General features: G+C 63.8%; 107 protein-coding genes and 4 pseudogenes (2 of these 111 running past the window's edge). 72 read left to right on the top strand and 39 right to left on the bottom strand.

What is annotated here, in order from left to right; all coding sequences use genetic code 11:
- Positions 1 to 687: the 5' portion of an IS110 family RNA-guided transposase gene (locus DOL89_RS24340; protein WP_119681944.1), read on the bottom strand. It extends 330 nt beyond the left edge of the window; the window shows 687 of its 1,017 coding nt (coding positions 1-687); it begins with the start codon at positions 685 to 687; its stop codon lies beyond the left edge, outside the window.
- Positions 688 to 1,149: 462 nt separating this feature from the next.
- Between DOL89_RS24340 and DOL89_RS25325 the strand changes: the two genes are divergently transcribed.
- The gene (locus tag DOL89_RS25325; protein ID WP_162937879.1) at positions 1,150 to 1,440 is read left to right on the top strand and encodes an anti-sigma factor family protein; all 291 of its coding nucleotides are present in this window, start codon (positions 1,150 to 1,152) and stop codon (positions 1,438 to 1,440) included.
- A gap of 277 nt (positions 1,441 to 1,717) precedes the next feature.
- The gene (locus tag DOL89_RS25790) at positions 1,718 to 1,828 is read left to right on the top strand and encodes a manganese efflux pump MntP family protein (protein WP_225890103.1); all 111 of its coding nucleotides are present in this window, start codon (positions 1,718 to 1,720) and stop codon (positions 1,826 to 1,828) included.
- A gap of 538 nt (positions 1,829 to 2,366) precedes the next feature.
- Here the strand turns inward: DOL89_RS25790 and DOL89_RS24335 are convergent.
- On the bottom strand, positions 2,367 to 2,894 hold the full coding sequence (locus tag DOL89_RS24335) for an RNA polymerase sigma factor (RefSeq protein WP_119681943.1): 528 nt from the start codon (positions 2,892 to 2,894) through the stop codon (positions 2,367 to 2,369).
- Between the two features lie 1,204 nt (positions 2,895 to 4,098).
- Between DOL89_RS24335 and DOL89_RS25410 the strand changes: the two genes are divergently transcribed.
- Positions 4,099 to 4,323, top strand: a complete 225-nt coding sequence (locus DOL89_RS25410; protein WP_205574750.1) for a hypothetical protein — start codon at positions 4,099 to 4,101, stop codon at positions 4,321 to 4,323.
- Between the two features lie 87 nt (positions 4,324 to 4,410).
- On the opposite strand, the gene cueR is transcribed toward DOL89_RS25410, so the two are convergent.
- The 3 genes from cueR to DOL89_RS24320 form a co-directional block, all read right to left on the bottom strand.
- Positions 4,411 to 4,851, bottom strand: a complete 441-nt coding sequence (cueR, locus tag DOL89_RS24330) for a Cu(I)-responsive transcriptional regulator (RefSeq protein ID WP_119681942.1) — start codon at positions 4,849 to 4,851, stop codon at positions 4,411 to 4,413.
- On the bottom strand, positions 4,848 to 7,304 hold the full coding sequence (locus DOL89_RS24325) for a heavy metal translocating P-type ATPase (RefSeq protein WP_119681941.1): 2,457 nt from the start codon (positions 7,302 to 7,304) through the stop codon (positions 4,848 to 4,850). The genes cueR and DOL89_RS24325 overlap by 4 nt, the downstream gene beginning before the upstream one ends.
- Before the next feature lie 147 nt (positions 7,305 to 7,451).
- Complete coding sequence (locus DOL89_RS24320; protein WP_205574749.1) at positions 7,452 to 7,649, bottom strand: heavy-metal-associated domain-containing protein; 198 nt, start codon at positions 7,647 to 7,649, stop codon at positions 7,452 to 7,454.
- 855 nt (positions 7,650 to 8,504) lie between these two features.
- Between DOL89_RS24320 and DOL89_RS25920 the strand changes: the two genes are divergently transcribed.
- Entirely contained in the window at positions 8,505 to 9,968 is a 1,464-nt protein-coding gene (locus DOL89_RS25920; protein WP_119681939.1) for a calcium-binding protein, read from the top strand.
- Positions 9,969 to 10,739: 771 nt separating this feature from the next.
- Positions 10,740 to 11,585 (top strand): annotated as a pseudogene (locus tag DOL89_RS24310) (IS5 family transposase).
- 52 nt (positions 11,586 to 11,637) lie between these two features.
- On the opposite strand, the gene DOL89_RS24305 reads toward DOL89_RS24310, so the two are convergent.
- From DOL89_RS24305 to DOL89_RS26135, 7 genes are all read right to left on the bottom strand, one after another.
- Positions 11,638 to 12,510: a copper resistance D family protein gene (locus DOL89_RS24305; protein ID WP_225890121.1), complete on the bottom strand. Its 873-nt coding sequence runs from the start codon at positions 12,508 to 12,510 to the stop codon at positions 11,638 to 11,640.
- Between the two features lie 10 nt (positions 12,511 to 12,520).
- Positions 12,521 to 12,892, bottom strand: coding sequence for a copper resistance CopC family protein (locus tag DOL89_RS24300; protein WP_225890102.1), 372 nt, complete (start codon positions 12,890 to 12,892; stop codon positions 12,521 to 12,523).
- Between the two features lie 128 nt (positions 12,893 to 13,020).
- On the bottom strand, positions 13,021 to 13,767 hold the full coding sequence (locus DOL89_RS24295) for a copper resistance protein B (protein WP_225890101.1): 747 nt from the start codon (positions 13,765 to 13,767) through the stop codon (positions 13,021 to 13,023).
- Positions 13,768 to 13,782: 15 nt separating this feature from the next.
- Entirely contained in the window at positions 13,783 to 15,828 is a 2,046-nt protein-coding gene (locus DOL89_RS24290; protein ID WP_119681936.1) for a copper resistance system multicopper oxidase, read from the bottom strand.
- A gap of 11 nt (positions 15,829 to 15,839) precedes the next feature.
- Positions 15,840 to 16,403 (bottom strand): cupredoxin domain-containing protein, encoded by a 564-nt coding sequence (locus DOL89_RS24285; protein ID WP_205574748.1) that lies wholly within the window; start codon positions 16,401 to 16,403, stop codon positions 15,840 to 15,842.
- 92 nt (positions 16,404 to 16,495) lie between these two features.
- Positions 16,496 to 16,915 carry a hypothetical protein gene (locus DOL89_RS24280; RefSeq protein ID WP_119681935.1) on the bottom strand — a complete coding sequence of 140 codons (420 nt, stop codon included), beginning with the start codon at positions 16,913 to 16,915 and terminating at the stop codon, positions 16,496 to 16,498.
- 103 nt (positions 16,916 to 17,018) lie between these two features.
- Positions 17,019 to 17,348, bottom strand: a complete 330-nt coding sequence (locus DOL89_RS26135) for a copper-binding protein (RefSeq protein WP_225890120.1) — start codon at positions 17,346 to 17,348, stop codon at positions 17,019 to 17,021.
- Between DOL89_RS26135 and DOL89_RS25770 the strand changes: the two genes are divergently transcribed.
- Entirely contained in the window at positions 17,235 to 17,693 is a 459-nt protein-coding gene (locus tag DOL89_RS25770; protein ID WP_225890126.1) for a hypothetical protein, read from the top strand. The two genes, DOL89_RS26135 and DOL89_RS25770, sit on opposite strands and share 114 nt — an antisense overlap.
- A 332-nt stretch (positions 17,694 to 18,025) precedes the next feature.
- Here DOL89_RS25770 and DOL89_RS24270 read toward each other — a convergent pair whose 3' ends face one another.
- From DOL89_RS24270 to DOL89_RS25320, 3 genes are read right to left on the bottom strand one after another with little or no spacing between them, the layout of a single operon-like run.
- Positions 18,026 to 18,697 carry a methyltransferase family protein gene (locus tag DOL89_RS24270; protein ID WP_119681933.1) on the bottom strand — a complete coding sequence of 224 codons (672 nt, stop codon included), beginning with the start codon at positions 18,695 to 18,697 and terminating at the stop codon, positions 18,026 to 18,028.
- The gene (locus tag DOL89_RS24265; protein ID WP_119682021.1) at positions 18,694 to 18,936 is read right to left on the bottom strand and encodes a DUF2933 domain-containing protein; all 243 of its coding nucleotides are present in this window, start codon (positions 18,934 to 18,936) and stop codon (positions 18,694 to 18,696) included. Before DOL89_RS24265 ends, DOL89_RS24270 begins: the two co-directional genes overlap by 4 nt.
- A gap of 52 nt (positions 18,937 to 18,988) precedes the next feature.
- Positions 18,989 to 19,462, bottom strand: coding sequence for a hypothetical protein (locus tag DOL89_RS25320; protein WP_162937877.1), 474 nt, complete (start codon positions 19,460 to 19,462; stop codon positions 18,989 to 18,991).
- 624 nt (positions 19,463 to 20,086) lie between these two features.
- Between DOL89_RS25320 and DOL89_RS24255 the strand changes: the two genes are divergently transcribed.
- The 8 genes from DOL89_RS24255 (at position 20,087) to DOL89_RS24220 (ending at position 28,406) form a co-directional block, all read left to right on the top strand.
- Positions 20,087 to 20,695: a c-type cytochrome gene (locus DOL89_RS24255; RefSeq protein WP_119681931.1), complete on the top strand. Its 609-nt coding sequence runs from the start codon at positions 20,087 to 20,089 to the stop codon at positions 20,693 to 20,695.
- Positions 20,696 to 20,712: 17 nt separating this feature from the next.
- Positions 20,713 to 21,168 (top strand): DUF305 domain-containing protein, encoded by a 456-nt coding sequence (locus DOL89_RS24250; RefSeq protein WP_119681930.1) that lies wholly within the window; start codon positions 20,713 to 20,715, stop codon positions 21,166 to 21,168.
- The gene (locus tag DOL89_RS24245; protein WP_119681929.1) at positions 21,168 to 21,746 is read left to right on the top strand and encodes a hypothetical protein; all 579 of its coding nucleotides are present in this window, start codon (positions 21,168 to 21,170) and stop codon (positions 21,744 to 21,746) included. Before DOL89_RS24250 ends, DOL89_RS24245 begins: the two co-directional genes overlap by 1 nt.
- Before the next feature lie 228 nt (positions 21,747 to 21,974).
- Positions 21,975 to 24,359 carry a heavy metal translocating P-type ATPase gene (locus DOL89_RS24240; RefSeq protein ID WP_119681928.1) on the top strand — a complete coding sequence of 795 codons (2,385 nt, stop codon included), beginning with the start codon at positions 21,975 to 21,977 and terminating at the stop codon, positions 24,357 to 24,359.
- A gap of 162 nt (positions 24,360 to 24,521) precedes the next feature.
- Complete coding sequence (locus DOL89_RS24235; RefSeq protein WP_119681927.1) at positions 24,522 to 24,926, top strand: four-helix bundle copper-binding protein; 405 nt, start codon at positions 24,522 to 24,524, stop codon at positions 24,924 to 24,926.
- A gap of 331 nt (positions 24,927 to 25,257) precedes the next feature.
- Entirely contained in the window at positions 25,258 to 26,295 is a 1,038-nt protein-coding gene (locus DOL89_RS24230; protein ID WP_162937876.1) for a two pore domain potassium channel family protein, read from the top strand.
- Positions 26,296 to 26,458: 163 nt separating this feature from the next.
- Positions 26,459 to 27,280, top strand: a complete 822-nt coding sequence (locus DOL89_RS24225) for a formate/nitrite transporter family protein (RefSeq protein ID WP_119681925.1) — start codon at positions 26,459 to 26,461, stop codon at positions 27,278 to 27,280.
- Positions 27,281 to 27,434: 154 nt separating this feature from the next.
- Positions 27,435 to 28,406 (top strand): manganese catalase family protein, encoded by a 972-nt coding sequence (locus tag DOL89_RS24220; protein ID WP_119681924.1) that lies wholly within the window; start codon positions 27,435 to 27,437, stop codon positions 28,404 to 28,406.
- A gap of 110 nt (positions 28,407 to 28,516) precedes the next feature.
- Here the strand turns inward: DOL89_RS24220 and hutH are convergent, their stop codons facing one another.
- The 7 genes from hutH to DOL89_RS24185 form a co-directional block, all read right to left on the bottom strand.
- Complete coding sequence (gene hutH / locus DOL89_RS24215; RefSeq protein ID WP_205574747.1) at positions 28,517 to 30,040, bottom strand: histidine ammonia-lyase; 1,524 nt, start codon at positions 30,038 to 30,040, stop codon at positions 28,517 to 28,519.
- Between the two features lie 15 nt (positions 30,041 to 30,055).
- Positions 30,056 to 31,741 carry a urocanate hydratase gene (gene hutU / locus DOL89_RS24210; protein WP_119681922.1) on the bottom strand — a complete coding sequence of 562 codons (1,686 nt, stop codon included), beginning with the start codon at positions 31,739 to 31,741 and terminating at the stop codon, positions 30,056 to 30,058.
- 41 nt (positions 31,742 to 31,782) lie between these two features.
- Entirely contained in the window at positions 31,783 to 33,153 is a 1,371-nt protein-coding gene (locus DOL89_RS24205; protein WP_119681921.1) for a formimidoylglutamate deiminase, read from the bottom strand.
- 105 nt (positions 33,154 to 33,258) lie between these two features.
- Positions 33,259 to 33,957, bottom strand: a complete 699-nt coding sequence (gene hutC / locus DOL89_RS24200) for a histidine utilization repressor (protein WP_119680808.1) — start codon at positions 33,955 to 33,957, stop codon at positions 33,259 to 33,261.
- Positions 33,958 to 34,093: 136 nt separating this feature from the next.
- Positions 34,094 to 35,935 (bottom strand): NADH:ubiquinone reductase (Na(+)-transporting) subunit F, encoded by a 1,842-nt coding sequence (nqrF, locus tag DOL89_RS24195; RefSeq protein ID WP_119681920.1) that lies wholly within the window; start codon positions 35,933 to 35,935, stop codon positions 34,094 to 34,096.
- 13 nt (positions 35,936 to 35,948) lie between these two features.
- A complete protein-coding gene (locus DOL89_RS24190) occupies positions 35,949 to 36,659 on the bottom strand; it encodes a PepSY domain-containing protein (protein ID WP_119681919.1) in 711 nt (236 codons plus the stop codon).
- A gap of 98 nt (positions 36,660 to 36,757) precedes the next feature.
- On the bottom strand, positions 36,758 to 39,448 hold the full coding sequence (locus tag DOL89_RS24185; protein ID WP_205574746.1) for a TonB-dependent receptor: 2,691 nt from the start codon (positions 39,446 to 39,448) through the stop codon (positions 36,758 to 36,760).
- A 341-nt stretch (positions 39,449 to 39,789) separates the two neighbouring features.
- On the opposite strand from DOL89_RS24185, the gene DOL89_RS24180 reads away from it, so the two are divergent.
- Positions 39,790 to 40,260, top strand: a complete 471-nt coding sequence (locus DOL89_RS24180; RefSeq protein ID WP_119681918.1) for a c-type cytochrome — start codon at positions 39,790 to 39,792, stop codon at positions 40,258 to 40,260.
- Between the two features lie 178 nt (positions 40,261 to 40,438).
- Here the strand turns inward: DOL89_RS24180 and DOL89_RS24175 are convergent, their stop codons facing one another.
- On the bottom strand, positions 40,439 to 41,431 hold the full coding sequence (locus DOL89_RS24175; RefSeq protein ID WP_162937875.1) for a toll/interleukin-1 receptor domain-containing protein: 993 nt from the start codon (positions 41,429 to 41,431) through the stop codon (positions 40,439 to 40,441).
- Between the two features lie 14 nt (positions 41,432 to 41,445).
- Complete coding sequence (locus tag DOL89_RS25315) at positions 41,446 to 41,958, bottom strand: hypothetical protein (RefSeq protein ID WP_162937874.1); 513 nt, start codon at positions 41,956 to 41,958, stop codon at positions 41,446 to 41,448.
- A 609-nt stretch (positions 41,959 to 42,567) separates the two neighbouring features.
- On the opposite strand from DOL89_RS25315, the gene DOL89_RS24170 reads away from it, so the two are divergent.
- From DOL89_RS24170 to DOL89_RS24145, 7 genes are all read left to right on the top strand, one after another.
- The gene (locus DOL89_RS24170) at positions 42,568 to 42,993 is read left to right on the top strand and encodes a hypothetical protein (RefSeq protein WP_162937873.1); all 426 of its coding nucleotides are present in this window, start codon (positions 42,568 to 42,570) and stop codon (positions 42,991 to 42,993) included.
- A gap of 88 nt (positions 42,994 to 43,081) precedes the next feature.
- Positions 43,082 to 44,842 (top strand): efflux RND transporter periplasmic adaptor subunit, encoded by a 1,761-nt coding sequence (locus tag DOL89_RS24165; protein ID WP_162937872.1) that lies wholly within the window; start codon positions 43,082 to 43,084, stop codon positions 44,840 to 44,842.
- Positions 44,839 to 48,021 carry an efflux RND transporter permease subunit gene (locus DOL89_RS24160; protein WP_119681914.1) on the top strand — a complete coding sequence of 1,061 codons (3,183 nt, stop codon included), beginning with the start codon at positions 44,839 to 44,841 and terminating at the stop codon, positions 48,019 to 48,021. Before DOL89_RS24165 ends, DOL89_RS24160 begins: the two co-directional genes overlap by 4 nt.
- Positions 48,022 to 48,032: 11 nt before the next feature.
- Entirely contained in the window at positions 48,033 to 48,398 is a 366-nt protein-coding gene (locus tag DOL89_RS24155; protein WP_119681913.1) for a copper-binding protein, read from the top strand.
- Positions 48,399 to 48,532: 134 nt separating this feature from the next.
- The gene (locus tag DOL89_RS25915; protein ID WP_263973612.1) at positions 48,533 to 48,655 is read left to right on the top strand and encodes a hypothetical protein; all 123 of its coding nucleotides are present in this window, start codon (positions 48,533 to 48,535) and stop codon (positions 48,653 to 48,655) included.
- Between the two features lie 165 nt (positions 48,656 to 48,820).
- Entirely contained in the window at positions 48,821 to 49,534 is a 714-nt protein-coding gene (locus tag DOL89_RS24150; protein ID WP_119681912.1) for an IS6 family transposase, read from the top strand.
- A 23-nt stretch (positions 49,535 to 49,557) separates the two neighbouring features.
- Positions 49,558 to 50,013: a GNAT family N-acetyltransferase gene (locus tag DOL89_RS24145; RefSeq protein ID WP_119681911.1), complete on the top strand. Its 456-nt coding sequence runs from the start codon at positions 49,558 to 49,560 to the stop codon at positions 50,011 to 50,013.
- 408 nt (positions 50,014 to 50,421) lie between these two features.
- Here DOL89_RS24145 and DOL89_RS24140 read toward each other — a convergent pair whose 3' ends face one another.
- The 5 genes from DOL89_RS24140 to DOL89_RS25310 form a co-directional block, all read right to left on the bottom strand.
- Positions 50,422 to 51,132: a Crp/Fnr family transcriptional regulator gene (locus tag DOL89_RS24140; RefSeq protein ID WP_119681910.1), complete on the bottom strand. Its 711-nt coding sequence runs from the start codon at positions 51,130 to 51,132 to the stop codon at positions 50,422 to 50,424.
- Positions 51,133 to 51,282: 150 nt separating this feature from the next.
- Entirely contained in the window at positions 51,283 to 52,017 is a 735-nt protein-coding gene (locus DOL89_RS24135; RefSeq protein WP_119681909.1) for a Crp/Fnr family transcriptional regulator, read from the bottom strand.
- 183 nt (positions 52,018 to 52,200) lie between these two features.
- Positions 52,201 to 53,283, bottom strand: a complete 1,083-nt coding sequence (locus DOL89_RS24130; RefSeq protein WP_119681908.1) for a tyrosine-type recombinase/integrase — start codon at positions 53,281 to 53,283, stop codon at positions 52,201 to 52,203.
- Positions 53,284 to 53,805: 522 nt separating this feature from the next.
- Positions 53,806 to 54,708, bottom strand: coding sequence for an ATP-binding protein (locus DOL89_RS24125; RefSeq protein WP_119681907.1), 903 nt, complete (start codon positions 54,706 to 54,708; stop codon positions 53,806 to 53,808).
- Positions 54,708 to 54,869, bottom strand: coding sequence for a hypothetical protein (locus DOL89_RS25310; RefSeq protein WP_162937871.1), 162 nt, complete (start codon positions 54,867 to 54,869; stop codon positions 54,708 to 54,710). The genes DOL89_RS24125 and DOL89_RS25310 overlap by 1 nt, the downstream gene beginning before the upstream one ends.
- A gap of 130 nt (positions 54,870 to 54,999) precedes the next feature.
- Between DOL89_RS25310 and DOL89_RS24120 the strand changes: the two genes are divergently transcribed.
- Positions 55,000 to 56,178, top strand: a complete 1,179-nt coding sequence (locus DOL89_RS24120; protein ID WP_119681906.1) for a Fic family protein — start codon at positions 55,000 to 55,002, stop codon at positions 56,176 to 56,178.
- A gap of 592 nt (positions 56,179 to 56,770) precedes the next feature.
- On the opposite strand, the gene DOL89_RS25305 is transcribed toward DOL89_RS24120, so the two are convergent.
- Entirely contained in the window at positions 56,771 to 57,163 is a 393-nt protein-coding gene (locus tag DOL89_RS25305) for a hypothetical protein (protein ID WP_162937870.1), read from the bottom strand.
- A 592-nt stretch (positions 57,164 to 57,755) separates the two neighbouring features.
- On the opposite strand from DOL89_RS25305, the gene DOL89_RS24110 reads away from it, so the two are divergent.
- From DOL89_RS24110 to DOL89_RS24095, 4 genes are all read left to right on the top strand, one after another.
- Positions 57,756 to 58,733, top strand: a complete 978-nt coding sequence (locus tag DOL89_RS24110; RefSeq protein WP_225890100.1) for an AAA family ATPase — start codon at positions 57,756 to 57,758, stop codon at positions 58,731 to 58,733.
- Positions 58,733 to 59,608, top strand: coding sequence for a ParB/RepB/Spo0J family partition protein (locus DOL89_RS24105; RefSeq protein WP_119681904.1), 876 nt, complete (start codon positions 58,733 to 58,735; stop codon positions 59,606 to 59,608). Before DOL89_RS24110 ends, DOL89_RS24105 begins: the two co-directional genes overlap by 1 nt.
- 579 nt (positions 59,609 to 60,187) lie before the next feature.
- The gene (locus DOL89_RS24100) at positions 60,188 to 60,523 is read left to right on the top strand and encodes a hypothetical protein (RefSeq protein ID WP_162937869.1); all 336 of its coding nucleotides are present in this window, start codon (positions 60,188 to 60,190) and stop codon (positions 60,521 to 60,523) included.
- An 847-nt stretch (positions 60,524 to 61,370) separates the two neighbouring features.
- A complete protein-coding gene (locus DOL89_RS24095) occupies positions 61,371 to 62,336 on the top strand; it encodes a replication initiator protein A (protein WP_225890099.1) in 966 nt (321 codons plus the stop codon).
- 317 nt (positions 62,337 to 62,653) lie between these two features.
- Here DOL89_RS24095 and DOL89_RS24090 read toward each other — a convergent pair.
- Positions 62,654 to 62,926 (bottom strand): annotated as a pseudogene (locus tag DOL89_RS24090) (IS110 family transposase); the annotation flags it as partial.
- A gap of 193 nt (positions 62,927 to 63,119) precedes the next feature.
- Between DOL89_RS24090 and DOL89_RS24085 the strand changes: the two are divergent.
- From DOL89_RS24085 to DOL89_RS24065, 5 genes are all read left to right on the top strand, one after another.
- A complete protein-coding gene (locus tag DOL89_RS24085; protein WP_119681902.1) occupies positions 63,120 to 63,260 on the top strand; it encodes a DUF4102 domain-containing protein in 141 nt (46 codons plus the stop codon).
- A 33-nt stretch (positions 63,261 to 63,293) separates the two neighbouring features.
- Positions 63,294 to 64,397 (top strand): hypothetical protein, encoded by a 1,104-nt coding sequence (locus DOL89_RS24080; protein ID WP_119681901.1) that lies wholly within the window; start codon positions 63,294 to 63,296, stop codon positions 64,395 to 64,397.
- A 165-nt stretch (positions 64,398 to 64,562) separates the two neighbouring features.
- The gene (locus DOL89_RS24075; protein WP_119681900.1) at positions 64,563 to 66,608 is read left to right on the top strand and encodes an ATP-dependent nuclease; all 2,046 of its coding nucleotides are present in this window, start codon (positions 64,563 to 64,565) and stop codon (positions 66,606 to 66,608) included.
- Entirely contained in the window at positions 66,605 to 68,341 is a 1,737-nt protein-coding gene (locus DOL89_RS24070; protein ID WP_119681899.1) for a UvrD-helicase domain-containing protein, read from the top strand. Before DOL89_RS24075 ends, DOL89_RS24070 begins: the two co-directional genes overlap by 4 nt.
- A 332-nt stretch (positions 68,342 to 68,673) precedes the next feature.
- Positions 68,674 to 69,864 carry a tyrosine-type recombinase/integrase gene (locus DOL89_RS24065; protein ID WP_119681898.1) on the top strand — a complete coding sequence of 397 codons (1,191 nt, stop codon included), beginning with the start codon at positions 68,674 to 68,676 and terminating at the stop codon, positions 69,862 to 69,864.
- 103 nt (positions 69,865 to 69,967) lie between these two features.
- Here the strand turns inward: DOL89_RS24065 and DOL89_RS24060 are convergent, their stop codons facing one another.
- Positions 69,968 to 70,849 (bottom strand): hypothetical protein, encoded by an 882-nt coding sequence (locus tag DOL89_RS24060; protein ID WP_225890098.1) that lies wholly within the window; start codon positions 70,847 to 70,849, stop codon positions 69,968 to 69,970.
- Positions 70,850 to 71,164: 315 nt separating this feature from the next.
- Here DOL89_RS24060 and DOL89_RS24055 point away from each other — a divergent pair, with 315 nt between their 5' ends.
- From DOL89_RS24055 to DOL89_RS24020, 8 genes and pseudogenes are all read left to right on the top strand, one after another.
- Positions 71,165 to 72,556, top strand: coding sequence for a hypothetical protein (locus DOL89_RS24055; RefSeq protein WP_119681897.1), 1,392 nt, complete (start codon positions 71,165 to 71,167; stop codon positions 72,554 to 72,556).
- Between the two features lie 167 nt (positions 72,557 to 72,723).
- Positions 72,724 to 73,278 (top strand): type IV toxin-antitoxin system AbiEi family antitoxin domain-containing protein, encoded by a 555-nt coding sequence (locus DOL89_RS24050; protein WP_263973611.1) that lies wholly within the window; start codon positions 72,724 to 72,726, stop codon positions 73,276 to 73,278.
- Positions 73,268 to 74,179 carry a nucleotidyl transferase AbiEii/AbiGii toxin family protein gene (locus DOL89_RS24045; RefSeq protein WP_119681895.1) on the top strand — a complete coding sequence of 304 codons (912 nt, stop codon included), beginning with the start codon at positions 73,268 to 73,270 and terminating at the stop codon, positions 74,177 to 74,179. The genes DOL89_RS24050 and DOL89_RS24045 overlap by 11 nt, the downstream gene beginning before the upstream one ends.
- A complete protein-coding gene (locus tag DOL89_RS24040; protein WP_225890097.1) occupies positions 74,176 to 75,609 on the top strand; it encodes a toll/interleukin-1 receptor domain-containing protein in 1,434 nt (477 codons plus the stop codon). The genes DOL89_RS24045 and DOL89_RS24040 overlap by 4 nt, the downstream gene beginning before the upstream one ends.
- Positions 75,599 to 77,161, top strand: a complete 1,563-nt coding sequence (locus DOL89_RS24035; protein WP_119681894.1) for an argonaute/piwi family protein — start codon at positions 75,599 to 75,601, stop codon at positions 77,159 to 77,161. The genes DOL89_RS24040 and DOL89_RS24035 overlap by 11 nt, the downstream gene beginning before the upstream one ends.
- Positions 77,162 to 77,208: 47 nt before the next feature.
- Positions 77,209 to 78,005: pseudogene (locus DOL89_RS24030) on the top strand (TIGR02391 family protein).
- 336 nt (positions 78,006 to 78,341) lie between these two features.
- On the top strand, positions 78,342 to 79,304 hold the full coding sequence (locus DOL89_RS24025) for an ArdC family protein (protein ID WP_119681893.1): 963 nt from the start codon (positions 78,342 to 78,344) through the stop codon (positions 79,302 to 79,304).
- A pseudogene (locus DOL89_RS24020) lies at positions 79,301 to 79,677 on the top strand (DUF2958 domain-containing protein). Before DOL89_RS24025 ends, DOL89_RS24020 begins: the two are co-directional and overlap by 4 nt.
- 107 nt (positions 79,678 to 79,784) lie before the next feature.
- Here DOL89_RS24020 and dmeF read toward each other — a convergent pair.
- The gene (gene dmeF, locus DOL89_RS24015; RefSeq protein WP_119681892.1) at positions 79,785 to 80,771 is read right to left on the bottom strand and encodes a CDF family Co(II)/Ni(II) efflux transporter DmeF; all 987 of its coding nucleotides are present in this window, start codon (positions 80,769 to 80,771) and stop codon (positions 79,785 to 79,787) included.
- Positions 80,772 to 80,779: 8 nt separating this feature from the next.
- Positions 80,780 to 81,046: a metal-sensing transcriptional repressor gene (locus tag DOL89_RS24010; RefSeq protein ID WP_119681891.1), complete on the bottom strand. Its 267-nt coding sequence runs from the start codon at positions 81,044 to 81,046 to the stop codon at positions 80,780 to 80,782.
- A gap of 172 nt (positions 81,047 to 81,218) precedes the next feature.
- Between DOL89_RS24010 and DOL89_RS24005 the strand changes: the two genes are divergently transcribed.
- Positions 81,219 to 83,330, top strand: a complete 2,112-nt coding sequence (locus tag DOL89_RS24005; RefSeq protein ID WP_119681890.1) for a ParB/RepB/Spo0J family partition protein — start codon at positions 81,219 to 81,221, stop codon at positions 83,328 to 83,330.
- Between the two features lie 313 nt (positions 83,331 to 83,643).
- On the opposite strand, the gene DOL89_RS24000 is transcribed toward DOL89_RS24005, so the two are convergent.
- A complete protein-coding gene (locus DOL89_RS24000) occupies positions 83,644 to 84,060 on the bottom strand; it encodes a MerR family transcriptional regulator (RefSeq protein ID WP_119681889.1) in 417 nt (138 codons plus the stop codon).
- A gap of 76 nt (positions 84,061 to 84,136) precedes the next feature.
- Between DOL89_RS24000 and DOL89_RS23995 the strand changes: the two genes are divergently transcribed.
- From DOL89_RS23995 to DOL89_RS23920, 15 genes are all read left to right on the top strand, one after another.
- Positions 84,137 to 84,526, top strand: coding sequence for a mercuric transporter MerT family protein (locus DOL89_RS23995; RefSeq protein ID WP_119681888.1), 390 nt, complete (start codon positions 84,137 to 84,139; stop codon positions 84,524 to 84,526).
- Positions 84,527 to 84,541: 15 nt separating this feature from the next.
- Positions 84,542 to 84,841, top strand: coding sequence for a heavy-metal-associated domain-containing protein (locus DOL89_RS23990; RefSeq protein WP_119681887.1), 300 nt, complete (start codon positions 84,542 to 84,544; stop codon positions 84,839 to 84,841).
- Entirely contained in the window at positions 84,828 to 85,220 is a 393-nt protein-coding gene (gene merF, locus DOL89_RS23985) for a mercury resistance system transport protein MerF (RefSeq protein WP_119681886.1), read from the top strand. The genes DOL89_RS23990 and merF overlap by 14 nt, the downstream gene beginning before the upstream one ends.
- 9 nt (positions 85,221 to 85,229) lie before the next feature.
- Positions 85,230 to 86,654, top strand: coding sequence for a mercury(II) reductase (gene merA, locus DOL89_RS23980; protein ID WP_119681885.1), 1,425 nt, complete (start codon positions 85,230 to 85,232; stop codon positions 86,652 to 86,654).
- Between the two features lie 16 nt (positions 86,655 to 86,670).
- The gene (locus tag DOL89_RS23975; protein WP_119681884.1) at positions 86,671 to 88,017 is read left to right on the top strand and encodes a dihydrolipoyl dehydrogenase family protein; all 1,347 of its coding nucleotides are present in this window, start codon (positions 86,671 to 86,673) and stop codon (positions 88,015 to 88,017) included.
- A 100-nt stretch (positions 88,018 to 88,117) separates the two neighbouring features.
- Entirely contained in the window at positions 88,118 to 88,525 is a 408-nt protein-coding gene (locus DOL89_RS23970) for a MerR family transcriptional regulator (protein WP_162937868.1), read from the top strand.
- A gap of 85 nt (positions 88,526 to 88,610) precedes the next feature.
- Positions 88,611 to 89,204: a DUF7482 domain-containing protein gene (locus DOL89_RS23965; protein WP_205574754.1), complete on the top strand. Its 594-nt coding sequence runs from the start codon at positions 88,611 to 88,613 to the stop codon at positions 89,202 to 89,204.
- 73 nt (positions 89,205 to 89,277) lie between these two features.
- Positions 89,278 to 90,387 (top strand): lysylphosphatidylglycerol synthase transmembrane domain-containing protein, encoded by a 1,110-nt coding sequence (locus DOL89_RS23960; RefSeq protein ID WP_119681881.1) that lies wholly within the window; start codon positions 89,278 to 89,280, stop codon positions 90,385 to 90,387.
- Entirely contained in the window at positions 90,374 to 91,645 is a 1,272-nt protein-coding gene (locus DOL89_RS23955) for an MFS transporter (protein ID WP_119681880.1), read from the top strand. Before DOL89_RS23960 ends, DOL89_RS23955 begins: the two co-directional genes overlap by 14 nt.
- On the top strand, positions 91,642 to 92,058 hold the full coding sequence (locus DOL89_RS23950; RefSeq protein WP_119681879.1) for a gamma-glutamylcyclotransferase family protein: 417 nt from the start codon (positions 91,642 to 91,644) through the stop codon (positions 92,056 to 92,058). Before DOL89_RS23955 ends, DOL89_RS23950 begins: the two co-directional genes overlap by 4 nt.
- A gap of 741 nt (positions 92,059 to 92,799) precedes the next feature.
- Positions 92,800 to 97,143, top strand: a complete 4,344-nt coding sequence (locus DOL89_RS23945; RefSeq protein ID WP_119681878.1) for a strawberry notch family protein — start codon at positions 92,800 to 92,802, stop codon at positions 97,141 to 97,143.
- Positions 97,143 to 98,207, top strand: a complete 1,065-nt coding sequence (locus DOL89_RS23940; protein WP_119681877.1) for a DUF7146 domain-containing protein — start codon at positions 97,143 to 97,145, stop codon at positions 98,205 to 98,207. Before DOL89_RS23945 ends, DOL89_RS23940 begins: the two co-directional genes overlap by 1 nt.
- A gap of 327 nt (positions 98,208 to 98,534) precedes the next feature.
- Entirely contained in the window at positions 98,535 to 99,470 is a 936-nt protein-coding gene (locus DOL89_RS23935) for a DUF2493 domain-containing protein (RefSeq protein WP_119681876.1), read from the top strand.
- A gap of 145 nt (positions 99,471 to 99,615) precedes the next feature.
- Complete coding sequence (locus DOL89_RS23930; RefSeq protein ID WP_119681875.1) at positions 99,616 to 100,056, top strand: hypothetical protein; 441 nt, start codon at positions 99,616 to 99,618, stop codon at positions 100,054 to 100,056.
- Positions 100,057 to 100,632: 576 nt separating this feature from the next.
- On the top strand, positions 100,633 to 100,965 hold the full coding sequence (locus DOL89_RS23920; RefSeq protein ID WP_119681871.1) for a DUF736 domain-containing protein: 333 nt from the start codon (positions 100,633 to 100,635) through the stop codon (positions 100,963 to 100,965).
- A 184-nt stretch (positions 100,966 to 101,149) separates the two neighbouring features.
- Here DOL89_RS23920 and DOL89_RS23915 read toward each other — a convergent pair whose 3' ends face one another.
- The 4 genes from DOL89_RS23915 to DOL89_RS23900 form a co-directional block, all read right to left on the bottom strand.
- Positions 101,150 to 102,172: a sodium:calcium antiporter gene (locus DOL89_RS23915; RefSeq protein WP_119681874.1), complete on the bottom strand. Its 1,023-nt coding sequence runs from the start codon at positions 102,170 to 102,172 to the stop codon at positions 101,150 to 101,152.
- Positions 102,169 to 103,422 carry a cytochrome P450 gene (locus DOL89_RS23910; RefSeq protein ID WP_119682015.1) on the bottom strand — a complete coding sequence of 418 codons (1,254 nt, stop codon included), beginning with the start codon at positions 103,420 to 103,422 and terminating at the stop codon, positions 102,169 to 102,171. The genes DOL89_RS23915 and DOL89_RS23910 overlap by 4 nt, the downstream gene beginning before the upstream one ends.
- 123 nt (positions 103,423 to 103,545) lie before the next feature.
- Entirely contained in the window at positions 103,546 to 104,022 is a 477-nt protein-coding gene (gene lspA, locus DOL89_RS23905; protein WP_205574753.1) for a signal peptidase II, read from the bottom strand.
- Entirely contained in the window at positions 104,019 to 104,888 is an 870-nt protein-coding gene (locus DOL89_RS23900) for a cation transporter (protein WP_119681873.1), read from the bottom strand. Before DOL89_RS23900 ends, lspA begins: the two co-directional genes overlap by 4 nt.
- A 48-nt stretch (positions 104,889 to 104,936) precedes the next feature.
- Here DOL89_RS23900 and DOL89_RS23895 point away from each other — a divergent pair, with 48 nt between their 5' ends.
- The 16 genes from DOL89_RS23895 to DOL89_RS23825 all read left to right on the top strand — a co-directional run.
- On the top strand, positions 104,937 to 105,293 hold the full coding sequence (locus tag DOL89_RS23895) for an ArsR/SmtB family transcription factor (RefSeq protein ID WP_119681872.1): 357 nt from the start codon (positions 104,937 to 104,939) through the stop codon (positions 105,291 to 105,293).
- Between the two features lie 150 nt (positions 105,294 to 105,443).
- A complete protein-coding gene (locus tag DOL89_RS25295) occupies positions 105,444 to 105,626 on the top strand; it encodes a hypothetical protein (RefSeq protein WP_225890116.1) in 183 nt (60 codons plus the stop codon).
- Positions 105,627 to 105,730: 104 nt separating this feature from the next.
- A complete protein-coding gene (locus DOL89_RS23885) occupies positions 105,731 to 106,063 on the top strand; it encodes a DUF736 domain-containing protein (protein ID WP_119681871.1) in 333 nt (110 codons plus the stop codon).
- 188 nt (positions 106,064 to 106,251) lie between these two features.
- Positions 106,252 to 106,503: a helix-turn-helix domain-containing protein gene (locus DOL89_RS23880; protein ID WP_119681870.1), complete on the top strand. Its 252-nt coding sequence runs from the start codon at positions 106,252 to 106,254 to the stop codon at positions 106,501 to 106,503.
- A 126-nt stretch (positions 106,504 to 106,629) separates the two neighbouring features.
- Positions 106,630 to 106,893: a DNA -binding domain-containing protein gene (locus tag DOL89_RS23875; RefSeq protein WP_119681869.1), complete on the top strand. Its 264-nt coding sequence runs from the start codon at positions 106,630 to 106,632 to the stop codon at positions 106,891 to 106,893.
- Positions 106,894 to 107,021: 128 nt separating this feature from the next.
- Positions 107,022 to 107,342, top strand: coding sequence for a transcriptional regulator domain-containing protein (locus DOL89_RS25290; RefSeq protein WP_162937867.1), 321 nt, complete (start codon positions 107,022 to 107,024; stop codon positions 107,340 to 107,342).
- Complete coding sequence (locus tag DOL89_RS23870) at positions 107,290 to 107,793, top strand: DUF2285 domain-containing protein (protein ID WP_119681868.1); 504 nt, start codon at positions 107,290 to 107,292, stop codon at positions 107,791 to 107,793. Before DOL89_RS25290 ends, DOL89_RS23870 begins: the two co-directional genes overlap by 53 nt.
- Before the next feature lie 141 nt (positions 107,794 to 107,934).
- On the top strand, positions 107,935 to 108,219 hold the full coding sequence (locus DOL89_RS23865; protein ID WP_119681867.1) for a helix-turn-helix transcriptional regulator: 285 nt from the start codon (positions 107,935 to 107,937) through the stop codon (positions 108,217 to 108,219).
- A gap of 21 nt (positions 108,220 to 108,240) precedes the next feature.
- Positions 108,241 to 109,458, top strand: coding sequence for a replication initiator protein A (locus tag DOL89_RS23860; protein WP_119681866.1), 1,218 nt, complete (start codon positions 108,241 to 108,243; stop codon positions 109,456 to 109,458).
- On the top strand, positions 109,455 to 110,093 hold the full coding sequence (gene parA, locus DOL89_RS23855; RefSeq protein ID WP_119681865.1) for a ParA family partition ATPase: 639 nt from the start codon (positions 109,455 to 109,457) through the stop codon (positions 110,091 to 110,093). The genes DOL89_RS23860 and parA overlap by 4 nt, the downstream gene beginning before the upstream one ends.
- Entirely contained in the window at positions 110,090 to 110,344 is a 255-nt protein-coding gene (locus DOL89_RS23850; RefSeq protein WP_119681864.1) for a hypothetical protein, read from the top strand. Before parA ends, DOL89_RS23850 begins: the two co-directional genes overlap by 4 nt.
- The gene (locus DOL89_RS23845) at positions 110,341 to 110,859 is read left to right on the top strand and encodes a DUF2840 domain-containing protein (RefSeq protein ID WP_119681863.1); all 519 of its coding nucleotides are present in this window, start codon (positions 110,341 to 110,343) and stop codon (positions 110,857 to 110,859) included. The genes DOL89_RS23850 and DOL89_RS23845 overlap by 4 nt, the downstream gene beginning before the upstream one ends.
- Positions 110,856 to 111,401: a S26 family signal peptidase gene (locus DOL89_RS23840; protein WP_225890115.1), complete on the top strand. Its 546-nt coding sequence runs from the start codon at positions 110,856 to 110,858 to the stop codon at positions 111,399 to 111,401. The genes DOL89_RS23845 and DOL89_RS23840 overlap by 4 nt, the downstream gene beginning before the upstream one ends.
- A 44-nt stretch (positions 111,402 to 111,445) precedes the next feature.
- A complete protein-coding gene (locus DOL89_RS23835) occupies positions 111,446 to 111,784 on the top strand; it encodes a DUF736 domain-containing protein (RefSeq protein WP_119681862.1) in 339 nt (112 codons plus the stop codon).
- Positions 111,785 to 111,788: 4 nt separating this feature from the next.
- Complete coding sequence (locus tag DOL89_RS23830) at positions 111,789 to 112,553, top strand: lytic transglycosylase domain-containing protein (RefSeq protein WP_119681861.1); 765 nt, start codon at positions 111,789 to 111,791, stop codon at positions 112,551 to 112,553.
- A gap of 250 nt (positions 112,554 to 112,803) precedes the next feature.
- Positions 112,804 to 112,863, top strand: the start of a protein-coding gene (locus DOL89_RS23825; protein ID WP_119682012.1) for a relaxase/mobilization nuclease domain-containing protein. Its footprint extends 1,728 nt past the window's final position; only the first 60 of its 1,788 coding nucleotides appear in the window; its start codon is at positions 112,804 to 112,806; its stop codon lies beyond the right edge, outside the window.

Below are 112,863 nucleotides of genomic sequence, written 5' to 3'. Positions count from 1 at the left end.
CGCAATGGCGGACGCTGTGATCGGGCCGATTCCCGGGATCGTGGCCAGACGCCTGCTGGTCTCGTTGCCCCGGTGCCAAGCAACAATCCGGGCCTCCATGCGCTCGATCTCAGTTGACAGGCCGCGCAGCTGGTCCGCGAGGGTGTGCAGCGCGTCCCGCGCGAGTTCGGGCAAGGCATCCCTGGCCTCGTGCAGTGCCTGGATCGCGGCGGCCACACCGACGGCCCCTTGCCGGTGCACGACCCCGTATTCCGCCAGGTGCCCCCGCAGGGCATTGACCAGCATGGTTCTCTGCCGCACCAGGAGGTCGCGCGTCTTATGCAGCATCAGCACCGCCTGCTGGTCCACCGTCTTCACCGCGACGAACCTCATGGTCGGACGCGTTACCGCCTCGCAGATCGCCTCCGCGTCCGCGGCATCGGTCTTGCCGCGCTTTACATAGGGTTTCACGTAAGCGGGCGGCATCAGGCGGACCTCGTGGCCTAATGCCACCAGCTCCCGCGCCCAATGATGGGCCGATGCACAGGCCTCCATGCCGACGAGACACTGCGGCAGGGCCGAGAAAAACCTCAAGACTTCGGCGCGGCGGAGTTGGCGGCGCGCCAGCACCTTTCCCGCGGAATCAATCGCGTGGACCTGAAAGACATTCTTGGCCAGATCGAGCCCGACCGTGGTCACACCCTGCATGGGACGGCTCCTTTAGACGTGGCTCCTCGACAGCCATATCATCACACAGCACTCTTGCTGGGTCAGGGGCCGTCCACCCCATCACGTCAGGACCCGCATTAAGAGCGCGCGCCGGGCATTACGGAAGCTGGCGCGACGGTATCGCGGAGCGGTCGGCCGTACGGCGGCCGACATGTTGTTGCAGAATTGGCAAAACGCACCACAGGACCGAACACTCGGAACCAACTCTGCGTTCTAGAGACCCGGGCGAAGGTGGATTGCACAGCACCAGCAGCCCAGCGACTTCGGCGGTATTGGGCTGCCGTGAGCCTGCCTATCTCTGAATAGGATCAAGCGGAATGATCCCAAAAGTGGTTGGGCCTGTGTCGAATGTAAGACAAGCCTGCTGCTGCCTTTAGCGCACTGTTGCTGGCGGTGAGCCATTGCTCAGGAGGGTTGGCACTTGGCTGAAGGTGCGGCGGGATGGCTGGAGAAATTCTGACTGATGATTTATTGGCGGCCTACGCCGACGGGGAGCTCGGCCCGGAAGATACAGCCTTTGTCGAGGCGGAGCTTAAGCGCAACCCGGACGCCCGTGCCAGGCTGCAAGCCTTCGTCCATGTCTCTGACCTGGTCCGCGCCGTTCATCGTGATGCAGCCCCGGTACCGGAACAGCGACCTGGAACAGATCATCCCGGAGCGAGCCGCAGCCGAGGATGCGGGCTGACGGCACGGGTCGTCGCAGTCCTTCGTGCCGTCATGGGGCGGGAATAACGACATGCAGAGCCATCTTCGCTTCGGCAGAGCGTCGCGATCGAATCCCCCAGGCGGCACGGCGTGACCAACTTATGGATTTATGCGAGGCTGTGCCGTGCTGCCTCGCGATGAGCTTCGGCCCCTTCCTTGCCGGTAGAACGACGCCCGGCACCTCGGCTCCAGCAACGTCCCAGACCCGGAGGATAGCCTCCGTCCCGGACCGCCCCTCCTTCGGCCGATAATCCGCGACAATGACATCCGGCTTTTATCCCTTCTCCCGGAGCTTGGTAACTGCTTGGTCGGCGGAGCCGTTGGCGCTAGGCTGGGCCGTCGCACCGAACTGGTCGGCGGCCTTGGCCTCGTGGCGATCAGCACCAAAATCCTGCTGGACCATATGGACGTATAGACCTGTACCACGGAGGCCATCATGTGTTGTCGATCCGCAGTTGAGCGGGCCTTCACGGAGATGAAGACATCCGGGGCTCCGGAGAGGCACGCCGTCGAGGCGGCGCTGTTTATCTATCGCCTGCAACATCCTGATGTTCCGGCCGACCGAGCCGAAGCTGAGGTGGCCCGCTGGACCGTTGCCCGACGGGTCCATTGACGGACTCAGAGGAAGTCAGTCGTTGGGTTGGGAACCTTTTATTGCCTCGGCAGTTGCCAGACCGAGCAGTTGCTCACCTTCATGCAGGAGCATTGAGTGAAGCTGGGCCGACCCCATGGGCGTGGGGTCGGCCCGTTTGCGTCTACCTGGGCCACGCGCACCGGGCGCTAAATCATGCGGCCATTGTCAGCTTGGTGATCGCTGATCCATTCCTCGCCCGCCGGAGCCTTCGGGCCCTGGTTCCTGCAAGCCTCCATCTCCTCAGCGTCGCGGTGAACCACTGCCCGTGACCCGAGAGGGGGCGGTGAACAGGCATGGCAATCCGGCGGGACTTCACTGCTTATGCAGGCGGATCACCCTCGTCGGTTCCACGGCAATCAAGCTCTTGGTGTCGCGGGAGAAGTCCTAGTTCCTCGGCCAGGATGGCGCGGGCGCGGGCAACACGGCTGTTCAGGGCGGCCACCGGAATGCCCAGTTGATCGGCCGCCTGCCGATAGCTGAGGCCATCCACGCAGACGAGTGTCAGCGCGTCCCGGAGGTCCCGTGGCAGGGCAACCATCGCGTCCTGGGTGGCTTGAAGCTGGGAGCGGGCGGGAACATCGGCGATGTCGGTGCCGCCAATATCTGTACCCCAGAGCCGATCTCGTGAGACGTCCAGATTCGTCCACCATTGCAGTCGGCTTCTTAGTAACTTTCCGATGCGGGTGATCTCGAATACGGCATGGCCCGCGAGGGCTGCGAGCGGGAACTGCTTGGGCACGCTGTACGGCGCTGCTGACGAACCAGTCGCGGCAGCCATATCCATTGCGGAATCAGCCTTGCTCCAGCTGGAGCCTGATTGCGCTTTGTACGAACCCACCACGGTCATGGCACGTCCCCGCGCTTCAGGAGGCCCGTAAGCTCCCGGATCAAAGGAGGTCAGGTTGTGAATACATTGCAATTCCGCCTGAGCCGGTATTAGGACACATTTTTGTCCAAATACACATGAGTGTTCCCAGGATTATCGCCTTATTGCACAAGTCAGGCGCGTCAGGAATAAAAGGGCGGTGCGCCTATCCGAACGGAAGCATAGAGGGCGACGGAGGCGAGATCGATTGAGGCGTGAACCTCAGGCATAAGCCTCACCCAATTCAGCCCCGGAATAGGAACCACCGGTTCTTACTTCCACGATCTAACCACCAACCTAGTAGATACCTGAACGATCAGCAACATCAAGCGCGCACCACCCCTTTTTCGGGTGCTGAAACGATGTGCAGCGCGCCCGACTACTCTATTCCTCGAAAACAGCGCCATTCCGGGACCGGATTCTTCAAAACCGAGGCAACTCGACATTCTGGGGGGCTCTATATCGACACCCAGGCCGTAACTATGACAGTAGCCTTCCTGCCATCAAAAGCGGTGAAATTGCCGATCCAAGACCTGCAGCTTTATAAGATGAACCTGGTGTTTGTTGCCTTGATGCCGCTGCTCAATGCCCTCTTCATCCACTTCGGTGGCAGGTCGTCATCCCTGTGGCAGTTGGCCTGCTCTGGGTTGCGACCGTCGTCTTCTGGGTATCCCCGACTCAGGCCAACCACGCCAAAGCCGGAATTTACTACAGGATACTTGTCTAACGGTGCATTGATGGGGTGTGGCAACTCTACAAGCGGGGCGACTATTGGGACGGAATGATCGGCCCTCACGCACTGAACGCCGCCGCATCCTCGCCAGGGATGGCGGCCGTATAGCCCGACCCGCGGCGGTCGAGAAGGCAGCGCGTCGCCGACGTCCGGATTGGAAGCGGACCCGAGCAGACCTTGTTTTGGTTGGCCTCGTGATTGGAACGGGCCTGCTGCTCAGCATCGTCGTGCTGCAGCTAATATGATTTGTACCGCCATGAGGGTTCGCCTCCTCGCGCAACGGGTGCCGCCCGCTTGTCCGCGGCACCGCGATCAGGGGAGCCTGAAACCGCCGTTAGTATCTAATCCACAGACAGCTAGACAACCGCAGCCCGGAACTCCGTCTAAAAGAGGACGGTTGGACTGGTCGGAACCGGCAAGACCTGGCCGGACCCTGGAACGACGGAGAGGCCGATGGTCGCAGACACATCACAAGACGGGCACGAAACCGGTGGATCTGCTTCTAGCAAAGCTGAGGGGCAGACGCCTCCACGGCATCCTACAGCCGGAAGTGAAGGGCATCGTGCCTCCGACATCCAGGACCGAAGCGAGGCGCTGAAGGATGCTCCGGGGGGCTTCGGCACGGCGCTGGAAAAGATGAAGGATGAAAAAGGCACTTCTCAGCAAGGTAGCAAGTAACAGACCGGCACAGGATCCTGCACCGGTCTGATCTACCTGCAGCGGGTCAGTGCGCCTACTGCTGTCGGAACGTATGGGCTGCGCGGCTTACCGGGAAGTTGCACCGTTTGTCTCCGCCGCAGCCTCGGGCGGGCTGGGCAATCCGCCTGCAAGGTCATGGAGAATGGGGCAGTCCGGCCGATGGTCGCCGTTGCAGGTATCTGCGAGTTCCTGGAGCGTCCGGGCCATTGATCGCAATTCCTCGATCTTGGCATCGAGCTCCGCCACGTGTTCCAACGCGATCCGCTTCACCTCCGCGCTTGCCCGGCTCCTGTCCTGCCACAAGCCGACAAGATGCTGGATACGCTCGATGCTGAAACCAAGGCTCCGGGCGCGCTTTATGAAACGGAGGATGTTCACGTCCTGGATCGTATAGACCCGGTACCCGGAGGCGGTTCGCTCCGCCTCCGGTATCAGGCCGATGCCCTCATAATAGCGAACAAGTCGTGCGTTAATACCGGCCGCCTTGGCCGCCTGGCCGATGTTCATGTGCGACCTCCACCCGCGGCCCGGGGCTTCCATCCCCGGAGCGTCAGCGCGTTCAGAACCACGCTCACAGAGCTCAGGGCCATCGCAGCCCCAGCCAGTACCGGGCTCAGAAATCCGAGTGCTGCCAGCGGGAGGCCGACCACGTTGTAGATGAAGGCCCAAAACAGCCCCTGCTTGATCTTGGCATAGGTACGCCGGGACACATCCACGGCGCCGCCGACCAAGATCGGATCGCCCCGCATCAGCGTGACGCCTGCCGTGTGCATGGCCACATCGGTGCCGGTGGCCATGGCGATGCCAACGTCGGCGGCTGCCAGCGCCGGTGCATCGTTAATGCCGTCGCCGACCATCGCCACGACCTTGCCCTCGCGCTTCAGAGCCGCCATGACGTCGGCCTTGTCGCCCGGCAGGACTTCGGCGAAGACCCGGTCGATACCGAGTTCCCGCGCCACAGCCTCTGCCGCGCCTCTGCTGTCGCCGGTAACCATGACCGCCTCAATGCCCTGATCGTGCAAGCTGCGGATGGCCTCCCGCGCGGATGCCTTCACCGTGTCGCCGAAAGCAATGAGGCCGAGCACGCGTCTTGCGGGAGCCAGTTCCGCCATCCAGGAGACCGTACGCCCGGACGCCTCCAGGGCGGCAGCCTCGGCTTCCAGAACGGCGTCGCTCAATCCGTTCTCCATCATCAGCCGCTTCGCCCCGAACACGACGGCCGTTTCGCCAACCCGACCCGAGACGCCGCGCCCGGCCAGAGCCTTGAAGTCCGTCAAGGTTATGGGTGCGATACCAGCTGTACCGGCCCGATCGCGCACTGCGTGCGCCAGCGGATGCTCGCTGCCCTGCTGGAGCGTGACAGCAGTGCGGAGCACCGTTGCCTCATCCAAGCCGGACGCAGGAACGATCGCGGTGACGCGGGGCTTGCCCTCGGTCAGGGTCCCAGTCTTGTCGAACGCGACTGCCGTGACCGCATGCGCCCGCTCCAGAGCCTCGGCGTCCTTGATCAGGATGCCGTGCCGCGCCGCGGCTCCTGTCCCCACCATGATCGAGGTCGGCGTGGCCAAGCCAAGAGCACAGGGGCAGGCAATGACGAGGACCGAGACGGCCGTGATGATCGCAGCTTCAACGCTGCCGGTCAGACCCCACCAAGCGGCAAAGGTCACCGTAGCGATCGCCAGCACCACCGGCACGAAGACGGCGCTGACACGGTCAACAGTGCGCTGAATCGGTGCCTTGGATGCCTGCGCCCCTTCGACCAGCCTCACGATCTTCGACAGCATGGTCTCGGAGCCGACCGCGGTCGTCCTCACCACCAGCAGGCCGTCGACATTGATTGAGCCGCCCGTCACCTTGGCGTCGAGGTCCTTCTCAACCGGCAGCGGCTCGCCCGTGAGCATGGTCTCGTCGACGCTGCCTGTGCCCTCGACCACTTGGCCGTCCACCGGCATCCGCTCTCCCGGGCGGACGACGACGAGGTCGCCGACCCGAACCTCTGCGACAGGTATCTCGACCTCGGCGCCATTCCGGCGGACACGGGCCTTGTCGGGCCGCAATCCCATCAAGGCGCGGATGGCGGCGGCTGTCTGGCCCTTGGCCCGGCTCTCCAGCCACTTGCCCAGCAGCACGAAGGTGATCAGCACGGCCGATGCCTCGAAGTAGAGCGGAACATGCCCTGCGTGCTCTGTCGTGGAGAGCGTCCAGGTGCTCAGACCCCAGGCTGCCGTGGTGCCGAGGGCCACCAGCAGGTCCATGTTTCCGGCGCCAGCACGAACTGCCTTGTAAGCGGCCTTGTAGAAGCGGGCACCCAGCCAGAATTGCACCGGTGTGGCCAGCAGGAACTGGATCCACCCCGGCACCATCATGTCGAACCCGAGCAGGTCGCCGACCATGCCAACCACAAGCGGCGTCGACAGGAGCGCACCGATAAGAACGTGCCGCAACTCGCGGCGACTGCGGTCGTTCGCCTCGTCCGGCGCCGCCGTGGCGGTCTGCTCCTTGGTCACCGGACTTGCCTGATACCCTGCCTTCTCGATGGCGTTGACTAAAGCCTGGGCACTGATTCCATGGCCCGTGACATGGGCGCGCTCGATCGCCAGGTTGACAGTCGCCGCTGTAACGCCGGGTACCCTCCTCAATGATTTTTCCACCCGCCCCACGCACGAGGCGCAAGTCATCCCTTCGACCCGAAGGTCGAATTCAACTGTGGACGGCTCGTACCCTGCCTTGCTGATGGCGTCGATGACGTCCTGGGTATTTGGGTTGGCAGCGTCGAATGCCACCCGCGCCCTTTCGGTTGCGAGGTTCACCGCGACGTCGGTCACCCCGGGCACCTTGCGGATCGCCGTTTCGACCCGCCCCACGCAGGAGGCGCATGTCATCCCGGCAATGGCGATGTCGATCTCGGCAGCAACCTGCCCGGCCGAGGTGGACCGGTCCTGTGCAGCTATGTAGGCCATGTGGCCCTCCCGTTCTCTCAAGCTGCCCCTACAGATGGACCTTCCAGCAATTGGAAGGTCAAGAGGGATCACCGGCCTCGGCTGTCGCAAATAAGAAGGGGCGGAGCGGCCCACGCCGTTCCACCCCTTGGACCCGCTGCGATGTGGTTACGCTGCGCCGCGGACCTCGAATCCGGCATCCTCGATGGCCTGCCGGACGGCACGCTCATCGGCTGCACCCTCAACGGTCACCTCACCGGCCTTGAGGTCGACGAGCGCACGTTCCACAGAGGGCAGTGCCTCGACTGCGCGGGTCACGGACTTCGCGCAACCGCCGCAGGTCATACCGGACACTTTCAGCTTCATCTTAATCTCTCCTCGTCATCGGCACCGGGGCAAGGATCGCCGCCATCCGGTCATGAAGGAGAAGGTGGTCCTACCAGTAACTGGAAGGTCAAGAGGGGAATTCCTGGTACTCGCCTGAAGGCTGGTACTGCAGATCTGGCGCTTTGCGGCTTAGGCATGAGACTTTCTCGGCTCCAGTCAGTCTGGGACACAGTCATTGATCCGCCCGCCGTGAGTGGCCAGGCACCCTGACAGCTTAACCGCCTCCAGGAGGCCACTGAGCCTTTGGTTCTTTGATCAGTGCAAGGTTCCTGGCCATTCGTCGGTTTTCCGAGCAGACTGAAACCAGCTGCAACCCAGGCCACTCATATAACGAGGGCTTTCTTGCTGTCGCAGGAATTTGAATTTGCCGCTTAGCGCCTCCCCTGAGTAGGACTCAGCAAGTTTGCAACGCTGGCACTCGCCGAGCGTCAACCAGATGCATATGCAGGATGAAGAGGCTGATATCGTACCCTCCCCCTTCAATCGCGGGTTTACTGGCTTGCCGAAAATAGCATTTCCCGACCTGAGTGAGTTCTTATCATGCGTTTCAGATATGGCTGCCAATGACATGGTGCAGCTGTGGCCCGGAATACAAATGATGCCGCGTAAACCACTAAACCTCGGCTAAAATATCCCTCAGAGGCCTGCTATCCAGCGGCATGCGGCGTACATCGGCGCCACGGATAGGCCTGTCAGACCGGCACACGACTATAGCATTGGGGTCGGAGGAACCTTCTTCCAGAGTCTCTGGTTGGGCACCTGCCTTCAAAACAGGCACACGGCGCTGCATGCCAACTCAGCGCACACGACTTTAGTAAGTGGTAAGGAGGTACAATGTCCCACAGCCAGAATACCCAAGCCAGAGCTACGACGCGAGCTACGTTCGACGACATTGGTCTCTACATCGGCAGTGCCCGCGGGGATCAATTTCCGGGTGCAGGCATCATGGACCTCGTTTTCGGACGTGACGGCAACGACCGGCTTACCGGCGGCGCTTTGGCTGACGATCTCGTGGGCGGTGCGGGTAACGATCGCTTGGTCGATAACGCGGGCATGGACCACCTGGACGGCGGCATGGGCATGGACCGGTTGGAAGGCGGTGCCGAGGCTGACGACCTCACGGGCGGGATAGGAGACGATCGCCTAGACGAGGGTGTCGGGCACGGCGATCTGGAGGGGGGGCCGGGCGACGATGTTATTGTGGGTGGCCTTGGTGGTGACGCCTTCGTGGTATCGCCCGACAGCGGGCACGACGTCATCAAGGACTTCGTCGCGGGACCCGCGCTGCTCGATCACCTAGCAATACGCGATATCGCGCCGGAGGACTTGCGTTTCGAGGACACCGAGGCCGGTGTGCTGATCAGTTGGAACGGAAACCAAGGTTCGGTTCTGCTCGAGAACGTCTTCAAGCGCGACCTTTCCCAAGCGGACTTCATGTTTGCCGATGATCGCCAAGTTATTCAGCCGACAAGCCCTGACTCAGGCCAAGTCACAGCCGTAAAGTTCATCATAGACGAGGGTGACGCGGCGACCGCACCTGTTTTCACGGCCGACGATGAGCCAGCCGAACGTTTCCAATTCGACGAGTTCCTGGTCAGGGTTGGCCAGGATGGAAACGACACCTTCCAGGGAACTGCCGAGCGGGACTTCCTCATCGGCATGGCGGGCGACGACCACCTCGCGGGTGGAGCGGAAAACGATGACCTCCTCGGTAGTGGGGGAAACGACACCCTGGTGGGGGATGCCGGGCAAGATCACCTGATGGGGGGCATGGGCGATGATGAGCTCCACGGTGGCGAACAGGCCGACAGCCTCATGGGCGAGGAAGGCAGTGATCGCCTTCATGCCGGTGCCGGTCACGACATGCTTGAGGGCGGCATGGGTGACGACATCCTGGATGGCGGCGATGGAGCCGACGCATTCATCGTCTCTCCCGACAGCGGCAATGACGTGATTATCAACGGCTTCGATGCTGGACAGGGATCCTTTGACCACATTGCGTTCCGTAATCTGACCGCTGAACAGGTTACCGTCTCCGAAACCACACGGGACGACATGGCAGGTGTGCTGGTCAGCTGGAACACGCAATTGGATACGGGACCGGTAGTGGGCTCGGTTTTCTTGGCTAACCTGACCATTGGTCAAATGGCTCAAGATGACTTCATGTTCGAAGCGGACGATGCTCCTGAGGGGACCTATGAAGACACGCCCGGCCTCCAGGGATCGAACTATATCTTCCGGGACGATCCGGTGAGCACTGTTGGTATCCAAGCCACAGGAGTTGACTTGATCGGCTGAGCATCAAAACGGGAGGATGACGACGCCACTGCCACCCTCCCGTCTTCTTAGATGTCGATACTGCGGCCACCCACCCCTCACTCGCGATAGATGCCGCTTGCCATACAGTTGGCCCTTGCTATCCACAGATTCTGGCAACTCCGACGGTACTTCAGCCCTTTTAGGGACCGGTGATGATCAAGGCGGTGTCGAGGTCCATGGAATAGGAGCCGCCACCAGATATCTGCGAAATCTGATTATGGCAATGCATCTCGTAAGGGTGAAATGCAGAGTGAAAGCCGCTTCCTACGTCATTTTGAAGGTGCTTCTCCTGTGCGGATAAGGGGTCGCCACCAAGAGACTGGTGTTCGATGCTGGAGTTAGGCCGATCTAACTGCAACTTGGGAACTAGGGATCCGTTGTAAGATTGGCATTTTGGGATTATTACCGCTGACGAATGTGTAGCCCAAGAATTAGGCCAACAGCTGACGGACTGCCGGAGCCACCGGGCCCTGCCCTTCAACGGAATTAGCCGCGCGATACGCCGCTTAACACCTTGTCCTGGGGACATACTGTTAGATTACGACGTCGATGCAGGTCGCATCATTTGCCCGGCCGCAAGATATCCATTACCTCGCATAAATCGGGCAAATATTGAAAAGAACATATGCGAGCTCACGCAGAGAAATGTCAATTCACATCGGCAATGTAAGTGTCTGTCCGACAACATGGTCAGACATATAAATTGGGTGTGATTCAGTGGCCTGTGTTCACCGATGCGGGCCCTTCGAGATGTGGACGAGCGCAAACCGTGGTTTGTATGACCGCAGCCATCTTCGTTATCCGACCGACCTAACGGACGCGGAGTGGGCGTTGGTGGCTCCGCTAATTTCTCGCGCGGCGCGGAGGCAGCGAGCGAACCGTGGACATGCGCTCGGTCGTGAATGGCCAGATGTATGTGCTGGGACACGGGCTGCCAGTGGCGCGCCCTGCCGAAGAAACCTCCGGCGCACAGCACGGTTCACGGCTGTTTCCGGGACTGAACCCACGACGGCACCCTTGGATCGGCCGCACCATTCCCTCTATGTCTGATCGCGTGATCAAGAGGGCCGCGCGGCCGCTCCGACCGCCGCGATCATCGACAGCCGGAACGTGAAGAGCACTGAAAAAGGGGGCGCTCGATCGAGCCGCACAGGTACGATGTGGGCAAGACGATCAAGGGTAAGAAGCGCCACCTCCTCGTAGATACCCAGGGCCTGCTGCTGCACGCCGTCGTCCATGCAGCCTATTTCCAGGATCGGGACGGGGCAGGGAACTGGTCATCGCCACTTCCTGTTCGGGATGTTCCCGTTCCTGCCCAAGCTCTACGCCGACAGCGGCTATCAGGGGCCGCAATTCCAGGACGCCTTGCGGCAGGTCCTGCGTCAAATTGATGTAGACCTTGTCAAACGGTCGGGCACGGCGAAGGAGGTCACCGTGCTGCCACGCCGGTGGGTAATCAAAATATCTATCGGCTGACTCAACCGATGCCGCCGATTGGCCAAGGACTGGGTATACCTCAACAAGACAGCCTTGGCGTTCCTGCGGTGGGCATCAATTCGGCTGATGCTGCAAAAGCTCTGCCAGAAAACGAAATGATCTCGGACAGATTCTGAGATTTTCTATGTGAACAATAGTCTGAGGAACGGCTTCACGGCCATCCTACCGTTGTCGCTGCTGCAATTGCGAACAAAACGAAAGCAATGATGCTGGCCTCGAATACTATGCTGATCCTGAGGCTACGGGCAGCTTTGGATTGGCCTTCCACCAAGCGCGGCGTCAGGACCAGTTTGTTCAGACCAGCAAGCAGCATCACTCCGGAGAATGCCAACAGCTTCAATACTAGGAAGTTTTCATAGGCACTTGTTGTAGGCAGGAGGAATCGACCGGTGATGCCCCAAATCAGTAGGCTGCCCGTCACCACAGCAGCGCCAACAGCAATCACAGCGTTTCTTCCAAAGCCTTCCACAAGTCGTCCGCCCTGCTGTGCACCCATTATTCGTGGCGCTCTGAAGATAGGCGCAAGACCACCAATCCAATAAGCCAAGGCCGCGAGATGGATGAGAATCCCTGCTCCCATGAGATAGCGTGGTTCTTTGACAGTATGGCCAACCAGGGTGAAGGAGAAGAGCACGAGCAATGCGCCCCCAAACTGGATGAGATGTCCAGTCCTGTTCCAACCCGGCCAGAGAAGCAGCAGAAGTCCTAGCGCCCGAATAAGCACCGCGTTACCAAAATCGGACTGCAACGAAACAGCCAGCATGGCCCGGTCCTGCAGGACCGCCATCAGATCCCCGAACAGCCACTGAACATCAAGCGCCCAAGCCGATGCCGTGGCAGCCAGGGCAACTACGGCAGACATCCTGAGCCAAGTGCACAGAAACCTTTTTTGTTCATGCGCAGCAGCCTTATGCAGGACCCTGAAGAGTACAGTCCCGATTGCTGCCAGACACGCGTAATAGGTCACTGCTTTAGCCAAGATCCTGGCGATTAACAGAGCATCCCATTCGAGCGTTAGGATCATTGCAAGCACGTTACTGGACCTCGAAGTTCCAGGAACCCTCCATCGCATGCCCATCAGCTGACATGCCGCGCCATTTGGCCGTATAGCTGCCCGGCGGGAGCTTCTCAGGCGTTGCGCTAAACTCTTTTACAGGGGTCATCTTGTCGGTTCTCTCGACCTTGAAGTCACGTCCTGAAGCATCAGTCAAGGTAAACAAGGTGATCCGCATCGGCGCTGAGAAGCTCATTGTGATTGCCGGGGGTGAAGTTGGGATGATGCTGCCCGCCTCCGGCGTTACCCGCTCCTTATCCGAGTGGGCGAAGGAGCTACTTATTGACCCGAACCACACGGTCGTGAATACGGCGAAGAGGACGATCAATTCCAACATTTTACGGGAGCGCATGGCTCAAACTCCTCAAATGAGTGCCCGCACTAGGGGCGATTACAGGCATGAAACTCGGCCAAGCGGATAAAGCCGCCCCAGTCTCTGTGTAGAGAGTGGCGGCGCCGCGGCCCCGCCACTCATCTTCATCAGAACCAGAAGCGGATTCCAGCCAGCACTGAGAAGACGTCCGGATCCTCGCCCTCCTCCCGGGCGAGGTCCGCGGTCTGGCCCAACTGCCGCTCCCACTGGATGCCGACATAGGGCGCGAACTCTCGAACAATCTCGTACCGGAGCCGCAGCCCCAGCCCGATGTCGCTGACCCCGGCGCCGATACCCAACTCCTCGACATCCTGGAGGGCGAAATTCACCTCCGCGACCGGCTGCAGGATCAGCTTCTGCGTGATCAACAGGTCGAACTCCGCCTCGGCCGAGGCGGTCAGGTCACCGTCCTCGCTGAGGAAGGCCTGGGCATCCACCTCGAAGAAGTAGGGCGCCAGCCCCTGGAGGCCGAGAACCGCGTAGGTGGTCTGCGGCTGCGGGCGGACATCGTGCCGGATGCCTGCCTGGACGTCCCAGAAGTCGCCGATCATGCGGCTGTAGAGAAGCTGGATTTCGGCCTCCTCCACGGCACCATCGACCGGCTTCTCGCCTTCCGTCGTCAGCCAGATCTTCTGGTAGTCTCCGCCGACGAAGGCTTCGGCTTCCCAGTTCACGGAGTTCTCGCCGTTTTGCCAGCGGTGCTCGAGCCGGTCGACCAGCACGGTCCACAGCAATGGCTCCTCATGGAAGTCCTGGGCCTGATCGACTTCGACCGTCTGGGCCACGCCGACCGAAGCCGTCAAGGCGGTGGCCACCGCAGCGGCGGCCGCGAGGCTACCCTTCAACATACGCATTGTTCTTCTCCCGCCTCAAAGGCTCGCCGTGCGCGGCTCGACGATGAAGCGCGTCATCATGCCGGAGGCCATGTGGTAGAGCAGGTGGCAGTGGAACGGCCACTCACCCGGTTCGTCCGCCGTCAGCACCACCGACGTGGTCTTGCCGGGCGGCACCAGCACGACATGCTTTCTCGGCCTGCGGTCGGTCTGGCCGTTCTCGACCTCCATGAACATGCCATGCAGGTGCATCGGGTGCGCCATCATGGTGGTGTTCACGAACCTGATCCGGACACGGTCGCCATAGCTCACCCGGATCGGGTCGCCGTGGCCGAACTTCTGGCCATTGAGGGTCCAGATGTACCGTTCCATGATGCCGGTCAGCCTGACCTCGATCTCCTGTGTTGGCTCCCGGAGATCCTCGTTTTTCGTAAGTGATTTTAGGTCAGCATAGGACAGGGCCTTCGCACCTGGCGGGGTGCCTGCGTCCGCCCAGCCGACGGCTTCCTTGTCGGCAGCACCGGCCTCAACACCGTGGCCCATGGCTGCGTGGTCGGTTCCGGCCGAACCGTGCCCCATGGATGCGTGATCCATGCCGCCGGAGCCGTGGTTCATCGCACCATGGTTCATGGCCCCATGATTCATGGCACCGTGATCCATGGCACCCTGGGCTGCCTCTCCGTGTCCCATTGCCGAATGGTCCATCCCACCCGAGCCATGGCCCATGGCTGAGTGGTCCATGGCGCCGTGGTTCATGGCGCTGTGATCCGCCGCCCCATGCCCCATCGAGGAATGATCCATGGGAGCCGACCCGTTTTCCATGGCCGAATGGTCCATGGCTCCGGCCGCCATGGTGGAGTGGTCCATGCTGCTGGCCCCGTGCCCCATAGCAGAGTGGTCCATTGCAGGCTTGGCTCCGCCCGCCATGGCGCCCGTAGGTGCTGCGCCATGGTCCATACCGCCGTGTCCCATGGCACCATGATCCATGCCCATATCCTCCATGGTCAGGATGGCGCGCGGCCGCATGTCGGGGATTTCAGCTTCCATGCCCTCACGGGTCGCCAACGTCGCCCGGGCATAGCCGGTGCGGTCGATGGACTCCGCGAAGAAGGTGAAGGGCTTGTCCTCGGTGGGGTTCACGATGACGTCATAGGTCTCGCCCACCCCGAACCGGAACTCGTCCACCTTGACCGGCAGCACGTTCTGGCCGTCGGCGGCAACGACGGTCATCGGCAGCCCGGGGATGCGGAGGTCGAAGATCGTCATGGCCGAGCCATTGATGATCCGCAGCCGCACGCGCTCGCCGGGCTTGTACAGGGCCGTCCAGTTGTCCCTGGGGCCCTTGCCGTTGACGAGGAACTTGTAGCCGGTCACGTCGGCCAGGTCGGTCGGGTCCATGCGCATCTGGCCCCAGGCCCGGCGGTCGGACCAGGCGGTCTTGAAGCCGTCCTCCCGGACATCGCGGAAGAAGTCCAGCAGGGTGCGCTTTTCGTAGTTGTAGTAGCCCTCGCTGACCTTCAGCTTGCGCAGGACCGTCTCCGGATTATCGGCGGTGTGGTCCGACAGCAGGACGACATAGTCCCGGTCGGCGCGGATCGGATCGCGGCCCGCGGGCTCGATCACGATGGCGCCGTACATCCCCTCCTGCTCCTGCGACGCCGAATGGCTGTGGTACCAGTAGGTCCCGGCTTGGCGGAGCGTGAAGCGATAGGTGAAGGTCTGGCCCGGCTGGATGGGATCGAAGCCGTTGAAGCCGGGCGCACCGTCCATGAAGCCGGTGATGAGCAGACCGTGCCAATGGATGGAGGTCGGCTCGTCCATGCGGTTGGTGACATGGACGACGATCTCCTGGCCCTCGCGCCAACGCATGGTCGGGGCCGGGATCGAGCCGCCCATGGAAATGGCGGCCGTGGTCTCGCCATCAATGGTGATGCGGGTGTTCTCCACCAGGAGCTCGTATTCCTGGTCGGACGAGGCGAAGCTGCGGCGGCCGGGGTAGATGGTCAGGTACCCGGCAACTCCGGCAGCCCCCGCCAGCTTCAGGGCATCCCGGCGGGACAGCGCGGCTTTCTGTTGGTGCATGGTCGCCTCCGTCAGCGGCTGAAGTCGATCTTGCCCACCATCCCGGCCTCGTAATGGCCCGGGACGTTGCAGGCGAACTCAAGCGTGGTGGTTTCGGGAAACGTCCAGGTCAGTTCGGCGGACTTGCCGGGTTCGACGAGGACGCTGTTGGGATCGTCATGTTTCATGTCGCCCATTGCGCCATGATCCATGCCCGGCATGTTGGAATGGTCCATGTTCTTCATGTCGTGGTTCATGCCGGTGGGCGTGAGCATCCCGTGCTCGGCCATCATCGCCATCTCCTTCTGGTGGGCGGCGTGCATGGCGGCGGTGCCGATGTTGAACTCATGCAGGAGTTCGCCGGTGTTCTTGACGACGAAGCGCACCGTCTCTCCCGGCTTCACCTGGATGGACGCGGGCTCATAGAAGATGTCGCCCATCTCGACCTCGACCGTGCGGGTGGCCTGGGTCGCTTTGGCGGTCTGCCCGACGGCATCCCCTGGCGTATGGCCCTGGGCGGCCATCGCGGCGGGGATCAAGACGAGGGTGGAAACAGCGAATAGGGCGCCGGAGAGGGCGCGGAAACGGATGGTCATGATGTTGGTTCCGTCTGCAAAGGCGCGAGGGATCGAACCGCCATGCGAGGCGGCTCGAATCGTGAGCGGTTCGGTCTAAGGACCGAAAGCGGTCACGCGCGCGGCGGACGGATCGGCGGAGACAAGGTACCGGTCGGCCCTGTGGTGTTCTCCAGGGGCTCGCGGGTCTTGTGCGGTTCAGGAGTGCTCAGGCTGCTGAACGCCACCGGGAGAGCAGCGACGGCACACCAAGCCAAGCAGCAGCCGCCCTTGGAAGCATGGGATTTATCAGTATTGTCCTGCCCAGCCTCGTCGCTGCACTGCTCGGCCGCCTCAACGAGGGTCGCAGCATGGCCGTGATCAAGTTCGTGCGACAGGGACGCCGGAACCTGGGTCGCCATATGGGCATGGTCAACCATCGCGGCACGGACCGGAGCCGCCGCGAGTGCCATAAAGGCGATCAACAGGAACAGTACCCGACCGAGTCTCACGATCTGACGGCCTCTTACGTGCGAGAGACGCCTCTGGAACATAAGGCGGCTTCCCCAAAGGTTCAAGTCCGGCGGGTGGCATGGCCGACCTCTGAACCGGAGAAAACGATGGGCCGCGGCAATCCTCGATCCAGGTCGACATGCTTCAGGTACCGGGCTTTGCCCGCGGCACCTGGTCCCGGATGCTCAGGAACCGGGGCGGTAACGGGCCGTCAGCCCTTCGGCTTGATGGAGGTGACGGTCTGTCCTGGCCAAGTGCGAACTCGACCTGCTGCCCTGCGGACAGGCTGCCTAAGTCCACATCCTTGGCGACCTTGAAGTCCATGACCATTGCGGGCCATTTCAGGGCCGGAATCGGGTCATGGGCGAGTTTCACGGTACCCTTGGCTGCATCCAAACCCTTCACTGTTCCAGTGCCGACGACCACGTCATGGTGGCCATGCCCCTCAGCACCGGCTTTATCGTCATGACCCATGTTCTGGTGCATACCATGGTGGGAATCGTCCTGCTTGTCTCCGGCATGGTTATGCGCAACGGCTCCACCGGCGATCAAGCTCAGAGCCACGGCACCCGCGGCGAGATTCAGCAAATTCATGATGACATTCCTATTGTGCTGGATGAGCAGAGGTCTCAACTCCGGATGCTGGACTCAGCCGTACAACCGGCCACCTCCGCATTAGGGCCGCTGCAAATCATCGGAGCAGTCGTCTTCAACAACCGGCGTCGGGGATTGGCAGTAGCTGTCCGACCAGTTACGGCTGGCTTCGGTATGCCGCTGTTCCGCCGCCTTAGCAAGGAAGGTTCTGAAATGGCTGCATAAGCGTCGTCAGAGCACCGGCAGCAGTCACGACTGCTCGCAATCGAGCATCTTATGGCACGCTGCTGGAGGGCACCCCATAACAGGATCGACCCACTCAGGCTTCGATCAAGTACTCCTGGGGACCGTCCCCTTAGAACATTACTTCCCTGCCTCGCGCCCATCTGTAGCTGGGCCAGGAGATCCAGTTCCATTAGCGCAGTACTCCTGCCGGAAGGTGAGGGTGGCAGGAGTGGTCCGCGATCCCGGCCGCCGTTTCGACATGGCAGTGCTCATCTCTGCCTTGTCCTGCCCAGACCATGAAGCTCGATCGCCGAAGGCGGGCCCGCCCTTTATCATCGAGAGCCGTGGTGGGCGTTGATCGACTGGCGCAACGCCCTCAGGTGCGGAAACCAGCCTGGGGTTCGGGTAGCATAGTCGTCCCACTCCGCACCCGCCCTGCCCCGCACTTCGCGCTCCTCTATCCGGGCCAGACGCACGTACATGACGACCAGAACCGGATACATCGCTACCGTGAGGATCGTCGGCCATTGCAGCAGGAAGCCGGTTAGAACAAGGATGAAGCCAACGTACTGCGGGTGCCGGATGTGGGCGTATGGTCCCGTCGTGGCAAGCACACCTTGGCGCTTAGCCCTATGCAGCACGTTCCAGGCAGACGCGACCAAGATGAAGCCGCCCATGATGAGGATATTGCTCAGGATGTGGAACGGGCCGAAATGCGGGTTTGCCCGCCAGCCGAACAGTTCCTCAAGCAGGTGCCCTGCATCGTGCGAGAACCAATCTGTGCTCGGGTAGCTGGTCTGCAGCCAGCCGGAAAGCAGGTAGATGGTCAGCGGAAAACCGTACATCTCGGCAAATAGCGCCATCAGGAAGGCGCTGAATGCGCCGAAGGAACGCCAATCGCGCGTCGTCCGCGGCTTGGCGAAGCTCAGGGCGAAGAAGATGAAGACACCGGCATTCACCGCGGCCAATCCCCAATGGCCATAGGCCCCCTCGTGACCGCTCATGACTGCTCTCCCGCATCGGGTCCGCGGCGGGTACGCCCGTGCCGGTGACCATGCCCATGTCCACCGTGCATGAACAGGTGCATGAGTGGGCACAGCAGCAGCAGCAGATAGGGAAGTGCACCGAAAAGATGGGCGCGGTGCTCCGCCCACAGGAAAAATCCGGTGACAGCCAGGAACACGACGGCAGTCAGAATGGCTCCGTCACGCCACCAAGGCTTTCCAGGATGGGTGTTTATCATGGCGGCCTCCCATTTCGATGTTGGCATGACAAACAGATTGCCCTTGGCCTGATCAGCCTGGGCGGGCACTGCCGACATGGGGACATGATGAGTTCGCCTGGACAGTGCCGCCTTGATTCAGATCACTTGGCAACGCGTTAATGGTCAGCATCCGCCTAAAGAGGAAGTAATCGCCGAAATGATTGGCTGGCAGTCCTGGAAACCTTGACATGGTGTCAAGGATTGTTTTCGACGCGGAACCTATCGGCAGTAGATCTGTTCGGAAAGCCAAGATGCCGCAGAGGTCCGGTCCATGCAGTGCAGGTTCAGGCAGTTGATGCAGATGTTGTTTGCCTTCCTGGTGCTTGGCATAGGGATGGTGTCGCCTGCCTACGCCTGTAAAGATCAGATTGCTGTCAGCTATCCTCTCGAGGTTAAATCGGTCCGGTTTGAGCTTCAGGCCGCCACCGGCCAAAACCTGGACGTTTCTCCCTTTAGGGTCTTGACTTCCGCTGACAGCAACAACTGTGACGGTGGCGTAGACCACTGCTGTATGGCTTTTGCAGAGTGCGCTCGCATTTGTGTAGGCGCTGCTTTGCCGCCGGTTATGGCCGTGGATCCTCTTCAGCCCCTTCTGAATGATTTTGACTGGCCGACATCTGCCTTGGGCACCGGCTTAACGCCTGCTCCTGATGGGGACCCTCCAAGAGCCTCCTCCCGCAGCTAACGCCGCACGCTTTCGCGTTCGGCGCACCTGACGGCTGTTTGAATGGAGCCCTGACTCACGTCTGACCTACAGGCGCGTCACAGGCCCGGATCAAGAGCACACATGCGGTCCATAGAGGCTGCGGGTTCAGCCGAATAGCAGTCCCGCCAGCTAAAATGGTCAGGACCAGCGGTGCCGTGCTCACATGAAGACGGGAACTGTGGCCGCTCCGCACGACTGTGATGCTCAAGATCAAGGACAGCCTTGAGGGGCGCCAGACAGCAATGTTCAAGTCGGACAGCTGTCCGGAAGATGCTGGCCAAGGCTAGGTCGCCAATAAGAAGCTCAGCCGGGAAACAGGTTGGCCCGCAGGCTCTACGACTGTGCTCGCGTCTGACGACGGGATCATGACCGCAGCAAGACGATTGTAATCGGCAAATCACACAGCGAAGGAGTTGTAGCTCAATGGACCACGAGGAAAAGGGGCGATCTCCAAAACGAGGGAAGCCAGCGATCATTGGTGTCCTGACAGGCGCGCTCGGTGTTCTGGCGCTCATGGGTCTCGCCGGGCTGTTCGTCGTCTATACAGGGGCGTTCAATGTCGCGGCGACGGAGGAGCACGCCTCCGTCACGCGCTGGGCCTTCGACACGACTTTCCACAATTCGGTTCAGCAGCGTGCCGAAGGCATCGAAATCCCCGAGGGCTTCAGCCCGACCGCCAATGGAACCGGCGCGTCCGAGTACAAGGCGATGTGCCAGCACTGCCATGCCGGGCCGGGGGTCGAACGGGCCGAGTGGGCGATGGGCATGCGTCCCTTGCCGCCCCACCTGACCGAGGCCGCAGCCGAATGGAAGCCGGAAGAGGTTTTCTGGCTCGCCAAGCACGGGGTCAAGATGTCCGGAATGCCTGCCTTCGGCCCGACCCATGACGACCAGACGCTCTGGGCCATCGCCGCCTTCGTGAAGGCGCTGCCCGCCATGACGCCCGAGGAATATGCCGCCCTCGGCGACGGCTCCCACGGGAGCCAGGGGAGCAGAGGCGGCCACGGGCATGACGGCGGTCACGGGAACTGACGAGGGAGAGGGCCGATATGGGAATGTCCTACTGGCGGTTCGGCGCGATGATCGCGACCTCAACTGTCGTGATGTACGTGCTGATGTACCTGAACACCTATGCGTACGAGCACGTTTACTGGAGCGAGACCCGCGCCTGGATGGCGCTCGTCATGGGCTCCTCCATGTCCGTCATCATGCTGGCCTTCATGATGGGCATGTACAAGAAGCGCGCCGTCAATCTTGCGATCTTCGGAGGTTCCGCCGCGGCCTTCGCCTTCTGCCTCTGGCTGGTGCGCAGCCAGGCCACGGTGGACGATGTCGAATACATGAAGGCGATGGTCCCGCACCACTCGATCGCCATCATGACCAGCAAGCGGGCGCAGATCACCGATCCCCGCGTGCGCGCCCTCGCGGATGAGATCATCGAGGCCCAGGAGCGTGAGATCGCGGAGATGAAGTATCTCTTTACCGATCTGGAGGCACGGGACTGATGGGTAGGCATTCAAAACACGCCAGGCGGGCGCCGCTTCTCCTGGTTCTGCTGTCCGGATTGCTGACCGGATGCGGCGAGGCCGACCGGGCAGACGATGAAATTACTCCCGTGAAGGCGGAGGAGATCGCAAGGATCATACCGGCGGCCGAGGCGCTGTCGGGCGCGCATATCCCGACCCTCGATCCCATGACCATGACCGATGCGGAAATCCGCAAGGCTCTTGGAACAGGGCCACGTTGCGTATTCCGCTACACCAGCGCAGGCAGACCGGTTCTGGCGCTTGGCTTGGCCGAGAGCGGAGAGCTAAGTGACGGGCTTGCCAAGCTGAACGGCAGTTTGATCCAGCTGCAGTTGGGCCCCGCCGAAGGCAACGTCGATAAGCTCGGTGGCGTGAGGCTGGTTGCTGATCCCGTCCGCCTAACGCTCCAGCCCGATCCCGGAGAAGCACCGGAATTGCAAGATGGCATGCAGCGACGCGAGGCCAACCTGGTCTTTGAGATCGCCCAAAGCGTTAGGGTCGGATACCGCGGCTATGTCGACTGCCTGCCGGAGAGTACAGAAGAAGCGCAGGCTTAGTCTCTTCGACCAGGGAACGCTGCCGCTTGCTCGCACTGGAGTTTTCTGAAGGTGTGCGGAAATCGAGCAGCGTCGCCAAATCGATCTTACCATTGACACACATCAAGACACGCATGGTCGACAACGCGCAGGTTGCCAATTTCGGTGCCTTGGGCCTCCAGCGACTGAAACCTGAAAATTGCTGGGACTTGAGGCAGATAAGGCGCCAGCTGCGGAGAGGAGCCGGACATGACCGATCATGATCACGATCACCATCAGGACCAGGCCCACAGCCACGGCGGTCAGCATGCCGTTCCGCAGCAGGGCGCTGTCAAAGTGAAGGACCCGGTCTGCGGGATGTGGGTGGATCCGGCGACAACGCCGCACAAGTCCGACCAAGCAGGCACAACCTACTACTTTTGCTCAGAGAAGTGCCGCACCAAGTTCGAAGCGCATCCGGACCACTACATCGTGCCTTCCGGGATGCAGGCGAAGCCTGAGCCGACGGCACAGCCCGGCGTGATCTACACCTGCCCCATGCACCCGCAGATCCGTCAGGAGGGGCCGGGAAACTGCCCGATCTGCGGCATGGCCCTGGAGCCGGAAACGGTTTCCGCCGAAGCGCAGCCGAACGCCGAGCTCCGGGACATGTGGCGCCGCTTCGTGATCGGGGGCATCCTGACTTTGCCCCTCCTGCTGCTGGAGATGGGTGGTCATATCCCGGCCATCGGGCTGGCGCACCTGCTGCCCCCGCGGACATCCGCCTGGGTGCAGTTCCTGATCGCGACACCTGTCGTCCTCTGGGCGGGCTGGCCCTTCTTCGTGCGCGGCTGGGCGTCTGTAAAGGCGCGCAGCCTCAACATGTTCACCCTGATCGCCATGGGCACGGGGGCGGCCTACATCTACAGCGTGGTGGCCGTCGTGGCCCCCGGCATCTTCCCGGACGGCTTCCGCGGGCCTGAAGGCAACGTGGCCGTCTACTTCGAGGCGGCGGCCGTCATCATCGTCCTGGTCCTGCTGGGCCAAGTGCTCGAGCTCCGTGCCCGGGAGCAGACCGGCGGTGCCATCCGGGCCCTCCTGAACCTCGCGCCCAAGACGGCCAGACGGATCATGCCCGATGGCCACGACGAGGAAGTCTCGCTGGACCAGGTGCATGTCGGCGACCGCCTGCGGGTGCGCCCCGGCGAATCCGTGCCTGTGGACGGCGAGGTGCTGGAGGGCCGCTCGTCCGTGGACGAATCCATGGTCACCGGCGAGTCGATCCCGGTGGAGAAGGAGCCGGGCTCCAAATTGATCGGCGGCACTCTGAACGGGACCGGCGGCCTTGTCCTGCGCGCCGACAAGGTGGGCTCGGACACCATGCTGAGCCGCATCGTGCAGATGGTCGCCGAGGCCCAGAGGAGCCGCGCCCCGATCCAGCGGCTGGCGGACGTCGTGTCCGGCTACTTCGTCCCGGCTGTCATCGGGATCGCGATCCTGTCCTTCATCGTGTGGTCGATCTGGGGGCCCGAGCCCGCCATGGCCTACGGGCTGGTCGCAGCCGTGTCCGTCCTGATCATCGCCTGCCCCTGCGCGCTCGGCTTGGCGACCCCGATGTCGATCATGGTCGGCGTCGGCCGTGGTGCGCGCGAGGGCGTGCTGATCAAGAACGCCGAGGCACTGGAACGCTTCGAGAAGGTCGACACGCTGGTGGTCGACAAGACCGGCACGCTAACGGTGGGCAAGCCGAAGCTGACCGCCATCAAGCCGCTTGGCGGGATCGATGAAAGGCTGCTGCTGGCCGCCGCGGCCAGCCTGGAGAAGAGCAGCGAGCATCCCCTGGCTGCGGCCATCATTGCCGCCGCCAGGGAGAGGAACCTTGCGATCCAGGACCCGACCGACTTCGCCTCCGTAACGGGCCAGGGGGTCACGGGAACAGTGGACGGCCACCGGGTGGCCCTCGGCAATGCCAAGCTGATGCGGGCCGAAGGTGTCAGCCTCGCCGAGATGGAGGCCATTGCCGACGACCTCCGCCGTGAGGGAGCGACCGCCATGTACGTGGCGATCAACGGCGCTCCCGCGGGTGTCGTGGCGGTGGCCGACCCCATCAAGGAGAGCACGGCCGCAGCACTGGCCGCCCTCAAGGCCGACGGGGTGCGCGTCGTCATGCTCACCGGCGACAACCGCACCACCGCGGAGGCGGTCGCGCGGCGACTTGGGCTGGACGACGTCGAGGCGGAGGTCAGCCCGGAGGATAAGAACGCCGTCGTCCGCAGGCTCAAGGCCGAGGGTCGGGTTGTCGGCATGGCCGGGGACGGGGTCAACGACGCCCCTGCCCTTGCCGAGGCGGATGTCGGCATCGCCATGGGGACCGGCACCGACGTCGCCATCCAGTCCGCGGGTGTCACCCTGGTCAAGGGCGACCTCGCCGGGATCGCCCGGGCCAAGGCATTGAGCCGCGCCACCATGAGCAACATCCGGCAGAACCTGTTCCTCGCCTTTGTTTACAACGCCCTCGGCGTGCCGGTGGCGGCGGGCGTTCTCTATCCCTTCTTCGGCCTGCTCCTGAGCCCGATCCTGGCCGCCGCGGCCATGGCGCTGAGCTCGGTGTCAGTCATCGCGAATGCCCTGCGGCTGCGTATGGCGCGGCTTTAGCGGGACAACTGTCTGTCCAGGCGCCCAGGTGCCCGGACAGGTCGGCGTAGGCGGCCCGGCGACACCCCGGAACCAGTCCGGCTACCGCAGCATTCGGGCCGCTGCGCACCAAAGGTGGCGCACCACCGTGCGCCACCAATCACAGCACTACGGGAGACTGAAATGCACGCACGTGAAATGATTTCTGCGCATCCCGACGTGAAGGGCAATACCAACGAAGCCCTCATCCGCTGCATCGAAGAATGCTACGCCTGTGCCCAGACCTGCACCTCCTGCGCCGACGCCTGCCTGGCGGAAGGCATGGTGGAGCAGCTTCGCCAGTGCATCCGCCTGAACCTGGACTGCGCCGACGTTTGCGCCGCCACGGGGGCCATCGCCACCCGGCGCACCGGATCGAACGAGCAGCTCATCCGCTCCATGCTGGAAGCCTGTGCCCTCGCCTGTCGCCTGTGCGGTGAGGAATGTGCCCGCCATGCCGGAGAGCATGAGCACTGCCGCGTCTGTGCCGCGTCCTGCAACCGGTGCGAAACCGCTTGCCGTGACGCGCTCCAGAGCATGGCTGCCTAAGGCGGAGATCCCCGCCTGATGTGGATGGCCCTCCCGTTCCAACATGGGAGGGCCATTCCCTCTAATGTCTCTAAAGACTCCAGCCACAACGATCCTGACCAGCGAACGAACATGCCCTCAGCATCGAGAAGCCGCTGATTGGGTTTTTAGACCGCAACGCCAGGGACCGCCGCGTGGGGTGCTCAACCAGCAACCGGAAGAGCAGAACCCGGACAGCGTTCTTGTCAGAGTCCTCATCGCATAGGCAGTGCCCTCAACTTAGCTGGGCCACCGCATGCGTTCGTGTCTCTTGCCTGCACCTTGCGCATGCGGACGACCAGAGGGAAACCATATGAACTGGCTTTTCGCTGTTTCCGGCGTCATTCTACTCGTCATTACGTGGACGGATATCATCAAAACGACCCTGACCCTTCAGGGAGCCGGTCCGGTTACAACCCGCATGGCGGAGCTTGTTTGGAAGGCGGTCTTCATCGTGTTCCGCATCACGGGAACCAGGAATACGCTTGCCCGGTGCGGCCCGGCTATTGCGATCCTGACGGTAGCCGTGTGGATCCTCCTTGAGTGGACCGCCTGGAGCCTGATTGTCTTCGCCGATCCGTCAGCCGTTGTCAGCAGCCAAGGGGGTCAGCAGGCAGGCGCCTGGGACCGCGTCTACTACGCAGGCTACAGCTTCTTCACCCTGGGTCTTGGGGACTACCAGCCTAAAGGTGCCCTTTGGCAGGTTATCACGAACCTGATGTCGGCGACCGGCTTCTTGACCATTTCACTCTGCGCGACCTATCTGGTTCCCATTGTATCTGCGGTGGTGAGCAAGCGTAAGGTCGCAATCTACATCGGCGCATTGGGCAGAACGCCCCAGGACGTTCTTATCACGGGATGGAACGGCAACGATTTCTCGGGCCTTCAATCGAACCTGTCGTCCTTGGCGTCCCCTATCATGGAAATCGGCCAGCAGCACCTCGCCTATCCCATTCTTCACTACTACTACGCCGCACGTCGCGAGGAATCGCTGGCCCTGCAGATGGTTGTGCTCGATCAGGCCCTGATGCTCATGGAAGTGGCCGTCGCTCCAGAGGCTAGGCTTCCGAAGGCGATCATGGCCCCGGCGGTGGCAGGTGCGCGTTCCTTCCTGGACAGCCTGGAACGAGTCCATATCAAAGCCGCGGCAGAGGCTCCGCCCCTCCCGTCCCTTGAGCCCCTTCGAAGCGCAGGCATTCCGGTCGTCAGCGACCAGGAATTCCAAGAGGCCATGGAGCGAAAATCTCGACGCCGGAAGCTGTCTCAGGCTTTGCTCGAGAACTCCGGATGGGCTTGGCAGGAGCTTTCCTGGCCGGGTCAGCCCAGAGACGGCACTCTGTTGCAGCAATAGGCGGGCGTTCCGTTCCGGCCAGGCGGCACATGATCCCGTCAGTACTGAGGAGGTGAGCATGATGCACACAGCGCACATGCCCGAACTTCCTTGCCGCTGGCCGATAGGCAAGCAGGGCGGCGACGGCAGAACCGACATTCAGTTGCACCGGAGGGCAGGATAAATGAAGGACGGCGACTTGCCCGGCGGGCGCCGGAGACAAGAGCAGGAGGATGCCGCAGAACGCGCCAATCCGAGCGCTCTGGTCCTACACGAGGCCATTCGCAAGGAAGGCAATGAGGAGCTCGCTCGTCATCCCGCATCGCTGGCCTGGTCCGGCTTGGCTGCAGGTTTTTCCATGGGACTGTCCCTGGCTGTGGAAGGGCTGCTGCGGACCGGACTGCCCGATGCCCCGTGGCGCTCCCTTGTGGAGAACCTGGGATACAGCATCGGTTTCCTGGTCGTTGTTCTCGGGCGGCAGCAGCTGTTCACTGAGAATACGCTTACCGTTGTCCTTCCGCTTCTGCACGAACCGACCCGCGAGAAGCTGTCCCGGGTTGCCATGCTCTGGGGCGTCGTATTGGTCACCAACCTACTTGGCACCATCCTGTTCGCGTGGGCAACGCAGGAAACGGGTGCTTTCTCCGACGAGGCCAAGAGGGCATTCGCGGAAATCGGTCACGAAGCCCAGGCCGGATCATTCCTGGCTGTTTTCACGAAGGCCGTGCTGGCCGGATGGATCATCGCGCTCATGGTCTGGATCACGCCTGCCGTCGGGGCCACGCGCTTCCATGTCGTGGCGACGCTGACCTACGTCATCGGTGTCGCCGGTTTCGCGCATGTCATCGCAGGCTCCACTGAGGTGGCCTCCGCGGTCTTTGCGGGGCGCGTGACCTGGAGCGACTACATCCAGGCGTTCCTGGTCCCCGCTCTCCTTGGCAACGTTCTTGGTGGCGTCGTGCTGACGGCGTTGCTGAACCATGCGCAGGTCCGACGCCAACTGTGAGCCGAGCAGTCAAGTCTCCGGGAGCGCCCTCCAGCCAAGCCCGGCCCGCTATGAAATCGCTAATGTACAGCGGAACCGATGGGCAGAGTTCCAGTTGGATCAGGTGGTTGCGGCGAAGGTCGTAGCTGTTCCAACCAGACGGATGAGGTGCGAGATGTTCCATCATAACAAGGAACTACAGTTCAACGCGCGTGTCTCTGGCCCGGATCCCCGCTTCGCCCGCTTGCTCTTGGAGCAGTTCGGCGGCGGGAACGGCGAGTTGAAGGCGGCTATGCAATATTTCACCCAGGCCTTCGCCGCCCGCCAGCCCTATCCGGACAAGTATGACCTGCTGATGGACATCGCCACCGAGGAACTGAGCCATCTTGAGATCGTCGGCGCCACCATCACCATGCTGCTGGACGGCGTGAACAGCGAGCTTAAGGACGTCGCCGGTGCTGAACCGATCATGGGCCTGATGAAGGGTAAGGCCACCAAGGAGGAGATGATCCACGATGCGCTGACCAACCCGCAGTTCCTGGTGCTCTCGGGCGGCGGTCCGCGCCTGACCGACAGCATGGGCACCCCCTGGAGCGGGGCTTACGTCAACGCCAACGGCGACCTCACGGTGGATCTGCGCTCCGACATCGCGGCCGAGAGCCGAGCCAAGATCGTCTACGAATACCTGATGCAGTTCACCGACGATCCCTATGTCAAGGAGACGCTCGGTTTCCTGATGACGCGCGAGATCGCACATTTCCAGATGTTCTCGGCCGCCCTCGACACCATCCAGCCGAACTTCCCGCCAGGCATCCTGCAGGGCGACCCGCGCCACACCCACACCTATTTCAACATGTCCAACGGCGCCGATGCGCGCGGACCGTGGAACGAGGGCCAAGGCCCTTGGCAGTCGGGCGAGCACTGGACCTATGTGGACGACCCGGTGAAGCACGTGGTCGAGACCCAGGGAGAGATTCACCATCAACCCGAAGGCACCACGCGCACGCCGGAAGAGCTCCAGAAGAAGGAGCAGGAGCTCAGCAAGATGCGCAGCGAGCAGATCCGGGAGAAGATTCCGACGGGCCCCAATCAGTGGTCCAGCTACCCGCAGACTTCACTCGACAGCCCGATGGGCACCACGGACTGACCTATCTGACATGTGCGCGGAGGAAGCCGCGGTGCTCTAGCCGAGCATCGTGGCTTCCCTCCCACCGGGTACAGAATCAATCCCTGCCCTCCATAAGCAGGACCCGCTCCTCAGGCACCTAACCAGCTGACGCCGGATTCGAGCACGCCCTTTGCAATCAGATCCTTGGCCGCTGCGATATCCGGGGCGAAGTAGCGGTCCCGGTCCCAGAAGGGCACGCGAGATCGAAGGCTGGCATGAATCGCTTCCAACCTGCTCGAGGAGCGCAGAGGCCGGTGAAAATCAATCCCCTGCGCGGCCGCCAAGGTTTCGACCGCGACGATGCCCGCAGCGTTGTCAGCCATGTCCAACGTGCGCCGTGCCGCCCAAGTGGCCATGGAGACATGATCCTCCTGGTTGGCCGAGGTGGGGATGCTATCCACGCTGGCCGGGTGTGCCAAGCCCTTGTTCTCCGACGCCAATGCAGCCGCCGTTACCTGGGCGATCATGAATCCGGAATTCACTCCGCCGTCCTTGACCAGGAAGGCCGGTAGCCCACCGTTGTGGTTGGGGTCCACCAGCATGGCGCTGCGCCGTTCGGACAGGTTGCCGATCTCCGCCAGGGCCAGGGCAATCTGGTCGGCGGCCATGGCCACGGGTTCGGCGTGGAAATTGCCGCCGGACAGGATGGCGCCGTCACCGGGGAAGACCAGAGGGTTGTCGGTGACAGCGTTGGCCTCGATTCCAAGTGTCCCGGCGGCGAACCGAAGCTGGTCCAGACATGCTCCCATGACCTGAGGCTGGCACCGCAGACAGTAGGGGTCCTGGACACGCGGGCAATCGCGGTGGCTCTCGCGAATGGCGCTACCCGCCAGGAGCTCACGATAGGCGGCGGCTACATCGATCTGGCCACGCTGGCCACGTAGCTCATGGATGCGCGGGTCGAAGGGCGTGTCGCTGCCCCGCGCAGCATCCACCGACATGGCACCCGCAACTAGCGCCGCATCGAAAACGCGCTCAGCGGCGAACAGTCCGGCCAGAGCCAGGGCGGTCGAGACTTGCGTGCCGTTGAGCAACGCCAGTCCCTCCTTGGGCCCCAGTTCCAGCAAGCTCAGGCCCGCGGCCTCCATCGCCTTGGCGGCGGGCAGGACTTCTCCCTTTATCCGCACCTCACCCCAGCCGATCATGGGGGCGACCATGTGCGCCAGCGGCGCCAAGTCACCGGATGCGCCTACGGACCCCTTGGCCGGAATGCAGGGATAGACCTCGCGCTCCAGAAGCTGCGCCAGGGCCGCGATCACCTCTGGCCGCACGCCCGAATAGCCACGCAGCAGGCTGTTGACCTTCAAGACAATGACCAGCCGCACCACCTCGTCGGGTAGGAGCGGACCGGTTCCGGTCGCGTGGCTGAGGACAAGGTTACGCTGGAGCAGCGCGAGTTGGTCCGTCTCGATCCGGGTCTTGGCCAGAAGGCCGAACCCCGTATTGATCCCGTAAGCGACCTTTCCGGCCGCCATCACCTCCATCACGGTGCGGGACGATGCGGCGGCACGTTCCATGTCTGCCGGGTCGATGCTGAGGCGGACGGGGCCCGCCAGAACCAGCTTGATGTCGGAAAGCGTCAGACGACCTGGATGTACGCGAATGGTCTGCATGATGTGTCCCGCGGTTCAGTACTTGCCCAGCATCGGCAGATCCAGCCCCTGCTCCCTCGCGCAATCCACCGCGATCCCGTACCCCGCATCGGCGTGGCGCATCACGCCGGTGGCGGGGTCGTTCCACAGCACGCGCCCGATCCGGCGGGCGGCATCCTCCGTTCCGTCCACCAGGATCACCATGCCGGAATGCTGGCTGTAGCCCATGCCGACGCCGCCGCCATGGTGCAGGCTGACCCAGGTGGCCCCGCTGGCGCAGTTCAGCAGCGCGTTCAGCAGCGGCCAGTCGGACACCGCGTCGGACCCGTCCCGCATGGCCTCTGTCTCCCGGTTCGGGCTGGCGACGGAGCCGCTGTCCAGATGGTCGCGCCCGATGACCAGCGGCCCGATCTCGCCACGCGCCACCATCTCGTTGAAGGCGAGACCGATGCGGTGCCGGTCGCCCAGCCCCACCCAGCAGATGCGAGCGGGCAGGCCTTGGAAGGCGATGCGCTCCCGCGCCATGTCCAGCCAACGGTGCAGGTGAGGATCGTGCGGCATCAACTCCTTCACCTTCTCATCCGTTCTGCGGATGTCCCCCGGATCGCCGGAAAGGGCCGCCCAGCGGAAGGGGCCGATGCCGCGGCAGAAGAGCGGACGGATATAGGCGGGCACGAAGCCGGGGAAGTCGAAGGCGTTCGCCAGCCCCTCATCCTTCGCCATCTGCCGGATGTTGTTGCCGTAATCCAGCGTGGGCACGCCCATGGCGTAGAAGTCCAGCATGGCCTGGACATGGACCACCATGGAGCGCTTGGCGGCCGCGGCCACCGCCTGCGGATCGCGCTCCCGCATTTCCCCCCACTTCGCCAAGTTCCAGCCTGCGGGCAGGTAGCCGTTCACGGGATCGTGGGCGCTGGTCTGGTCGGTGACGGCGTCGGGGCGGAAACGTGGGTCCTCTTTGGCGCGGCGAACCAGTTCGGGGAAGATGTCAGCAGCATTGCCCAGCAAGCCTACGGATACAGGCTTGTTGGTGCGGCAGGCCTCCTGAATCCAGGCAATAGCTTCGTCCAGATCGTCGGTGCGACGATCCAGATAGCGGGTCTCGATCCGGCGGTCGATGCGGCTGGGCTGGCATTCCACGGCCAGGCAGGAGGCCCCGGCCATGGTGGCGGCCAGCGGCTGCGCCCCGCCCATGCCGCCCAGCCCGGCGGTGAGTATCCACTTGCCGGAGAGATCGCCGCCATAGTGCCGACGGCCGACCTCCACGAAGGTCTCGTACGTGCCCTGCACGATGCCCTGGGTCCCGATATAGATCCAGGACCCCGCCGTCATCTGGCCGTACATCATCAGGCCGAGCCGATCCAGATGATGGAAATGCTCCCAGTTCGCCCAGCCCGGCACCAGGTTGGAGTTGGCCAGCAGCACCCGCGGCGCGTCCTTGTGCGTGTGGAACACGCCCACCGGCTTGCCGGACTGCACCAGCAGGGTCTGGTCGTCATCCAGCCGCTTCAGCGTCTCCACGATCCGGTCGAAGCTCTCCCAGTCCCGCGCCGCCCGGCCGATCCCGCCATAGACCACCAGTTCCTGCGGATTCTCCGCCACCTCCGGGTCGAGGTTGTTCATCAGCATGCGCAGCGGGGCCTCCGTCTGCCAGGATTTGGCGTTCAGCGTCAGGCCGCGGGGTGAGCGGATAATGCGGGTGTTGTCGCGACGGGTGGGCATGAATTCCTCGTCTTATTTCGAGACTGTTGGGACGTCGGGCCTTATTCGGCGAGCAGGCGTGACAGCGCGGCCCGATACCGCGCCGCGATTGCCTCCTCGTCAGGGTGCCGACCATCCGCGATGACCATCCGCCCTCTTGCCATGACGTGCCGGATCGGGCTGGCGCCTGCGTTCACGAAGACCAGCGCGTCCAGCAGCTGGTCGCCCTCGCGGCCAGCAAGCGACGGGTGGTCGGGGTCAAGCACGAGGAGGTCGGCCCGGTGCCCAACGGTGATATGTCCGGTCGCGTGACCCAGCGATCGCGCCCCGCCAGCAACTGCTGCCAGCCAGAGTCGGGCGCCGACGTGTGCGTCCCCCATGACCGGCATGGCGCGCTTGCCCGACCGGAGGCGCTGGCCGTAGTCGAGCCAGCGGAGTTCCTCCCGGGCGTCGAGGCTGACGTGGCTATCCGTGCCTATGCCGAACGCCCCACCGGCTTCCAGGAAGGTCAGGAACTGAAAAAGCCCATCCCCCAGGTTCGCCTCGGTGGAGGGACAGAGACCGACCGTGGCGCCCGTGGCTGCAGCACGGCGGGTTTCTGCCTCGGTCATGTGGGTGGCGTGGATCAACGTCCAGCGCGGTGTGACGTCCATGCTGTCCAGAAGGAGTTCCACCGACCGCTTGCCCGAAGCAGCAAGACAATCAGCGACCTCTCCCGGCTGCTCAGCCACGTGGATATGTATGGGGGCGTGACGGTCCAGCGCGTCCAGCCCGGCCAGGGCCTCGCGCATCGCGTCCAGCGGCACCGCCCGCAGGCTATGAGGTGCCAAGCCGACCCGAACTTCGGGAGGCGCTTCGCCCAGCAGCTTCTCGGTGAGGCGCAGTACGCTGTCGGGCGTATGGGCGAAGCGCCTCTGCCCGCCGACGAGCGGACGGCCGTCAAAGCTGCCCGTCATGTAGAGGACGGGCAGCAAGGTCAGACCAATGCCCGCCTCCTGGGCTGCGGAAAGGATGCCCGACGCCATGGACGCCGGGTCCATGTAGGCATGTCCCTGGGGATCGTTGTGCAGGTAGTGGAACTCGCCAACGGTGGTGTAGCCGCCCTTGAGCATCTCCACATAAAGCTGGCAGGCAATCGCTCGGTTGTCCTCGGGCGTCAACCGCTCCAGGAAGCGGTACATGGTCTGCCGCCAAGTCCAGAAGGTGTCGCCCGTGTGGCTTCCACGTTCGGCCAACCCGGCCATCGCACGCTGGAATGCGTGCGAGTGCAGGTTGGGCATACCCGGGATTACCGGACCGGACAGGCGTTCAGCGCCTGCTGCTGAGGCCCCAGGCTCCACCGCGGCAATGATGCCGTCAGCGTCCACATGCAGGCGGACATCAAGGGCCCAGCCATTCGGCAAGCGCACCGCCTCGGCGAAGTAGGACGGCATGGAATTCCTTTCATCGGCAGCAGGCCGCAACATGTACATGCTTGTATATACAACATGGCTCGAGCCGGGAAGAGCGACTTGCGCCTCACGCCGGAAGGGGGCTTCTTAGGGGCGGAAGCGGCCGGAAAGTTCGTAGCGTGACGCCGGATGGTACAAGTCGGCGACCGTTGCGAGTTGCCCGTCGGTCCAGGTGCGGCGATGGATGAGCAGGCAGGGTTCCCCCGCGGCCATGTGGAGGTGCTCTCTCGTCTGGATGCTCGGCATCACGGCACGGACGACGTGCTCGACCTCCTGCAGCGGCGCCACTTTAATCAGGTACTCGTACGGCGTCATGCGGCTGAAGTCGGCCCGGACATAATCGGGTGCCAGTGCCGGATTCACGAACCGCTCCTCAAGCTGAAGCGGAATGTCGTTTTCCTGGTGGACGATCGAGGACCGGTAGAGCGCAGCACCCGGCGCGATCCCGAACGTCCTGGCGAGCGTGTCACCGGCATGCGTCTTTTCCACCGCGAGCACGCGGGCGCTATAGGTTCCTCCACGCTCTTTGACCTCGTCCGCGATGCTGCGGATCTTCAAAGGATGGCCGTGCGCCTTGCGGTCGCCGACGAAGGTGCCGACTCCCTGAACTCGAACGAGCACGCCTTCATTGGTCAGTTCCCGTAGGGCACGGTTGACCGTCATGCGGGAGGTGCTCAGCTGCTGCACCAATTCCATCTCAGACGGCACCCGGTCCCCGACTTTCAGGGCACCGGATGCGATCTGTTCCAGCACGTGCTGCCGAACCTGCTGATAGAGCGGGATCATGGATAAGGACAAGCTGGTGGCCTCCACGTGAACGGCACCCTATGCGCCCGCCCTAGTAGCCGCATGCACACAGGATGCTCGCATTCGACAGCACGCTCCAGGCGGCATTCAATCATCGAACGAATGCCGCTGGCGGTCAAATACCGAAATCGTCGAAGGCGATGCGGTCCCGAGGCACGCCAAGGTCCTCCAACATGGCCAGCACGGCTTTCAGCATGGCAGGCGGGCCACAGACCAGGAACTCGCATTCGGCCAGATTCGGATGCTTGGCGAGGTACTGGTTCCGCACGACTTCGTGGATCAGGCCAACAGGTCCGCGCCAGCTATCCCCTGCTTCCGGCTCGGACAGGGCGACGGTCCAGGTGAAGTTCGACGACGCCTCCGCCAGCCTGTCGAACTCATCCCGGTACAGGATATCCCGCGCCGAACGGGCGCCGTACCAGTAGGAAATTCGACGGGAGGTTCCCTTGCGGAGGAGCTCGTCGCGGATGATGGCTCTGAGCGGCGCCATTCCGGCACCGCCGCCGATGGCAATGATTTCCCGGCCGGAGTCGCTGGCTGCAAACGCGCCGAACGGACCGAAGACGCGGACCTTCTCGCCGGGTCGCAGGCCGAAGACGTAGCTGGACCCAGCGCCGCACGGGACCTTGTCCGGGGTAGATGAGGGCATGAACCGGACGTTCAGCACCAACTCGCTTGGCGCCTCCGAAGGGTGCGTGGCGAGCGAGTAGGACCGATGGATCCCACCCTCGTGCACAAGGCGCTCAGGAAGGCGCAGGCGTTCCCAATCGGTCTGCCAGTTCACCGGCGGCTCGAAGCGCGCGGGCGATGTTTCGTATGCCGGAATCTCCAGCTGCACGAACTGCCCGGCCCGGTAATTGAGCGCCGTGCCGTCATCGAGGCGCAGGTGGACCTCCTTGATGAAGGGACTGAGATAGCGCGTGGACAGCACTGTCGCGGTATGACCCTCGGTGTCCAGCGCCTCGTTGGGCACGCCGACCTCTGCCCCAGCAACAACGTGATGGCGACAGGCCAGGCGAGCGCCTCGCTGAAGATCCTGCGGCCCGATGTGGTAGCGGTCCGCATCGGTGATCGGCGCGTCGGGGCCGAGTTCGACCCGGCATAGGCCACAGCTGCCCCCGCCACCACAATTGGACGGCAGTCGAACGCCTTCGGCGCTCAGTGCGTCGAAGTAGGTTGCACCTTCCGGCAGGTCCATTGTCCGCGACGGCTGGCCGCCCGCCCAGACGGCAACCGGCACGCCACGGCCGCGCAGCCGCCGCAGGACCAGGCCCGGGTTGAAGTCCCGCCAGGAGAAGCTGTCGAAGATCAGGAACAGGCCGCTGAACGAGAGCCACACGGCCGAAACGGTGGCCAGGATGATGAGCGGGTGGTTGAAGCTCTGGCGCTCCGTGTAGTCCATGATGTGGAGCATCCAGAAGAAATCGAACAGCCGCCAGCTGTCATTCCTGCGCTCCAGGATCCGTCCGGTTTCAGCGGCGACGTAAATCGTTGTGTTTTCTTCGTCATCGAAGGCGACGCGCCAGATGGGGGCTTCGTGGTTCCGTACCTCGAGCGTTGTCTCTTCCATCCGCTCGACGGACACGACCTGCCCCTCGCCCGAATAGTCCTGCTCGGCAATGCGCTGTGCCAAGGCTCGGTCGACAACCATTTCACTACCGTCTTCCGCCGCGAGAAGCCGAACGCCGTCGGCGGTGGAGACCTCATAGACGAACCGGTCGAGCAAGGGGCGCAGACGCAGGGGACCGGTTGCGTCCGGCCCGACAAGGGCATGGATATCCGCGATCGGCAGTGCCGAGGCCGAGAGTGCCAATGGCGGAACAGAACGGCGCGTGTGGTCGCCAGTGACCGCGTGATGGTCGATCAAGGCCATCATGGCACCGCTCAGCGCCCAGAGCACGAACTGCAATCCGAGCAGGAGCCCGACCCACTTGTGAAGAATGCGGAGGGTTTGCATTCTCGGTCCTCCGTCAGGCGCGGGCGTCACGCGCGCGGCGCGCGCGGCGGAAGCTGTAGAACAGGAGCCAGAGGCCGGTGCCCGTTGCGAGCACGCCAGCAATCGTGGCCACCCGGAGCAGTGTGTTGTTCACATCGGTCCGGGACTCGTAGTCCATGATGTGGAACATCCACACAAAGTCGAAGAGGCGCCACAGTTGATGGCGGCGGGCCACCATGTCCCCTGTCGTCGGCGAGAAGTAGAGGGTGTGGTTGTTCCAGCCCTCGAACTGGACCTGCCACAAGGGAGGTTTCCGGGCCTGCACCTCGAGCGGCAGTGTCTGAAGAAGCGTAACAGATGTGATCCTGCCCTCTCCGACATAGTTCCGCCGCGCCAAGTCCCGAATGGTCTCCTCTCCCAGCGGAGACAGTTCGGTGCCCTCGACAGCATCGACCAGCACCGTTCCCCTTGAGGTTTCCACCACGTAGGCGGGGCGGTCGGCCAGCGACTTCACCCGGAGGCCATGGATCTCGCCATACCTCTGGCGGATGTCGTCCACCTCGTAGCGGACCTGGTCGAGCGGCGGAACCGGTTCGTGATGGCCGTGTACGAAATGGTCGCCGTGAATGATCTCGATCGGCACCGAGACCATGTAGAGGCCGCTGACCGCCCAGAGGACGGCCTGAATGGCGATCAGCAACGTCAACCATTTGTGCGACTTACGGGCCAAGGTGGCGGCGCGCATGGCAAGCTCCAACAATGCAGGCTCGGCGCGGGTCGCACGACCCCACCGAAATGAGGACCGCCGCCCGGAGGCGGCGATCCCGTTCAGGCCCCCGGACCTCAGAACGTGTAGGTCAGGCGGACATAGCCGCGACGACCCAGCAGGTCATAGGTCATGGTGTCCGTGTTCGCATCGGTCCAGCTTTGGATGAAGGGCGCGTCCTCGTTGAACAGATTGTCCACGCCCACTGCGATCCGGGCCTGGTCGTTGAAGTCGTAGCCGACCTGGACATTGTGGTAGAAGACGTTGGGCGTGCGGTAGCCGATGTCGCCTTCGGACGCGTTGAAGTCCGTCGCCTTGCCGATCCACTGGACAGAGTAGGTCCCGCTCCAGCGGTCGCCTGCCAAGGTCGCGTTGACGTTGGAGCGCCAATGCGGGAAGCCGCCATTGCCGCCACCGATGAAGCCGTCGAAGACGATCTCCTCAGCGCCCTGGAACGGCGTGATGGTGTAGGTGTCCAGATAGGTCGTGTTCCAGTCGATCGCCGCGGCGAATTCGCCAATGCTGAACTCGTAGATCAGTCCGAAGTCGACGCCCTTCATCTCCTCACGCCCGGTGTTCACCGGCTGGGCGGAGAGGAAGTTGATGTCCCCGGTCAGGGCGTTTCGGGTGAAGTGCTCAGGCCCGCAGAACGGGTGAGACAAACCCGCGGATTCGTAGCAGACCGCCAGCTTGGTCGAGCCTGGGATCGCCCGGATGGCGTCCTTGATGGTGATGTCGAAGTAGTCGACAGTCAGCGTCAGCCCTTCGACGAAGGCTGGCTGGTAGACGGCGCCAACCGTGAAGGATTCGGCACTCTCAGGGTCGAGGTCCTCGTTGCCGCCCACCGTGGTCAGGATGGTGTTGCCCAGCTGCTGGAACCCTGCCGGGACGCCGCTGGCGGCACAGTTCTGCGCCACCACGGAGCCCGCAGGCAGACTGGCGTAGCCGCTGCACGGGTCGGTGGTCGTCAGATTGCCCTCAGCGACACCACCGAAGAGCTCCGGCACGTTCGGGATACGGAAGGCAGTTGCATACGTAGCGCGCAGGCGAACCTCGTCGATGACCTGCCAGTCTAGGCCGAGCTTGTAGTTCTCGTCGCTGCCGAACAGATCGTAGTCGGAGTAACGGGCAGCGGCGTTGACGCCCAGGCGCTGGACAAACGGCAGATTGCTGAGAACCGGGACGGCCAGTTCCACGTAGGCTTCCTTAGCCGTGAACTTGCCGGAGATCGGATCCTGCTGGTTGGTGTTGGCGACACCGAGAACTGTCAGCGGATCGGGATCGCGCCAGCCTTTCTCCTCGCGGTAGACGACCCCGGCCGCGAAACCGACATCTCCGGCGGGCAACGCGAACAGAGAACCGGTGATGTCGAAGGTTCCGCTGATCTGCTCGTTCCCGCCGGAGTCCCGCATGGTGAACAGGATGTAGTCCAGGACTTCCGGGGACAGATCCCCAGCCCCCAGATAGTCGCCGCAGGGAATTGCCGCTCCAGCTGCAAAGCTGCAGATGTCTAGATCCAGCGTGTCACTGACCCGGTCCAGGTTGGCGATGTTGTTGGATCCGTCGATGCCGGTGGTGCGGCCCCAGTTGAAGGCGGTTTCCCAGGTCCAACCGTTCGCCAGATCCCCCGTCAGGCCGATGACCGTCCGCCACGTATCGACGTCTTGGAAGAAGTCGCGCGGACCGGGTTCCATCAGGCGGCGCTGCTCGAGGATGATATCCTGGCCGGTCGGGTTGGTGGGATTGGTCGCCGGGATACTCAGGTTGCGCAATGTGCCGGGCGTGGCCAGCTGCGCCGAATGCCGGTTCGTGAACATCAGTTCGGTGAACAGTTTAACGTCATCAGTGACGTTGATGTTGCCGAATGCAGAGGCGCTGATGCGCTCGATCGGGTTGACTGCATTCAGGTAGGGGTTGGAGTTGAAATTGTGGATGGCGCCGTTGTAGGGCTCGAAGAAGTCGCCATTGCCCCCGGGGCTCTGGTTGAAGTTGATCCGTTGTCCGGTCGGCAGCAGGGCACGCCCGCCAATGGTGGCGGAACTCCCCACGCAGACGAGCTCGCCATCCACCTCGCCGAGGCCGCAGGGTTCGCGGTCGGCCATGTTCACAGGCTCGGACTTGTAGTAGGTCAGCGACGCGATGAAGTTCCCCTTCTCGCCGGACAATCCCCAGGTGAGATCGGCGCTCTTTTCCTCGCCATCGCCCTCCTCGGTGATGCCGTACTTGGCCGAGACCTCCACTCCCTCGAAGTCGTCGCGCGTGATCACATTGACGACACCGGCAACGGCGTCGGCGCCATAGATGGCGGATGCACCGTCCTTGAGAACGTCGATGCGCTCGATGATCGACACCGGGATCGTGTTCAGGTCGGGGGAACTGTTGGCCCCGGTGCCGCCCGGCACAATGCGCCGCCCGTTAAGGAGAACGAGGGTGCGGTTGGCGCCTAGACCACGCAGATTGACCTGGGCAGTGCCCCAGCCATTGCTGGTCCAGTAGGCGCTGGTCTGGTTTCCGGCGAAACCGGCGCTGGACGGCAGGCGCTGGAGCAGGGTCTCCACGCTGGCGATGCCCGTGCTCTGGATGAACTCGTTGGTGAGCACCGTGGCAGGCCCGACGCCGGTGATGTCCTCGCGCTTGATGCGGCTGCCGGTGACTACGATTTCCTCAAGTCCCGTGCCTGGCTGCTGCTGGGCTACCGCAGGCGTCCCCGCCAGGACCCCGGCGCTGAGTGCAGTCGCCACCAACAGTTTCCCCGAAAGCCTCTTCATGCCCCTGTCCTTCCTTATTGTCGTCCCGAGAGCCGGGAGAAGCCGGTACGTCCCGGCGCGGCGTGCGGAAGGCATCGGATCAGACCTGTCTATACAAGTCAATACGAATTGGATGCTTTATTGCTGCTGCGGGCTTCGTCTATCGCATTTTCGCAACAGCAGAATTCTGTATAGCAATAAAATTGCAGGGAGAGGCATCCCTTTATGGATCCCTCGATCCGGGAATAGCATCTGCTGGTCAAACCTGTGCCCCGTCCGACGGTGCAAGCTGGCAGCCGAGCCCAAACTCTGAGCGGGCCCGTAACGTCGCCCGGAGCCCCGGATGATTTGGAGACGGAGCCATGACATTGACCAGTCGGGCCATTGCGGCGCTATTGATCGTGGCCGCCGTTGGCGCCGGAGCAGCCGCCTGGACCTGGATGGGCCCAGCCAAGCTCCTATCAGAAGACGCAGCTGTGATAGCCAGGGGTGCCGCCATCTACGCAGCACACTGTGCCGCTTGTCACGGCGAAGACCTCGAAGGCCAGCCGGACTGGCGCTCCCGGAAACCAGACGGTCGCCTGCCAGCGCCGCCGCACGATCAAACCGGACACACTTGGCATCATCCCGATGAGGTTCTCTTCCGCATCGTCAAGCATGGACCGGCTGCAGCTGTACAAGGCGGATACCAAAGCGACATGCCGGGTTTCGCGGGCGTGCTCGATGACGAGGAGATCCGGACCGTCCTGGCCTTCATCAAGAGCACTTGGCCGCCGGACATCAGGACCCGCCAACGGCTTATTTCGGAACGGACCGCCAAGGCTGCGCCTTAATGGTCCAGATCGTCACCCCTGCTCCTGGCAGGCTGTTCCAAGATCTCGTAGACCCCAGGATTTGCGCACTCGGCAAAGGGTTCCTTACCCCTTCGACGGTCGTACTCGTAGCGGGTTTGTTCCACAGGTCCGCGAGTGAAACGGCGATCAGATCCGGCGTAGGTTTCCAGCCGGTCCATCAGCTGAGCGCCCTGGTGAATACCGACCACAGATATGTAGCCGCAGTCGCTGAGTCCATCGGGCGGTCCCGGTCGTGGCCGAAAGCGTTTAGTCCGAGTGGGTTGAAAGCCAACTCGCCACCTTCGTCCTTCAAGGTCAGGCACTCGTTGTAGCTGCTGTCATTGGATGACTGGTCTTGTGAGAAGTTGATTCCGCCCATCACGCTCCCCCGGCCAATCCAGACCTTACCGCGGCATCTAGCGTTTCCCTCGACATAAATGGTAGCCAGGAAATGGTCTGCATCGACGCGACGGAAGGCAGTTCTCACGTCGCGGTGCGACTGGGACAATGCGTCGAGCTCGGCTTGGAAATGCCGCGCCATCTCTTCGAACGCGGCTTCCAAAAACTCGTCACGCTCGGCGTCAGTCGCCCGTACTCCGAAGCTGCGCCGTTTCCCGGACTTGGGCTTCGCGCTGACTTCCGGGACCGACGCCGACAGCATGGGAGCGGCCGTCGGGGTGGAGGACAGGGAGTTTGGCTTTTTACGCTGAGGCGAGGAGTTACCCTTGCGGGCCCGGATGTCGACCGCAGCCGCCTTTACGGCCTTGGCCACGTCGAGGAACGCCTCATCGATGTTGGTCCACAGAGTAACAGCCCTTCCATCACGGGGCGTCGCCAAAAGTGTCCCGAACGGGGTGCCGTGCCAATCGCAAGGGCGTAGGATGACAGGGACTGTCCGGCATTCCCCTGCCTCGTGGCGCTGGACAGCCCGTGCCATTTCGATGTCGTAGCAGTAATCGCTGGCGATGAAGTCTGGGCTCACGAGAAGTAGGATGATATCCGCCTGCTCCATCATCCGCTTAATCTCGCCGTCGATGTGATCGCCTGCCAGCATCTTGCGGTCATGCCAGTCGTCAATCACCCCTTGGCGGCGCATTGCGGCCATATGCTTCGCCAGCTGGTCACGCAGCGTTTCGTCGGCATGGGAGTAGGAGAAGAAGAGGCTGGTCACGGCATCCCACGAAATCAGGCAGCTACGAAGCGGGCGAGTAGCATCGGCGGTGCGCCCCAGGGCACCTCCAACCCCAACGTCCATGCCGTGACGTAGCAGATGTTGGTGTTCTGAAGGGAGCGGAATATCCCACCTTCCATGTCGTACCAGAAGGTGCGTGGGCGCCCCGTCAGCTGAGGGCCGACCCTCAGGAGGCGCTCTGCCCCCCTAATACCGATCGCGCCCCTAATCTCGGCCTGCCGAACATAGCCGACGTGAATGTGTTCCTCGCTGGTGTCCAGGTCGATTCTGTAATTCTGACCGTAGCTGAGGATTTGCTCCTCCTGGTCCACGTTGAGAATTGCGTAAGGAGGCTCCGGCTGGTTGCCGCCGTCGCCTGAAAGCATGACCAAATGCCGCGCATCCCGGCCCTCCTCACACGCCACGAAGGCAAGCGATGTTCCGGAAAACGTGGTCGTCCTGACCAAGTCGCCAGGGCTGGCCTCGCCCAACGGCATCGCGACCAGATGGGGGAAGATCGTCGGCATCGTACTTATCCTGGTTCATGGAATACCATGAACCATCCAGTTTCGTCCGTTCTTGTCAACAATAACGGCGTGGTTGTTGGCCCTCATTCTCTTTGGACCAAGCAGCACTGTGGTAGGCGAATTCCTTGAATGCGTCAGTAGCCGTCCATTTGGCGGGCACCCCGCCAACGGCTGCTGCGCGCCGACGCGACTGGATCGATTTAGGGCTGTTCACCCTGAACGGGATTGCGGGGGCAACCCGGAACCTGCGGTGCTCCAGGACGCCTAAATAGGGTCTTCGAGCGGATACCCGGCTTCAGGCGGAGCAAGTCTGCATGGCTCTCTGAGAGAACTTGGATGGACATCATGAAAATGCGAACACGGCAAGCATGCGGGTCACGTTTTGCGTGCATTCCAATAAGCGACGTGCACAAGGATAGTCAAAACACCGCTTTCACCGCTCTTATGGGGGTTCTGTTTGATCCGCTAACTTGTTGCTGACCGAAGCACATTCCATTCGATCGAGTTAACGGAACATTCGCGGTCGCTGCATAGCCATGCTTACCGCTGGCTCTCGATTTCTTTTAGGGACACTTTCCAAGTTAGACCTCATCCGCTATGTTAGGCGGTATGAGTACCAAGGCCACCATTCGACACAGGACCACCGCGGGCAGCGCAATGCGCCGCGCCGTCGGGCTGTGCTTGGTACTGGCGATGGTGCTGGCGCACTTCGTGGGGGTGGTTGGGGCTGCAGCCCCGGCGATGGCTTCTCCCACCATGACGATGCCCTGCGATGCCATGGGTGAAATGACCGCCATGTCCGATCTGGGCGGACCTGGAATGGCTGCCCAGCCTCCATGCTTGGACACCACCGAGGACGGTTCCGCCCCCTGCCAGGTGATGGACGGCATGTCGTGTTTCGCCATGTGTGCGATCACGCCGCCGCAGGCGGTCACGCTTGCGGCAATGCGGCCCGCGCATGCGGAATGGCACGTCCAGGGCCATCTGCCGCCGCATGTGGTGGCCCCACCGCAGCGCCCTCCGCAGACCATCTGACGACCAGCTGACTCGACCCCTGACGTTCCGGGTTGCCTTGCGCACCGGGCGGGGTCCGTTCGACCTGCTCGTTCAGAGGACAATGTATATGAGGCCCCAGGCCATTGTGGCTGTTCTGGCCATTGCCGCCGCCGGTGTGGGCGGAGGCGTGCTTCTGGAACGCCAATATCTGGCGGCAGACGCCGCCTCTCCCGCCACCTCGCAGAATAAGAAGGTCCTGTACTGGTGGGATCCCATGATCCCCGACTACAAGAGCGATAAGCCCGGCAAGTCGCCCATGGGCATGGATATGGTGCCGGTCTACGAGGACGAGGAGCCGGGCGCATCCGGCGAACCCGCCGGGACCGTCGCCGTGTCGCCCGCGACCCTGCAGAATCTGGGGGTGCGCACCGCCGAGGCGAATCTCACAACCCTCACGCCCACGCTCCGGACCTTCGGAACCGTCGGCTTCGACGAGAGCCGCACCAGCGACATCCATGTCCGGGCCGAGGGCTGGATCGAGCGTCTCCATAAGCGCGTCGAGGGCGAGACCGTTGCCCGGGGCGAGCTTCTCTTCGAGTTCTTCTCGCCGAACCTCGCCAGCGCCGCCTACGAGTATGTGCGCGAGCTCGAGCGCGGCAGCCTGGATGGCATCCAAGGAGCCCGGCGCAAGCTGGCCGCCCTTGGCGTCTCTGACCGGCAGGTCGAGGAGATCAGGAAATCCCGGCAGGTTCCGGAACTCGTCAAGGTCTACGCGCACCAGGACGGGGTGATCACGTCCCTGGGCGTATCCGAGGGCATGTTCATCCAGCCGGACATGACCTTGATGACCGTGACGGACCTCTCGACCGTCTGGGTGATGGCCGAGGTGTTCGAGAGCCAGGCGGCCCTCGTGCGCCCCGGCATGGCGGCCGAGATTGCCATCAAAGGACTGCCCGGGCGGACATGGACCGGGGCCGTGGACTATGTCTATCCGGACCTGCGGCAGGACACCCGCACGGTTCGCCTCCGCATACCGCTCGACAACAGGGATGGGGTCCTGCGGCCCAACATGTTCGCCTCCATCCGGCTTGTGCCGGAGGCCTCGAAGCAGGTGGTTGCGGTGCCGCAGGAGGCGGTGATCCGGACCGGCAGCGGCAACCGGGTGGTCGTCTCGCTAGGAGACGGACGCTTCAAGCCGGTCTTCGTGGAAACCGGCCTGGCCGCGGACGGCTTGGTCGAAGTGACGAAGGGTGTCGAACCCGGCACACCGGTGGTGACCTCGGCCCACTTCCTGTTCGACAGCGAGGCCAACCTGTCCGGCGCCCTGGCAAAGCTCCAGGAACCAGAGGCAGACCCCGCCCCTCCCGCCACGGCAGAGGGCATTGTTCTCGCGGTCAACGAGGCCGAAGGCAAGCTGACGATCCAGCACGGCCCAATCGATGCGCTCGGCTGGCCAGCCATGACCATGGACTTCGCGGTGGACCCGGCGACCCTGCCCGAGGGCATCAGCGAAGGAAGCAGCATCCGGTTCGACGTGTCGCAGGCGGCGGACGGCGCCTACCGGGCTGGAGACATTTCCCTCGCCCATGGTGACCATCAGGCCCATGCGGGCCTGGACGATGCGTCTGCGGCTGCTCCCGCTTCGAGCGAGCCAGTGGCCTGGACCGATGCCACGGTGGAATCACCTCCCGTGGAGGGCAAGGTCACGCTGGCCCATCCGCCCATCCCCGAGATCGGCTGGCCCGCCATGACCATGGAGTTCGCCCTCGACCCGGCGGTGGACACCACACGTCTCACGCCAGGCAGCCGCGCCCGGGTGGGGCTGGCTGAGGATGGCGCGGGTGGCTATCGCGTGATCGCCGTCCAGCGCACGGGAGGCCCGTCATGATTGCCCGCCTGATCCACTGGTCCGTCGCCAACAGGCTGATCGTCCTGCTGCTCGCGGCTATCCTTGCGGCAGGGGGCATCTGGGCTGCCCGGAACACCCCCGTCGACGCCATCCCCGACCTCTCCGACGTGCAGGTCATCGTCAAGACCAGTTGGCCCGGACAGGCGCCCCAGGTGGTGGAGGACCAGGTCACCTACCCGCTCTCGACGGCGTTCCTCGCCGTCCCGGGCGCCAAGACGGTGCGCGGCTACTCCATGTTCGGCGACAGCTACGTCTATGTGCTGTTCGAGGACGGCACCGACCTCTACTGGGCCCGCTCCCGCGTGCTGGAGTATCTGAGCCAAATAGCTCCCCGCCTGCCCGTGGGGGCCACACCCGCATTGGGCCCCGATGCGACGGGTGTTGGCTGGATCTACCAGTACGTCCTGGTGGACCGCACCGGTCAGCACGACATCTCCGAACTCCGTACACTCCAGGACTGGTTCCTGAAGTTCGAGCTCCAGTCCCTGCCCGGTGTCGCCGAGGTGGCCCCGATCGGCGGCATGGTGCGGCAGTACCAGGTGGTGGTGGACCCGGACGCTCTGCGGGCCTACGATCTCCCGCTCGCGGCCGTGCAGGAGGCCATCCAGGCCGCCAACCAGTCTTCCGGCGGGTCGGTGCTGGAAATGGCGGAAGCCGAGTACATGGTCCGCGCCTCCGGCTATGTGCAGTCGGTCGAGGATCTCGAAGCCGTGCCCTTGAAGGCCAATCCGGGCGGCGTGCCGGTACTGCTGAGGGATGTGGCCGAAATTCGCACCGGCCCCGAACTGCGCCGTGGCGTCAGCGAACTGAATGGCGAGGGCGAGGTCACCGGGGCCGTCGTCATTCTCCGCCAGGGGGAGAACGCGCTTGCCGCCATCAAGGCGGTGGAGGCCCGCATCGAGGAACTCAGGCCCAGCCTGCCCAATGGTGTCGAGATCGTCACCACCTATGACCGCTCGGACCTGATCGAGCGGGCGGTCGACAATCTCTGGCACAAGCTCGGCGAGGAGTTCATCGTCGTCGTGCTGGTATCGGCCGCCTTTCTGCTCCACCTGCGTTCCAGTCTGGTCGTGGTTCTGACGATGCCACTCGGCGTGCTGGCGGCCTTCATCGTCATGCATTTCCAGGGTGTGAACGCGAACATCATGTCGCTGGGCGGCATCGCCATCGCCATCGGGGCCATGGTGGACGCCGCCATTGTCATGGTTGAAAGCCTGCACCGCCGCATTGAGCAAGAGCCGATCACCCGCGAGAACCGCTGGCGGCTTGTGTCGGAGACGGCGGCCGAAGTGGGCCCAGCCCTATTCTCGTCGCTCGTCATCATCACCCTGAGCTTCCTGCCCGTCTTCGCCCTGGAGGCGCAGGAAGGCCGGATGTTCAAGCCGCTTGCCTACACCAAAACCTATGCCATGGCGGCGTCCGCCATCCTGTCGGTGACGCTGGTTCCGGTGCTGATGGGCCTGTTCGTGCGCGGCCGGATCGTGCCGGAGCGGCGCAATCCGCTGAATAACCTGCTGATCTGGCTTTACCGCCCGGCGCTCAACGCCGCCCTGGCGGCTCCCTGGACGGTCATCATCGCCGCTGTCCTGCTGGTGGCCAGCATGGCCTACCCGCTCTCGAAGACAGGCTCTGAGTTCATGCCCTCCTTGAATGAGGGCGACTTGCTGTACATGCCGAGTCTGTTGCCCGATGTGTCGATCTCCAAGGCGACGGAACTGATGCAGATCACCGACCGACTGATCAAGACCGTGCCGGAGGTGGAGACCGTTCACGGCAAGATCGGGCGGGCGGAGTCGGCCACCGATCCGGCGCCGATCGCCATGTTCGAGACCACCATCCGGCTGAAGCCGCGCGAGGAGTGGCGGCCGGGCATGACCCTGGACGGCATTCGCGCAGAACTCGATCGTGTGGTGCAGATCCCCGGCATGCCGAACACCTGGACCATGCCGATCAAGAACCGCATCGACATGTTGGCGACGGGCATCAAGACGCCCGTGGGCATCAAGGTGTTCGGGCCGGACCTCGAGGGCATCGGCAAGGTCGCCTCTGAGATCGAAGCCGTGGTGAAGACTGTACCGGGTGCGACGTCGGCCTATGCCGAGCGCCCCGCGGGAGGCCGCTACATCGACGTGGAGGTCGACCGGCTGGCGGCGGCCCGCTATGGCCTGTCCGTGGCCGAGGTCCAGCAAGTTGTGCGAGCGGCTATCGGCGGTGAGGAGGTGACCCAGACTGTCGAGGGCACCCGGCGCTTCCCCGTGAATGTCCGCTTCGCCCAGGCGTGGCGGGATAGCCCCGAGGCGCTGGCGAGCTTGCCCGTGGTGACACCGAGCGGGGCGCACATCGCCCTGGGCGAGGTCGCCAAGGTCCGCATCGAGGACGGCCCCAGCATGCTGAAGACGGAAAATGCCCGGCTCACGGCCTCGATCTTTGTCGACATTGCTGATCGCGACCTGGGCAGCTTTGTCGCCGACGCCAAGCGGGCTGTTGCAGAACAGGTCACCCTGCCGCCGGGCTATTCGCTGACCTGGACGGGCCAGTTCGAATATATGGCGCGCGTCCAGGACCGGCTCACCGCCATCGTGCCGCTGACCCTGGCCCTGATTGCGCTGATGCTCTGGCTGACCTTCCGGCGCGGCGCCGAGGTGCTGATCGTGCTGACCTCACTGCCGGTGGCGCTGGCGGGCGGGATGTGGCTGATCTGGTATCTCGGCTTCAACCTGTCGGTCGCGGTCTCTGTGGGCTTCATCGCCCTCGCCGGGGTCGCGGTGGAAACCGCCGTGATCATGCTGGTCTACCTGAACATCGCGATGAAGCGCCACGAGCAGCTGGCCATGACGGAGGGCCGTTCGGTCACCGTCCAGGACATTCGCGAGGCCGTGATCGAGGGGGCTGTGCTCCGCCTGCGTCCGAAGGCCATGACTGTGGCCACCATATTCGCCGGTCTGCTGCCGATCATGGTGGGCGAAGGTACCGGTTCGGAGGTCATGCAGCGCATTGCCGCCCCCATGATCGGCGGGATGGCGACCACCACGGTCCTGACGCTGGCCGTTGTTCCGGCCGTCTTTCTCGTTTGGCAGCGGGCCAGGCTTCGCAAGCAGCCCGCCGTCTTCCTTGACGGGGCTTCCCCGTCATCCCTTCCCGCCCGCGCGGCGGACTAACTGGAGATCAGATGATGAAGTCGATGATGATTGCCGCCGCCCTGGCCGCCCTGGTGGCCTCAGGCTCTGCTCATGCACAGGGTATGCAGGGCATGGACATGAAGGACCATGGTTCGATGCACGGCATGCACATGGGCAAGCAGGCCGATGCTGACGCCAAGGGAACCGGCACGGTCAAAAAGGTTGACGTAGAGAAGCGCACGGTCAACTTGGCGCACGATCCGATCGAGGCGATCGGCTGGCCCGCCATGGTCATGGACTTCCAGGTCGCCGAGAGCGTGGACCTGTCCAATGTCGAGGCCGGTCAGGAGGTTGAGTTCTCCCTGGCCAAGAACGGGAACAGCTACGTCGTGACCTCGATCGCGCCTAAGGGCTGATTACAGCATGGACCCGAGCCGCCGTTCCACCGGGCGGCTCGGGATCCAAGAACAGAATAGCCCCGTACTGATCTGCCTGCAGCAAGTGCTGGGAAGGGGCTCAATCGGAAACTAGTCATGCAAGGAGTTGAATAATGATGATGGACGGATGTGCGATGGGAGCCGGCATGATGGTCGGAATGGCCGTTGTCTGGCTTCTGGTGCTCGTGCTGCTCATTCTGAGCATTGTCGCCCTGGTGAAATATTTGCGCAGCTAGCTCCCCTTCCTGTGGAACGGTCTTTCCCCTCCTAATCTGTCGGGCCTCTACTCGCTTGCCTCGAATAGTTCCGCCAACCTCTTTGGCTGGCTCTGTTGCATCGTTTTCGGCGGGACGGAGATCGCGTAGAACCTCGGCCGGTTCGGCGGCTGGGGTGACAAGGTGATGCACGACGGGAAGGACCCATTCAAGGGCCGCCAGTTTACGGCGGAAGTGATCCTGTGGGCGGTGCGCTGGTACCTGCAATTCCCGATCAGCTACCGCGATCTCGAACGTATGCTGGCCGACCGCGGCGTGCCGGTCGATCACACGACGCTTTACCGCTGGATCCAGGCTTACGCACCCGAACTGGACAAGCGCTTGCGCCCATACCTCCGGATGACCAGCGGTTCCTGGCGGGTGGACGAGACCTACATTCGCGTGAAAGGCCGGTGGATGTACCTGTATCGCGCCGTCGATGCGCGCGGGCAGACGATCGACTTTCTGCTCAGCGCCCGGCGCGATGCTGCGGCTGCCCGGCGCTTCTTCCGCAAGGCGCTGAAGCAGGCGCATACGGTCAACCCGCGCACTATCACGGTGGACAAGAACGCCGCCTACCCAAGCGCGACCAAGACCATGAAGAGGACCGGTGAGCTATGGCGCTTTGCCAAGCTGCGGCAACGCAAGTACCTGAACAACATCGTTGAACAGGACCACCGGCGCATCAAGCGGCTGGTCCGGCCCGGACTCGGGTTCAAAAGCTTCCACACCGCACGGCGGACGATCGCCGGCTACGAGATCATGACCATGGTCTGCAAAGACCAGGTCAGGGCTGTTCCTGCCAACAGCATGCCCATACAGGCGACCTTCATCGCGAGCCTGTTCGGTGTTGCCGCCTAACGCGGCTGCAATCAGGGCCCCTAATGCCCTCCGTCAAACTTTGCAACGGAACCGCCGTAGCGGAACTGTTTTTGCGCCTGGAGGCTGGCGGCTGGAAGGGAAAGGCCGGCACCGCCATGGCAAGCGTTCCAGCACAGGCAGAGGCCTTGCGCGAGATTCTGGCCAGCGGGAGAGAGAAACGGCGGGTTTCGGTCTTGGAACTGCGGGTCGATAGGCGGCCTGTGTCTATGGTGATCACTCTGCTTGCCGCACCCGGCAGCTTCTCGTTCAAGATCGCTTATGACCAGGACCACCCTGCTGCCAAGCAGTCGCCTGGCGTGCTGCTGGTGATGGAGGCCGTCCGGCAGATGCATGAGGACGGCTCGTTGTTGGGGGCGGGCCTTCACTGGTGCGACAGCTGCGCAGCGGCGGATTCCGAGCTGAACCTGCGCCTCCGAACGCGTGCCCTGCCGCACGGCATGGAATTACTGCCCTGTTGATTGGGCTTCATCGACTGCACAAGCGCTTCTTGCTGAAGAAGCTGGTCCATAAAGGGGGTGAATGACGCTAGGCACATCCGCACACAATCCGGCTTCTGGCTCTTCTGCAAGATCGGCTCGAGCCGCAATGGGTTTTCCCATGGCGACCTGCCGGTCATCCAGGAAGGAAATGCCCTCGGCGCGGAGTGCCTCTGCCAAACCTTGCGCTGCGCCGTCGCCAAGCCGACCGTCCGGCAGAGCCTAAGCCGGGGCGCTCCCCCACAGGAACGGTCCAGGCGGTATCCATCCGGCGGGAACCGCCAGCGATGCAGGGGCCGTCTCCAGCATGTTCGGCAAGATCATGGCCACGTCGGGGTTCGGCCGGGCTGCCACCCCCAGGAGCCGCGTCTCCGGATGCCATGCGGCGGTTCAGTCCAGCACCCGGTCCACTTCCTGACGGATCGCCTCATAGCACTCGCAGGAAGCTCCCTCCAGGCGGGCGCGGTTGAGCATGGTGATAGCCCCGCGCTCATGGAGGATCGCCCCCGAATTCACCAGCGTGTTGACCGCGACCGTCACGCCGGCCCGGCGCACGCCCAGCATCATGGCCATGAACTCATGGGTGATCGGCATCCGGTCGGCGTGCACCCGGTCATGCATCATCAGGAGCCAGCGCGCCAAGCGCTCATCCAGCGTGTGCCGGATGTTGCAGGCGGCCACTTGGCTGGTCTGCACCACCATGGTGTGCACAAAGCGCAGGATACCGGCCGGCAAGGGGCCGCCCCGCTCCATCTCCGCCCGCAACGCCTCGGCATTCAGGCGCAAAGCGCGGCCGGGCGCCTGGACCATGGCCTCCGTGTTGGTGGTCTCGGCCCCAAGGGCTACGGCAAAGCCGACCAGACCCTCCCGGTCGATCAGCCCGACCTCGATCTCCTGCCCGCCTTCCAGCGGGGCCAGTTGGGAGATGACACCCTCCTCGACAAAATAGACATGGCGGATCGGTTCGCCGGCCTCGTGCAGGATTTCCTGAAAACGCAGCTCCACTGGTTCCAGGATGGAGAGCAAGCGGTCGCGCTCCGCCGCCGGCAGGGCCAGCAGGATATGGTTCTGCACGGGAGCGGATAAAGCGGAATGCGGCATGGGCGCGCTCCCTGGACATGGTAGGCGGGAGCGCAAGCCTCTCTCAGCCGCTCCCGCCGGTCGTCCCTGGGAGCGATACGGGCAGTATGGGTGGCGCAGCGGCGCATGACAAGGCAGAGCCGGTCGGCTTCCCCCCAATAAAGCGGCCGTTTATCCCAGCATTCGGTCCGCCTCATGGCGGATCACCTGGTAGCACGCACAGGATGCTGCCGCCAGCTGGGCCCGCTCGAGAATGGTCACGGAGCTGCGGTCCTGGCTGATGATGCCGGCCCGCTCCAGACACCCCACCGCCGCAAACAGGGCCGGACGCCGCACCCCCAGCATCAAGGCCATGATCTCAGAGGTAACGGGCAGCGTGTCGGCTCCGACGCGGTCGTGCATCTCCAGCAGCCAGCGCGCCAGCCGCTCCCCCAGAGGATGCGAGCCATTGCAGGCGGCGCCCTGGCCGGCCTGCACGTACATGGTCTGCACAAAGCGCAGCACCAGGCTGGAGAAGGCGCTGCTGCGGGCCATTTCCTGGCAAAAGGCGTCGGCGGTCATCCGGTACGCATGGCCGGACATCTGGACCATGGCCTCCGTGTGCGCCGCGTCGCTGCCCAGAGCCAGGGCAAAGCCGGCCAGACCTTCACGGCCGATGAGACCAACCTCGATCTCCTGGTCGCCGTCCAGCATGGCGAGCTGGGAGACAACCCCGTCCTCGACAAAATAGACATGGCGGATCGGTTCGCCGGCCTCGTGCAGGATTTCCTGAAAACGCAGCTCCACCGGCTCCAGGAGGGAGAGCAGCCGGTCACGCTCCGCCTCTGGCAGGGCGCGCAGGATATGGTTCTGCAGGGCGAGCGGAATACAGGTCTGCCCGGGGGCAGATGATATGGAATGCGGCACGGGCGCGCTCCCTGGACATGGTAGGCGGGAGCACACGCATCTCTCTGCCGCCCCCGCCGGTCGTTCCTGGGAGCGATAGAAGGGATATGGGCCGATCGACGGCACAGTCCAAGATCATATGGCCCAGCCCGGCTGTGTGCTGGGCGATGGTGGGGTGGCGGGCGGTGGGGACGCTGCGGCGCATCAGCGGCGCTTGCGCAGCACCGTCTCGGTGACGTTGTTGCGCCAGAGGTCGCTGGCGCGCATGTAGCGCCTTGCCATTTCGGGGCTCTTGTGCCGGGTCTGGCGCATCACATCGTGCAGCTGCGCCTCGGCCTCCGCGGCCGCGGTGGCGAGGCCGGCGCGCAGGCTGTGGCCGGAATAGCGCGGCGCCAGGCTGGCCGCGAGCGGGCCCCGGCTGCCGGCGATGAGATCGGGGTCCGCCGCGCCGATGCCTTCGGCCGTGGCCTGGATCAGGCGCACCACCGCCTTGTCCGACAGCCGTTTGCCGGTCGGCACGCCGGTGGGCCGGAAGCCGACAAAGAGCGGCTGGTCGCCCCGGGCCGGCTGCAGCCAGGCGAGCCAGGCCTGCAGGGCCGCGGGGGCGCAGAGGTCCGGATCGGCGGCGCCCCAGATCGCCACCTCCTGGCCCGCCCCGGTGGGATCGGTCTTGGAGCGGCGCAGCCGCACCACCACGCCGCGGCCCTCGACAAAGCGGAGGTCGCCGGCATCGAGCGCCACCAGCTCGGCGCGCCGGAGTGCGGCCCCGAAGCCCACCAGCAGCATGGCGCGGTTGCGCAGCCCCAGGGGCGAGCAGGGCTGGGCCCGCACCATGCGGGCCAGGAGATCCGGGGTGATGGGGGCGGCCTGGCGGGCCGGGGCGGTGCCCTTGCGCCGGCGCAGCCCGTCCAGCAGCAGGGCGATGCTGGGATGGCCGGGATCGAGCTGCTGGCCGGCCAGCCGGTGCGCCGCCACGATGGCGGCGAGATGCACCTGCAGGCTGGCGACGGCGAGGCGTTCGGCGGCCCGGGTCAGGTACATGCCCACCTGCCCGGCCTCCCCGGCCAGGGGCTCGAAGCCGAGATCGCGGCACCAGGCGTCATATTGCCGCCAGGCCGAGCGGTAGGCCCGGAGCGTGGCCGGGCTGCGGGCCGCGGCGGCGTAGGCGGCGGCCTGGGCGGCCAGGGCCTGCCGCTCGGCCGCCCGGCCGGGTTCGACGGGGTCGGGCAGCACCAGGTCGCCGAACAGGCCGGTGGCCAGCACCGGGCGCCCTGTTGTCTCCGCCATCTCCCCCCTCCGCCGGCCGCTTTGGTCCGATTGCACGCGGATGATGTATACACGCCGACACTGCACGTCGGCAACGTCCGATAAGGGTGCTTATCGGACGTATGGAGCCGCATCCGGCCATCCGCGCCGGTGCCGGATCTGCGGCGGGGCTCTGGCGGGGGCCGGCGGCGCCCCATCCGCCGCCGCTGGGACCGCCCGGGCGCAGCAAACCCGGCGCGGAGCACATGGCGGCTGCACCGCCCAGACCCCAGGCAGCGCCAGGGTTCTGGAACCATTCCACTGACAGCAAGAGTGATCCGCTGACATCATGTCTGACTCACTGACAGCATGTATGAGCGTTCACACTGTTCCATACAGAGCTACTGCCCAGAGACACAGAGCTTTCGCACTCATTCCAGATGTCTGTCATCGTCTAGCGCACTTGGCGTTGAGTTGACGTTCAGGCCCTCCACTAAACGGAAATGCTGCCGTTTCTACGTTCCGACTGCGAGCCTAGCACCCTCCGCGGCAATTTCTGCACGGTTATGTCCAGAGGGTGGACAAGGGTGCTGCCGACAGGCGTTCGCCAAGGGGAACAATGCGGTCGTGGTCGTACAGCACGATCCCTTGCACGAAGCGATCGCCTGTCGCCTCGGCCAAGCGATGCAAACCTTTCAGGTCCGTCCGGGTGACCGTTGCCGCAGCCTTGACCTCAATGCCTACGACACGCCCGGAACGATCCTCCAGCACCACGTCGACTTCCGCTCCGTCCTTGTCACGGTAATGGGAAAGGGCGATCCCCTGCCCGCTCCAGCCGATCTGCTTCATCAACTCCGCAACCACGAACGTCTCCAGCACCGGCCCGAAGGAGGTGCGGTCGGCTGCCAGCCGTTCCGGAGACAGGCCGCGCAGGGCCGCGAGCAGGCCGCTGTCCAGGAAGTGCAGCTTGGGCGTCTTGATCAGGCGCGACAGGGCGTTGCTGTGCCAGGACGGCACCATTTGCAGAAGCCAGAGATGCGACAGCACGGCCGTGTAGCGGTGGGTCGTCACATGATTGAGACCGAAAGCTGCCCCCGTCGCGGAGTGGTTCACCAACCAACCCGGCTGCAGCGCCAGTGCGCGCAGCAGCCTTGGCATGCGGTCGAGCTGGTCCACCGCCGCAATGTCGCGGACGTCGCGCCGGAGGATGGCGTCCACATAGGACAGGTACCAGGCTTCCCGGCGCGGCCATACTGTGCGGCGGAGCGCCTCCGGAAAGCCGCCGCCGAGCGCGGCCTGCACCAGCGCCTCCCCAATCACAGCGGGGCCGGGCCTTGGAACGGCGCCGGTGAAGATCTCCGCAAGGAATCGGCCTGGCTCGCCGGCGATTTCCGGCATGGCCAGAGGGAGCAGCGGAATCGCCTCCATACGGCCGGCCAAGCTGTCGGCCACGGTCGGCAGCGCCATCAGGTGGCGAATCCCGTCAGCAGAAACCGGCCCGGCCGGGGATCGCGGTCCTCCTGCTCCTTGATGGCCAGCAGCAGTCCTGGCCCCCGCTGCACCCCATCAATGGCGGCCAGGTCCGGCCCGCGCACGAACCCGACGGGATCACACACTGTGTCGTTCATCGCTTGGATCGCGGCACCTCCTCGAATCCTTCAGCAGCGTTCTGAACGGCAATCCGGCTCCTTAAAGCAGTTTACTTAGCCGCCCCGCTTGTTTAAGAATTTGCAGATTGCTTAAATAAGATATCCTGCCATGGCACAGTCTGAGTTTGGGAGTTCCCGCATTGGAAGGTTCGTGGAGACGCCGGCTGCGGGAGAAATGGTGCGGGCCTATGTGCCGCGGCCCCTGCCACCGGATCCGCCCGTTGATCTCCTGTCCCTCCTGGATCGGTTAACCCGCGCCGAGCGGGCGCTTGGCCGCCTGGACGGCATCACCATGATGCTCCCACGCCAGGAGCTGTTCCTCTACATGTATGTGCGCAAGGAAGCCGTTCTGTCGTCCCAGATTGAGGGAACCCAGTCGACACTTGTGGACCTGCTGCGGTTTGAACAGGAGGCGATGGCCGGGCAGCCCGTCGACGATATCCGCGAGGTGTCCAATTACGTGGACGCCCTGATGTATGGCCTTGAACGGATGGACAGCCTGCCGCTCTCCCTTCGCCTCATCCGCGAAATGCATTTGCGCCTGCTGCAGGGCACCCGGGGTGGGACCAAGGATCCGGGCGAATTCCGCAGGTCGCAGAACTGGATCGGCGGGACGCGGCCAGGCAATGCCCTGTTCGTGCCGCCGCCACCGGGAGATCTCGCCCACTGTCTTGATGCATTCGAGCGCTTTATCCACGATCAAGAGGCTCGCTTGCCGGCCCTTGTCAAGGCCGGACTCCTGCACGTCCAGTTCGAGACCATCCACCCCTTCCTGGACGGGAATGGCAGGATTGGCCGTCTCCTGGTCACCCTGTTCCTGTGCGCCGAAGGCGTGCTGCAAAAGCCGCTGCTCTATCTGAGCCTCTTCTTGAAATCCCGGCGAAGTGACTACTACCGTTTGCTGCAGGAAGTGCGGGAACAGGGAGCCTGGGAGGCCTGGCTGGAATTCTTCCTGGAGGGAGTGGCCGAAACAGCCGACCAAGCCTTCCTAGCAGCCACCCGGATCGTCGAGTTGTTCAAGCGGGACCGGGAGCAGATTGCCAAGGCAAGTGAGCGTGCCGGGTCGGCCTTGCGGCTACACGAGGTTCTGCAAGAGGCGCCTTACGCCACGGCCGGAACGCTGGTTCAGCGGTCACGCCTGTCGGCGCCGACGGTGAATGCGGTGCTTACCGATCTGGAGCAGCTTGGCATCGTGGAAGAGGTGACAGGCCGACGTCGGGGCCGCGTCTTTGCCTACAGGGCCTATCTGGAAATCCTCAACGAAGGCACAACGCCTCTCGCCGCGTAGAAGAGGCGGTGTCGCCACGGCTCCTACGGCTCTGGATCGCGGTATCGAGGATAACGCCAAGTCGGTCCAGAGCCGGTACCAATTGGCCGCGACAAAGTCGGAACCCCGTTCAAACGCGAGCCCTTCCCGGTCGGCGGCCGCCATCTGACCGCCGCGCCCTCACCAAAGGCCGCGTGAACCGCCGGTGAGAACAACCGCGTTCGCCAATCGCGACGGTTCTAAGCGGTAACTCCGCTGTCCCCTTCCCTCCCCTGCCGCATACACAGACGCAACATATTCGGCTGCTTTTCGGAATCATAGCCGGCCTGCTTGCAAAGCAACATCGCCCTCGGCGCCCGGCCCTGCATCTTATACAGCTTGCACAGCAGACCCTTGGCCGTGTCCCGGAAGATCTGAACCAGGACACTGAGCGCCACCCTCCAAGGAACGATGGTTCGCCAGCGACAGTGTTTCCGTCCGACATTGTGTTGGCCCCCTGCCCCGCCGCCTTGCTGATCTGGCCAGTGGTGTTCACAATCCGGCTCTGGACAACGTGGCCAATAGCGCTCGGAAGAAACGCTTCTCCTTCCGAAACACCCGGCCTGTAGGTCGCCTAGAAGCACGCCGCCGCTAATCGGCGAGTTCTTGCGCCTGTGCCACTGACATGCGCCAGGTCCGCCGGATCTTCCGCCCGCTCTACTCCGGCTCCTTCCGGCGTGGAGAGCACCGCACCTGCACCACTGGCCTCGATTGCGGCGCTCGACGCTCTCATGGAATGTATGTTCTCGAAGACCGGCTGGTGATCGAGAAGCAAATGGCCCAGAACAACGTCGGCCGCTCTGTGGCCGTCGAGATGCTCGGAATAGAATTCGAGTGGGACAGGGTATCCAGGAATGACGCCCGCCCGGATTCCCGCGCGGTCATTGCTGCGCCAGAATGTAAAACGTTTTACACCGCCGAGGATCGCCGGGAATGTAAAACGTTTTACAGCCAGTGCTGCCACCATTGTACATCCGCCGACTCCTCAGCCGCTGGCGGACGGCACCACAGCAACCGCTGCTGCAATATCCGGGCGGGACCAACAAGCCCACCTGTCGAATACCCTTTTCCATGCCCCAGCCGGGCAATGGGGTGGACAGGACAGTGCCGGACAGTATGCTTGAGATCGAATTTACGGAACATTGTGAACAGGGCCCGATTGCAGGACCGGGATAGATCCGGTGGACAGATGACCATAGACACACCGCGATGCGTCTGGATTGCCCGCCTGACCTGATTCGCTTTCAGCTGTTGGTGCCGCGATGTTGCCGAAGCACTGTCCGCAGTCCGATTCACCGGTCCAGAATAGAGGAAGGCTCGCCTATCAATGAAAGTAGGATTGGGCCTGTGCCGGTCGAGACGCACGAGGGCTAGCATCGGCATTCATCTACCGGCACCAACCTCACTATAAAAGCACAAGGTGCAACCGCCTATCGGATTTGAGCGAGCTGGGCGGAGCGCACACAGAATTGGTTTCGCAAAAGTAGACGCAACACCAAGTTGACAGTTCGTCAACTAGCATCCATAGTGACGACCTGCCGCAGCAACGGGGATTGCCGATGGACGGTGTTGAGCTGAAGAGAATCCGCGAAGCCCGCGGAAGCACGCAGCAGGAGTTTGCCGATTGGCTGAACGGGCGGATGAACCGGGCCTACGACAAGAGCCGGATCAGCCGTTGGGAATCCGGGAAAGAGGTCATTCCCCAGGATGTCGGAACGCTCCTTGCGCCACGGCGCCAGCGGGAGCAGGGGGCTCTCGTGGTTGCGGTTGCCAACCAGAAGGGCGGTGTTGGGAAGACAGCGACATCGGTGAACCTTGCCTACGCCCTTGCAAGCCGAGACTATCGCGTGCTCCTCATCGACTTCGACCCTCAGGGCAGCGCGACAGTCCACCTCGGCGTAGACCCGGTCGAGTGCGAAGAAGCCGGCCAGACGACGTACGAGGTCCTGGTGAAAGGGCTGGCTGCAACCACCGCCGTGCGTCCGGTGATGGAGGGCGCATTCGACCTGCTACCGGCTGCGGTCACGCTTGCGGCCGCCGAGCAGTTTCTCATCCAGGATGAGTTCGGAGTGTTCCGGCTGCGCGATGAGGTCCTGCCGACCTTGCGCGCAAACTATGACGTGATCCTGCTGGACTGCCCGCCGCAGCTCGGCCGTCTGACAATGAACGCGCTGATCGCTGCCGATCGCGTGCTGATCCCGGTCCAGACGGAGCGGCTTTCGCTGATGGGCTTTACGCAGCTGATGGAGAACATCACACGAGCACGGATGCGCAATCCCTCGCTGTCGGTGCTGGGCGTACTGCCTACAATGTTCACACAGCGCCAAGGGCAGGATCAGAGATCCTTGTCGAGCCTGAAGGAACTCTGCGGCGAGATACGCATGTTTACGCCGGTTCCGCGGGCAACCGCATTTGCCAACGCGGTCGAGTATGGGGTCCCGGTCCTTGCCGCCAGCGGCCTCAGCGACACGGTGACCACGCCCTTTGCAGAGATGGTGGAGGCAGTAGGGCAGGCGATTGCAGGGGAGGGGGTGTAATGGTCAGCTTCAAGAAGACAGCCGGCGCCAAGACGGCGGGGTCAGCCGGCGCCAATCCGGCACTCCGATCGCGCTCCAGCGTGGATGAGATGTTCGGCATCAAAGGTGTCGCGCGCCTGTTCCAGGCGAACCTCACCCACCTGCATCCCCGGCGCGATCAACCTCGCCGACATTTCGACGAGGCCGAAATGATGGAGCTGGCCGACAGCCTGAAATCAGTTGGCCAGATCCATCCTGTCATCGTCAGACCGCATCCGGACATATCAGGTCAGTGGGAGATAGTAGCCGGTGAGCGACGCTGGCGGGCCGCAAACATGGCCGGGTGGAGCGAGATACTGGCATTGGTGACAGAGGGGGACCCGGACGAGATTGCGCTTGTAGAAAATCTCCAGCGGGCCGATCTCAACCCCATCGAAGAGGCAGCTGGGATCGAGCGCCTTATCGACAAGCATGGGTGGACGCAGGAAGCGGCAGCCCAGTCGCTGAGCAAGCCGCGTGTCTGGGTAAACATGACCCTCAGGCTTCTGAGCCTGCCGGATGCGATCAAGCAGGAATGCGGCGCCTTTCACAAAGTCGTGCCCCGTAACACCCTCCTCGAGATTGCTCGGCTGGACGATGAGGAGGAGCAGATCCGTCTCTGGGCAAAGGCCAAAACCGGTCAGCTTACGGTTCGTGATGCGAAGGCTAGCCGGATTAAGCCCCAGGTCCAACAGGAGTCCCGCCCCCTGGAGCTCGTGACCTTTCTGCGGGGACTTGGACGGGTTGAGAAAAGCGTTGCCGGTGCGGTCAAGCATGGAACCGACCTGCGGCCAGAGGAGCGCAGACGGCTCGAGACCTTGAAGCAGCAGATCGACCAGATGCTTCAGCAGAGCTGAAAAGAGGTCTCTGGTATTGTGAAACGTTTTACATGCAGCGGGGCGGCTGGCTGGCCGCCCCTCAATTCTGTTCAAACTCGATTAGCTGTGGCCCCGACGCGCCTCCCTCGTCTATGTCCACCTTCAGCAATGGATTTGTCAGCGACGGCGCGCAACGCTCCGATGGAGCCTCGGGCAATGATCGTGCGGCAGATTTGCAGCAGCGTAGCATGGCTTGGGTCTAGGCCATATCCGGCTGTTCGCCTATACGGTTCGGGAGGCCCGAACAGCAGCATGCCGAGTTTCCCGATCCACTGAATCCGGTGGCCTCAAATGCGATGGCGGGCGCTGCTTCCGCAGAGGTGAATATCGATGCTGCCGGCCCCGATATGTTTTCTCTGCTTGTTGTTCTTGGGAACGTTTATGCGCAGCACGCTGCTCACCCAGCTTGCAGGGGCACTCCTGTGGGACTGATCGTTTGCGCCCGCGTCTCAGCCGACCAGGCGACCTCAGGCCCGCAGCCAGATGGGTTCAAAGCGGCTGGATGCACGACCAACGTCCGCATCCTGGATGCAGGCTGGGAAGCGCAATGTGCGCGTGATGTCGCGCATCAACCATTTTGCCCGTTCGCAGGTCGGCCTGCCGAAAGGCCCCGAGATCTTGGAGCGGCAGGGTGCTGAATTCCAGAATCTGACTGGTGCGGTCGGCGCCATCACCCCTCAGGGCGGAATCGCATTGCGGACCCTTCCGGCTCTCGCCGAGCCGGAGCGCGCTCATCCGGACCTGTACGACGCCGTTGTCGCTTCTGCCGGAGTCAAGGGCAGGGCAGGGGGCAATCCCGGCCTGGAGGCACGTGATCCAGCGGGGCCTGCCTCGGTGGTACGTAGCGAAGGGACGCGCCTCCAATGGTGTGCTGGAATGGTAACTGCCATTTGACGAAAGTGGGCGGGTTGAGAACGACTGGCGCTCCGGGGGGGCAGGTGGCTAAGCGTTTGAGAATGGATAGGAAGGAGCGCCTGTGGAAAGGGCATCGGAGATGGGATGCGCTGATTGGTGCGGGACAGCTTTGCAGACGTGAATTGTCTGAAGCTGGCCTGCAGCAAAGATCTGGGAGACAAGATGTTGGCCAGTATGGTGGCGGATTGGTGCAGCCATAAGCAACGCGCTCAGCAGTCCTGATCCGCGTGGTGCCGCTCCGTACCGCTGCTCGCGGCACAGCAGAAGCTCCTGTTAGGAAGTTAAACTGTTATCGGGTTATAACGTTACCGTCCCGAAAAACCCTGGAATAACAAAGTCCTGCTATAGCTTTCGGCGACCGTTCCGCCGAGTTTGGGTGACTCTCCAGACGAGGATCGGTGACTGAAGCGCCGAGCCAGCGCGACTGTTCCGCCGTGCCAACGCGACTGTTCCGACGACAGTCAGAATCAGGTGACCATTCCGACGAGCGGACGCCGGGCGCGAGATCGCTGGAAGGCGACCGTTCCGACGAGCCTAGGCGATCGTTCCGCCGGGCATGGTGACTGATTCGACGAGGATCTGGAGAAGGCGACTGATCCGCCGAGCCGAAGGCGACCGTTCCGACGAGCCAGCTTCGGATTTCAGCGATTCGGGGAGACCGAATGGTCAAGAATGCCTGTCAGGCGACCGTTCCAACGAGCCGTGGCGACCATTCCGACGAGGATTGCCGAGCCCGCGAGCCTCCTGTTTCGTCGGAACGGTCGCCTTTCCTCAGGTCGGTCTAGACACATCCAGGCAACTGGCTCAAAGCTGAGGGTGCCTGAGCGTGTTCAGCCAGTACCGGGACAGCGCCTCTCGTCGGAACGGTCACCTTTATGGGGGTGCAGAATTGACCAGCGTTACCGCCACGCAGCCAGCTCTGCCAGGGCTCGACTCTCCACTGATCGGTTCGGTGAAGAACGAGCGTTCCGTGATGGTCTACAACTTCTTCAGCCTGTCCAAGGAGCCAAAGACCGAGTTGGAGCCGTATGACGACGGTCAGGTCAGGATCGAAGTCAAAGGAACCAAGGCGGGCGTTGCCACGATTTACGACAAAGAGATTCTGATCTACGCGGCCTCGCTGCTGGTGGATAAGATGAATCGCGGCGAGGCGCTGAACCAAACGATCACCTTCACCGCACATGACTTCTTTCGTGTGGCGCGGGTCACCCCCGGTGGAAGCTCATATGATCGTATTTCAGGCGCGCTCGAGCGACTGCAAGGCACGCAGGTTCGCACGAACATCGAAACCGGCGGTGAAGGAACGGACGAGTTTTGGAGCTGGGCACAATCCGCGAAAGCCCAATATAGGAAGGATGCGCGTACAGGCGAGCGCGTCCTGCGGTCGGTTTCAATCACGCTTTGTGACTGGCTTTACCGCGCCATCCTGCACGACAACCGGATGCTCACGTACGATCCGCGCTACTTTGATCTCGGTGCGCTGGAGAAGCGGCTCTATGAGATGGCGCGAGCGCACTGCGGCCACCAGCCCGGGTTCAAGATCGGCCTCGACAAGCTTCGCAGACGCGTCGGCTCTGAAATGGAGTTGAAGGACTTCAAGGCGCGCATGGTGAAGATCGCCAGCCGCAAGAATCCCTTGCCGGAATACGGATTCAAACTGGTGGACCGGGCTGTCGAGCAAGGCCGCTCCAAGAGAGCCAATCTGAAGTCCATGCAGGTTATCTTCTGGCGGCTCGACCGCTGGCGGGAATACGATGCGGATAAATTCTGTGAGGCTGACGAGACGGAATAACCGTTTCAGAGGCTGCCCGGCGATTCTCCGCGCGTGCTCTTGTCCAGCTGCTACATCCCGGCCTCTTCATACCGAAGAAATGCTGCGACCAGTGCCGAAATTCGACTGACTTTTAATCGCAAGAAAATTTGCTGTGGCGAGAGCCACGCACATCAGGGCAAGGGTGGTGGACCTACAGGTTCGACTCTTCCGCCACGCAGCCCACGCGATATCGCGGTTGGTCACGGTTCCGACCAGCTTGTCCTCCCGCGTCCCGGCGACGGGACATCTCAGGGACAGGGCGAGCGCCCCGTCGACTTCCTTCTATGGCAGCCGCGTCACGCCGCCACCGCCTCCTTGCCCCAGCGGAACTCGCTGCCGTCAACCCACATCCGGTGCAGCACGGTTGCCAGCTTGCGGGCCAGGGCCACCTTGGCCCGCTTCACGCCCCGGCGCCGTGCCACCTCCGCCGCCCAGTGCTTCAGGGCGGAGAACCGGGTCGTCCGGCTCAGCAGCACGTTGGCCGCCTCATAAAGTGCTGTGCGCACCATGGCGTCGCCCGCCTTGCTCACCCCGCCCACAATGTCGGTCTCGCTTGACGGGTAGCGGCGGCTTTCAGGTTATGAGTTAGCTTCGGGGCGGGCGCCCTATTGCGCCGTATTGATCCGACCCGCCACAACCCGTTGCCCTGCCTTGCTTTCCGGAATGCGCGCCTGCGCCATACCACTCTCATAAGGGCTAGATTTCGCCATCTTCCGCTTCCATGGAGCTTCCACGACAAACACAGAAGCGGAAGCGCACCCCATGCCCAAACTGACCAAGCGCCTTGTCGATGCGGCGGAACCCCAGGCGACGGACTACTTCATCTGGGATACGGAAATCCCAGGCTTCGGAATGCGGGTGATGCGGACGGGAACAAGTCCTACGTGGTCCAGTACCGGATGAGCGGGCGCACCCGGCGGGTTCCCGCAAGCCTTTGTGGACGTTCTGGAAACCGCCAAGGCTGAGGCACAGAACAGCCGGGCGCCCGTGCTTATGGAGTGGCAGGGTGAGGATATGCATGTGGCAGAGAGCGGCGCCAAGGGTGGCTACGCGTACCGCTGCGACACGGGACACACCGGAGCCACATGGTTCTTCAGCCGGAACCAGATCGGCACGAATTGGAATATCCGCGTCTCTACCAAATCCAACGCTCTGGCAGCCATGGGGCTTGGGGGTGTGCGGGCGGAGATGCACCGCTTCCTGGAAGCCATTGGCGCTGAGGTGCGGGACGCTGCCATCTCCCGTGTGGACTACTGCCTGGACTTCCTGGCCGAGGACATGGAGGCCGCGACGGGAGAGCCCTTCAGGCTCGATCCCCACGCCTTCGTGATGCACTCCCATACCAGCCGCGCCGATCATATGGCCGATGCCGACAAGCAGCTCCATGGCGTGTCCGGGCGCTGCACGTCCGTCACCTGCGGCAAGCTGCCCGGACGGCAGATCATCGTCTATGAGAAGTCACGGGAGATACGGGCGAAGCAGAAGCCGGAATGGTGGAGCCATTGGAACATCGCGCGCACGCGCCAAGGGCTCTCACCCCTGACCGGCAAGGAACGGGTCTGGCGCGTAGAATTGCGGGCGGGCAAGGATCACCTGAAGGAACGCTGGGGCATTCGGACCTGGGCCGATCTGGACGACAAGCTGGGCGACATGTTCAATCGCGCCCTGGACAATATCCGGTACACCGAACCAAACCCGACCGATACGGAGCGGTTCCGCTGGCCCAATCATCCGCTGTGGAACGCGGTAACAGACACGATACGATACGACCTGGCGGAAATGACAACAGGCGCAGAACCGGGCGTCGTCAAGGACGTCAAGCGCACACACTTGCGCCAAAGAATGGAGGCTCAGATCAAAGGCCTTGTCGCAACCTATTCAATCACACACTCAATTCACCCCGATGCAGGAGAACTAGCGACCAAAGCCGCTTCTCTTGTGAGAAACTACATTAAAACAGAGTCGGCAAAATTTGCCACAAGCCGTGCCAAATCGGAGCGTAAGTATCGCTTTATTGGCCGACGCCCCGACGAGCTATGACAGCCACCAACCCCTCGGCAGCATCTCGCAGCCAACACTCCACCGTCTGACCGGCTAACACGCTTGCGCTAACCCTTTCGTTTTGGGAGACTGCTATCCCAAGGCTGCGAATGGCCTCACTCGCCATCCAACGTCTTCCAAATAGAAATAGGCGGAGTGGAAGATATGCTTCTAAAACGGGTACGCGTGAATAACTTCCGCCTACTTCAGAATATAGAATTGGTTCTCGAGCCTAAAACCACCGTAATCGTAGGGCGCAACAATAGTGGAAAAACGTCTTTAGCAGAGTTGATGAGGCGAATGTTTGGCTCTGACAGCCCCCGCTTTCAACTCGAAGATTTTTCGAGCTCTTGCTTCGACCAGTTTTGCGAATGCCTCGAGCTTACACTGGCCGGCAACGATGATGCTACCATTCGCCCTTCACTGCCGTTCATCCAACTCTGTGCTTATTTTCAGTATCCTGAAGACGATGCCCCCCTTGGAGCTCTCAGTGACTTTGTAGTCGACCTCGACGAAAGCTGTTCCGAAGTCTTGGTGGTGGTACGCTACGAACTAGAAGCTGGTAAGTCGCACGCCTTATTCGATGGATTCGCCGCTCCAATAGCATCCGCTGAGGACCGCAAAACTTTCTTCCGCGCATTGAAGGAACGTATACCAGCACTGTTTTCAGCATCCGTTTGGGCACAAGATCCAAATGATCCCGACAACCAGAAAACGATGCCGCAGAGCTCACTCAAATCTCTTATGAGAACTGGCTTCGTCAACGCCCAACGGGGGTTAGATGACAACACATCGAAAGAGTCAGACATTCTGGCAAAGATATTCGAAAATCTGTTTACTACAGCCTCTTCCCCAAATGCCGATCCAAGCGACCAGTCTGTCGCTGCAGCATTTGAGGCTGCGATCCGGGATATGGAAGCCACCATTGATTCCGACTTCAATAATAAGCTTAAAGAGCTGATGCCCACTCTGAAGTCTTTCGGCTATCCAGGTCTCGGCGGCACGGAGCTCCGCCTTGAAACGTTACTGGATGGAAAGCGCATACTCACAAACCATACCAAAATCAAATATGAAGACGTTATAGGCGTTTCGCTGCCAGAGTCCTATAATGGATTGGGGACCCGCAACCTGATTTTCATGCTGCTGCTGATAGTTAGCTTCTTCAAAGAATACAGAGCGGATGAATCCCCGCCAGGAGCTCATCTCATATTTATCGAGGAACCAGAGGCACACCTTCACCCTCAAATGCAAGAAGTATTCATCCGTAAGCTTGCCTCGATCTCCGATATGCTCAGTCAGTCCATTGGTAGCGCTCTAGGGTGGCCAGTCCAATTCGTGGTCTCGACTCATTCATCACACATAGCTAACCAAGCGGGGTTTGAATCTATAAGGTACTTCCTCTATGTAACAGAGACAGATGCGAAAGGAGTCCGTCATACGAAAGTGAAAGACTTGCGTCAGGGAATGAGCAGCATAGACCCTGCGCAACTGAAGTTTCTTCACCAATACATGACCCTTACTCGATGCGATCTTTTCTTTGCGGACAAGGCTATTCTTGTGGAAGGAACAAGCGAGCGCCTGCTGGTTCCAGTGATGCTGCGAAACCACGATCATCTTCTCCAAGGGCAGTACTACTCTCTCATGGAAGTAGGAGGCGCCTATGCTCATTTATTCTTCGATCTACTAGATTTTCTAGAGCTCCCTTCTCTGGTCATAACTGATATTGACTCAGTGGAGAAACCTGGGGGTTCCGCTTGTTCGGTGCACTTGGGAAAAGCAACGAGTAATGCTTGCCTGAAATCATGGTTTAGCGGCGAATCCCTATCGCCCGATATACTTCTTAGCAAGACGCAATTAGACAAGGTGATAGGAAATAGACGAATTGCTTACCAAGTTCCTGAGACGCCAAATGGACCGTGTGGTCGATCCTTCGAGGATGCATTCATTCTGGCGAACCCAGATCATTTTACAGTAGCCGGTAAAACGCGAGGCGATAAAGAAGACAACGCGCGCGGTCAGGCTGGGGCAGTCAAAAAGGCAGAATTTGCACTTCACTACGCTATCGAAGTCAGTGACTGGAAGACACCCACGTACATCGCAGAGGGCCTCCACTGGCTTGCGTCGATCGGCGTGCCTGTCCCTGATCCCAAGCTGGCTATGGTAACAAACGCGCTCGAAAACGCTGTGAACCTGGAGACAACCGACAAATGACGGTCAGACGGGAAGCAAGTCCAGCAGAACGTGCTAGCGAAGTGGCACTCCGGGAAGTGTTTGACTGCCTCGATTCTGGCCAGAGCTTCTTATTGGAGGCAGGTGCAGGAGCCGGGAAGACGTACACGCTACGGAAGGCGCTAAAGCATCTTCTTGATTCCAGGCGCCAGGCAATGACGCAGAATAGGCAGAAGATCGCCTGCATCACATTCACCAATGTTGCTAAAGATGAGATCGAGCGCCACGTAGACCATGACCCCCTCGTGCACTGCGACACGACACATGGATTTTGCTGGTCCTTAATCAGTAGCCATCAGAAAGAGCTTCGAAAGCTACTTCCCACGCTGAAGTATTGGCCAGAGAAAATCGCGGAGGCTGATGCGCCTATCACATCAGTTCATTATGATCTGGGATACCGTTCGATAAAAGAAGGCGTCGCTTCAATTCATCACGACGACGTTATCCCCCTCGCTGTTGATCTGCTGTCCAATGTGAAGTTCCGAAGCCTCTTATGTCATCGCTTTCCTGTAATTTTGATTGATGAATACCAGGACACTAATGCCCAGTTTGTTTCGGCTCTTAAACAGTGTTTCCTCGAGACTCCAGGGACCCTCCAACTCGCATTCTTTGGAGATAACTGGCAAAGCATTTACGGCGAGGGGTGTGGGAAAATCGAACATCAGAACCTCCGGGTGGTCGGTAAGCGGGCAAACTTCCGCTCAGTTCCGGCCGTCGTAAATTGCCTTAATCGAATGCGCCCTGATCTGATGCAGGAAGTAGCCGATCCCGACGCAGCTGGAAGTGTTTACGTCTATCATAGCAACGCCTGGGTTGGGACCAGACTCAAAGGTGGGCATTGGGCGGGAGATCTACCTGCTGACGCTGCTCAAAGCGCATTAAATTTCACACTCGACGATCTTACGACACGCGGTTGGGATTTGGCGCCGGACGTTACCAAGATCCTCATGCTTACGCACCGTGGGATTGCAGCAAGACAAGGCTATGGAAGCTTACCCGGCGTTTTTCAGTACAAGGAGTCGTTTACGAAGAAGGAAGATGAATTGGTCGCGTTCTTTGCGGATCAGCTTGAACCGGCCTGTAATTTTTTCATTCAACGTCGCTATGGTGCAATGTTTGAATGCCTTGGAGGCCGCTTTCCGGCTGTCAAAAGAATGAGTGATAAGCAGGCGTGGGCAACGGCGCTAGCAGCCTTGTTGGAGGTCCGGTCTAGTGGGACAGTCGGCGAAGTCATTGACCACCTTATCGCTACCGGGCGACCATCAATTCCGGAGAATATCCAGAAGAGGGAAACTCTGCGACGTCGGCTTTTGGAGGCGGGTGATGAGCTCCCGCGACCAATAGCGGAATTGGAGAAGCTTAGATCAGTTCCATATTCAGAAATGATTAGCTTGGCTCGTTACCTTGACGGTCACTCTCCGTTTGAGACAAAGCACGGAGTTAAGGGTGCCGAGTTCGAAAACGTGATTGTACTGCTTGGTCGCGGGTGGAACATCTATAACTTCAACGAAATGCTAGAGCTTTCGGCCAATCCGGGTTCCGTTCCGCCAGAGCGGCTAGACAGCTATGAGAAAAATCGCAATCTGTTCTACGTCGCGTGCTCTCGACCGAAAACGCGTCTTGCTCTGGTGTTCACTCAACTTCTCTCGGACAAAGCCCTTGGAGTAGTTCGGGACTGGTTTGGGAATGAAAGCATCTTGGAAATTGCGATCTAGGTAGCTCTTCTGGAAGTTTCTAGATGGCCTCTGCTTCCACCCCGCTTCCACGCAGCAAAAAGCCCTTAGCTCTGGGGAAAGCTAAGGGCTTGATAATGTTGGTTGCGGGGGCAGGATTTGAACCTGCGGCCTTCAGGTTATGAGTTTGCTCAGGGCCGCTTTCGCCATGTTTTCCGGTCATGCGACAGAGCCGCCATTTGCACTATAAATATATGGTTCTGTTGACGTATTCCGTGCACGAAGCTACGCTGCTCCACGAATGAGGACGCGACGGTTTCGCCCCGATTGATTCCGATTTGATTCCGGAATCTGCAGCGTTCACGAGGTGTTTCATGCCGAAGATCACGAAGCGTTCCGTGGACGCAGCAACCTCCACCGACAAGGAATTCTTCCTCTGGGACGACGAGTTGAAGGGCTTTGGACTTCGGGTCTATCCGTCCGGCCGAAAAATGTATCTCGCCCAGTTCCGGGCTGGCGGCCGACTACGCCGCGTCAATATCGGCCTGCATGGGGCCTTGACCCCGGACTTGGCCCGCACCGAGGCGATGAAACATCTCTCCGACGTTCGCTTGGGCGGTGACCCGGCGAAGGAGCGCGATAAACGCAAGACGTCGCCGACAATGAGGGAGTTCGGCCAGCGTTTCCTCGACGAGCATGTCGCCGTGCACTGCAAGGCATCAACCTACGGAGAATACAAGCGCTCGGTCGAACTGTTCATCGACCCCAAGCTGGGCTCCCATCGGATCATCGACATAACTCGTGCCGACGTTGTCGACCTGCATCAGTCCATGAAGGCCACGCCCTATCAGGCCAATCGCACGCTCGGCGTGCTTTCCGTCATGTTCTCCGTCGCCCACAGCTGGGGTGTCCGCACCGACGGCGTCAATCCCTGCTGGAAGGTGAAGCGCTTCAAGGAGGTCAAGCGGGAGCGCTATCTGACGCCTGATGAACTCGCCCGTCTCGGTCAGTTGCTGCGCGATTCTGAGAGCGAACCCGAGGCCGTCAACTGTATCCGCCTTCTACTTCTCACCGGTTGCCGGCTGGGCGAGATTCAAACCTTGAAGTGGGAGTATGTGGATTTCGGCGCGAGCGTGTTGCGTTTACCCGACTCCAAGACCGGTGCGAAGATCGTGCCGATCGGACGGGCGGCCATCGACGTGCTCAAAGCAATTCCGAAGCTGGAAGACAATCCCTATGTCATCACCGGTAGGGTCGAAGGGCAGTATCTGATGGACATGCAGAAGCCTTGGCGCCGCCTGCGGAAGCGCGCAGGCCTCGACGGCCTGCGTCTTCATGATCTGCGCCATTCCTTCGCGTCGGATGCGCTGCAGCTCGGTCAGGATCTGACGATGATCGGCAGACTTCTCGGCCACACGCAAATCCAGACCACGGCACGATACGCCCATCTCAAGACCGATCCGATCCGGGCGGCAGCCGACCAGGTGTCGGACGCAATAGCCATCGCCTTGTCCCGCCCGGCCCAGCCGAAACAGGCCGCCGGCGATGCAGATGCCGCCGCCTAGTCATTATTGGCTACTGGATGGAGGCTAGCTAGCAGCCGCAGTGCGACCACGGTTCTTGGCTTTCGCCCTGCCAAACAGCGCCTCGGTGCTTTTGCTCTTCGACTTACCCGCCACGGCCGGTTGCTCTCAGAACCATACGAATGAACGAGAACATGCGCCCGAAGAGATAGTCGACCTGATCGAGCGAGGTCAGCGGCTCCTGGGTGGTCTCGGAATGCCGGATGCGAAATCCGTTGCCGATTTTGGTCAGGGCAGCGGCCTCATCTGCCAGGACTCGCCGAAAATTCGACCCCGGGGCAGCGGCTCGGTCCAGCAACGCGTCGGCTTGCGCACGCTTATCGGCGCCGGGCTCGAGCGTCTTAAGACGCTCGAATGCGTCCCAGAGTTTTTCCAAGGCGTCCACACGATTCTCGGATTTGGGCAGCGCAATCCTCCGGCGTGCGATTTCGAGCAAACGGTCGGTTTCCGCATCCCCCGTCGTGAACTGCGTCCAACTGAGTGCGTCCGCCAACGGTTGCGGCAAGAGCCTCCGCTCTCGACCTTCGGCTGTTAGCTCATAGGCGACACCGTTACGAGCGAACAGAAGGTTCGCGTCTCCCACGAGGCGCGTCAATCCGGCTTCGCGATCCCAGCTGAGGTGGTGATGCCCGAAAAAGGAATGGTACGAACCTTCAATCGGTTGGCCAACTGCTGTCGCGCAAAACTCGAGGAGATCAAGGATGGCGGGGGTCTCGGGCAGTTCCGAATGTGAGACTGGCCACTCGACAAACGGCACTTCAGCCCGCAGCATCCGCGCGAACGCCTGACTGTCACAGCCAGAGGGACCGTACCCATCGGGGCATTGCTCGGGAAAGCGGTATCCGAAAGATCCATCCCCAAGCCGCGTATCGATCAGACTGTGGAGACCTCCCCACAACCGCTCATCGATCACATCAATTGTGCGGGGGCGTTCACCGTACTCGCGGTCCGTAAAGTATCGAGTCACGCTGCCCCTCCGAGCTACCATTTTCGCCCATCCCGGCCGCGGGACCGATCGCACCTTTGGCCTTCCCGGGCGGGTTCTTCCATTGCTGCACCTGCGCTTGTCTACGGACTTTTCCCCAAGCTATGGCGAGCCAATCCCGCTTGTGATAAAACCTCTGCACTTATATGCTTTAGGTAAGGAAATGTCACGCGCGTTGGTCGACTTCGCACTAGCGATTGCTGTTTGCGCCATCGTCAGCGAGCGCAGCCAATCACTCAAGCTGGCGCACGCTGGTCCTCCCGCAACAGCGAGGCGCCGGTATCGAGGCCCAGTCAGTTGACCGCCACCGACCATCCTCAAACCGTACCTCTTCCAAGACGCCGATTCGACGCTCTCGCCGGATACACACGTCAACCGTTCATCCTCCTCGTCGCGGAAGAGATCGAGTGGCACGCATCCTCGGACGAGCGCGTCCTCGGAGTCGTGACGCGGGATCGTATCGATCACGACTTCGGATGGGTCGCGCTCGGACGTGACGAGCAACAGCGGTTCCGGGCCGTCGCGGTCAATGCCTCGCTGCTAACCGCCCATGCCGCAAGCCAGCAGTTGCTTGAACGCATGGATGCTCTCGCTGCAGCGCCGGACACCGAATTCCATCAAGGCGATTCCGAGCGGGCACCCGTCGACTTCTTCACCCCCCTCGTCCCAGCCGAGCGTCTGCATCCAACCTTCAAGATACTGACATCGGAGGAACGCTATTCGCCGGCTCGCGACCTCATCGCGGCGATGATGCGGTTCCACGAAGATGCCGACGGGAATTTCATCGAGCAGTTCCAGACGACGGGCTTCGACCCGCGGCTGTGGGAGCTCTACCTCTTCGCCACCTTCAATGAGCTAGGCTACGCTCGAGACTCCGCAGTTGCAGTGCCAGACTTTGTCTTGACCGGCCTGCCTGGCCAGCTTGCGATCGAAGCGACCACCGCCAATCCTCCCGGTGGTGGTGCGCCGCCTCCTCCAAATCCAACCACGCCAGATGAATTCAAAGCCTATTTGCAGGATTACGTCCCAATAAAGATCGCGCGAGCGCTGACACGTAAGCTCAACAAGACATCGCCCTATTGGGACACAGAGGAATTGCGAGAGATTCCATTCCTTCTGGCAGTCCAAGATTTTCATGGGCTGGGATCCATGCGCATGATCGTTCCGGCAACCACCGAATATGTCTTTGGTGTTCGCCATAGCTTGGTGAACGGCAGGCGAAAAATCGAGCGCATCACCGAACATCGCTTCGGTCGTTCCGTGGAAGCCTCAGGCTTCTTCTTCCTACCCGGCGCCGAGAATATCAGCGCCGTCATTGTCAACCCGCAAGGGACCATCACGAAGTTCAATCGCATGGGCCACCTTGCCGGCTTCGGCAGCCGGCGCGTCCGCATGGTTCGCACTGGCATGCGACGCGGTGAACTCGACGATGACGGGCCGACGCCAAAGCCGTTCGCACATGCCGTCCACGCTCCCGACTATGACGAATCCTGGGTCGAAGGCATGGTCGTCCTCCACAATCCGAATGCACGCGTCCCGCTCGACCCCGCACTGATTCCGGGAGCCAATCACGAGCTCCTGCAAGTGGATGGCGGAATCATGTCGCTCCTGCCTGAATTCCACCCGTACTTCTCCCAGACCGCGATCGCCATCGAAGGCGAAGACGACATGCAAGCGCCCGCGGAGTAGTCCGCCACCCACGCCGCCCCGTTAGCGGCTCGAAACGGGTTTGGATTCCTACATATTTTGCGATAAGACCTCTGCACTTCCTTCTAAGAGCATAGGAAATGTCACCCCAACCGAGGACCCAACGTGATACGGCCCGCGACCTCTTCGGCGAAAAGGGGCTGGTCCGTATGCGCGATCTGCGCGAAGCAGGCATCGGATCCGAGACCGTTGCCCGCCTGGTTCGTGAAGGCGAGATCACGCGCGTGGCACGCGGACTTTACCAACTGGCCGACTCCATACCGGACGCCCGGCGCAGCTTCGCGGAGGCTTCCGCTCTCGTGCCCCGAGGAGTCATCTGCCTCACATCAGCGCTGCAGTTTCATGAGCTGACACTGCAGATGCCATCTGCGGTGTGGATTGCAATCGACCGCACCGGCTGGAAGCCCACCGTCGAATACCCGCCGATCCGTTTTGTCCGCTTCAGCAGCCGCGCACTCAAGGAGGGCGTGAAGCGACACCTGATCGATGGCATCGAGGTGCCGATCTTCGAACCCGCCAAGACGATCGTCGATTGCTTCCGGTATCGCAACAAGATCGGTCTCGACATCGCGCTGGAGGGGCTGCGCGAAGCGCTGCGAACAAAGCGGGCAACTCCAGACCAGCTCTGGGAATTCGCGCGCGCAGCCCGCGTCTGGTCGGTGATGCGCCCCTACGTCGAAGCGATGGTCGCCGATGGCGCGTGAGGTTCGCAATGTCGGTGCGTCGGTCCGTGCGCGGCTTCTCGATCGAGCCCGCACGGAGAAGACTGATTTTCAGATTCTCCTCACGCGCTACGCGCTCGAGCGGCTGCTGTACCGCCTCAGTGTCTCCGATCAGCGCGAGCGGTTTGTCCTGAAAGGGGCGATGCTCTTCGCCGCATGGCGGGACGATCCCTTCCGTCCCACCCGCGACCTCGATCTGCTGGGTCATGGCGATGCCGATCCCGCTGCGGTCGCCAAGAGCGTCCGGGCCATCTGCACTGTGGCGGTGCCTGATGATGGCGTCGTCTTCGACGTCGCCGGCATCGAAGCCGCCCCAATCCGCGACGAGGCCGAATATGCCGGCGTGCGTGTCAGGACCAGCGCCACCATCGCCGGCGCGCGCATGCCCATCCAGATCGATGTCGGGTTCGGCGATGCCATCACCCCCGACCCGGTTGAGATCGAGTACCCGGCGCTGCTCGAAGCGCCGCGCCCGGTTCTGCGCGCCTATCCGCCCGAGACGGTGGTCGCCGAAAAGCTGGAGGCGATCGTTTCGCTCGGCGTCGCCAACAGCCGGATGAAGGATTTCTACGACCTCTGGATGATCGCGCAGACGTTCACTTTCGAAGGCGCCGTCCTCGCGAATGCTGTCCAACAGACGTTCGACCGCCGCCGGACATCCTGGCCCGAACAAATGCCCTCCGGCCTCGGCGAGGCCTTTGCCGGCGAGCGGGATGCTCAGTGGCGTGCTTTTCTGACGCGCGATCGACTCGCGGCGGCGCCCGCTTCGCTCATTCAAGTGACCGAAGATCTGCGGGCATTCTTGCTGCCTGTGCTGGAACGGCAGCAGCTTGCATCGTGGTCGCCCGGCGGTCCCTGGACGCACACGGAGGCTGCCTCTTGAGTTCACAGTCTCCAAACACGGACGCGCACGCAAACGCTGAAACTCGCGAAGCCATCTTCATCAGTCACGCCGCGCCCGAGGACAACGCCTTCACGGTCTGGCTTGGCGCGAAGCTCGCCGCGATGGGCTACGAGGTCTGGGCCGATGTGCTCCGGCTCAAGGGCGGCGAGGACTGGCAACGCAAACTCGAAAACGCACTGCGCCGTCGCGCCTGCAAGGTGCTGCTCGTCTCCAATCCCCGTGCGGTCGAGAAGCAGGGCGTGCGCAATGAAATCCAGATCGCCACCGAGGTGGCCCGCAAGATCGGCGACGACGCCTTCATCATCCCGCTGCGCATGGAGCCCTTCGAGGCGCCCTTCCTCATCGCGCACGCGCAATACATCGACTTCACGCACGGCTGGGGGCGCGGACTGACGGAACTGTTGGAGACGCTCCGGGAGACCTATCGCGTCCCGCAAAACGCCGGCGACGGCAACGCAATCTGGCGCGAAATCCAGCTCATCCACGGCAAGACGCTCGTCCCGACACCGGAACGGCTGATCTCGAACTGGCTCCCGATCGATCAGCTGCCGAAAAAGATCCGCTATTACGAGTTCAAGGGCCAGGTACCGGATCGCCAGGCGCAATCCCGCATGTCCGAGGCGCCGTGGCCCCTTAAGCCTTTCCGCCGGGGGTTCCTCGCCTTCGCCCGCATCCACGATCTGCAAGACCATTTCGGACCGAACCTCCCCATCAAGCGAAAAGCGGAGCGGCTCGTTGCGGGCTTCCTGGATGACGGATGGTCCAAGCTCGGCATCGAACGGCGCGACGCCCGCAACCACTTCAGCGATATGGCGCGCCAGGCGTTCGAAAAGCTGTTCGCAGCGCGTGGTCTTCGGCCTTACGGGCTCTCGGGCGCCCAGACCGCCTGGTGGCCCCCCGTCGATGTCGCGCCCGCCACCAAGATTTCCTTCCGCTGGGGTGACATTGCGGGTCTGCGCCAGCTCCAGGGCGTGTCACTCAAGCGGCAAATGAACTGGCACTTCGGTGTCAGCGTCGCGGCGCGGTCGGCGCCGGTCCGCCACGTACGCGTCGTCAGCCGCCTCATCTTCACGGAAGACGGCCACAAACCGTTCGACGATCCTGCGAGGATGCACCGTCTGCGGCGTTCCTTCGCCAAGACCTGGCGGAACGCCCGCTGGCGCGACATGCTGCTCGCCTTCCTGCATTGGCTCGCCGAGGGCCGCGGCTCCCTTGCCGTGCCCGTCAGCTCCGAGGAGACGATCGTGCTCGGCCTGCCGCCGATTTCCTGGCGGGTTCCGATCAGCCTGCCGGTCGAAGACGAAATCCCCGAGCCCGACGACGACGATCCGAGCGACAACGACGAGCCGGACGAACCCGACGGCCCGCGCGACGACGACGGTCCGGAGGAGGCTGGCAATGACGTCTAGGCCACGCCTGTTCAAGCCTCGGACTCTCTATCTGGAAGAACCCCTGCTCGAGTTCCGCCACGGCCAGCGTCTCGTCTACCCCCGCGACGGCCTCTTTCTCTACGGTCCCATCGGCGAGACGAAACAATTGCCGGCAATCCGCTATGGCGTGATCGGCACGCCGGACGGCGTGCAACGCTTCAGAGCCTGGGCAACGACGATGGCCGGCTTCATCGACATCCCGCCGCCCGGCCCGCGATCGCGGGCGGTCGAACCCCAGCATGTGCCCTTCCCCGGCTTCGCCGAAACCTTTCACGCCGACTGGCCAATCGACCCGCCCTGCCTCATCGACGATCTAGACGCCGCGGAGATCGAGCGCGCACTTCTGATCGCCAACCGTCACGAGGCGATACGCAACACCGTCGACCTTTTCGTGTCCCGCCTCGTCGCGGAAAACAATCGCCTCGAGAGCGCGCCGCAATTCTGGTTCGTCGTCATCCCCGAGCGGGTCTATGAACTCGGTCGTCCACAATCGACCGTGAGACGCGACGATCGCGTGGCCGGGACGGTGACCATCTCGCAGCGCCGTGCCCGGCAACTGCAGACCCAGCCCACCCTGTTCGGCGACGACGAGCGGGAGGCCGAGGTCTATCAGTACGCGACCCATTTCCGCCGCCAGTTGAAGGCACGCCTCCTGAAGGAACGGATCGTCACGCAGATCGTCCGCGAGACCACCCTGGCGCCCGGCGATTTCCGCCGCGAGAGCGGAATGCCGGTTCGACGTGTCGAGGATCCGGCAACGATCGCCTGGAAGCTCGGAACCGGCGCCTACTACAAGGCGGGCGGCAAGCCCTGGCAGCTGGCCGATGTCCGACCGGGCGTCTGCTATGTCGGCCTGGTCTACAAACGCAGCGAACTGACGAGCGACAAGCGGCACGCCTGCTGCGCGGCGCAGATGTTCCTGTCTGACGGCGAAGGCGTGGTCTTCCGCGGTGCGCTCGGACCGTGGTTCCAGACGGACACGAAGCAATTCCACCTCGATCACGACGCCGCCAGGAACCTCATTCAGATGGTGGTCAGCGAGTACAGACGGCTGCATGACGGTCCCCCGTCCGAACTCTTCATCCACGCCAAATCCGCTTTCACCGACGATGAGTGGCGTGGCTTCGCCGCCGGTTGCGACGATGAAACGAATCTCGTCGGCGTGCAGATCGCCGACGCGCGCGACGACCTCAAGCTCTATCGCCCGGGCGAATATCCGGTCATCCGAGGCACGGCGCTCCAGATCGGCGAACGCCACGCCCTGCTCTGGACATCGGGCTATGTGCCGCGCCTCGACACCTATATGGGACCGGAAACGCCGAACCCGATCTCCGTGCGCGTCCTGCGTGGCGAATGCGGCTTGACGACCGTCCTGTCGGACGTGCTCGGCCTCACGAAGATCAACTTCAATTCCTGCCTGCACAACGATCGGCTACCGGTCACGATCCGGTTCGCCAATGCCGTGGGCGATGTCCTCATCTCCGCGCCGATCGACAGCGAACCGAAGCTACCCTTCAAGTTCTACATCTAGAACTGCTTGGGCTCGCAGGTGATGCCAGTAAAGAACTGAGAACGAAGATGGCCTTCTTCACACAGGACCAACTGGAGGCGATCGCCGGAGCGCTCGGCGACACGGATGCCGGTCTGACCGGCACTGAAATCCAATAACTGCTCGCATGCAGCAAAATAACGGACCCTGGACCCATCACGAAGCGTGTCCGCATTTACAACGCTTTCGTCGACAGCCAGAACACCAAGAAGAACCGCACGAACATCCTCGAATTCATCCGCCTCGCGATAAAGCCGGCGCGCTTCAGCCGTCAGCCCGAACGCTACGAACCATGCGCACGCTCCTGAATCAGGCGCTGGCCTTTTCTTGCCTTGTCGTTGACGAAGCCGGCAACCTGCCATCGACCGATGCCGCGCAGACATTGCCCGAAGCGCAGCGCCGGGCGCGTGATCTACGGGCCGATCTGGAAGGACGGGGCGTTCATCCAGACGTACTGAAATTCTGTCGGGCCGAGATCCTTGTCGACAATTACTTCCACGCCGTCCAGGAGGCCGTCAAAAGCGTCGCCGACAAGATGCGCAGCCGGACCGGATTGACTGATGACGGCGCCGCGCTCGTCGATCGGGCCCTCGGTTACGATCCGCCACTTCTGGCGATCAATTCGCGGACCACCGCGAGCGAACACAGCGAACAAAAGGGCATTGCCAATCTGGTGCGCGGAACCTTTGGGATGTTTCGCAACCCCACGGCACACGAGGCGCGAATTCATTGGGCGATGAGGAAAGAGGATGCGGAAGACTTGCTGACGATCGTATCCCTGATCCACCGGCGTCTCGACAAAGCGAACATGCCGCCACGCGCCTAGCAGCAGGCTATCTCCACTACGACGGACGTCGAACATCGGGTTGTGGAATCACGCGATACACGCCGCTTCGGCGAAGGGGAAGTGCCGCGAGCCTCGTTGGCTCGAGTTTGCCATCACGCACCGGCATCCGGGATCCGTTCTTCGGTCCAATATGCGATTCTCCCTATTGCAGAGGGAAAGGCTTCCCCTGCGGCCGAGCCTGTCGCCTCGGCCGACCCCTTCGAGCGGGGGATTCCCCCGCAACACCCCCTTTTGAGAGTGAGAGTGCGGATCGGTTTGCCGTGACGGGTTGGAAGTCGAGGGAGAGGCTCTCGACGCCCGTCGCGGAGAACCGCGATGTCCAGACACGCCCGCAGGCCCGGCGCCAGTCGCGACCGGACCAACCTCTATTCTGAAATCACCGACAAGATCATCGCCGAGCTGGAGGCGGGCCGCGTGCCCTGGGTCCAGCCCTGGGGCACGGCCGCGGCAAAGGCGCCGCTTGGCCTTCCGCAGAACGCCGCGACCGGCCGGCGTTATTCCGGGATCAACGTGCTGCTCCTGTGGGGTGCCGTGGTCGAGCGCGGCTTCGGCGGCCAGAGTTGGCTCACCTTCCGCCAGGCGCTGTCGCTCGGCGGCAATGTCCGCAAGGGTGAGCGCGGCACCACCGTCGTCTATGCCGACCGCTTCGTGCCGGAGGACGAGAAGCGGCGGGCCGCGGAGACCGGCGAGGACGCGCAGGCGATCCCATTCCTGAAGCGCTTCACCGTCTTCAACACTGACCAGTGCGAGAACCTGCCGGACGATGTCGCCACGGCCGCGCCACCAGTCCCGCAGGGACTGATCGAGCCAACGGTAGAGGCGCTGGTCAAGGCGACTGGCATCGATTTCCGCATCGGCGGTGACCGGGCCTTCTACGTGCCGGCGCAGGACTATGTGCAGGTGCCGCCGCCGCAGGCCTATTTCGAGACGATCAACTGGCACCGCACCGCGCTCCACGAACTCGGGCACGCAACCGGGCATGTGTCGCGCCTGGGGCGGGACCTCTCGGGCTCGTTCGGGTCGAAGAAGTACGCGTTCGAAGAGCTGGTCGCAGAGATCAACGCCGCCTTCTGCTGCGCCTCGCTCGGCACCGCGCCGACTGTCCGGCACGCCGATTACATCGGCTCCTGGCTCGAGGTCCTGCGCGAGGACAACCGTGCCATCGTTCGCGCTGCCAGCCAGGCGAGCAAGGCCGCCGACTGGCTCTTGGCGTTCGCGTCGCAGGACGTGCAGCAGACGATCGAAGCGGAGCCCTCTTGCGACAGGACAGTGGCATGATCCTCCTGACCGAGGACCTGTGCGACCTGCTGCTCGCCGGTGGGCGTCAGCGCGGCGCCGACCATGTGCCGGTGGTGAAGTTCTTCAATCCCGTCGGCGCCGGCACCTGGCTCATTACCGAGATGGAGGCCGATGGCGATACGCTATTCGGCCTCGCCGACCTCGGTTTCGGTTCTCCCGCGCTCGGCTCCTGCAGCCTCGCCGAACTCACCTCGGTGCGCTTGCCCTTCGGCCTCGGTATCGAGCGGGACATCCTCTTCGAGGGGATATTCCCGCTTTCCGTCTACCCGAAGCAGCACGACAGGCCGGCAGCATCGTGTCGAGCGACCGACTGCTCAAGGTCGCGGCGGTCGCTGTGCAGAAAAGCCAGTGATGTCTCCCGTCCACGCTCGATGCGAGATGTCCAACCCCGCCATCTGGACGAGCACAACGGCGTTGAAGCGCAAGAGTGCTTGGGCGTTTCTGCCCAAACCTGTCGCGCTATGCCACCCTCTTCAGATGAGGACAGGGCTGCACTTCGACTGTCACATGCGCCAGCTTCGCGATATGGGCCAGCTTCCCCTTATAGTGCGCGGGCTCCTGCGGACGATCCGACACGATGGAGACGATAGCCGCCATGTGACCCGGTCCGACACGCCAGAGATGCAGGTCTGCAATGCGGTCCCCCTTCTGTTCAAGTGCCGCCCGGACGCGATCGGCCGTCGCCTTGTCCGGCCGCATGTCGAGGAGCACCGCGCCCGCGCCTTTGAGAAGGCTCCACGACCAGCGCGCGATGACGATGCTGCCGACGATACCCATAAGCGGATCCATCCAGAGCCAGCCATAAAAACGGCCCGCCAACAGGGCGATGATCGCCAGAACCGAGGTCAGCGCGTCGGTCAGCACATGGAAATAGGCCGAGCGCAGATTGTGGTCATCATGACCATGGTGGAGGTGATGACCAAGATCGTCCGCGGCCGCATGCCCATGATCATCATGAGGACGATCGTGGTGGTCGTGGCGCTCGCCTGCCCCTGCATGGAGTATCCACGCGCTGACGAGATTGACGACGAGGCCGACAACAGCGACGAAGATCGCCTCGGTGAAGCGGATCGGGATCGGTGCCGTGAGCCGTAGCACGGATTCCACGCCGATCATCAATGCCACGATGGCCAAGATGACGGCGCTTGAATAGCCGGCCAATTCGCCGAGCTTTCCGGTGCCGAAACTGAAGCGCTCGTCCTGAGCATAACGTCGCGCATACCAGTAGGCAATTCCCGCGATCGAAAGCGCGCCGGCGTGCGTCGCCATGTGAAAGCCATCGGCAAGCAGCGCCATCGAGCCGAAGGCAAGACCGGCAATGATCTCGGCGACCATCATCACGGCGGTCAGCACGACGACGATCCATGTGCGCCATTCGTTGCGGGCGTGGTTCGCCCCCAGAAAGACGTGACTGTGCCGCCAGTTCTCGATGGACTTTGAATGCATGGGTCTTCTCAAAGATACTTTGTGATCTCGCGGAAGCTCGCGAGCTTTTCCTTCACTTCCCGAGACAGAGGTCCAGCGATCTGCCCGAGATGATGATCGATATGGTGGTGAATGATCGCCTGCTTGGACTTCTCCAGCGCGCGAATGACGGCCTGAAGCTGCTGCGCGATCACCAGCCCGTCGCGGCCTTCCTCGACCATCCGCAAGACGGCAGCGAGATGCCCGTCTGCCCGCCGGAGACGGCTCATGATTTCCGGGTTATTTGCGTGACTCATGGAGCCATCCTATCCCCCTGGAGGGGACAGGATCAAAGCGCCCATTGTTCGCCTCGCATCGCGCGCCGTGTCCACCGCCAAGGCGGCGAGAGAGTAAGAGGGCTGCGCCCTTTCCGTGACGGGTTGGAAGTCGAGAGAGAGGCTCTCGGCACCCGTCGCGGAGCAACCCACCATGGCAACCGCCACACAGAAGATCACTCTGAGCACCTCGCGAGACATCCCCTTCAACAAGCTCGTCCTCTCCCAGTCGAACATCCGGCGCGTAAAGGCCGGCGTCTCGATCGAGGAGCTGGCCGAGGACATCGCCCGCCGCGGCCTGCTGCAGAGCCTTAACGTCCGGCCGGTCCTGGATGGCGAGGGTAACGAGACCGGCATGTTCGAGATCCCGGCCGGCGGCCGCCGCTACCGCGCTCTTGAGCTGCTCACCACGAAGAAGCGCCTCGCCAAGACCGCGCCCGTGCCCTGCGTCGTGCGCGAAGCGGGCACCGACATCCCAGCCGAGGAGGACTCGCTGGCCGAGAATGTCCAGCGCGTGGCGCTTCACCCGCTCGACCAATTCCGCGCCTTCCAGGCGCTGCGCGAGCGGGGCCTCACCGAGGAGGAGATCGCGGCGCGCTTCTTCGTCTCGGTCAACGTCGTCAAGCAGCGGCTCAGGCTCGTCACCGTGTCGCAGACGCTGCTCGACACCTATGCCGAGGACGGCATGACGCTCGAGCAGCTGATGGCCTTCACCGTCTCGACCGACCATGTGCGGCAACAGCAGGTCTGGGAAGCGATCCAGCATTCCTGGTCGAAGGAGCCCTATCAGATCCGTCGTATGCTGACGGAGAACACCGTCCGCGCCTCCGATCGCCGGGTGCAGTTCGTCACGCTGGCGGCCTACGAACAGGCCGGAGGGATCGTGATGCGCGACCTATTCCAGGACGACGACGGCGGCTGGGTCGAGGACGTGCCGCTGTTGGAGCGCCTCGTCGCCGAGAGGCTCAAGGCCGAGGCGGAGACGGTCGCCGAGGAGGGTTGGAAGTGGATCGCGGTGGCGGCCGACTTCCCCTACGGCCACACGAACGGCCTGCGCACGCTCGTCGGCACGCAGATCGGCCTCACCGACGAGGAGCGCGCCACCCGCGAGGCGTTGCGCGACGAGCTCGAGCGGCTCGAGGCCGAATACGCCGAGGCCGACGAGCTGCCCGACGCGGTAGACGAACGACTGGGTAAGATCGAGGCGGCGCTGGAGGCCTTCGAGGATCGGCCCGTCCACTACGACGCCGCCGACATCGCCCGCGCCGGCGCCTTCGTTACCATCGGCCATGACGGTCGGCTCGCGGTCGAGCGCGGCTATGTCCGCCCCGAGGACGAAGTCCCGGAGGGCAAGCCCGAGGGCGAGGCGGAGGTTGACGGCGCAGCCGGCACCGGAGTGGACGGCGCCATGCAGCGCACGATCATCACCGTCGGCGGCGAGCCCGAGGTCCCCGAAGACGAGGACGACACGGTCAGGCCGCTGCCCGAGCGTCTGGTGACCGAACTCACGGCGCATCGCACACTCGCGCTGCGCGACGCGCTGGCGGACAACCCGCACGTCGCCGTGACGGCACTGCTCCACAGGCTGGTGCGCGACACCTTCCAGCACGTCTCCGCACCGGGATGCCTGGAAGCGTCAGTGCGCCACGTTTTCTTCCCGATCCAGGCCGCCGACCTCAAAGATAGCGCGTCCGCCAAAGCGATCGCCGAACGGCAGGAGGCCTGGAAGGCCGATCTGCCGGGCGACGATGACGCGCTGTGGGATCGGATCGACGGGCTCGACGACGTGAGCCGCATGGCGCTCCTCGCGCACTGCGTCTCTTACGGCGTCAACGCGCTCTCCGAGAGGGGCGATCGCTACGGCGCCGGTCCGACCGCGCACGGCGTCCAGCAGCGCATACGCGAGGCGGACCGGCTGGCACGCGCCGTCGGCCTCGACATGGTGGAGGCCGGCTGGCGTCCGACGGTCGACAACTATCTCGGCCGCGTCACCAAGCCCCGCATCCTCGAGGCGGTGCGCGAGGCGAAGGGCGCAGAGACCGCCCAGCTCATCGACCACCTGAAGAAGCCGGAGATGGCGAAGGAGGCCGAACGGCTCCTAGCCGACAGCGGCTGGCTGCCCGACCCGCTGCGTCTGCCGCCGGTCGACGATCAGCCGGCGGACGGTGACGCGGGCGACACCGACGCGCTTCCGGCCTTCCTCGCCGACGACGAGGACACCGAGGACGAAGCCGTCGGGGATCCGCAGGCGGTCGCCGCCGAATGACCTGACGGCGGGGCGGCTCCGGCCGGTAGCGCATTGCCGTGGGACAGAGAACCAGAGTGAAGGGGGCGTCGCGGCGCCCCCCTCATATCAGTTGCGCCGCGATCGCCAATGCGTTGGTCTGCTTTGAGCCTCTTTCGACAGATGCTGCGCGGCAGTCGAACGGCCGAAAGAGGCATTATGCCGACAATCGAACAGCTCTACGCGAGCTTGCCCACGACAAGCTGTGAGACCTGCCTAATACCACCGGGAGAATGAAATCGCGGAATTGCTCGATCACCCGCGACTGCCGGCGGCCCGGGGAGCGCACAGTGCTTCACGCACGAAACAGCGTCTCGATGATCGGGCAGTCTGGTATGTCGCCTTTAGCGCATTCCGCCGCCATGTCCGACAATGCCCGTTCCAGCTTCCGCAGCTGCGCGATCTTTTCCTTGACCGAGGCTAGGTGCTCCACGGTCATCGCGTGCACCTCGCCGCAGCTGACGCCGTCCTGGTCGACCATCCTCAGCATCGCGCGGATCTCGTCGATGCGGAAGCCGAGCTCGCGGCTGCGCCTGATGAACGACAATCGCTGCAGATGCTCGTGGGAATACTGCCGATTGCCGCCAGGCGTCCGGTCCGGCTTCGGCATCAGCTCGATGCGCTCGTAGTAGCGGATGGTCTCGATGTTCACGCCGGTTTCGCGGGACATCGCGCCGATCGGATAGCCTCGCGCGTTCGTGATCTCCTCCATCGCACAATCCAGTTGCATCTGTAGTCGCTACAGACGCTAGGCCTTGGATCAGGATGGATCAAGCGAAGCGGCTCTGATGACGACCGAAACCGATACGACACGGACACTGCGCGGCGACCTCGGTGCGAAGGCGGCAACGACCGGCGGCATTCTCGGTGCGCTTGCCATGACTTCGTGCTGCATCCTGCCGCTGCTGCTGGTGAGTTTCGGCGTCGGGGGTGTCTGGATCGCGCAACTGACGGCGCTCTACGCCTACAAATGGTACACTTTTGCCGTGGCCGCGGCCTTCATCGGCTACGGCTTCTACCGCCTGCATCGAGCCGAGGCAGGAGAGTGTCGCGACGGCGCGGTCTGCGCCCGTCCGGTCGATTGCCGGGTCATGCGTTGGTCGCTGTGGATGGCGAGTGTGGTGACCGGGATCGCGATCATTTTCCCCTACGTCACGCCCTACATCCTTTCCTTCTGAACGGAGTGCCCGGACATGAAATCCATCGTTCTCGCGCTTGCCACCGCCCTGACTGCGACCGCCGCGTGGGCTGGAGAGCAGACCGTCATCGTCGAAGTCACTGGCCTGACCTGCCCATCCTGCCCATACATCGCAGCGGACGCCATCAAGTCCCTGGAGACGGTGCAAATTCTGGAAGTCGACTACGACGCCGCCGCGCAGCTCGCGCGTTACACCGTGACCTACGACGACGACGTCACCTCCGCCGCGGCGGTCGCCACCGCCTCCGATGGCTTCGGATACCCGGGACGGATCGTCGGCGATGACGGCTCCTGAGCGGACGAAGGCGGCGCGGCTGCGCCGGAACGGACTGATCGGCGCGGCGATCGCGGCGATCTGCTGCTTTACGCCGTTCCTGGTGATCGTCACGGCCGGGGTCGGCCTGTCGGCGCTAGTGGGTGGGCTTGACTATGTCCTGTTCCCGCTGCTTTTCGGCTCTCTCGGGATCGTCGCCTACGCCCTCTGGATCGAGCATGGCCGAGCCGGCCCATCGCCGAGGGTGGTGATTGCGGCGGCGGTCATCGTGGCGACAGTGGCGCTCTACTGGCTCGAATTTCGCTACGCGCTGCGCCTCTCCGTCGCGGCCGCGGTCGCGGTCGTCGCCTATTGGGTCTGGCTGCGACGCAGCGCGGTCCGAACCTCAACCGAGATCTAGGAAACATCCATGTCGGACTGCTGCGCTAACGGAAACGGGACGTTCGACCTCGCCGTGGTCGGGGCCGGCTCCGCCGGGTTCTCGGCCGCGATCACCGCCGCGGAGGACGGCGCCCGCGTCGCCCTGATCGGCCACGGGGTGATCGGCGGCACCTGTGTCAATGTTGGCTGCGTCCCCTCGAAGACGATGATCCGGGCGATGGAGGTAATGCACGCGCCCCGGGCGGCGCGTCGCTTCGAGGGGATCGAGGCAGAGGCCCGGATCGCCGACTGGGGCGCCCTCATCCGGCAGAAGCAGGCGCTGGTCGACGACTTGCGGGCATCGAAATACATCGGCGTCCTGCCGAACTACAACGGCATCGCCTATCTGGAAGGCGCCGCGGCGTTCACCGAGACGGGCGCGCTGACGGTCGGCGGCGAGGTTGTCCCTGCCGGCAAAGTCATCATCGCCACCGGCGCGCGCAGCCATGTGCCCGACATCCCCGGCCTCGATGCGGTGCGCCACCACGACAGCACGTCCATACTGGAGCTTCAGGATCAGCCGTGTGCGCTGATCGTCATGGGCGGCGGCTATATCGGGGTCGAGCTGGCGCAGGTCTTCGCCCGCGCCGGCACCAAGGTCACCGTTGTGTCGCGGCGCGGGCTCCTGCCCGCAGCCGAGCCCGAGATCGCAGCCGCCCTGACGCGCGCCTTCGAGGGCGAGGGCATCAACGTCCGGACGGTCCGGTCCTACGCCCGCGCCGCGGACCGCGAAGGCCGGATCGCGTTGACGGTGAACACCGAAGCGGGCGAGGAGACGCTCGACGCCGACGAGCTTCTGCTCGCGACGGGCCGCACGCCGAATACCGAGACTCTCGCACTTGCACACGCGGGCATCGAGACCGATCCGCGGGGCGGGATCGTCGTCGACGACCGGATGCGCACCAGCCGGGCGGGCGTCTACGCCGCGGGCGACGTCACGGGGCGGGACCAGTTCGTGTACATGGCTGCCTACGGCGCCAGGCTCGCGGCGAAGAACGCGATGAACGGCGACAGCCTGATCTACGACAACGCCGCCATGCCGGCGGTGGTCTTCTCCGACCCGCAGGTCGCGAGCGTTGGCCTCACCGAGGCCGCCGCGAAATTGGCCGGGCATGATGTCAGAACGTCGGTCCTGCCGCTCGAGCATGTGCCTCGGGCGCTGGCGGCGCGGGACACGCGTGGGCTCATCAAGCTGGTGGCCGACGGACCGAGCAAGCGGCTATTGGGCGCGCATGTCCTCGCGCCCGAGGGGGCCGACAGCATCCAGACCGCCGCAATGGCGCTGAAGGCGGGCATGACCTACGAGGATCTGGCCGCGACGATCTTCCCCTATCTCACGACGGTCGAAGGGCTGAAGCTCGCCGCGCAGACGTTCGATCAGGACGTGGCCAAGCTGAGTTGTTGTGCCGGGTAGCGGGAGAACGGGGCAGTTGAGCAATAACTACGATTTGGTTGTGATCGGCACCGGCACGGCGGCGACGACAGTGGCCAGGAAGGCGCGGGCCGCCGGCCGCAGCGTGGCGGTGACCGATTTCCGCCCTTACGGCGGCACCTGCGCGCTCAGGGGCTGCGATCCAAAAAAGATGCTGATCGGCGGTGCGAGCGCAGTCGACCATGCCACCCGGATGCGGGGCAAGGGCGTGGCGGGCGATGTCGCGATCGACTGGACCGATCTCATGGCGTTCAAGCGCGGCTTCACCGATCCGGTGCCGGAGAAGAAGGAGAGCGGCTTCGCCGAGGCCGGGATCGACAGCTACCATGGACGCGCGCGCTTTGTCGGGAGGAACGCTGTCGAGGTCGACGGCAGGAGGCTGGAGGCCCAACACATCGTCGTCGCTGCGGGAGCAGAACCCGTTCGCCTAGGGATAGAAGGCGAAGAGCACCTGATCGACAATGAGGCCTTCTTGGAGATGGAGAGCCTTCCGCGGCGGATCCTGCTCGTCGGCGGCGGCTACATCGCGGCCGAGTTCTCTCATATCGCCGCGCGGGCTGGCGCGGAGGTGACGATCCTCCAGCACGGCGAGCGGATGCTGAAGGGCTTCGACCCCGATCTCGTCGGCTGGCTGATGGAGAAGTTCGCCGAGCTTGGTGTGGACGTGCGTACCGGCACCGAGGTGACGCGGGTAGAAAGGCGCGGCGGCGCCTTTGTCGTCACCGCCATGGCAAACGATGAAGAGATGACCTTCGAGGCCGATCTCGTCATCCACGCGGCAGGCCGTAGCCCGGATCTCGACAGCCTCGACCTAGCTGCCGGCGGGGTCGAGCTGCGGGACGGCCGGATCGCGCTCAACGATCAATTGCAGAGCGTGTCCAACCCCGCGGTCCATGCCGCCGGCGACGCGGCGCAGATGGGACCGCCCCTGACCCCGGTCTCGAACCATGACGGCAAGGTCGTGGCGGCCAATCTGCTGGAGGGCCAGACTCGCCGGCCGAACTACGACGGCGTTCCTTCGGTGGTCTTCACGATCCCGCCGCTGGCCCGCGTCGGCCTCGGCGAGGAGGAGGCGCGTGCGGAGGGGCTGACGTTTCGCGTGACCTGCGACAGGACGCCGGGCTGGTTCACCGCTCGGCAGGCGGCGGAGACGGTGATGGGCCACAAGGTGCTGATCGAGGATGGCAGCGGCCGCATCCTCGGCGCGCACCTGCTCGGCCCCCACGCCGACGAGGTGATCAACGTCTTCGCGCTCGCGGTTCGGCACGGGCTGACTGTGGATCAGCTCGCGGACACGATGTTCGCCTATCCGAGCGGCGCCTCGGACATATCGTCGATGCTCTAGGCTCTCGCATCGCGCCAGAGAACGCGTGCAGATGCCGGGCAGCCATCGGCACGCGGGGTTCGTACGCTCGCCACTGGGCGGCGCAGGCAGAGGAGGAGCCATGCATGACATGACGATCGGCCAGGCCGCACGCGCCGCGGGGGTGAACGTGGAGACGGTCCGCTACTACGAGCGGCGAGGTCTGATCGCCCGGCCGCCGAAGCCCGCCGATGGCGGGTTTCGCCGCTACGCGCCGAGCACGGTGCGCTGCATCCGCTTCATCAAGGATGCACAGGGGATTGGATTTTCGCTGGCCGAGATTTCGGAACTGCTGTCCCTGCGGGTTCAGCCGGGCGCGACCTGCCGTGACGTGCGAAGGCTCGCCCAACAGAAGCGCGCCGAGGTGCAGAAGCGCCTGACCCAGTTGCATGGGATCGCCGGCGTTCTCGACGAACTGATCGACGCCTGCCCCGGCGACGCAAACCTCGGCGCATGCTCGATCCTCGGGGCGCTGGAGCGGAACGCCTGAACGTGAAAGTCTGCCGGCTCCATTGACTCCGTACCTTGGTACGGCGGCTAAGGTGCCCTGGAATCGGCTAATCCGGGGGTGCACCATGAACAGGACAAGTTGCAGAAACAGAGGGATCGCCGCCGTTTTTGCGATCCTCGGCCTCGCCGCAACGCCTGCGACGGCGCAGACCGGCATGATGGCGACGGGTTCGGATATGGAGCCGATGATGGACATGTCGGGCGGCATGGACATGTCGAGCCTCCCGCGCGTGCCGCCTGTCTTCGGCTATGCCGCCGGGGAAGACATCCACTTCATCCACACCGAGGCTTCCGATCCGGAGATAGCCAGCGTGCTGACTGACATGATGGGCTCGCCCGTTCCGGTCGTCCCCTCGCTCGCCGAGATCCCGGCCGATCTTCTGGCCCACGTCTATGTCTTCGAGAACGGCGTACAGCCGGACGGTCCCCGCGGGCCGGTCGGCTTTCAGCCCGACGTGTTCGACCGGCCGGCGGGCTCCGACGACTACACACCGCTCAGGCGCGTCGTGCTCGTCCGCTGGCAGGAGGGCGCGGAGGCCCGCATTCTGAAGTCGGCCGAGGAGGTCAGCGAGGCGGAGGCCGGAGGAGACGTGGCCCTGAGCGACAGCGGCGTCACGGTCAACATGCCGTTCCTTACCTGGCCGGGCGGCGGACGCTGAGCGCCCGACAGGCCGGCGGCCTCGCATCCTGCTGGCACGTCTTCGTGAAGGATGAGGAGAACCGACCCGCCACGTGACACAGGACAAAACCTCGATCGCGCCCTCGAAGCCCAGCCCCCACGGCCCAGGCAACGCGCCGCCCGCGACATCTTCGGCGCGCCGCCTACTCACCCGGTGGCTGCCCCCGGTCCTGGGCAGCGCCGTCGCGCTGGCGCTGATCTTCTGGCTCTATCGCGACCTTGATTTCGGGCGCTTCGTGACCGGCCTCGGCGAGGCGCGGGTCGGATGGATCGCGGTTCTCGCAGCGACCATCCTGCTGGAGCAGCTCGTGAACGGCTGGAAGTGGCGCCAGATCCTGCACGACGTGAAGCCGGTCGGAACGCTGCGGCTGACCGGCGCGCTGCTCGCCGGCTATGGCGCCAACGTGCTGGTGCCGCTCGGCATCAGCCCGCTGGTGCGCTCCTGGCTGATCGCCCGGACGGAAGCGCTGAAGATGGGGACGGTGCTGACCACCACGGTCATCGCCCGCTTCATCGACGGCGTCGTCTTCGCCCTCTTTGCCGGGCTGGTGGCGATGGCGGGCAAGGTGCCACAGATCGCGGGCAACCTCGAGCTCGGCCTCGCCGTCGCGGGGGCATTGAACTTTGTGCTCTTCGGCGCGCTCCTTTGGGCGATGTTCCGGTTCCGGGCTCTGTTCGCGCGGGAGGGCCCGGTGATCTGCCGGCTCTTCGACTGGGTGGCGAAATGGTTCCGGGCGAACGGCGCCGCTCTACGCGGCTCGCTCTGCGACGGCGTCGTCTGGCCGCGCAGTCCACGGTGCCGGCTCAACGTGCTGGTCGGCGCGGTCGCGGCCAAGCTCGTCTCGGCCACGCATTATCTCTGGGCCGGCCTGGCGGTGGGCGTGGTGCTGGCGCCTTTCGACTATCTCTTCCTGATGGTCTTCGCCGGCTTTTCGCTGGTGCTGTCGCGCTTCGTGCGGGTGCCGGGCGGCTTCGTCATCGGCTCGGCGCTGGCCTTCAACCTTTTGGGCGTGCCCGAGGAGCAGGCGCTCCTGATGATCCTCTTCAACTGGATGCTGTCGATTATCCTGGTGGTGGGCTTCGGACTCATCGTGCTCTGGCAGTCCGGCATCGACATCCGCCGCGCGCGGGTGGAGGCGGAGGAGACGGATGTCCGCGTCTGACACGGTCGTCCTACCTGGTGAGCGCGGCCGGTTCTGGCGCATCGCCGGCGCCGGCGCGGCGTTCCAGGCCGGGGCGGCGGCGATCGACTCGGCGACCATCGTGGCGAGCCTCGTCTTCCAGCTCACCGGCAGCGCTTTCGCAGTCGGTTTCGCCAGCGCCGTCCTGCGGCTGGGCTGGCTCCTGCCGCAGCTCGTCGTGGGCTTCCTCGCCGAGCGGGCCGAGCGGCGCTTGCCCTTCTATGTCGTCGGCGCCTATGGCCGAGCGCTTATGGCCGGCCTAATCGCTCTCCTGCTGTGGTTCGGCGGCGGATTGTCCCCGGCCGTGCTGGGGGCGGCGTTTCTGCTTCTCTGGACGGTCTATGCCTTCATCAGCGGTGTCGTCGCGGTGCCCTACAACGACATCGTCGGCCGCTCGATCCGGTCGGAGGCGCGCAGCCGGATGCTGGCCTGGCGCTTCTTCGGCGGCGGCCTGTTCGCGCTCGGCGTCGCGGCCTTCGTCAGCCTGACCCTCGACGTCCTTCCCGACCTTCAGGCCTATGCACTGATTTTTGGGCTCGCCGCCCTTCTCCTGGTTCTGTCCTCCTCGCTCTTCGTCTCCGTCGGAGAGCCGCCGATGCCGCTGCGCAGGGGAGAGCGGCAGGCGCCCCCGGATGTGCGGGCCTTCCTCCACGGCGGCTGGCAGGTGCTGCAGAACGACGGCCGGTTCCGCCTGTTTCTCTACTCCCAGTGGTTGGGCGGCGCGACCCTCATGGCGCTGCCCTTCTATGTCGTCGCCGCGGACAGGAGCGGCGTCACACCGGCGGATGTGGGGCTGCTGCTCGGCGCCCAGACGGCCGGCGCGCTCGCCTCCAATCCGGTCTGGGGCAAGCTCGGGGACAGCGCCGGCAAACTCAGGATGCTGCAGACCGTGGCGGTCGTCAGAATGCTGGCGCCGCTCCTGGTCCTGCTCCTGCTGGGCCTGGAGGCGAGCCTCGTCGGCTACATGGCGCTCTTCGTGGTGATCGGCGCGATGATGAACGGCATGACCATCGGCTATCTCGGCTACCTGATGGAGATCTCGCCCGACGACCGTCGCCCCGCCTATTCCGCCTATTTCAACGCGCTGGCCTCGCCCGCCGCGCTGCTGCCGCTGCTGGGCGCCGGTCTGGTCTCACTCGTCTCCATTCAAGCGGTCTTCTTCGCCGCCATCCTCGCCGCGCTGCTGCAACTCGCGCTGCTGATGCGCATTTCGCGGCTGGCACCGGAAGTCTCCGAATGATCGCTCTTCGTCGCTTCCTGAAACGTCTCTGGTTCCCGGTCATCCTGCGCGTCTGGACGCTGGCCCGGCTCTGGTGCCGGAGCTCGGACCTGATGCTCGACGGTTACCCCGACGAGGACGTCTGGTACTTCGCCTTCGGCGCCAACATGAACGACAGCGTCTTTCTGGGCCGCCGTAAAATGAAGCCTCTCGAATGGCGGGTCGGCCGCGCGCCGGGCTACAGACTCCGTTTCAACCTCTACGGCCGGCCGAAGGGCATGTCGGCCCCGGCCAACATCGCGCCCATGCCAAGCGACGAGGTCTGGGGCGTGCTCTACCGCATGACCCGCCGGGACATGGTCTGGCTGCACTCGACCGAGGATGTCCCGGGCTGGCGCTATTATCCCGTCTGGCTCGACGTCGAGGGATCGTGACGGCAACAGGTTCCGCGCCTTCAGCCTGATCGCTGATGGGCTACCCGAGGACGGCAATCCATCGCTTCGCTACATCACGCTGATCCCGCATCACCGCGTGATCCCTAAGCATTGCAGCCAGCGCTAATCTGTCCGGTAACCGAGCGAGCTTTCCCGCCGCTTGGGTTGAAATCGACGGTGTTGCTCTCCAATCGGCCGGCACAGTGTGGCGCCGACGGCTGCAGGCGTGGCAACGGTCTGTATTTTGCCCGACGTGCCGATCGTCTCATCGTCTTTATCGCGAGATGCAGATACCCGCCATTGGGGCGACCGCAGCGAAAGCTCGGATTGTCCGCATAGAGGACAAGTGTCGGCCACACAATGGACGGCCCCGTCGAAAGCAGGACCGAATGCATTTCGAGTCGGGCCCCAAAGCCGACCTTGAGGGCAGTCACCTCGATGACGCCCACCGAACTTCTCCCATCGTCACCTCCTCGTGATGGTCATATCTCCTCTGCCAAGGGTGCGCCCTCGCGGAGGGATGGCCGGATCCGGATTGTCTTGGTTGGCGAGTCTAGCCTCCAAACGGATGGATCAGAACCAGTTCCTGGGCTGGAGTTGGGACCGTCGGCCGCCAGCGCCCGCACGCGAAGGACGATGCCGTGATGAGAGCGAGAGGCCTGCCGGGACGGGTTCGAGCCGGTGCGGTCAGAGAGAGCGCCGATCGGCTCCGCCCGTTCCCGCTCTCCCGAGGTCTCCTGCATGACACGTCCGATCCCCTTGGCGGCGCTCGACGCCGCTGCCCGCCCTGCCGTTCCGATCCACCCCGCTCCGCGCATCTTCGATGCCGCCGGTCTGCTCCTCTCCCATCTCGAACGGGGCCGCATCATCGACGCACCCACCTTGCGCGCCGCGATGGACGCCGCCTTCGGCGGGTCCGACGCCGAGGGCGTCTGGGACTGGAAGACCGCCTATGATGCCTGCGAAGGCACGGCTGTCCTGTTCCTGCGCAGATACGGCAAGGCGATTTTCCGCAAAGCCGGTTCTCCGGCCGCCACGCTGCCGCTGCTGGCGAAGGTCGCGGATCTTCTGCCGTCGCACACACGCCGCTCCGAAGAGGGCGAAGCTTTCCAGCAGTTCTCCACGCCGATCGCCCTCGGCTTCGCCGCAGCGACGGCGGCTGCGATCACGGGTGAGGATCTCGTGCTGGAGCCGTCCGCCGGCACGGGTCTCCTCGGGATCCTCGCCGAGATCGCCGACGGCACGCTCGCGCTCAACGAGCTCGCCGGGGCCCGCGCCGATCTTCTCGCCGCACTCTTCCCGGCCACCCTCGTCACCCGTTTCGACGCCGCCCAGATCGACGATCACCTCGACGCGAGCGTCGTGCCCAGCGTCGTGCTGATGAACCCGCCCTTCTCGGCGATGGCGAACGTCTCTGGGCGCATGGCGGACGCCGCCTGGCGCCATGTCGCCTCGGCGCTGGCGCGCCTGGCGCCCGGCGGGCGGCTCGTCGCCATCACCGGCGCCGGCTTCGCGCCCGATGCTCCGAGATGGCGCGACGCCTTCGTCCGCCTGCAGGGGTGCGGCCGCATCGTCTTCACTGCCGCCGTCGACGGCCGTGTCTATGCGAGGCACGGGACGACAATCGACACGCGGCTCACCGTGATCGACAAGGTTCCGGCCGACGATCCCGCGTCCTTCCCGGCCTCGCCGGGCACGGCGCCCGATGTCGCCACGCTGCTCGCGTGGATCGAAGCTCATGTGCCGCCGCGCTCGCCGGTGTCGCTTCCCGAGAAGGTGCCCGTCTGCAAGGCTACGCGGCGTGTGGAGACCGGCCTGCCTGCCGATACCCGTACTCCCACGAAGACAGCAACGACGTTCCAATCCGGAGGTGAAGAACTCGCCTACGAGACCGTCGACTGGGTGCCGGCCGGAGGCGTGCACCTCACCGACGTCCTCTATGAGGACTACGCGCTGCAATCGATCCGCATTCCCGGCGCACAGGCGCATCCGACCACGCTCGTGCAATCCGCGGCCATGGCCTCGGTGGCACCGCCCAAGCCGAGCTATCGCCCGCACCTGCCGCCGCATCTCGTCGCCGACGGCACGCTGTCCGACGCCCAGCTGGAGAGCCTCATCTATGCCGGCGAGGCCCATGCCCAGCACCTCGCCGGCGCTTGGGCTGTCGATGAGACCTACGATGTCGTCACCGCGGCCACCGACGACCACGACGGCGCCGTGCGCTTCCGGCGCGGCTGGTTCCTCGGCGACGGCACCGGCGCGGGCAAGGGCCGGCAGGTCGCCGGCATCCTGCTCGACAACTGGCTCAAGGGCCGCCGGCGTGCGGTCTGGGTCTCAAAGTCCGACAAGCTGATCGAGGACGCGCAGCGCGACTGGTCGGCGCTCGGCCAGGAGCGCCTGCTGGTCACGCCGCTGTCGCGCTTTCGCCAGGGAACGCCGATCCGTCTGGCGCAAGGCATCCTTTTCACGACCTACGCCACGCTGCGCTCCGACGAGCGCGGAGCGAAGGTTTCGCGCGTCCAGCAGATCGTCGACTGGTTGGGCTCCGACTTCGACGGAGTGATCGTCTTCGACGAGAGCCACGCCATGCAGAATGCCGCGGGTTCGAAGGGCGAACGCGGCGAGCAGGCCGCCTCGCAGCAGGGCCGCGCCGGGCTTCGTCTCCAGCACGCGCTGCCGGACGCGCGCGTCGTCTACGTTTCGGCGACCGGCGCCACCACCGTGCACAATCTCGCCTACGCCCAGCGTCTCGGCCTCTGGGGCGGCGAGGACTTCCCCTTCGCCACGCGCGCGGAGTTCGTCGAGGCGATCGAGGATGGCGGTGTCGCCGCCATGGAGGTGCTGGCGCGCGACCTCAATGCGCTCGGCCTCTATCAAGCCCGCTCGCTCTCCTACGCGGGTGTCGAATACGAGCTCATCGAGCACCGGCTCACGCCGGAGCAGCGGCGCATCTACGACGCCTACGCCGGCGCCTTTGCGATCATCCACAACAACCTCGACGCCGCCATGCGGGCGACCAACGTCACCGGCGACACCGGAACGCTGAACGGCCAGGCGAAGTCCACTGCCCGCTCGGCCTTCGAGAGCGCCAAGCAGCGCTTCTTCAATCACCTCATCACGGCGATGAAGACGCCGTCGCTGATCGGTGCGATCGAACGGGATCTCGAGAACGGCCACGCCGCCGTCGTGCAGATCGTCTCGACCGGCGAGGCGCTGATGGAGCGCCGGCTCGCGGAGATCCCGACCGAGGATTGGAACGACGTCCAGGTCGACATCACCCCGCGCGAATATGTCCTCGACTACCTCTCGCACTCCTTCCCGGTGCAGCTCTACGAGCCCTTCACCGACGGCGAGGGCAACCTCTGCTCGCGGCCGGTGTTCCGTGACGGCCAGCCGGTCGAAAGCCGTGAAGCCGTCGCCCGGCGCGACCGGCTGATCGAGAAACTCGCCTCGCTGCCGCCGGTGCCCGGAGCGCTCGACCAGATCGTCCAGCGCTTTGGCACCGAGATGGTGGCCGAGGTGACGGGCCGCTCGCGGCGCATCGTCCGGAAGTCGGGCGCCGACGGCAGGGGCGACCGCCTCGCCGTCGAAAGCCGCGCCGTCGCGGCCAACCTCGCCGAGACACAGGCCTTCATGGATGACGCCAAGCGAATCCTGGTCTTCTCGGACGCCGGCGGCACCGGGCGCTCCTACCATGCCGATCTCGCCGCGAAGAACCGGCGGCTCAGGGTCCACTACCTGCTGGAGCCGGGCTGGAAGGCCGATGCCGCCATCCAGGGTCTCGGGCGGACCAACCGCACCAACCAGGCGCAGCCGCCGCTCTTCCGCCCGATCGCCACCGACGTGAAGGCGGAGAAGCGCTTCCTCTCGACCATCGCTCGGCGTCTCGACACGCTGGGCGCGATCACGCGAGGGGCACGCCAGACTGGCGGCCAGGGCCTGTTCCGCGCCGAGGACAATCTCGAGAGCGCCTATGCGCGCGATGCGCTGCGGCGGCTCTATTTGCTGATAGTCGCCGGCAAGGTCGAGGGTTGCCCGCTCCAGGTCTTCGAGGAGACGACCGGGCTCAAGCTCACCGATGCGAACGGCGCCAGGGACGAGTTGCCGCCGATCACCACCTTCCTCAACCGCGTGCTGGCGCTGACCATCGACCTGCAGAACGTCCTCTTCGCGAGCTTCGAGCAGCTGCTCACCGCCCGGATCGAAGGCGCGATCGCCAGCGGAACCTACGATATCGGGCTGGAGACGCTGCGCGCCGAGCGCTTCACCGTCACGGACCGACAGCCGATCCACACTCATCCGGCGACCGGCGCGGTGACGACGCTGCTCACCATCGCGCAACGCGAGCGCAACCGGCCGGTGACGCTCGACGAGGCGCTCGATCATCTCGCCGACCCACGCGCAGCGCTGCTGGTGAACGACCGCTCCGGCCGGGCCGCGGTGCGCATCCCGACCACGAGCCTGATCGACGACGATGGCTCGGTCGAACGCCGGGTTCGGCTGGTCCGGCCGATGGAGGCGACTAACGTGGGGCTCTCTGTCATGGGCGATACCCATTGGGTCGAGGCCGATCGCACAGCCTTCGTCCAGGCATGGGAGAAGGAGGTCGCGTCGGTGCCCGAGTTCACCGACAGCACGATCCACATCGTCGCCGGCCTCCTGCTGCCGATCTGGAAGCGCCTGCCCAACGAGTCGACGCGGGTCTACCGGCTTCAGACCGACACGGGCGAGCGCATCATCGGCCGCAAGGTCTCGCCGGCCTGGGCAGCGACCGCCGCGGCGGCGGGTACGATCGCACTCTCGCCAGCCGATGCTTTCGCTGCGGTGATGGACGGGCGCACCGTCCTCGACCTCGCCGAGGGCCTTCAGCTTCGTCGCGCCCGCGTCATGGGTGCAAACCGGATCGAGCTCACCGGTTTCACCGAGACCATGCGCGACCGTCTCAAGGCCGATGGGCTTTTCGGCGAGATCATCTCCTGGAAGCTGCGCCTCTTCGTGCCGACGGACGCCTCGGGTCCCGCGATCCTCGCCAAGGTGTTGGACCGCTTCCCGCTCGAGCGCATCGCCGAACGGGAGGTCGCGTGATGGCCCGGGACGCCTCGGACCTGGCCCGCCGCCTTGGCAATCACGCCGAGGCTGTGTGCCGCACCTATCTCTCCAACGGACGGCGCGAGGGGCGTTACTGGATGGTGGGCGATGTCCGCAACACGCCCGGCCGCTCCATGTTCGTCCGCTTGACCGGACCCGAGTCCGGCAAGGGGGCGGCCGGCAAATGGACCGACGCCGCCACTGGAGAGCACGGCGATCTGCTCGACATCATCCGCGAAGCCCTCGGTCTCGTCGACTTCCACGACATCGCCGACGAGGCACGACGCTTTCTCAGCTTGCCGCATCCCGAACCGCACCGGGCGGTGCCAGGGCGCAAGGCAGCTCCCACACCGACGGGATCGCCGGAAGCGGCACGGCGTCTTTTCGCCATGGCACAACCGATCGCAGGCACCCTCGCCGAGGCGTATCTCCGGAAACGCGGGATTACGACTTTGTACGGAACCGGATCGCTGCGTTTCCATCCGCGCTGCTACTACCGGCCGGACGAGCACGCGCCGACAGAGGTCTGGCCTGCGATGATCGCTGCCGTCACTGATCTCGCCGGGCACCTGACCGGAGCGCATCGCACCTGGCTCGATCCGGAAGGCTTCAGCGAGGCGAGGCTCGGCAAGGCGCCGATCGGCACGCCACGACGCGCCATGGGCGACCTGCTCGGGCAAGCCGTGCGCTTCGGCGTGGCCGGCGAGACCATGGCGGCCGGCGAAGGCATCGAGACCATGCTCTCGCTCAGATGCGTCCTGCCCGCCATGCCGATGGCGGCGGCGCTCTCGGCGGCTCATCTCGCCGCCCTGGCCTTCCCGCAGGCGCTGCGCCGGGTCTACATCGTCCGCGACGATGATCCGGCCGGCGACGGCGCCCGGGATCACCTCGTCGAACGGGCCGAGGCGGCCGGGATCGAGGCGCTCACGCTGTCGCCGCGGCTGGGCGACTTCAACGAGGATCTCCGCCTGCATGGTCTCGGCACCCTCAGGGCATCGGTGCGGGTCCAGCTCTCTCCAGAGGATGTTGCCCGCTTCATGGAGATCTCCGTCCCGGCCTGAACGGCGAGGCGGCAGGGGTAGCGGGATCGGCGTCACCCTCTTCGCCGCGGGCTGTTCCCATCCGCTGCCGGAGAGGGCCGCGCCTCGGCCTTCTAGAGGGCGACCGGACGGCAGCCGGTCCGGGCCGGCAATGGCTCCGACCGGTTCTTTTCCGCCGCAGCCCTCCGGGCCGCTTTGCAGCGCGAAGCAAAAGAACCGGCCTCCGCCATCCTCCGCTGCCGCTCCAGCTCGTCCGCTCCGCTCCCGAGTGCAGGCCCGCTCCGCCCACCGTCTTTCGGCGCCACGAAGGCCGCGGCGGGCGCGGCCAACCGACACGGGAGCATCCCCATGACGAACGAAGACGACGACACCTTCGAGCCCCACCACAGCGCATCACCGACCGATCACGTCCTGACCGAGCTCCAGCTCTACGGCTTCCGCCCCTTCCACAACGAGCCCGACCCCAGACCGCTCCCCGAAGGCAACGCCATCGCCGGCGCCGTTGCCGACATCTTCGACGCCCTGATCGCCACCATGGGTGACACGCGCCTCGAGCCAGACCTCGAGGACCTGCTCTGGTCGACTGTCAATCTCTTCCACCGCGCGGTCCACCGGATCGAGCGCGAGCTCGACGACAACGAGCAGGCGCAGCGCCGCAGCCAGAGGGAACAGGACGGCTCCGAGGTGAAATCGGTCGATCTCGAGCGCCTCACGGCTGAGGGGCAGACCCTGATCGAGCGCCGCAACGCCTTCGAGCTGATGCGCGACCAGGCCGCCGAGCACTTCGAGCGGCACACCGGCTCGTCCTGGCGGCCACGCAGCGGCTCCATGGTCAATCATAAGGCCATGACATCGGCGATGATCGACAGCCGCGACTTCCTCGCCGCGAAGAGGCGCGCCGAAGCCGAGGTGCTCCTGCCGGCGGGCCCGAAGGTGGCCGTCACCGGCGGGCTCGACTTCAACGACCATCACCTGATCTGGGCGAAGCTCGACCAGGTCCACGCCAAGCACCCCGACATGGTGCTGCTGCATGGCGGCTCGCCGAAGGGCGCCGAACGCATCGCCGCCCGCTGGGCCGATCACCGGAACGTGCCGCAGATCGCCTTCAAGCCCGACTGGACCAGGCACGCTAAGGCCGCCCCCTTCAAGCGCAACGACGCGATGCTGGAGGTGCTACCGATCGGCGTGATGGTCTTCCCCGGCACCGGCATCCAGGAGAACCTCGCCGACAAGGCAAGGAAACTCGGCATCCCGGTCTGGAAGTTCGGCAGCGGCGGCACGTGAGCGCCGCCGTCCCCAAATCCCTCGAACGTGCACGGCGCGCGGATTTCCGCTCCCGCCGTCGCACATCTTCGGCTATGCTCGCAGTGGCGCCGTGGTGGTGGTGGAAGGCGCGTCCCATCGATCTTTCGTCACGGAGGCCGCCACCATGATGATCCTCGGCATCCTTCTCAGCATCGTCGCCATCGGTTTCTTCTGCTGGCTCCTGTTCACGCTGGCCGTCTTCGCGCTGCCGCTCTTTGCGGGCGTGACGATGGGCGTCTGGGCCTACCACGCGGGCGCCGGCTGGCCCGGCGGCATCGCCGTCGGCGCCGTGGCCGCCTTCCTGACGCTCTTCGTCGGTCAGATCGTCCTGATGCTGGCGCGCCCCGTCTGGCTGCGCGTGGGCGTGGCACTCGCCTTTGTCGCACCCGCGGCCATCGCCGGGTTCTACGCCACGCACGGAATCGTCAAGCACGCCATGCCGTCGGAGACGTGGCAGCTCATCTTCTCCGTGATCGGCGCGATCGCCGTCGGCATCACCGCATTCGTGCGCGTGACGACCTTGGCCGCGCCCGCGCCGACGGGGCAAAGCATCGCACGCGCCTGAGCGCACTTGCCGGGCGAGCGCCTCAATCTTACCTTCGATCCGTTCCCGTCATCCTGTCGGCAAAGCTATCGCGGCGATCGGAATCGTCAGCAAGGCTCATGACGACGTTGCTCTCGGGCGCTGACAACGGAGCCTCCTAAGGTGCGGACCGGACACGAGGGTGTGAGGCGTTCCCCGGACCGCCGATCCCTGGTTCGGACGTGAACGGGCGTCTTCGGGTCTGGACGGCAGCCGATCTCGTCAGCGACGTCACCGCGACCTGTTCTTGGTCGAGAATGGCCGCCTTCATCTCCTTGAGTTGTCCCTGCTCGTCGACCGCTCCAAACGGCCTCTCAATGGGCTGATCTGGCCGAAAGTCGGCTGCGCCTCGATCGCCTATGCCGCAACGGCGCCGATCGACTTTCTTCCCCTGAGCGCTGCGCGCCCATTCCTCGCGAGCCAAGAAAGTCGCTCTCGCGCCATCCTCCGCTGACGCTCCGGCCCGCAAGCGGGTGCGCCGTCGATCGCCTTCGGCCCGCCGATCGCCATCGAGGCCGCAATGGTGCGGGCTCGGAGCAGAGATCAAGGAGAACGACAATGGCGACCATCGGCACCTTCAAGAAGTCCGGCAACGAGTTCACCGGCGAGATCGTCACCCTCAGCGTCCAGACCAAGAACGTCCGCATCGTCCCCGAAGAGGGCTCGACCAACGGCAACGCCCCCAGCCACCGGGTCTTCGTCGGCCGCGCCGAGATCGGCGCCGCCTGGTCCAAGCGCTCGAACGAGGGCCGCGACTATCTGAGCCTCAAGCTCGACGATCCGAGCTTCACCGCTCCGATCTACGCCAACCTGTTCGACGACACCGTCATCGAAGGCGAGGAGAGTTACAGCCTCATCTGGTCCCGCCCCAGCCGCCGCAACGGCGACTGAGCCGCCTGATCCATGCCCCGCCCGGTCCAGACCGGGCGGGGCCAGCTCCTCGGCGACCGAAGCGGTGCTGCCAAGCGTTTGCGCCATCCCTTTCCGTGACTCAGGATTGCGACTCCAGATAACCTATAAAGCGGTCAGCCGCGCGAGGATTGTTGGAATTGTCATCCCAATTCCATGGGACTTCTTATCCCTGCGGCGACAAACTACCGCCGAAGGGCCGCACCCAAAAGACGACCAGAACCACGTACACCACATAAACAACAGGGAAGATCAGCACCTGCCAACGCCGAAAGCCGGTTTCTCGCCCGCCCCACCAGAGAAGCGCCGCATAGAGCGCAGGCATGACAGCCACGAAGGTCAGGCTCACCCAGTAGAGATGCAGATTACCGATCGGCATTGCGATGATCGTCAGCGGGATGAAGGCCATGGTCATTGTTGCCGCCATGTCGCCTATCACGTCTGTCACTGCCGCCGTGATCTGCCCCCTGCGGGCAAGGCTCCATGTGGCGAAGACCTCTGGCAGCGCCGCCACAGGTGCGGTGATGAACAATCCGCCGACGATTTTCTGAATGCCGAGGACGCTCACGATCTGTTCGGTCGAGAAGACGATGAAATAAGCCCCGACCGCGAGCGCGGCCACGCCGCCGCCCGCGAACCATTGTTCGCGCCGGGTCCATTCGATTTCCTGCCCCTTCTCGCGACCGCGCAAAAGCGCCTGCGCGAGGTAAGCCAGATAGGCGAGAAGCAGAATCCAGCCGTCAACCGGCTGAAGGCCCCGCCACGGCGCCGGAAGCGTGAGCAGTGCGACCAGGGCTAGAATGCCAAGATAAGGCAGCGCCTGCACCGTGATCGCGCCGGGGTCCACGGGCAGGAAGTGCTCACGCAGATCCCGTTCGTGATCGCGGTGCTCGTTGCCGAGTTCCTTCTTCCGCGTGGCAAGATAGGCGGTGACCACGAAAATTGGCACAACTATGATGTTGGCGCCCAGCATGGCTCCCAGTCCAATATCGGCAACACCGCGGATGGCGCTCGTGACGTTGATGCCGATCTCCGGGCTTGCGGTTGCAAGTCCGATAAACGAGCCTCCAGCGGCGACGGAGAAGCCCCACTGCCGCCGCAGCTTCTTTAGTGGGTCGGCCAGGTGTTCCGCCCCCCAATGCGCCAGCCATACGGCAGCGAGAAGAACTCCGGCCCAGACAGCGATCACGACTCCCTCCGGGGTCTGACGTTGCTCATCACGAACCGGCTCTCTGGCAGGGCCGGCAGTCTCGTTGCATCGATCTGCAGATCCTGCTTCGGCACGTCGTAATCGATCTTCGCCGCGAGAAATTTACAGGACACCTTCATAAGCTCGATCGTGATCCACTCGCCGGGGCAGCGGTGGTTCAGGTCGTGGTCGCCGCCTCCCTGCGGAATGAAATTGAAGGGACTGCCATCCCAATTCCGAAAGCGCTCCGGCCGGAACTCCTCCGGCGAGTCCCAGGCTCGCGGATCGCGATTGGTGCCGTAGAGGTCGAGCATCACGCGCCGTCCCCTCGGAAACTGATACCCGTTCCAGTCGAAATCACGCCTTGCGCGCGCCATCACCGCGGGAAAGAACGGATAGAAACGCCGGACCTCCTGCACGAAGAACTCCAAACTCTCATCGTCGGTCCGAAGCTCCTGGCGACAGGCCGGAAAACGATGCAGAGCGTGCGCGGCAAATGTGATGAAAACGGAGACGGCGACGGTCGGCCGCAATATGTTCAGCAGTTCCACCGCGGCGACGCGTGGGCTCAACAGCGCGTTGTCCAAGTCCCGCCACGTGGCGACTACAAGCGCCGCGCTTTTTTCTGGCGGGTTCAGGCGGCCGGCACGAACCTGCTCTATGACGTCCTCGATCCACCGTTCCGAGCGCATGCGGGACAGGCGCGACCACCAGTGCCTCGGTCCGATCGCCCCCGCGTCGTCGAACAGCGCCGTGAGCTGTGCGGTGCGCCGACTCACCTCCGGCTCAGGCAGTGGAACGCCGGCCCATGCGCAAACGGCTTTCGTCAGCAGCTCTTGCACCTCATCATAAAGGACGACCCGGTCCATCGTTGCCCATTTTTGAGCGTAGACGCGCCACAGGCCGTCGACCAGCTCTCGCAAATGATCGATCCGCTCGGGCGCCATGAGCGACATGAACATCTGCTTGCGGTGCCGATGCACTTCGTCGTCCAGCCCCTGGACGCCGCCCCGGCCGAGAAGGGTCTTCTGTATCCGTCCTGGCATGGCGCCGCGCCGGACGAACAGATCCGGCCGATAGAACAGTTCGGCCGCCTCGGGACCGGTCATGCAGATCGTTTTGCGGAGCAGGATTCGCGCGAGGAAGAGATCGGCCCCGTATCGGCGGCACCTCTTCGAGATGAAGCCGTATGGGTCCAGGAACAAGGCAAGGGTGCTATCGAAACTCTCATCGCGCGGAATAATGGTCACGATCAATCTCTCAGGCAGTCTGGCGAATTCATTGAGTACGGCCGCTCCTCGGACACAGACTCATTCCCAGTGACCGACGGTGCGCCCACTGCAGGCAGACCGTTGCTTGCGCCTCCATCCCCCTTAAGCTTTCGCAGGCCCTCGCTCTTCCTTCGCGCGAAAGCCGTCCAGCACCAGCATTGCCGCGCCGCAGACCACCGCGACGTCGGCAAGGTTGAAGGCGGGCCAGTGGTAGGCTCCGAGATGGAAATCGAGAAGATCGGTGACGGCGTGGAAGCGTACGCGATCAACCACATTGCCGAGAGCACCGCCGATGACCAGCCCAAGCGCCGCGCTGATCACCCGGCTTTGCGAGCGCCACAGCCAGACCGAAAGCCATGTCACGATCGCAGCGGCAAGCAGGACCAGACCCCACCAAGGCACGACCCCGCCGAGCATTCCGAAGCTGACACCATCGTTGCGGACGAGAACGAGGTTCAGGACCGGCAGGATCTCCACGCCGCCCGCGAGCCGCGGTGAGTCCAGAGCAAGCGCCTTGCTGCCCTGATCGAGAACAAGCGCCGTAGCGGCGCAGACTACTCCCAGCAAGCGACCGTTCATGCGCTCGCTTCCAGATCGGCTCTCGCATCGCGGATGATCGACCACGAGGATTGCAGGAACAGCCCGGCGATCACCGCCGCCACAACGAGGTCGGGCCACGCCGTGCCGCTCCAGGCGACCAGACCCGCCGCGACAACGACGGCGGCGTTGCCGATCGCGTCGTTGCGCGAAAACAGCCAGACTGCTCGCACATTGGCGTCGCCGGTCCGGTGGGGCAGCAACGGAAGAACCGCGACCACGTTGACGACGAGCGCGATCACCGCGAACAGACCCATCAGCTCGGCCTCGGGCTGCTGCTGCACCAGCACCCGATATGCCGTATTCGCGAGGACCCCGAGGCCGAGCGCGCCAAGGAACAGGCCCTGGATCAATGCGGAACGGGCCCGCCAGACCAGGCTCCAGCTGATCGCCAGCACCCCAAGGAACGTGATCAGGCCATCACCGAGGAAATCGAGGGCATCTGCTTTCAGCGCCTGCGAACCGGAGATGAACCCGCCAAACATCTCTATAATGCCGTAGCCGACGTTCAGCAGGATCACAATCCACAGCGCCCGCCGATAGGCCTGGGTGGCGTGGGCTATGTCCTTCGGAAGATCGTCGATGTCGCCTTCGTGATCGACATTGGGGCCGCCCATGCGGTCCAGCCGGTAGCCGATCCCAGTCACGGCGCGCTCCACTTCCGGCAGTTGTGCGGCCGGATCGGAGACATGCAGCGTCATGACTTGCGTTGCGGTCGAGACCTTCACTTCCTCGGCGCCGACCGATCGAACCGCCTTCTCGATCTTTGCGGCGCAAGAGGGGCAGTCCATCCCGGTAACGCGGTAGCGCACCGGGTCGGGATCGCTTATTGAAGCTGTTTGGTTCATCGAACATCTTCCAGACGATACGACCCCAACATATCATTGGTCGCTGATATGTCCACCAGAGCCGTTTCCCCGCTGCTAAGCCACACCAGCGCCGTCGAACTGCATGCAAAGCTGTTCCGGGGGCTGGCGGACCCGTCGCGGCTTTCGATCCTCAAGGCCCTATGCAGTCGCGGGCTGACGGTAGGGGAGATCGTTGCAGCGACCGCGCTGTCCCAATCGAATGTCTCGAATCATCTGCGCTGCCTGAGCGAATGCGGCTTGGTGACGGGCGAGCAGCGCGGACGCTTTGTCCACTATCGGCTCTCCGACCCGCGCATTGATCAACTGCTGAAACTTGCCGGGGAACTGCTGACCGATACGGCGCAGGCGGTAGATCAGTGCTCGAACTATGAAGGCGATGGTTAAGCTGACCGCGCGGAAACGTCCCTTGTTGCGGCCCTCCGCAACGCGTACGCACGCTCGCCTGCCGCCCAGTTCGGATGCGTCGGCGAACGGATCGGGTTGCGCTTGAACGCTGTGGAGCAGTGCCCGGCAATCTGAAAAGCATCAGTCGCCATGTCCTTCGTCCCCTTGCCGATCGCCCGCTACAAACTGCCTCTCAATGGGCTGATCTGGCCGAAAGTCGGCTGCGCCTCGATCGCCTATGCCGCAACGGCGCCGATCGACTTTCTTCCCCTGAGCGCTGCGCGCCCATTCCTCGCGAGCCAAGAAAGTCGCTCTCGCGCCATCCTCCGCTGACGCTCCGGCCCGCAAGCGGGTGCGCCGTCGATCGCCTTCGGCCCGCCGATCGCCATCGAGGCCGCAATGGTGCGGGCTCGGAGCAGAGATCAAGGAGAACGACAATGGCGACCATCGGCACCTTCAAGAAGTCCGGCAACGAGTTCACCGGCGAGATCGTCACCCTCAGCGTCCAGACCAAGAACGTCCGCATCGTCCCCGAAGAGGGCTCGACCAACGGCAACGCCCCCAGCCACCGGGTCTTCGTCGGCCGCGCCGAGATCGGCGCCGCCTGGTCCAAGCGCTCGAACGAGGGCCGCGACTATCTGAGCCTCAAGCTCGACGATCCGAGCTTCACCGCTCCGATCTACGCCAACCTGTTCGACGACACCGTCATCGAAGGCGAGGAGAGTTACAGCCTCATCTGGTCCCGCCCCAGCCGCCGCAACGGCGACTGAGCCGCCTGATCCATGCCCCGCCCGGTCCAGACCGGGCGGGGCCAGCTCCTCGGCGACCGGAACAGGCCACCTCCGCCCTGGCGAGACAGAGACGCTACGCGCGATTTGCGCTGGCACGGCTTAGCAAGAACGACTATTTCAGTCGTATTCGTGGCACGTGCGTCTGTGTCCGTAGGAGGTGATCATGCATGATCACCGCCCGACAGACACGGGCCGCGCGCGCGTTGCTGGGTTGGAATCAGGAGACGCTCGCTGACAAGGCCCTCGTATCGCTGACCGCGCTCAAGCGCCTTGAGTCCGAGAACGATCTCAAGGTGCATGAATCGACGCGCGATCAGGTGCGCAGGGCTCTCGAAGCGGCCGGCATCGTCCTGCTTACCTCCGACCGCGGCGAGGGAGTGATGATTGTCCGGTATTCCGCCGATAGCACGATGCCTTGACGCCAAATGCGCGGCGTTGAGCGATCCTTCGCCCGAGACTGATCCGGAGACGCTCATTCGTCCCGGTGCAGGGGCGACATGGCTAAGCAATCACTACCGGGGCCTAGTGCAACTTAGAGGGCTTGCATGACGCAACGTGACTTCATGGACTGCCCGCCGGACAGCCCGACGCTCACCGATTACGACCGGCGACAGATGGTCACCTACATTCGCCTCCTCGATGCCGAGGCGGACGGCGCCGACTGGCAGGAAGCTGTCTCGATCCTCTTCGGACTCGATCCCGATCGTGAGCCCGAGCGCGCCCGCCTCGTCCACGATACCCATCTCGCCCGCGCCCGCTGGATGAGCGCGCACGGGTACCGCCATCTGGTCAAAGAGGGGCGCCACTAGTTTAGCCTCCGCGACAGAGGTGCAGCCGCTGCAACGTGTGTTGCGCCGGCCGGGACTTCCACGAGCCGTCTCCAATGGGAATCGTATCAGCCTGAGTGTGAACGACCCATGCGAGCCTGGAGACGCTGATGAAGCCTGACACGTCCCGCTGGCGATCGTCCTCGGCCTACGACTACATGAACGACCTCATCCCATCGGATCTCGCCTGGGAGTGGCTGCGTCGCAACGCCGCCTACCAGAACGACTACGCAGAGATCGAAAGGCGGCCCGACGATCGCGAACGCCTGATGAACTTGGCGCGGCTGCGCTGGGGGCTTCGATTTCCCTGTCCGCCCGACATTCGATGCGACCGAGACGCCTGTGTTCTGGGCGCCCGAAGCCGATCCTGGGACGGTGATGCTCACCGCCACACCGACGCTTTCCGGGATTGTCCCCACCTCGCCGGCTGACCTCGATCCCGTCACTGCTCGCCTCGGCGACGAGGGCCTGCACATCGTACATGGCGCCGGCTCCGCCGCCATCCACGTGCTGGTGGTGGGCGATGCTCGGCCCGGCCAGCCGCTCGCCGCGCTCCTGCCGCTCGACGCCGATGCGCCCGACCGGCTGGAAGCCCTCGCTCGCCTGGTGCACGGCCTGGACCGCCCGCCCGCGCCGCCGGACACCCGCCTAACGACGCAGCGGCGTCGCCGTCTCAAGCACATGCTCCAAGCGGTCGACGGGCGCACCGCCGGCGCGACCTATCGCGAGATCGCCGAAGTCATGTACGGCCGGGGCCGCGTCGCCTCCGATCCCTGGAAGAGCTCCGCCCTGCGGGACGCCACGATCCGCCTCGTCCGCGACGGGAACAGGATGATCGACGGCGGCTACCGCCAGCTCCTGCGCCACCGACGCCGACCCTGACGCTGCACCTGAGTCTCCGACGGGGGTGCGTTTTTCTGACCCCCGTCTTCGCCATCCCCCCTCGCGGCCGCCCTTCGCCATCGTGGCCCTCGTTCGCCGTCGACCTTCGGCGATGCGAACGGAACCCACGGAGGCCCGATCATGTCCGCCACTCCAGCCGGCTTGCCGCCGCGCTTTCTCAGAACCCCAGAAGCTGCCCGCTTCCTCGGCCTGTCCGGACGGACCCTCGAGAAGCATCGCACCTACGGGACCGGCCCCGCCTATCGCAAGCTCGGCGGCCGCGTCGTCTATTCGCTCGAGGACCTCCAGTCCTGGGCCGATCTCGGCGCCAAGAGCTCCACTGCCGACCCCGGCCGCGGCACCGTGCTCCCCGCCAAGCGCCACGAGGGTTTGCCGCCGGCCCATGCCGGTCGAGCCGGCCGCTGATCGTCGCGGACGGCTTTCACAATGCCGGCACGACGTCGCCTGACATCCGAGCGCGACCAGCTCGAGCTGTTCCACGCGCTTCCCGGCGATCTCGCGCCCCGAGACGCGCAGGACCTCATGGCCTATCCCTTCTTCAGCCTCTCCAAGTCGCACCGGACCGCACCGATCGACTTCCGGTCCGGCGACGTCACCATCCGCGTCGAGGCCGTGCCCGAGCACGGGATGGCGACCATCTGGGACGCCGACATCCTGATCTGGGCCGCGAGCCAGATCGTCGAAGCGCGGGACGCCGGCCTGCGGACGTCCCGCCTGATGGCGGCGACACCCTACGAGATCCTCACCTTCATCGGGAGAGGCGTCGGTGCGCGCGATTATCAGCGCCTCAAGGCTGCGCTCGACCGGTTGCAGTCCACCACCATCGCGACATCCATCCGTCAGCCGGCCGAGCGGCGCATGCACCGCTTCTCCTGGATCAACGAGTGGACCGAGCGGACTGACGGACGCGGGAACGCCGCCGGTATTGAGCTGATCGCACCTGACTGGTTCTATCGGGCCGTCCTTGACGACGCGCTCGTGTTGACGATCGACCGGGCCTATTTCCGGCTCACCGGCGGCCTCGACCGCTGGCTCTATCGTCTCGTGCGCAAGCATGGCGGCAGACAGCGGGCTGGCTGGCGCTTCGACCTCCGTCATCTCCACCTGAAATCGGGAAGCCTTTCGCCCTTCAAGCGCTTTGCCTTCGAGCTGCGCGACATCATCCGCCGTCAGCCACTGCCAGGATATACGCTGTTCCTGGAAGTCGAGATCGGCGGGCGGGTTCTCCTCGCCTTCGAGCCGGCGGCCTGTGGAAAACCTGTGGGCGGCCTCGTGCTATCGGGAACCCCGACTATCGTGCCATCGGGAACTGGAGGCTCGTGCTATCGGGAACCCGAACCGGCCTTAAGTCTCGGCAGAGACACCGAAAATCGTCCCCTTAACTTAGAGTCTAACAAGGAATCTAACTTCTGTAGTGCGCGCGGCCCTGTGGAAGGGTTCGGTCGGCGCTCCGGAAATGTGCGACTGGAATCGGGTCTCGCAGGCCCGCTCCCGAACAGCGCCGAACCGCCGGCAACAAGCTGTTCGCCGCCTCCGGACGACAGAACTCCCGTTTCGTCCGACCGCAAACCGAACCCCGTACGCGCTCGGATTGCTGAGCGCCTACGTCGACCGCCGGAAAGAAAGCCGGGAGGGGAACGATGATCGTCGCCCTCCTTAACCAGAAGGGCGGCGTCGGCAAGACGACGCTGGCGCTGCATCTCGCCGGTGAATGGGCCGGCAAGGGAAAGCGCGTCACCCTGATCGACGCCGATCCGCAGGGCTCGGCACTCGACTGGTCGCAGCAGCGTGCGCGTGAAGGTCTGCCGCGGCTGTTCGGCGTCGTCGGGCTGGCGCGCGACACGCTTCATCGCGAAGCGCACGAGTTGGCGCGCGATGCCGACCACATCGTCATCGACGGACCGCCTCGTGTCGCCGGGCTCATGCGCTCGGCGCTGCTTGTCGCCGACCTCGCGCTCGTCCCCGTTCAACCGTCTCCCTTCGACGGCTGGGCTTCGGCCGAGATGCTGTCGTTGATCGGCGAGGCGCGGATCTACCGTCCGGAGCTTGTCGCACGTTTCGCGTTGAACCGCTGCGGCGCACGCACCGTCATTGCCCGCGAGACCGCCGATACTCTCGCCCAGTACGACCCGCCAGTGCTCGCGACGACCATCGGCCAGCGTGTCGCCTTCGCCGGTGCCGCGCAATCCGGCCGCCTCGTCTCCGAGACGGACGAGAACGGTCCGGCAGCGCGCGAGGTCGCCGCCTTCGCCACCGAGGTCGGAAGGATCACGCCGTGAACGTTCGATCCTCGAAGTCCAGCTTTGCCACTCGTCCGGGCACCGCCGAGGCCTGGATCAAGAAAGCCGACGATTCGCCCGACCGTCGCGAGGCGGCCTCCGGCTTCACCGCCCGGCTGACGATCGACGCCACGCCGGAGCTGCGCGGCCGCATCAAGGTCGTCGCCTTCCGGCGCGGTCAGACCGTCGCAGACATGCTGCGCGGGCTGCTGGCCCGTGAATTTCCCGAGAGCCAGGGAGATGCTCCATGAGCGGCAACGCGGCAGCCCGCGTCCGCGGCGGCCCGCTGCCGGCCGCCGCCGCGCCCTTCACCACCTTCGTCGAACTGACGTGGTTCGAAGGGAAGATCGAGCACTGGACCAGGTTCGGCCGTGAGGTTCACGAACAGATCCTCGACCGGCGACGCCGCGTCGTCGGCTTCGCGCCCGACGCGACCTTCGCCTTCGTCCGCTGGGCCGCGAACGATTTCGGCACGATCCTCTCACGCATCGATATCGTGCGCGCTGTCGGCCCGGGCGAGCCGTATCAGACGCTGCCTTTCGTGCGCCCCGGCGGCGAGATCCTGCTGCGGATCGACGGCTGGCCCAAGGTCGAGCGGGTGTTGCAGGCCATCGACGCGATCGAAGCGCTCGGCATCGATCCCGTCGACGTCGCGCCCGACCATTGGCGCCACGTCCACAACCGTCTGACCGCAGGGTACGCGCCTCGGGCGTACGCGATAGGCCGACATAAAGCCTGGCTGAAGCGGCGGAGGGCGGGGCCGTGACCCGCCTGGCTTGGACCTTCGCCACCCTCATAGCGGCTATGGGCGTTGCCGCCACCGCGGTGATCGACATGCCGACCAAGCTCATCTGGAACGCGTCCGCCAGCACGCCGATCGGGCTGTATGCCGTGCAGCCGATCGAGCGGCTGGAGGTCACCGACCTCGTCGCCGTCGAGGCCCCGGAACCGCTCGCGAGCTTCCTCGCCGAGCGCGGTTACCTGGTCCCAGGCACGCCGCTGATGAAGCGCGTCGTCGGCCTTCCGGGACAGAATGTGTGCCGCATCGGTGGCACCATCACGGTCGACGGCATCGAGATGGGAGCGGCGCTCGAACGTGACCGCAGCGGCCGACCGCTGCCGGTCTGGCAGGACTGCCGTCGCATCGCCAGCGGCGAAGTCTTCCTCATGAACTGGCAGGTCCGCGACAGTCTCGACGGCCGCTACTTCGGGCCCATTCAGGCCAGCTCGATCCTCGGCCGTGCCGTTCCCCTTTGGACCGACGAGGACGGGACCGGCCGCTACGAGTGGCGCGCTCCGACCCACTGATCGCACCTGATCTCATCAACACTCGCTGCAGAAAGGACCAGCAAATGCCCCAGATCGGTGAATTCACCCGCACGAAGTCCGGATATTCCGGCCGCGTCCGCACCCTCACCCTCGACGTGCAGCTCACCCTGGCTCCAGCCGAGCCGTCGGAAGCCGAGAACGTGCCGGACTACCGCATTCACCTCGGCGAGGACGGCCATGGTCCGGAGATCGGCGCCGGCTGGAAACGCACCGGAGAGAAGGCCGGCGACTACGTCTCGCTGCTGTTCGACGATCCCACCCTCACGCACCCGATCCGGGCCAACCTGTTCCGAGCCGAGGCGGACGGCACGTCGTGGTCGCTGCACTGGAACCGTCCGCCCAAGCGCGGCGCGCGGGAGTGACGCCATGCCGACCGCGCGTCGCCGGATCGCTGCCAGATCGCTGAAGAACCCTGGCCGCTGTGCACTCCTTCTCCTTTCCGGCCTTCTCTCGACCGCCGCCGCGCCCGACCTGTCGGTCGCCCAGAGCGTGGCGATCGAACAGCAGGCGCCGGTTGACCCCTATGCAGTATTCATTGCCGAGGCCTCGCGGCGCTTCGGTGTACCGGAAGGCTGGATACGCGCCGTCATGCGCGTCGAGAGCCGCGGCGACGTCCGGGCGATCTCGCCGGCGGGCGCCATGGGGTTGATGCAGGTCATGCCCGACACATGGACGGATCTTCGCCTTCGCCACAGCCTCGGTAGTGACCCTTTCAGTCCGCGCGACAACATCCTGGCCGGCGCGGCATATCTGCGCGAGATGCACGATCGCTACGGCTCGCCAGGCTTCCTCGCGGCCTACAATGCGGGGCCCGGCCGTTACGAGGAATACGTTGCGGTCGGACGGGCACTGCCAGCCGAGACACGTGCCTATGTCACCGCGCTCGCGCCAATCGTTGATGGCGGCGAACTCGCTGAGCCCATCATCGTTGCCGCTGCCGATCCGCTGACTTGGACGCGCGCACCGCTGTTCGTCGGTCCCGCCGCCAGCATATCGGCTGTTGATCCTACACAACGTAGTAGCCCGTCGGATGACGCTCCGGCGGCAGCGCCGGTGCGCGATCTCTCCGCCATCTCGGCCCTGTCCGATGGCTTGTTTGTCGCCCGACCTGGCTCCGGAGACGGGCGATGAGGCGCTTCGCAGGATCGCGCGGACGGGCGTGGGGTGGCGCGGGCTGGAGGAAGTTCCGAGGGTGGCGAAGAAGGACGACCGTCGGATGGCAAGATAAAAGAGGCTCGCCGCTCGCCCTCCAAGCCACTGACATGGCTTGTCTTTCGGCGTGCCGGTCGGTCGGGGTGCGTGCCGCGCCTGAGAGTTCTCGCAACGATTTCAATGTAGTTTCCGGCACTGTGCGCTCTGCGCCCTGTTTTGCGGGGTAATGATGAGCGAGAGCGACAACGACTTCCGCGTCCGGCCAGGGCGCATCCGCAGCACCCGCACG

This window comes from Indioceanicola profundi (genome assembly GCF_003568845.1).
GTDB classification, from domain to species: Bacteria; Pseudomonadota; Alphaproteobacteria; order Azospirillales; family Azospirillaceae; genus Indioceanicola; species Indioceanicola profundi.
The sequence above is the reverse complement of the archived record's forward strand: the minus strand, read 5'-3'. Positions and strand labels throughout refer to the sequence as shown.

What these genes read in the sequence shown, in the direction of transcription:
- DOL89_RS25325 (WP_162937879.1), top strand. Translation starts at nt 1,150, where the DNA reads ATGGCTGGAGAAATTCTGACTGATGATTTATTGGCGGCCTACGCCGAC.
- DOL89_RS24335 (WP_119681943.1), bottom strand. Translation starts at nt 2,894, where the DNA reads ATGACCGTGGTGGGTTCGTACAAAGCGCAATCAGGCTCCAGCTGGAGC.
- DOL89_RS25410 (WP_205574750.1), top strand. Translation starts at nt 4,099, where the DNA reads ATGGTCGCAGACACATCACAAGACGGGCACGAAACCGGTGGATCTGCT.
- cueR (WP_119681942.1), bottom strand. Translation starts at nt 4,851, where the DNA reads ATGAACATCGGCCAGGCGGCCAAGGCGGCCGGTATTAACGCACGACTT.
- DOL89_RS24325 (WP_119681941.1), bottom strand. Translation starts at nt 7,304, where the DNA reads ATGGCCTACATAGCTGCACAGGACCGGTCCACCTCGGCCGGGCAGGTT.
- DOL89_RS24320 (WP_205574749.1), bottom strand. Translation starts at nt 7,649, where the DNA reads ATGAAGCTGAAAGTGTCCGGTATGACCTGCGGCGGTTGCGCGAAGTCC.
- DOL89_RS25920 (WP_119681939.1), top strand. Translation starts at nt 8,505, where the DNA reads ATGTCCCACAGCCAGAATACCCAAGCCAGAGCTACGACGCGAGCTACG.
- DOL89_RS24305 (WP_225890121.1), bottom strand. Translation starts at nt 12,510, where the DNA reads ATGATCCTAACGCTCGAATGGGATGCTCTGTTAATCGCCAGGATCTTG.
- DOL89_RS24300 (WP_225890102.1), bottom strand. Translation starts at nt 12,892, where the DNA reads ATGCGCTCCCGTAAAATGTTGGAATTGATCGTCCTCTTCGCCGTATTC.
- DOL89_RS24295 (WP_225890101.1), bottom strand. Translation starts at nt 13,767, where the DNA reads ATGCGTATGTTGAAGGGTAGCCTCGCGGCCGCCGCTGCGGTGGCCACC.
- DOL89_RS24290 (WP_119681936.1), bottom strand. Translation starts at nt 15,828, where the DNA reads ATGCACCAACAGAAAGCCGCGCTGTCCCGCCGGGATGCCCTGAAGCTG.
- DOL89_RS24285 (WP_205574748.1), bottom strand. Translation starts at nt 16,403, where the DNA reads ATGACCATCCGTTTCCGCGCCCTCTCCGGCGCCCTATTCGCTGTTTCC.
- DOL89_RS24280 (WP_119681935.1), bottom strand. Translation starts at nt 16,915, where the DNA reads ATGTTCCAGAGGCGTCTCTCGCACGTAAGAGGCCGTCAGATCGTGAGA.
- DOL89_RS25770 (WP_225890126.1), top strand. Translation starts at nt 17,235, where the DNA reads ATGGGCGAGTTTCACGGTACCCTTGGCTGCATCCAAACCCTTCACTGT.
- DOL89_RS26135 (WP_225890120.1), bottom strand. Translation starts at nt 17,348, where the DNA reads ATGGGTCATGACGATAAAGCCGGTGCTGAGGGGCATGGCCACCATGAC.
- DOL89_RS24270 (WP_119681933.1), bottom strand. Translation starts at nt 18,697, where the DNA reads ATGAGCGGTCACGAGGGGGCCTATGGCCATTGGGGATTGGCCGCGGTG.
- DOL89_RS24265 (WP_119682021.1), bottom strand. Translation starts at nt 18,936, where the DNA reads ATGATAAACACCCATCCTGGAAAGCCTTGGTGGCGTGACGGAGCCATT.
- DOL89_RS24255 (WP_119681931.1), top strand. Translation starts at nt 20,087, where the DNA reads ATGGACCACGAGGAAAAGGGGCGATCTCCAAAACGAGGGAAGCCAGCG.
- DOL89_RS24250 (WP_119681930.1), top strand. Translation starts at nt 20,713, where the DNA reads ATGGGAATGTCCTACTGGCGGTTCGGCGCGATGATCGCGACCTCAACT.
- DOL89_RS24245 (WP_119681929.1), top strand. Translation starts at nt 21,168, where the DNA reads ATGGGTAGGCATTCAAAACACGCCAGGCGGGCGCCGCTTCTCCTGGTT.
- DOL89_RS24240 (WP_119681928.1), top strand. Translation starts at nt 21,975, where the DNA reads ATGACCGATCATGATCACGATCACCATCAGGACCAGGCCCACAGCCAC.
- DOL89_RS24235 (WP_119681927.1), top strand. Translation starts at nt 24,522, where the DNA reads ATGCACGCACGTGAAATGATTTCTGCGCATCCCGACGTGAAGGGCAAT.
- DOL89_RS24230 (WP_162937876.1), top strand. Translation starts at nt 25,258, where the DNA reads ATGAACTGGCTTTTCGCTGTTTCCGGCGTCATTCTACTCGTCATTACG.
- DOL89_RS24225 (WP_119681925.1), top strand. Translation starts at nt 26,459, where the DNA reads ATGAAGGACGGCGACTTGCCCGGCGGGCGCCGGAGACAAGAGCAGGAG.
- DOL89_RS24220 (WP_119681924.1), top strand. Translation starts at nt 27,435, where the DNA reads ATGTTCCATCATAACAAGGAACTACAGTTCAACGCGCGTGTCTCTGGC.
- hutH (WP_205574747.1), bottom strand. Translation starts at nt 30,040, where the DNA reads ATGCAGACCATTCGCGTACATCCAGGTCGTCTGACGCTTTCCGACATC.
- hutU (WP_119681922.1), bottom strand. Translation starts at nt 31,741, where the DNA reads ATGCCCACCCGTCGCGACAACACCCGCATTATCCGCTCACCCCGCGGC.
- DOL89_RS24205 (WP_119681921.1), bottom strand. Translation starts at nt 33,153, where the DNA reads ATGCCGTCCTACTTCGCCGAGGCGGTGCGCTTGCCGAATGGCTGGGCC.
- hutC (WP_119680808.1), bottom strand. Translation starts at nt 33,957, where the DNA reads ATGATCCCGCTCTATCAGCAGGTTCGGCAGCACGTGCTGGAACAGATC.
- nqrF (WP_119681920.1), bottom strand. Translation starts at nt 35,935, where the DNA reads ATGCAAACCCTCCGCATTCTTCACAAGTGGGTCGGGCTCCTGCTCGGA.
- DOL89_RS24190 (WP_119681919.1), bottom strand. Translation starts at nt 36,659, where the DNA reads ATGCGCGCCGCCACCTTGGCCCGTAAGTCGCACAAATGGTTGACGTTG.
- DOL89_RS24185 (WP_205574746.1), bottom strand. Translation starts at nt 39,448, where the DNA reads ATGAAGAGGCTTTCGGGGAAACTGTTGGTGGCGACTGCACTCAGCGCC.
- DOL89_RS24180 (WP_119681918.1), top strand. Translation starts at nt 39,790, where the DNA reads ATGACATTGACCAGTCGGGCCATTGCGGCGCTATTGATCGTGGCCGCC.
- DOL89_RS25315 (WP_162937874.1), bottom strand. Translation starts at nt 41,958, where the DNA reads ATGCCGACGATCTTCCCCCATCTGGTCGCGATGCCGTTGGGCGAGGCC.
- DOL89_RS24170 (WP_162937873.1), top strand. Translation starts at nt 42,568, where the DNA reads ATGAGTACCAAGGCCACCATTCGACACAGGACCACCGCGGGCAGCGCA.
- DOL89_RS24165 (WP_162937872.1), top strand. Translation starts at nt 43,082, where the DNA reads ATGAGGCCCCAGGCCATTGTGGCTGTTCTGGCCATTGCCGCCGCCGGT.
- DOL89_RS24160 (WP_119681914.1), top strand. Translation starts at nt 44,839, where the DNA reads ATGATTGCCCGCCTGATCCACTGGTCCGTCGCCAACAGGCTGATCGTC.
- DOL89_RS24155 (WP_119681913.1), top strand. Translation starts at nt 48,033, where the DNA reads ATGATGAAGTCGATGATGATTGCCGCCGCCCTGGCCGCCCTGGTGGCC.
- DOL89_RS25915 (WP_263973612.1), top strand. Translation starts at nt 48,533, where the DNA reads ATGATGATGGACGGATGTGCGATGGGAGCCGGCATGATGGTCGGAATG.
- DOL89_RS24150 (WP_119681912.1), top strand. Translation starts at nt 48,821, where the DNA reads ATGCACGACGGGAAGGACCCATTCAAGGGCCGCCAGTTTACGGCGGAA.
- DOL89_RS24145 (WP_119681911.1), top strand. Translation starts at nt 49,558, where the DNA reads ATGCCCTCCGTCAAACTTTGCAACGGAACCGCCGTAGCGGAACTGTTT.
- DOL89_RS24140 (WP_119681910.1), bottom strand. Translation starts at nt 51,132, where the DNA reads ATGCCGCATTCCGCTTTATCCGCTCCCGTGCAGAACCATATCCTGCTG.
- DOL89_RS24130 (WP_119681908.1), bottom strand. Translation starts at nt 53,283, where the DNA reads ATGGCGGAGACAACAGGGCGCCCGGTGCTGGCCACCGGCCTGTTCGGC.
- DOL89_RS24125 (WP_119681907.1), bottom strand. Translation starts at nt 54,708, where the DNA reads ATGGCGCTGCCGACCGTGGCCGACAGCTTGGCCGGCCGTATGGAGGCG.
- DOL89_RS25310 (WP_162937871.1), bottom strand. Translation starts at nt 54,869, where the DNA reads ATGAACGACACAGTGTGTGATCCCGTCGGGTTCGTGCGCGGGCCGGAC.
- DOL89_RS24120 (WP_119681906.1), top strand. Translation starts at nt 55,000, where the DNA reads ATGGCACAGTCTGAGTTTGGGAGTTCCCGCATTGGAAGGTTCGTGGAG.
- DOL89_RS25305 (WP_162937870.1), bottom strand. Translation starts at nt 57,163, where the DNA reads ATGGTGGCAGCACTGGCTGTAAAACGTTTTACATTCCCGGCGATCCTC.
- DOL89_RS24110 (WP_225890100.1), top strand. Translation starts at nt 57,756, where the DNA reads ATGGACGGTGTTGAGCTGAAGAGAATCCGCGAAGCCCGCGGAAGCACG.
- DOL89_RS24105 (WP_119681904.1), top strand. Translation starts at nt 58,733, where the DNA reads ATGGTCAGCTTCAAGAAGACAGCCGGCGCCAAGACGGCGGGGTCAGCC.
- DOL89_RS24100 (WP_162937869.1), top strand. Translation starts at nt 60,188, where the DNA reads ATGTCGCGCATCAACCATTTTGCCCGTTCGCAGGTCGGCCTGCCGAAA.
- DOL89_RS24085 (WP_119681902.1), top strand. Translation starts at nt 63,120, where the DNA reads ATGCCCAAACTGACCAAGCGCCTTGTCGATGCGGCGGAACCCCAGGCG.
- DOL89_RS24075 (WP_119681900.1), top strand. Translation starts at nt 64,563, where the DNA reads ATGCTTCTAAAACGGGTACGCGTGAATAACTTCCGCCTACTTCAGAAT.
- DOL89_RS24070 (WP_119681899.1), top strand. Translation starts at nt 66,605, where the DNA reads ATGACGGTCAGACGGGAAGCAAGTCCAGCAGAACGTGCTAGCGAAGTG.
- DOL89_RS24065 (WP_119681898.1), top strand. Translation starts at nt 68,674, where the DNA reads ATGCCGAAGATCACGAAGCGTTCCGTGGACGCAGCAACCTCCACCGAC.
- DOL89_RS24050 (WP_263973611.1), top strand. Translation starts at nt 72,724, where the DNA reads ATGCGCGATCTGCGCGAAGCAGGCATCGGATCCGAGACCGTTGCCCGC.
- DOL89_RS24045 (WP_119681895.1), top strand. Translation starts at nt 73,268, where the DNA reads ATGGCGCGTGAGGTTCGCAATGTCGGTGCGTCGGTCCGTGCGCGGCTT.
- DOL89_RS24035 (WP_119681894.1), top strand. Translation starts at nt 75,599, where the DNA reads ATGACGTCTAGGCCACGCCTGTTCAAGCCTCGGACTCTCTATCTGGAA.
- DOL89_RS24025 (WP_119681893.1), top strand. Translation starts at nt 78,342, where the DNA reads ATGTCCAGACACGCCCGCAGGCCCGGCGCCAGTCGCGACCGGACCAAC.
- dmeF (WP_119681892.1), bottom strand. Translation starts at nt 80,771, where the DNA reads ATGCATTCAAAGTCCATCGAGAACTGGCGGCACAGTCACGTCTTTCTG.
- DOL89_RS24010 (WP_119681891.1), bottom strand. Translation starts at nt 81,046, where the DNA reads ATGAGTCACGCAAATAACCCGGAAATCATGAGCCGTCTCCGGCGGGCA.
- DOL89_RS24005 (WP_119681890.1), top strand. Translation starts at nt 81,219, where the DNA reads ATGGCAACCGCCACACAGAAGATCACTCTGAGCACCTCGCGAGACATC.
- DOL89_RS24000 (WP_119681889.1), bottom strand. Translation starts at nt 84,060, where the DNA reads ATGGAGGAGATCACGAACGCGCGAGGCTATCCGATCGGCGCGATGTCC.
- DOL89_RS23995 (WP_119681888.1), top strand. Translation starts at nt 84,137, where the DNA reads ATGACGACCGAAACCGATACGACACGGACACTGCGCGGCGACCTCGGT.
- DOL89_RS23990 (WP_119681887.1), top strand. Translation starts at nt 84,542, where the DNA reads ATGAAATCCATCGTTCTCGCGCTTGCCACCGCCCTGACTGCGACCGCC.
- merF (WP_119681886.1), top strand. Translation starts at nt 84,828, where the DNA reads ATGACGGCTCCTGAGCGGACGAAGGCGGCGCGGCTGCGCCGGAACGGA.
- merA (WP_119681885.1), top strand. Translation starts at nt 85,230, where the DNA reads ATGTCGGACTGCTGCGCTAACGGAAACGGGACGTTCGACCTCGCCGTG.
- DOL89_RS23970 (WP_162937868.1), top strand. Translation starts at nt 88,118, where the DNA reads ATGCATGACATGACGATCGGCCAGGCCGCACGCGCCGCGGGGGTGAAC.
- DOL89_RS23965 (WP_205574754.1), top strand. Translation starts at nt 88,611, where the DNA reads ATGAACAGGACAAGTTGCAGAAACAGAGGGATCGCCGCCGTTTTTGCG.
- DOL89_RS23955 (WP_119681880.1), top strand. Translation starts at nt 90,374, where the DNA reads ATGTCCGCGTCTGACACGGTCGTCCTACCTGGTGAGCGCGGCCGGTTC.
- DOL89_RS23950 (WP_119681879.1), top strand. Translation starts at nt 91,642, where the DNA reads ATGATCGCTCTTCGTCGCTTCCTGAAACGTCTCTGGTTCCCGGTCATC.
- DOL89_RS23945 (WP_119681878.1), top strand. Translation starts at nt 92,800, where the DNA reads ATGACACGTCCGATCCCCTTGGCGGCGCTCGACGCCGCTGCCCGCCCT.
- DOL89_RS23940 (WP_119681877.1), top strand. Translation starts at nt 97,143, where the DNA reads ATGGCCCGGGACGCCTCGGACCTGGCCCGCCGCCTTGGCAATCACGCC.
- DOL89_RS23935 (WP_119681876.1), top strand. Translation starts at nt 98,535, where the DNA reads ATGACGAACGAAGACGACGACACCTTCGAGCCCCACCACAGCGCATCA.
- DOL89_RS23930 (WP_119681875.1), top strand. Translation starts at nt 99,616, where the DNA reads ATGATGATCCTCGGCATCCTTCTCAGCATCGTCGCCATCGGTTTCTTC.
- DOL89_RS23920 (WP_119681871.1), top strand. Translation starts at nt 100,633, where the DNA reads ATGGCGACCATCGGCACCTTCAAGAAGTCCGGCAACGAGTTCACCGGC.
- lspA (WP_205574753.1), bottom strand. Translation starts at nt 104,022, where the DNA reads ATGAACGGTCGCTTGCTGGGAGTAGTCTGCGCCGCTACGGCGCTTGTT.
- DOL89_RS23900 (WP_119681873.1), bottom strand. Translation starts at nt 104,888, where the DNA reads ATGAACCAAACAGCTTCAATAAGCGATCCCGACCCGGTGCGCTACCGC.
- DOL89_RS23895 (WP_119681872.1), top strand. Translation starts at nt 104,937, where the DNA reads ATGTCCACCAGAGCCGTTTCCCCGCTGCTAAGCCACACCAGCGCCGTC.
- DOL89_RS25295 (WP_225890116.1), top strand. Translation starts at nt 105,444, where the DNA reads ATGTCCTTCGTCCCCTTGCCGATCGCCCGCTACAAACTGCCTCTCAAT.
- DOL89_RS23885 (WP_119681871.1), top strand. Translation starts at nt 105,731, where the DNA reads ATGGCGACCATCGGCACCTTCAAGAAGTCCGGCAACGAGTTCACCGGC.
- DOL89_RS23880 (WP_119681870.1), top strand. Translation starts at nt 106,252, where the DNA reads ATGATCACCGCCCGACAGACACGGGCCGCGCGCGCGTTGCTGGGTTGG.
- DOL89_RS23875 (WP_119681869.1), top strand. Translation starts at nt 106,630, where the DNA reads ATGACGCAACGTGACTTCATGGACTGCCCGCCGGACAGCCCGACGCTC.
- DOL89_RS25290 (WP_162937867.1), top strand. Translation starts at nt 107,022, where the DNA reads ATGAAGCCTGACACGTCCCGCTGGCGATCGTCCTCGGCCTACGACTAC.
- DOL89_RS23870 (WP_119681868.1), top strand. Translation starts at nt 107,290, where the DNA reads ATGCTCACCGCCACACCGACGCTTTCCGGGATTGTCCCCACCTCGCCG.
- DOL89_RS23865 (WP_119681867.1), top strand. Translation starts at nt 107,935, where the DNA reads ATGTCCGCCACTCCAGCCGGCTTGCCGCCGCGCTTTCTCAGAACCCCA.
- DOL89_RS23860 (WP_119681866.1), top strand. Translation starts at nt 108,241, where the DNA reads ATGCCGGCACGACGTCGCCTGACATCCGAGCGCGACCAGCTCGAGCTG.
- parA (WP_119681865.1), top strand. Translation starts at nt 109,455, where the DNA reads ATGATCGTCGCCCTCCTTAACCAGAAGGGCGGCGTCGGCAAGACGACG.
- DOL89_RS23845 (WP_119681863.1), top strand. Translation starts at nt 110,341, where the DNA reads ATGAGCGGCAACGCGGCAGCCCGCGTCCGCGGCGGCCCGCTGCCGGCC.
- DOL89_RS23835 (WP_119681862.1), top strand. Translation starts at nt 111,446, where the DNA reads ATGCCCCAGATCGGTGAATTCACCCGCACGAAGTCCGGATATTCCGGC.
- DOL89_RS23830 (WP_119681861.1), top strand. Translation starts at nt 111,789, where the DNA reads ATGCCGACCGCGCGTCGCCGGATCGCTGCCAGATCGCTGAAGAACCCT.